Origin of the sequence: Geothrix sp. 21YS21S-4 (assembly GCF_030845995.1) — a bacterium.
GTDB lineage: Bacteria > Acidobacteriota > Holophagae > Holophagales > Holophagaceae > Geothrix.
On sequence record NZ_CP132719.1, the window covers coordinates 2,145,461 to 2,255,727 of the forward strand.

Here is a 110,267-nt window from a genome sequence, read left to right on the forward strand (position 1 = left end):
GCCTTCGCGAGGGTGGCGGCGTGCTTCACCGCCGCCTCCAGCCCGCCCAATTCATCGACCAGCCCCAGCTTGAGGGCCTCCTGGCCGGACCACACGCGCCCCTGGGCGATCTCGTGGACCGCTTCCTTGGACATCTTCCGGCTGTCGGCGACCTTCGCGAGGAACTGGTCGTAGATGTGATCCACCAGGCCCTGGATGCGGGTCAGCTCCACCTCGTTCTTCGGCCGGGTGAGGGTCATGGGATTGGCCAGCTTGGCGGTCTGGACGCTGTCCCAGGTGATGCCGTGCTCGTTGGCGAGCTTCTTGACGTTGGGCAGGAGGCCAAAGACGCCGATGGACCCGGTGATGGTGCTGGGCTCCGCAAAGATGCGGTTCCCGTAGGTGCTGATCCAGTAGCCGCCGGAGGCCGCCAGGTGGCCCATGGAGACCACCACGGGCTTGGTCTTCTTCGTGAGGATCACTTCCCGCTGGATCAGCTCCGAGGCCGAGGCGCTGCCGCCGGGGCTGTTCACGCGCAGGACCACGGCCTTCACGCGCTCGTCCAGCCGCAGGCGACGCAGCTCGCGGCTGAGGCGCTCGCCGCCCACCTGCGCGGCCTTGCCTTCGCCGTCCACGATCTCGCCTTCCGCGACCACCACCGCGATCCGGGTCTTGCCGGACTTGCCGTCGCCAGGGATGCCCGCGTAGGTGGCCAGGGTGATCTGGGGGAAATCCTTGTCCTTGGCTTCCTTGCCGGCCAGCTTCTTGAGCTCGTCCAGCACCTCGTCGTAGGGCGCGACGCGATCCACCAGGCCCAGCTTCTTCGCCTCGTCGGCTTCCACCAGCCCCCGCTCGTCGGCGATGGCCTGGAGATCCGCAGGCGCCTTCTTCCGGTCCTTGGCGACCGTGTCCTTCCACTCGCCCCAAATGTCATCCAGCAGCTTCTGGATCTGCTCGCGGTTGGGCTCGCTCATCCGGTCCAGGACGTAGGGCTCGACGGCGCTCTTGTACTTCCCAACGCGGGTGACCTGCACTTCCACGCCGTATTTCTTGAAGGCCTCCCCGAAGAACATCGGCTCGCTGGCCAGGCCGTTCAGCTCGATCTCGCCGAAGGGGTTCACGAAGAGCGTGGTGGCGCCGCCGGCCAGGTAGTAGTCGCGCTTCGTCCAGCCCATGTTGTAGGCGAGGACGGGCTTCTTGGCCTTGAACCGCTGGATGGCCTCCCGCAGCTCGCGGAGCTGCGCGGGACCCGCCGCCTGGAGGTTTCCCGTGATGAACAGAGCCGTGATGCGGCTGTCGGAGGCGGCCCGGTCCAGGGCGTCGATCGCCGCGGGAAGGGACTGGGCGCGGCCCCCGCCGCCTCCCAGGGCCTCGCTGAGCGCTTCGCTGGGCTCCGGATCGCGCTCCCCGTCGGTGAGGCTGGTGTCCAGGTCGAACACGAGGACGGCCTTCCCCGGCACCGTGGGCTTGCCGGAGGAACTCAGGACCGCCAGGGCGCCGAAGAACAGCACCACGACGGCGCCTCCGGCCACCATCAGGGCCAGGAGGGCGGCGAAGAAGCTCTTGAAGAAGTCCTTCATGGCGGCTCCAGAAAGGTTTTCAGGATCGCATGAACAGACTCAGGCTCCGGGCCGGAGGCGCGCCGCCAGGGACAGGAATCCTTCCACGGCCTTCCCTACCGCCGCCTCGGCGCGGGCCTCCACGGGCTTTCCGGCTTCGTCCAGGTGGCGATCCGCCTGGGGCACCGTGATCGCTTCGGGCAGGGCGACCGCGCCCATGTTGGCCAGGGCGGCGCGCCAAGCCAGCAGGCCCCGAGCGCCGCCGAAGGCCCCCGGGCTCGCCGCGGCCAGCAGCACCGGCAGTCCGGTCCAGGGACTGGGCTTCAGCGTGCTCAGCCAATCCACCGCGTTCTTGAGGTGCCCCGGGATTCCCGCGTTGTATTCCGGCGAGACGATCACCACCCCCTGCGCCGCCAGCAGGGCCTGCTGGAGCGCCACCACCGCGGGGGAGGGCGCGAGCCCCTCCTCGAAGAGCGCGAAGCGGAGCGCGGGACCGGCGAAAGCCGTGATCCTGTGGCCACGGGCTTCCAGTTCGCCGGCGAGGTGGCCGAGCAGGCGCGTGTTCAGGGACGCGGGACGAAGACTCCCGCCCATCAGGACCAGATCCATTGGGGCCTCCTGCGAGCAAGTGTGATCTAGATCAAACCCGACCGGATCGGTAAACTTTAGAGTCCAAGGAGGATTCCGTGTCGAACTATCCCGAATCCATGGTGGCGCCCATGCGCGAAGAACTGATCGACGCCGGCTTTCAGCAGCTCCTGACCCCCGACCAGGTGGATGCCGCCCTCCAACAGCCCGGCACCACCCTCCTCGTGGTCAACAGCGTCTGCGGGTGCGCGGCGGCGGGCGCCCGGCCCGGCGTGACCGAGGCCCTGCGGCGCGGCGAGCTGCGGTTCGATCGCCTCGTCACCGTCTTCGCCGGGATGGAAAAGGAAGCCACCGCCCAGGCCCGGGAGTACTTCGAAGGCGCCCAGCCCACCAGCCCCCAGGCGGCGATCCTGAAGGACGGCCAACTGGTCCACCTCATGCAGCGCCCGGATTTCCTGAACCACGCGCCGGAGGAGATCGCCGCGTCCCTCACGGCCGCCTACCGCCGAACCCTGGGCTGATCGTCCCCGGGCCGCGAGCCCAGCCCTAGATCAAGTAGGCTGGGGGTGGAGATCGCGATGCCCAAGCCCCTTTCCCACCTGAGGATCGTGGACCTGTCCTGCGTGCTCGCGGGGCCCTTCTCCACGCAGCTCCTGGCGGATCTCGGCGCCGAGGTCCAGAAGCTGGAACCGCCGGGCGGCGATCCCTCCCGCGGCTGGGGGCCGCCCTTCGAGGAGGGTCCCTCGGGTGAAAGCGCCTACTTCCGCTCCGCCAACCGGGGGAAGAAGACCCGCACCATCGACCTCCACACGGACGCGGGCCGGGCGGATCTCTTCGAGCTGCTGAAGGACGCGGACGTCCTGGTGGAAAACTTCCGCGCGGACTCCGCCGACCGGCTGGGCCTGGGCTGGAAGCGGCTCCACGCCAAGTTCCCCAAGCTGATCGTGGCGTCCATCCGGGGCTTCGCCTCGGACGTCACCGCCTCGCGCCGGGCCGGCTACGACTTCATCATCCAGGCCGAGAGCGGCTGGATGGCCATCACGGGCGAGCCGGGCGGGCGGCCCATGAAGGTGGGCGTGCCCCTGGTGGACGTGCTGGCGGGGCTCTACTGCGCCAACGGGATCCAGGCCGCCCTGCTCCACCGCGAGCGGACGGGGGAGGCCATCCACATCGAAGTTCCCCTGATGGAAGCCGCCCTGGCGGGCATGGTGAACGTGGCTGCGGGCTCCCTGATGACGGGCACGGCGCCCCACCGGTGGGGCAATGCCCATCCCCAGATCGTCCCCTACCAGTCCTTCCGGTGCGCCGACGGCGAAGTGGCCATCGGCGTGGGCAGCGACCGCCAGTTCGAGGTGCTCGCCATGTGGCTGGGCCTCGACCTGGAGGCCCGCCCCGAGTGGAAGCGGAATCCCGGGCGGGTGCAGGACCGCGAAGAGCTGGTCGCCCTCATCGAGGCCCGCACCAGCGCTGGCACCGCCGACGAGGTCCTGGCCTTCTGCGAGGCCAACGCCATTCCCGCCAGCCGCGTGCGGAGCGTGGACGACGTACTCTTCCGCAAGGGCGGCGAGCTGCACAACCTGCTCCAGCCCCTCTTCGAGGAGGAGAGCAACGCCATGATCCCCACCCTGGCCGCGCCGCTCCTCCTCAACGGCGAGCGGGCCTGCGCCTCCCTTCCGCCCCCGCGCCGCCCGTGAAGCCCGCGCCCCGCCATTCCAGCCGCCGCACCCCGCCCCGGCTCCTGCCTTTGGGCGCCCGGGAGCCCGACCGCCGGGCCGAGGCGCGCCTGCGCCAGGCCTGGGGCTTCGTGGTGGGCCCCGCCCTGGCGGATCGGACGCGGCCCCTGCGGGTGGAGCGCAATGTCCTCGTCATGGGCTGCTGGGAATTGACCTGCATCGCGCCGTTGCGGGAAGCCGCCGCCGCCGTCTGGCCCCAGATCCGCGATCGCATCCGCCGCGCCCTCGGCCTCGCGCTCACGGACCTCCAGATCGTCCCCTGCGATCCTCCGCCCGCGGTCGCGCCCATCCCGCGCGATCCGGATCCCCTCCGCGCCGCCCTCCACCTGCTGGAGGTCCGCCGCCAGGAGCGCATCCGCCTGGGCCTCGAGGCCGACTAGCCGCCGCTGGACGCCACCTCGCGATTCGAGTACAGTCGAACCTTCGTCGGGGCGTGGCTCAGCCTGGTAGAGCGCTCGGTTCGGGACCGAGAGGTCGGAGGTTCGAATCCTCTCGCCCCGACCAGATCATGAAAAGGGCGCGCTTCCGAGCGCGCCCTTTTTCGCGTGGGAGGGAAGCTGCGGAGGAGGCCTTCGTGCGCCCCAGGCCGCGGAAAAAGCCACGCGGCCAGGCAGCGCTCCAATCAACCCTCGCGCTGGTCGCGGTTTCGTGATCCTCGGCTCGCGGGGTCCCGGGATACAATGGCGGGTTCCGCCCGTCGGGCGGGGAGCCCACGCGATGAGCGATGCCTGCATGATCCTGACCACCTGTGGCAGCGAAGAGACCGCCCTCACCATCGCGGCCGCCCTGGTGGACCAGGCGTACGCGGCGTGCGTCAACATCGTTCCCAGCATCAAGAGCTACTACTACTTCAAGGGCGAGACGCACCTCGACGAAGAGGTGATGCTCGTCATCAAGACCACCCAGGAGTTCTTCCCCCAGGTGTCCGAGGTCATCTCCGACCTGCACACCTACGAGGTGCCGGAAATCCTGATGTTTCCCGTGGAGGCGGGCTCGGACCCCTTCCTCGAATGGATCCGCCAAAGCGTGAATCGCCTGGCCTGAACGGGCTCCGTCCCGACCTTACCGCCTTCCCCGGGAGCGCCCCCATGGAACAGACCCTGTCCCTCGAATTCCTGCGCGTGGTCGAACGGGCCGCCGTCGCCTGCGCCGCCTCCATCGGCCACGGCCGCCGCAAGCACAGCGACCAGCTGGCCGTCGAAGCCATGCGGAAGGCCATGGAGACGGTGCGGATGGACGGGACCATCGTCATCGGCGAAGGCGAGCGGGACGAGGCGCCCATGCTCTACATCGGCGAGAAGGTGGGCATGGGCGCCGGCCCCGACGGGATCCACCCCGCCGTGGACATCGCCGTGGACCCCCTGGAAGGGACCAACCTCTGCGCTACCGGCGCCGCCAACGCCATCGCGGTGCTGGCCGCCACGGAAAAGGGCGGGCTGCTGCACGCCCCGGACCTCTACATGGAGAAGCTGGTGGTGGGCCCCTCCGCCAAGGGGAAGGTGAGCCTGGACGCGCCGGTTCAGGAGAACCTCGACATCATCGCCAAGTCCCTGGACCGCCGCGTCTCCGAGATCACGGTCAGCGTCCTGGACCGCGAGCGCCACGCGCAGCTCATCGCCGACATCCGGAAGGCGGGGGCCCGCATCCAGCTCATCGGCGACGGCGACTTGAGCGCCGCCATCAGCGCGGCCGTGAGCGGAACCGGCATCCACGCGGTCATGGGGACCGGCGGCGCCCCGGAAGGCGTGCTGTCCGCCGCCGCGCTGAAGTGCCTCAACGGGGAGATCCAGGGCCGCCTCAAGGTGGACACCAACACCGCCAGCCGCGAGAAGGCGGAGGCCATGGGCGTGGATTTCGGCCGGATCTACCTCACCGACGACCTCTGCCCGGGCAAGGAAGTGGTGTTCGCCGCCTGCGGCGTCACCGACGGCAACCTCCTCCAGGGCGTGCGCCACTTCGGCCACGGCGTGCGGACCTCCAGCCTGATCCTCACCTACGGCGCCCACCAGGTGCGCTTCATCGACACGGTCCACATCAAGGACGGCGAGACGGTGACTGTCCGGTTCTAGCGAACCTTCCGTGGGCGAATCCCTCCGCACCCGCCTGTTCCGCTGGGCCTTCAACTTGTGGCCCTGCTTCCGGGGCACGGGCGCGCGGGTGACGTCCATCGCCGCGGACTGGTCGGAGATCCGCCTGCGGCTTCCCCTCTCCTGGCGGACCCGGAACTACGTGGGGACCATCTTCGGCGGCAGCCTCTACGCCGCCGTGGACCCCTTCTACATGCTGATGCTGATCCACCGGCTGGGGCCCGAATTCGTGGTGTGGGACAAGGCCGCCGCCATCCGGTTCCGCCGGCCGGGCCGCACCACCCTCTTCGCGGCGTTCCGCCTGGAGGAAGCCGAAGTCGACGAGATCCGCCGCCTGCTGCAGGAGCAGCCGAAAGTGGACCGGACCTACACCGTGGAACTGCGAGATGCGGAAGGCGTCGTTCACGCGGAAATACAGAAAGTGATCCACATATCCCACCAAATGACTTCCTGATAGGCTTTTACCCTCAACTTACGAGGTCATCCATGGCTGTTTCTCTCCGCGCCTCCCTGTGCTTGGGGCTGGGCCTGGCCGCCCTGTCGGTGGGAGCCCAGTCCAAGCCCGGGATCGACCCCGTCAACCTGGATACCGCCGTCCGGCCCTGCGACGACTTCTACGCCTTTGCCAACGGGGGCTGGCTGAAGACCCACGCCCTGCCCGCGGACAAGTCCCGCTACGGAACCATGGAGGAGCTGAGCGAGGGGAACCGGGCCATCCTCAAGCGGATCCTGGAGGAGACCAGCGCGAAGCGGGACTGGGCCAAGGGGAGCGTGCAGCAGAAGGTGGGTGATTTCTACGCCGCCGGCATGGACGAGGCCGCCATCGAGAGGCGGGGGCTGGCTCCCCTCAAGCCGATCCTCGCGTCCATCGAGGGCCTGAAGGACGTGCAGCGCTTGCCCGGGCTGCTGGCGGACCTCCACGCGCAGGGCCTGCCCGGAGGCTTCGCCTTCTTCGTCCGCCAGGACGCCAAGGCCTCCACGCGGTACTTGGGCTATCTGAATCAGGGCGGAACGGGGCTCCCCGACCGCGACTACTACCTGAAGGACGATGTCCGCAGCCGGGAGATCCGCGCGAAGTACGAGGCCCACGTGGCGAAGGTCCTGACGCTGGCGGGCGACGCGCCGGACCTGGCGCGGGCCAGGGCGCGCGTGGTGCTCGACCTGGAGACCCGCCTGGCCGAGGCCCAGTGGACCCGCGTGGAGATGCGGAATCCCCAGAAGACCTACAACAAGCGCACCCTCGCCCAAGTGGCTGACGAAGCTCCGGGCTTCGACTGGAAGGCCTACTTCCGGGCCCGGGGCGTGAAGCTGGAGGAGCTGAACCTCACCCAGCCCTCCTTCTTCCGGGCCTTCGGCAAGGTGGTTTCGGAAGTCCCCGCGCCCCAGTGGCGCACCTACCTCCGCTGGCAGGCCCTCAATGCCACGGCGCACCAGCTGCCGAAGGCCTTCGGCGACGAGTCCTTCGCCTTCCACGGCCGGATCCTCAACGGCACGCCCGAGCAGGAACCCCGGGCCAAGCGCGTCGAAGCCGCCACGGACGGCACCCTGGGCGAGGCCCTGGGCCAGCTCTACGTGAAGGTGGCCTTCCCGCCCGAATCCAAGAAGAAGGTGCTGGAGCTGGTGGAGAACCTCCGCGGGGCCCTGCGCGAACGGATCGAAGGGCTGGGCTGGATGAGCGCGGAGACCAAGGTCCAGGCCCTGCGGAAGCTGCAGGCCTTCGGCGTGAAGATCGGCTATCCCGACACCTGGAAGACCTACGCCTTCGACGTGAGGCGGGACGACTACTTCGGCAACGTGAGGCGGGGCGCGGCGTTCCGCATCCGCGAGAACCTGGCCAAATTAGGCAAGCCCATCGACCGCGGGGAGTGGAGCATGACGCCTCCCACCGTGAACGCCTACTACAGCTCCACCATGAACGAGATCGTGTTTCCGGCGGGGATCCTCCAGCCGCCCTTCTTCGATCCCAAGGCCGATGACGCCGTGAACTACGGCGCCCTGGGTTTCGTCATCGGCCACGAGATGACGCACGGGTTCGACGACAGCGGCAGCCAGTTCGACGCCGACGGCAACCTCCAGAACTGGTGGACCGACGCCGACCGCAAGGCCTACGAGGCCCGGACCGACCTGGTGGTGAAGCAGTACGACGCCTACGAGCCGCTGAAGGGCGAGCACGTGAACGGCAAGCTGACCCTCGGCGAGAACATCGCCGACATCGGCGGGCTCAAGATCGCCTTCGCCGCCTACCGGAACCGCCTGAAGGGCAAACCCGAGCCCGCCTCCATCGACGGGTTCACCGGCCCCCAGCGGTTCTTCCTCGGCGCCGCCACGGTCTGGCGCAACCACATCCGCGAGGCGGCGCTGTCCGTCCGCCTCAAGACCGATCCCCACAGTCCCGGCCGCCAGCGGGTGAACGGGCCCCTGTCCAACCTCCCCGAATTCTACGAAGCCTTCGGCTGCGCCGACGGCGAGGCCATGAAGCGCGACGCGAAGGTCCGCCCGGCCATCTGGTGATCTCCGCGCTCCGGAGAAAGGAAACGATCTTGAAGACCCGACCCGCCCTCCTTGCCGTGGCGCTGCTGGCGCCCCTTTCCGCCCAGACGGCCTATCACGGGTTCAACCCCGCGAACATGGACCTCTCGGTCAAGCCCACCCAGGACTTCTTCCAGTACGCCGTGGGCGGCTGGGCCAAGCGCACCCCCATCCCCGCGGAGTACGACCGCTACGGCGTGGACCAGGAGATCGACGCCCGCACCCACCGGATCCTGAAGGAGATCCTGGAAGCCGCCGCCGTCGCCAAGGGCGCACCGGGCTCGGAAACCCAGAAGGCCGGCGATTTCTACTCCAGCGGAATGGACGAGGCCGGCATCGAGGCGCAGGGCATCGCGCCCCTCAAGCCATGCTTCGCGCGCATCGACGGGGTGAAGGACGCCGCGTCCTTGGCTCCCGTCCTGGCGGACCTCCACCGGATCGGCGCCTACGCCGGGTTCTACTTCGGCGTCGAACAGGACGACAAGGAGAGCAGCCGCTACTCCATGGTGCTGGGCCAGGGCGGGCTGGGCCTGCCGGACCGCGACTACTACCTGAAGGACGATCCCAAATCGAAGGAGCTGCTGGCCGCCTACCGCGCCCACGTGGCGAAGATCCTGGGCCTGGCGGGCTGCGATCCCAAGGACGCCGACCGCGTCCTGGCCCTGGAAACCCGCCTCGCCAAGGCCAGCATGAGCCGCGTCGAGCAGCGCGATCCCAACGCCGTCTACCACGCCCTGACGCCGGCGCAGCTGAAGGCCGCGGCTCCGGGCTTCCCCATCGACGCCTACCTCAAGGCCCTGGGCACCGCCGCGCCGGATCGCTTCGTGGTCCGCCAACCGGCCTTCCTGGCCGAACTGGGGAAGGCCATGCAGGAGGTTCCCGCGGACCAGTGGCGCGTCTACCTGCGCTGGACCCTCCTCCGCAGCGCCGCCCCGGCGCTGCCCAAGGCCTTCGAGCAGGAGGCCTTCGCCTTCTACGGCACGCGGCTCCAGGGCACCACCGCCCAGCACCCGCGGTGGAAGCGCGTGATGTTCGCGGCGGACCGCGGGCTGGGCGAGGCTCTGGGTAAGCTCTACGTCCAGCAGGCCTTCCCCGCCGCCAGCAAGGCCAAGGTTCTGGAGATGGTGGAGAACCTCCGCGCCGCCCTGAAGGTCCGCATCGAGGGCCTGGCCTGGATGAGCGCCCCCACCAAGGCCAAGGCCCAGCAGAAGCTCGCGGCCATGCGGGTGAAGATCGGCTATCCCGACGTCTGGCGCGACTACGCCAAGCTCGACCTCAAGCGCCAGCCCTACGTCCTGAACGTGCTGGAGACGCGGCGCTTCGAGTTCCAGCGGCGGCTGGCGAACCTCGGCCGGCCCATCGACCGCAACGAGTGGGAGATGACGCCCCAGACCAACAACGCCTACTACAGCCCCACCATGAACGAGATCGTGTTCCCCGCGGGCATCCTCCAGCCGCCCTACTTCGATCCCGCCTCGGACGACGCCGTGAACTACGGCAACATCGGCGCCACGATCGGGCACGAGATGACGCACGGGTTCGACGACGAGGGCCGCCAGTTCGATGCCGACGGCAACCTCAAGAGCTGGTGGACCGCCGAGGACGAGAAGGCCTACAACGTCCGCGCGGAACTGGTGGTGAAGCAGTTCGACGCCTTCGAGCCCCTGCCCGGCCTCAAGCTCAACGGCCGCCTCACCCTGGGCGAGAACATCGCCGACCTCGGCGGGCTCAAGCTGGCGTGGGACGCGTGGAAGCTCAGCCAGAAGGGCAAGCCTCCCGTCGGCAAGATCGAGGGCTTCACGCCGGAGCAGCGGTTCTTCCTGGGCTACGCCGAGACCTGGCGCACCCTCACCCGCGAGGAGGCCGCCCGCCTGCGCGTCGTCACCGATCCCCACAGCCCCGCCAAGTTCCGCGTCAACGGGCCCCTGGCCAACCTGCCGGAGTTCTACGGCGCCTTCGGCTGCCAGGACGGCGATCCCATGAAGCGGCCCGAGAAGGACCGCCCGGCCATCTGGTAGCCTCCTCCCTGCACTCCGTAGCCACAAGGATTCCCATGCGATTCAGACCCCTCGTCCTCCTCGGGACCCTCCTCGCCGCCGGCGCGGCCCTGGAGGCCTGCACCAACCTGCTCGTGACCAAGGGCGCGAGCAAGGACGGCTCCACCATGATCACCTACGCCGCCGACAGCCATACGCTCTACGGCGAGCTGTACTTCAAGCGCGGCGGGCGCCACCTCGCCGGCGAGCTGCGCGACATCCGCGAGTGGGACAGCGGCTTCACCTTCGACACCGGCAAGCTGCTGGGCCGTATCCCCGAGGCCGCCGTCACCTACACCCGCGTGGGCAACATGAACGAGCACCAGCTCACCATCGCCGAGACCACTTTCGGCGGGCGGAAGGAGCTGGCGGGCCCCAGCGGGATCATCGACTACGGCAGCCTGATCTACATCGCCCTCGAGCGCGCCAAGACCGCCCGTGAAGCCATCGACGTGATGACGCAGCTGACGGAGGAATTCGGCTACGCCAGCACCGGCGAGAGCTTCTCCATCGCCGATCCCAACGAGGTGTGGATCCTCGAAATGGTCGGCCGCGGCAAGGGCCAGAAGGGCTCCCTGTGGGTGGCGTACAAGCTCCCCGACGGGACCATCAGCGCCCACGCCAACCAGGCCCGCATCCGCCAGTTCCCGCTGAACGACGCCAAGACCGCGATCTACAGCAAGGACCTCATCTCCTTCGCCCGCGACAAGGGCTGGCACAAGGGCGGAGACGCGGCCTTCAGCTTCGCCGACGCCTACGCGCCCCTCACCTTTGGCGCCCTCCGCGCCTGCGAGGCCCGGGTGTGGAGCATCTTCAACCGCGCCGCCAAGAGCCAGAAGATCCCCATGGATTTCGTGAAGGCGGAAAAGGGCGCCAAGCCCATGCCGCTGTTCGTCAAGCCCGACCAGAAGCTGGACGTGCGCGACGCCATGGAGCTGATGCGCGACCACTATGAAGGCACAGATTTCGACATGACCAAGGACGTGGGCGCCGGCCCCTACAAGCTGCCCTACCGGTGGCGGCCCATGGGCTTCAAGATCGACGGCCAGGATTACGTCCACGAGCGCGCCATCAGCACCCAGCAGACCGGCTTCTCCTTCGTGAGCCAGGCCCGGAGCTGGATGCCCGATCCCGTCGGCGGCGTCCTGTGGTTCGGCGTGGACGACACCTACACCACGGTCTACGTCCCCATCTCCTGCGGAATCAAGGAAGCGCCCCGGGCCTTCGCCATGGGCACCGGCAACTTCGATTCATTCAGCTGGGACAGCGCCTTCTGGACCTTCAACTTCGTGAGCAACTACACCTACACGCGCTGGAGCGACATGATCGTCGACGTCCAGAAGGTGCAGCGCGAGTTCGAGGGCCGCTACGCCGCCGACCAGGCGGAAGTGGACCGCACCGCCCTGGAGCTGTACAAGCAGAACCCCGCCGCCGCCCGCGACTACCTCACCCAGTACGCCGCCCGGGAGACCGACGAACTGATGGGCCGCTGGAAGAAGCTGGGCGAATTCCTGATCTGGAAATACCTGGATGGCAACGTCCGCAACGAGAAGGGCGAAGTCACCCACCCCAAGGCTCCCGAGGACTGGCTGCGCTGCATCGTCAAGGACCACGGCGACGCCATCAAGGTCAAGAAGGTGGAAGGGCTCGCGCCCGACGAGGAATGACCCGGGCCAAAGCCCCTCGATTCCAGGAAAGGCCCCGCGATGCGGGGCCTTTCCGCATCCACTTGTGACCTCCGGCCGTTCGCTCCCCGTGGGATGATGGCGGGTTTTCCCGAGGTCTCCATGCGCCGTCCCGATCCGCATTCCTACTACGATTCCACGCAGCCGAAGACCCGGCGCCTCCGCCTGAAGCTGGGGGTGGATTTCGCCGAGAAGCGGATCGACGGCGAGGCGATCCTCGAATTCGGCCGACCCGGCTCCGGCTCCCTGGACCTCGACACCAAGGGATTGGAGATCCGGAGCGTCCATGTCCCGGGCCAGGGCCCCATCCCCTGGGAACTGGGGGAGGCCGATCCCATCCTCGGCAACCGCCTCCGCATCCAACTGCCGCCGGATGCCCAGGAAGTGGCCATCGCCTACCGCACGGCCCCGGACGCCATGGCCCTCCAGTGGCTGGAGCCGGAGCAGACCGAAGGGAAGGTCGCGCCCTACCTGTTCAGCCAGTGCCAGCAGATCCACGCGCGGACCATGGTCCCCTGCCAGGACACGCCCACGGTGCGGGTGTCCTACCAGGCCGAGGTGACCGTCCCTGACGGCCTCACCGCCGTGATGTCCGCCGGCCCGACCGGGGACGAGCGCACCCGCGACGGCCGCCGCGTGTTCCGCTTCGCCATGCCCCAGCCCATCCCGTCCTACCTCCTGGCCCTGGCCGTGGGACGGCTGGAATCCCGCGACCTCAGTCCCCGCGCGCGGGTGTGGGCCGAGCCGGAAACGGTGGAGGCCGCCGCCTGGGAATTCGCGGGCGTGGAGGACATGATCCTCAAGGCGGAGGGCCTGTTCGGACCCTATCCCTGGGACCGCTACGACATGCTGGTCCTGCCCCCCTCCTTCCCCTACGGCGGGATGGAAAACCCCCGCATGACCTTCCTCACGCCCACCCTGCTGGCCGGGGACCGCAGCCTGGTGGACGTGGTCGCCCACGAGCTGGCCCACAGCTGGACCGGCAACCTCGTGACCAACGCCGGGATGGAGCACTTCTGGCTGAACGAGGGCTTCACCGTGTGGGCCGAGCGCCGGATCCTGCGCATCCTCCACGGGGAGGACGCCGCCGCCCTGGGCTGGGCCACGGGCCAGAAGGCCCTGGAGGAGAGCCTCGCGCGATTCAAGGACCAGCCGCAGCTCACGGTCCTGCGGATGCACCTGGACGGCGTGGATCCCGACGACGCCTTCTCCAGCATCCCGTATGAAAAGGGCGCCCGCCTGGTGGCGGCCCTGGAGCGGGAGGTCGGCGAGGAGCGCTTCCTCCGCTTCCTCCGCGAATACATGGACGCCTTCCGCTTCACCTCGATCACCACCGAGCAGTTCTGCACCTTCGCGGCGGCCAAGCTGCCCGGCGCGCTGGAGGCCGTGGACGCCCGCGCCTACCTCGACCGCCCCGGCATGCCCGCCACCGCGCCCGAGTTCCGCAGCGTCCAGCTCGACACCCTCACGGTGCTGGCGGAGAGCTGGAAGGACGGCGGCCGGCCCAGCCTCCATCAGATCGCCAGCTGGAAGCCCTCGGAACTGCTGGTCTACCTCCAGAAGCTGCCCCGCGACCTGTCCGTCGCCGACTGCGCGTGGCTGGACGAGCACTTCCACCTGATGGGCCGCGGCAACCACGAGATCCTGGTGGAGTGGCTCACCCTGGCCGCCGCCGCCGACTACGAGCCCGCCTTCTCCAAGATCCGCGAGGTCCTCACCCGCGTGGGCCGGATGAAATACCTGCGCCCCCTCTACGGCGCCCTGGGCCGCCACGCCCGCACCCGCACCCTGGCGCGCGAGATCTTCGCCGCCGCCAGCCCCGGCTACCACGGCCTCTCCCGGCGCGTCGTGCAGTCCGTGCTCGAAGCCTACGCCGCCTAGCGCCCAGGAGCCCCCATGTCCCACGGATCCGATCCCCAGGAAATCAAGGGCCTGCCCGCCAATGCGCGGCGGGAGCTGGCGCCCGGCGAGAGCTACGTCCCCCTGGTGCCCCAGGACGGGATGCCCGAAGTCACGCCCCGCGCCATCACGATGGGCCTCATCTTCTGCGCCATCTTCAGCATGGCGGCGGCCTACCTCGCCCTGAAGCTGGGCCAGGGGATCGAAGCCGCCATCCCCATCGCCATCCTCGCCGTGGGCCTCAGCCGGTTCTTCCCGCGGAAGAACACGATCCTGGAGAACGTGATCGTCCAGAGCATCGGCGCCAACAGCAGCCATGTGGTGAGCGGCGCCGCCTTCACCATCCCCGCCCTCTACATCCTGGCCCAGACGCCCGGCAGCGGCGTGCCCACGCCCACCCTGTGGCAGGTGGTCCTGGTGAGCTTCCTGGGCGGGTGCATCGGGATCCTGTTCCTGGTCCCCCTGCGCCACCACTTCATGGTGGAGAACCACGGGATCTTCCCCTGGCCCGAAGCCACCGCCACCGCGGAGATCCTGGTGACCGGCGAGAAGGCCGGCAACCAGGCCAAGGAACTCGCCATCGCCGCCTTCATCGGCGCCGCCTACGACGGCATCACCTCGATCTTCCGCGGCATGGGCGAGTACCTGCGCCTGGAGCACGTGTGGGTGGGCCGGGCGCTGCGCGAGAAGTTCATGTCCTTCAACTTCCTGAACAGCGCGGCCACGCTGGGCATCGGCTACATCATCGGGCTGAAGTACTCCGCCGTGATCGCCGCCGGCTCCTTCTTCAGCATGTTCGTCCTCGTGCCCCTCTTCCACGCCATCGGCCAGTACGTGCCCATGGTGGTGGCGCCGGGCACGAAGCTCATCGCCGACATGACGCCGGAGCAGGTGTTCTTCGCCTACATCCGGATCGTCGGCGTGGGCGCCATCGCGGGCGCGGGCGTCATGGGCGTGCTGGCCTCCATGCCCAACATGATCCGCAGCATCATCAGCAACCTCAAGGCGCTGAAGAACCGCGACGCGGCGGCCGAATCCGCCACCGCGGCCCGCACCGACCGCAGCCTCGGCGGATCCATGGTCGCCGTGGGGCTCGTCACCTGCACCGTGGGGACCCTCGCCTTCCTCAGCTTCGGGCTGGGGATCAAGCAGGCGTTGATGCCCGCGCTGGTGGCCACCCTGGTGGTGATGATCATCGCCTTCTTCTTCGCGCCCGTCGCGGCGCGGGCCATCGCCACCATCGGCACCAACCCCATCAGCGGCATGACCATGCTGACCCTCGTCATCACCGGCGTCCTGATGCTCAAGCTGCACTTCACCGGCGGCTACGGGATGTTCCTCACCATGATGGTGGGCGGCATCGTGTGCACGGCCCTGGCCGCCTCCGGCGCCTTCAGCACCGACCTCAAGATCGGCCACTGGATCGGCGCCACCCCGGCCCGCCAGATCGCCTGGAAGTTCGTGGGCACCTTCGTGGCGGCCCTGTTCACGGGCATCGCCATGTGGCTGATGGCCAAGCAGGTGAACCTCGACGGCACCATGGCCCTGGGCACCTCCATCCCCGCTCCCCAGGCCAGCGCCATGAAGGCCATCCTCGAAGGCATCTTCGGCACCGCGTCCATGCCCCTCCGCTGGTACGCCTTCGGCCTGGGCGTCATGCTGTCCATCGTCCTGCGGATGGTGGAACTGCCCGCCCTGGGCTTCGCCCTGGGGATGTACCTCCCCATCGAGCTGAACACGCCCCTCTTCCTCGGCGGCCTCCTGGCCCACTGGGTGAACCGGCCCAAGGCGGGCACCTCCGAAGCGGACGCCAAGGCCCGGGAGAACCGCGGCGTCCTGATCGCCAGCGGCCTCATGGCCGGCGGCGCCATCATGGGCGTGGTCGCCAGCTTCATCAAACTGAAGTGGACTGAAGGCTTCCCCCTGCTCAGCGCCCACCAGGCCGAAGGCGCCCTCGGCGAATGGATCGGCGTCCTGGCCCTCGTGGCCCTCTGCCTCTACGTGGTCGTCTACAGCCGGCAGGCGAAGGGCGAGGCGTAGGAAAGCGAAGGACTATCAACCGCAGATAACGCAGATAGGCGCAGATGAAAAGCCGCAATCGGGCTTGATCTGCGTCATCTGCGGTTCCTAGAAATCACTTGACCAGTTCGGCCACCAATTCCGACTGCACGCCCCGCGGGCCCACGGCCAGATTCCCGCTGTCGAACCACCCCTGCCCGCCCTCCCAGTCAGTCAGCGCGCCGCCGGCCTCCCGCACCAACAGGACGCCGGCGGCGAGGTCCCAGGGTTTGAGGCCCAGCTCGAAGTAGCCGTCGTAGATCCCGCAGGCGACGTGGGCCAAATCCAGGGCGGCGCTGCCGGCGCGGCGGATGCCCTTGGCGCGGGGGAACACGCGGTTCAGGGCGGCGTTGAACCTCGGCCAACGGTCCCCCAATTGATAGGCGAAGCCGGTGGCGAGGAAGGCGCCGTCCAGGCCCGCCTGTTGGGAAACGCGCATGGGGCGGCCGTTCCAGGTGGCGCCCCCACCGCGCACCGCCGTGAAGCAATCCTCTCGCAGGGGATCGAGGACGCAGCCGACGACGGCACCTTCGGCATCCCACAGGGCCACGGAGACGCACCAGTGGGGGAAGCCCTGGACGAAGTTCAGCGTCCCGTCCAGGGGATCGACGATCCAGCGGATCTCCTCGTTCCCGGAGCCGCCGCCCTCTTCGCCGAGGAAGCCGTACTGGGGAAAGCGGAAGCCCAGCTCGGCGCGGATGGCCGCTTCGGAGGCCCGGTCCGCCTCGCTCACGACGTCGTTCTTGGTCTTTTCCTCGATAGTGGCGGGATCCAGCTTCCGGAAATAGGAGAGCAGCACCTTCCCGCCGGCCTGGGCCGCGGCCTCGCAGGCCTCGCGTTGAGCATCGAACATGGTCACCGTCCTGGGGCGATTCTCCCATGGGCGGAGCGTCAGGCCGGCAGCAGGTCCGTGAAGACGAAGCCGTCCCGCAGCACCGTCTCGCCCTTCCGGAGCGCCACGGGCCCCCGGAACATGGGGCCGTCCCAGGCGAAGGTGTGGAACTCGCCCCGCTCGCCGCAGGGATCCACCTCCGGCGGCAGGTCGGCCAGCAATTGGGCGTCGAATTCCCGGCCCGCGAACGCCGGATCCAGGGCGCGGGGATCGACGCAGGCGAGGGTGGCTTTCAGTCCACCACCGACCATCTCCCGGGCGAGCGCCGCCGTGTCCCGTCCCCAGAGGGGGAAGATGGGCCGGAGTCCGGTGCCCTCCAGTTTCTGCATCCGATAGGCCCGAACGTCCTCCAGGAAGAGATCCCCAAAGGCCATCACCTCGAAGCCCTCGTTTCCCGCCCGCCGGCAGACTTCAGCCATCAGCGCTTCATAGACTTCGTTGGAGCAGGGCCAGGGGAGCGGCACCTTCCACAGCGGCAATCCAGCCGCCTCCGCCTGGGCTTCCAGAAGGGCCTCGCGCACCCCGTGCATGGCCACCCGCTCGAAGGCGGCGTTGGTGGTGGTGAGCAGGGCCGCCACATCCACCTCGCCCCTTTCGCGAAGCACATGGAGGGCCCAAGCGGCGTCCTTGCCGCTGGACCAGCTCAGGAGGGCCTTGGGTCGGGTCATCTCCTCAGGATAGGGGCCCTGAATCCGAGTCGAAAATCCTGACGAATTTGGTAAACTTTGTAGGGAGCCTGCCATGCCCAAGGTCATCAACATCGAACCCACGCCCAATCCCGACGCCCTGAAGTTCCTGGTGCATCCGGCCATCCTGCGGGCGGGCTCGCGGTCCTTCAAGGACTTCGGCGCTGCCGTGGGCGACCCCCTCGGCTCCAGCCTGTTCGGCCTGGGTAAGGTCACGTCCGTCTTCTACATGGATCGGTTCGTGACGGTGAACAAGGAGCCCTCCGCCGAGTGGAGCGACCTCATCGACCCCATCTGCGAGGCCATCGAGGACCTGAGGTTGCCGGAGAGCGACACCGGCGATCTGGCCGCCAAGACGACCGGCGGGGACGCCGACGCGACCCTGGAGCGGATCAACCACCTACTCGATACCCGGATCCGCCCCGGCCTGGCCGGCGACGGCGGCGGCCTGGAGGTGATCTCCTTCGACGGCCAGACCCTCCAGATCAGCTACCACGGGGCCTGCGGCTCCTGCCCCTCCTCCACCAGCGGGACGCTCCGGTACATCGAGGGCCTCCTCCAGGAGGAGATCAGTCCCAGCCTCCGCGTCGTGAGCTGGTAGCCGAAAGCGTCCCGAACCCTTGCGCCGCGGGAAAAGCTCACCACTCTAGAAGGGACCCTCGGAGTCCAGCGTGAGTTCAGGCAAGGCGGCCAAACGGCCGGGGAGCGAGATTGGTTCTCTCGCGGCCCTGGCGGACCTGTTGGAGGAGAGCCATGCCGATCCCTGCCGGCTGTTCGAGCAGGGGCTGGCCCTCCTCGTGGCCCGCCTCGGCGTGGATCGGGCGCTCCTGACGCGGGTGACGGGCCTGGGCTACGAGGTCTTCTGGTGGGCTGTGGCGCCCGGGATCTCCATGGAGTGCGTGTTCAGCGCGCCGGAAAAGGGACTCTGTCCCACGGTCCTGGCCCACCCCGACCTGCCCCTCGTCGTCTCCGACACCGCCACCGATCCCCAGTGGCGCCATCGGCCGGAGCTGTCGGATCTGGGCATCCGCGCCTACGCGGGCCTCGCCCTGATGAGCGGCACCACGGCGATCGGGACCCTCTGCCTCCAGCACCGGACGCCGCGGACCTTCGATGCGGACGACGTGGCCCTCCTCCGCACGCTGGGCCAGCTCATGGGCCGCACCCTGGATGCGGAGAACCGGAAGCAGGAGCTGCGCGGTGCCCTCGACGCCCTCGACCTCAGCAGCGCCATCGTGGAGGACAGCGCCCTCCAGGGGCCCCGGACGGGCCTTCCCAACCGGCGCTACCTCGACGTGTGGCTGCGCGCGTCGCTGTTCATGGCCCGCCGGCGGGACGAGCCCATCGCGGTGGCGCTGTGGTCGCAGCCCATGGCCGCGGGGACCCGCACCCTACTCACGGGGGCGGCGGCCCATCTGCGGGGAGAGGATCTCCTCATCGAGCTGTCCACGGACCAGTACCTCCTGGTCATGCCCCACACGGACAGGGAGGGCGCGGAAGTCCTGCTGGCGCGGCTCCGCAAGTCCCTGGGCCTCCACCCCACCGGCGCCGCGGTGTGGCTCCCCGAGGGCGATGACATGACCTTCAGATCCGCATTGACGCGCGTCGGCCGGGCCTTCACCGAGGCCGTGCGCCAGGGCGTTTCCGTGGTCTGGGCGCCGGCGGGGAATTGACCTGAAGCCGCACCGCTGGCTCCTCCGGCGGGTCCGTGGGAAGATGGGAGGCTCTGGCACCGCCGGGAAAAACCCGGTCCCATGGAGGTGGATGTTGGATACTCCGGCCCTGGTGAAGGCGGCCTCGAACGCCCCGGACGATCATGCAAGCCCCAGCCACGAGGATCTCTGTCGCTGGTACGAGCTGATGCACCTGGGGCGCCTGCTGGACGACAAGGCGCCGAACTACCTGAAACAGGCCATCGGGTGGTCCTATCACGCCCCCTGCGCGGGCCACGACGGGATCCAGCTGGCCCTGGGCCTCGCGTTCCGCCCCGGGAAGGACTTCCTGTTTCCCTACTACCGCGACCTGATGACGTGCCTGGCCGCGGGGCTGACGGCGGAGGAGATCATCCTCAACGGGATCTCCAAGGCCACGGATGTGGCGGGCGGCGGCCGCCACATGAGCAACCACTTCGCCAAGCCGTCCATCGGGATCCAGAACGTCTCCAGCCTCACGGGCAACCACACCCAGCACGCCGTGGGCCTGGCCCGCGCCGTCCAGCGCTACGAACGCGACGCCGTCGTGTTCTGCAGCCAGGGCGAGTCCTCCTTGTCCGAGGGCTACTGCTCCGAGAGCGTCAACGGCGCCGACCGCGAGAAGCTGCCCGTGGTCTTCGTGGTGCAGGACAACGGCTACGGGATCTCCGTGCCCAAGCGGGACCAGAGCGCCAACGAGCACCTGTGCGACAACTTCAGCGGCTACCCCAACCTGAAGATCATCAAGTGCGACGGGTTGGACGTCCCGGATTCCATGCGCGCCCTGGATGAGGCCGTCGCCTACGCCCGCTCCGGCCGCGGCCCCGCCATGGTCTACGCCCTGTGCGTCCGCATCGGCAGCCATTCCAACTCCGATCGCCACGAGCTGTACCGCGACGAGGCCGAGCTGAAGGCCGCCAAGGCCCAGGATCCGGTTCCCCGCTTCCGCGCCTACTGCCTGGAACACGGGCTGACCGAGGACGAGCTGAAGGCCATCGAGACGGAGAATCAGGCCCGCTACCTGGCCGCGCACGACAAGGCCATGGCCGCGCCCAATCCCGATCCCGCCACGATCCACGACTTCGTCCTCCCCGAAGGCTGGGTGTCCGAGGCCTATCCCGACGGGCTGCATCAGGCGGAAGGATCCCCCATCAGCCTGATCACCGCCCTGAACCAGACCCTCAAGGAGGAGTTCCGCCAGAACCCCGACACCTTCATCTGGGGCCAGGACATGGCCAACCGGGACAAGGGCGGGATCTTCAACGTGTCGAAGGGGATGCAGCAGGAGTTCGGCGAAAAGCGGGTGTTCAACGCCCCCATCGCCGAGGACTTCATCGTCGGCACCGCCAACGGCTTCTCGCGCCTCGACGACAGGATCCGCGTGGTGGTGGAGGGTGCCGAATTCGCCGACTACGTGTGGCCTGCCGCGGAACAGATCGTGGAGTGCAGCCACGACTACTGGCGCACCAACGGCCAGTTCTCGCCCAACATCACCCTGCGCCTGGCCTCCGGCGGCTACATCGGCGGCGGGCTGTACCACTCGCAGAACGTCGAGGGCTGGCTCACCACCCTGCCGGGAATCCGCGTGGTGGTGCCCGCCTTCGCCGATGATGCGGCGGGCCTGCTCCGCACCGCCCTCCGCAGCCGGGGAATGACCCTCTACCTGGAGCCGAAGTTCCTCTACAACGCGAAGATGGCCCACGCCGTGGTGCCGCCGGATTTCGCGGTGCCCTTCGGCAAGGCCCGGGTCCGCCGCGAAGGCACGGATCTTACCATCCTGGCCTACGGCACGCCCGTCCACTTCGCGCTGGAAGCCGCGGCGAAGCTGGAGAAGGACGGCCACTCCGCAGAGGTGATCGACCTCCGCAGCCTCAGCCCCCTGGATACCGACGCCATCGTCGCGTCCGTGAAGAAGACCCACCGCGTGCTGATCGCGCACGAGGACAAGGTCTTCGGCGGCTTCGGCGGAGAGCTGGCGGCCATCTGCGCCTCCGAGTGCTTCCCCTGGCTGGACGCCCCCGTCGAGCGCGTGGGCTCCGAGTTCACCCCCGTGGGCTTCAACCGCATCCTCGAACGCGCCACCCTCCCCAACGCCGACAAGGTCCTGGCCGCGGCGCGGAAGGTCCTGGCGTTTTGAAGAGGACCCGCGAAAGGCGCGAATCGCCCTTCGGGCGCGCGAAAGAAAAGATATCTGCTCTTTTTTTCGCGTCGGTTCGCGCCTTTCACGGGTCCGGTTTTTTTCGATAGGAGGCGCCCATGCAATTCGGCCCGTGGGACGTGCAGATCGTGAGCGGCGGGACATTCCGCCTGGACGGCGGGGCCATGTTCGGGACGGTGCCGAAGGTGGTCTGGAACAAGCTCTATCCGGCGGACGAGGACAATCAGATCCCCATGGCCACCAACTGCCTGCTGATCCGCGGTGAAGTGGACGGGAAGCGGCACGTGATCCTCGTGGACAACGGGAACGGCGACAAGGAGAGCGACGACTTCATGGCCCGCTTCAAGTTCGAAGGGCGCGGCGTGCTGGACGCGAACCTCGCCCGCCACGGCGTGAAGCCCCAGGACGTCACCCTCTGCATCCTCACCCACCTGCACTTCGATCACGCCGGCGGCAGCACGCGGCTGGACTCCGAAGGGAAGGTGGTTCCCAGCTTTCCCAATGCGCGCTACGTCGTGCAGGCAAAGGACCTCGCCGACGCGAAGCATCCCCACCTGCGGGTGAAGGCCAGCTACCTTCCCCAGAACTGGGAGCCTCTGGAAGCCGCGGGCGTCCTGGACACCGTGGACGGCGAGACGGAACTCCTCCCGGGGATTTCCGTGCGGCCCGCGCCGGGACACATCGAGGGCCTCCAGAACGTCGTCGTCGAAGGCGGGGGAAGGCGCCTCGTCTACCTCGCCGACCTGATCCCCACCGCCCGCCACATCCAGCCGGCCTGGGTGATGGGCTACGACCTGGACGTGGTGACCTGCGTGGACGAACGGCAGAAGGTGCTCGACGAGGTGGCCGGCACCGGCACCGTCTGCGTGTTCGAGCACGATCCGGAAATCCCCGCCGGGACAGTGGCCCGCGACGCCAAAGGGAAGTATCGTGTGGAGGCGCTCGGCGCCTTCTGATCACATGGAATAAATCGACACCAAGAAGGATCCCAGGAGCGCTGCAGGAGAGTGCATGCGCGTCCGAAATTCAGCCCCCTTTGCGTTGAGTCTCGCTTTGCTCGTGAGTTGCGGCCACGGAAGCAACGATGCGCCGCCGCCCTCCTCTCCCACCCCGCCGGCCGGCGGCACTTTCGCCCGCGCCACGGTGGCCACGGGGCTCGCCAATCCCACGGCCATGGTCCTGGCTCCCGACGGACGCATCCTGGTCTGCGAGCAGGGCGGCAGCCTACGGGTGGTGAAAGGGGGCCAGCTCCTGGCATCTCCCGTGCTCACCGTTGCCGTGGATGCCAGCGGAGAGCGGGGCCTGATCGGCGTGACGGTCGATCCGGCCTTCGGGACCAACGGCTTCGTGTACGTCTACTACACGAGCCCCACGCCGGCTCCGCACAATCGCATCAGCCGTTTCACCGTGGCGGGAGACGCCGCGGTGGCGGGGAGCGAGGTCGTCCTCCTCGACCTGGACAACCTGAGCGCCGCCACCAACCACAACGGCGGAGCGCTGCACTTCGGGCCCGACGGCAAGCTCTACGCGGGCGTGGGGGAGAACGCCCTGGGTGGCAACGCCCAGAACCTCTCGAACATCCTGGGCAAGCTGCTTCGGCTCAACCCCGACGGCAGCGTGCCCACGGACAATCCCTTGCTGGCCCAGACCTCCGGAAAGAACCGCCTCATCTGGGCGCTGGGGCTGCGGAACCCGTTCACCTTCGCCTTCCAGCCCAGAACCGGGCGGCTGTTCATCAACGATGTGGGCCAGGACACGTGGGAGGAGGTGGACGAGGGACGGGCCGGCGCCAACTACGGCTGGCCGGCCACCGAGGGAGCCACAACCAATCCGGCCTATGCCAGCCCCCTGTACGCCTACCCTCACAGCGGCGGCTCCGTGACCGGCTGCGGCATCGTGGGGGCCGCCTTCTACGATCCGGCGACGGCGGCCTTTCCCGCGGCCTTCCTCCACAAATATCTCTTCATGGACCTGTGCGGCGGCTGGATCCGTACCCTGGATCCCGCCACCGGCGCGGTGGGCGACTGGCTGACGGGCTTCTCCACTCCCGTGGACCTGCGGGTGGCCGCGGACGGCTCGGTGCTCGTCCTCTCCCGAGGCGGTGGAGGAACGCTCCAGCGCGTCACCTACACAGCGCCCTAGAGGCCCCCTTACGTGGAAAGGCGCGCGGGCGTGGGAAGGGCGTCCGCGAGGCCACGGCGCAGGTTCATGATGTCGAAGGGCTTTTCCAGGCAGCCCACCTCGGGATGCTGCCGAAGGATCGGAGCCATCGCCTCCCGCGTGCGCCCCGTGGCCACCAGCACCGGCAGATCCGGCCGCAGGGCCCGCAGCCGCGGCAGGGTCCCCGCCCCGCCCAGTCCCGGCATGTCCATGTCGAGGATGACCAGCGCGGGCTCCAGGCCCGCCGCCAGCATCTCCAGAGCCTCCTCCCCGGTGTAGGCCGACAGCGAGGACCGCCCCAGGTGGTCCAGCATGGCTCCGAGAATCTGGTGGATCAGCGGTTCGTCGTCCACGAGCAGGACGACCGTCCGCGCGGGAACGCTGGAGGCGGGGGAAGTCATGGCATCCGGAATGGGTTTCGGCTTTCTCTCAGACCCGCCATACGCGCTGATGAAGGACAGGACCAGAAAAAATCCAATTTGGAAGTAAAGCCAGTCTACAGCACCGTTGTGAAGTGTCGATTCCATCAAAAGGGAGCGCTTTAATCAAAACGTATCAATTAGTTAAAAAACAGCATGGCGGGGGCGTTCCATAAATCCGGCCCTCTTGCCGTCGTAAGGTGTTCGGCGATATGCATGAGCGGATCGCCTTCCTGCGCGGCCTGGAGCCGCGGCGTGCAGGGATGGCGTCCTATCACGCCATCCTGGAGGCGGCGGCGGGGCTGTTCCAACAGTTTCCGTCGAACGCCATCGCCCTCCGCGACATCCTGTCGCTCTCCGGCGTCAGCAATCAGACGCTGTACAACTACTTTCCCGCCGGCCGGAACGACGTGGCCCTGGTGCTGCACGACCGGTTCCGGCGGTCGGTGGTGGCGGATTTCTCGCGCCATTGCCGCGCCCTGGACTGGTCAGCGCTCTCCGACAGCCAGGACACGACGCACGCCCTCAGCGCCTCGCTCGCCCAGACCGCCTTCAGCTGCCTGTCCCAGGACTTTTGCCTCCAGTCGGCGCTGTTCCACTACCTGCTGGCGCATCGGCTGGTGGCGCCGGCCTCGCATTTCCGGGAATTGGAGGAAGTCCTCGCGCAGCAGATCGTCCTTCGGTACGGCGAGCGGTTCCAGAAGCAGCAGTTGGCCCTGACGACGAGCCTGAGCGTGGCCTGCCTGGTGTGCACCGTGGAGGTCGCGCTGGGAAACCCCGAGTTCCCTCTGGACACCCTGGAATCCAGCGCCCGCAAGCTCGTGCAGACCCTCCTGCTATCGGGAATCCACGAAAACGGCTCCAGCGGCGGAAGCCACCCCGCCCTGCTCTATCCTCCCTCCGTCGCCGTGGTGGGCGCGCCCATCAGCCCCCTCAAAAGACAGGTTCTCCTGGCCCGGATGTTCAAGCGGAAGCGGCTGCCCTGAAGCGATCGAACGCAGCCGCGCCGCAGCCCGCTCCGCCCCGCGCTAGACTGGAACTCTTTCGTTCGAGGTGCCCGTGGCGTTCACTCCAGGCAGCAGGCGCGGCGCGATGGCCGACATCAACATGACGCCGCTCATCGACGTGATGCTGGTGCTGCTGATCATCTTCATGATCGCGGCCCCCATGATGACCACCGGCGTGGACGTGAAGCTGCCCGAGAGCCGCACAGGGCGGAACCTGGAGAGCGAGGCGCTGACCGTCACGGTCACCTTCGACGGGCGGCTCCAGTTCGACAAGGCCTTCGTGGCCCTCCCCGTGCTCGCCAACCAGCTGAAGGCCCGCGCCCAGAGCGGCGGCAAGCGGCCGGTCCTGGTCCGTGCCGACCACAACGTCCCCTACGGCCGCGTCATCCAGGTGGTGGATGCCATCCGGGACGCGGGCTTCACCCAGGTGGGCTTCGTCACCGCGGCGGCCCCCGCCGTTCCCATCGCCGACGCCAAATGAGCCAGGACCTCCAGGCCTACCTCCGCAGCCGCGCCCACCTGGGCGAACTGCGCTGGGGCGCCGGGCTGGGACTGAGCCTTGGGCTGCACCTGGCCGTGGGCCTGGCCTTCTTCTGGCCCCGCGGCGGTGGCGCGGACAAGGTCGAGGAAGCCAAGGTCACCTGGGTGAACCTGCCGGCGGCCATGGCCGGCGCCTCCGGGGGCTCCGAAGCCATGGAAGTGGGCAAGACCGGCGAGCGCCTGCGGCGGGTGGAGGAAGTGGCCCCCGTCCGCGAAACGACCCCTTCCGCGACGGCGCCCGATCCGTTCGCCGCCAAGACCACCAAAGCCGCGGCCAAGGGCGACAGCAAGGACACGGCCAGCCAGGGGACGGGAACCACCGCCGCCAAGGGCAAGACCGCGGCTCCCAACCCCGTGGCGGGGGCCGTGGGATCCGGGAACGGCGCCGCGTTCGGGGCGGGCAGCGGCATTCCCGGACTCAACCCCAGCTCCGGCGTCCAGGGCGGCGTGGGGCTGGTGGGCGGAGTCGACGGCGATTTCCCGTTCGTGTGGTATCTCCAGCAGGTCCAGGCCCGGATCACGTCCAACTGGAACCGCGTCTCCAGCACCCAGGGCCGCGTCCAGATCTACTTCCGCATCGGCCGGGACGGCACCGTGGACCGCGTCCGGATCGAGGTCCCCAGCGGGAACGCCGCCATGGACGAGAGCGCCCGGATGGCCGTCCTCCGCGCCGCCCCGCTCCAGCGCCTGCCGGAGGGCTACGAGGGGGCCTACCTCGGCGTCCGCTTCTGGTTCACGTACCTGGGCAACTGAACGGTACACTTCAGGGATGCTTCCTCTTCTGCCCTTGGTTGCCGCCCTCGTCCAGGTCCAGACGGCGCCTCCGTGCACCGTCACGGCGGAGCCGCGCGAGGTCCGGCCCGGCGACTCGGTGCTCCTGACCTGGAGCTGCCCCCAGGTTTCCCGCGTGCGGCTGGAACCCGGCGGAATGATCCTTCCCGGAGGCTCCCAGGTGACGCTGCGGCCCTCCTACACCACCACCTACCGGGTCTTCGACGCAGCCCCCGGCGGATCCGAGTTGGGCCACGCGGAAGTCCGCATCGTGCCCGGCCTGCCCCTGGGCGAGCCCGCGCGGGTGTGCGCCTTCGACGCCAGCGCGCAGTCGGTCCTGCCCGGCGATCCCGTGGTCCTGAAGTGGGAGTGCGCGGGAAGCGCCAAGGTCCGACTGGAGCCCGGCGGCCTTGAACTGGACGGCAAGAGCGAAGTCACCGTCACGCCGCTGGAGAGCACCCGCTACACCCTGACGGCCACCAACGCAGCCGGCGGCCAGAGCCGCACCGTCGAAGTGGCCGTTCTGGGCAAGTTGGCGAAGGCCGCCACACCGATGGTGTGCACCTTCGACGCGAGTGCGCCCGTGGTGAAGCCCGGCGAACAGGTGGAACTCCGCTGGGTCTGCCAGGGGGACGCCAAGGTGCGGCTGGAACCCGGCGGTCTGGAACTGGACGGCCAGTCCGCCATCGCGGTGGTGCCCGACAGGACCACCGTCTACACCCTCAGCGTCAGCAACCTGATGGGCGGCTCCTCCCGGAGCCTGGAAGTCCGCGTGGAAGCCCCGCGCCGCGTGCTGACGGAAAAGGACCTGAGCGATCCGGAGGAGGCCGTCAAGCCGCTGGAGCGCATGGATCTCCAGGAAGCCCTCAATCGCGGCGCCGCCCAGCGCGCCGCCGCGCCCGAAGGCGCCTGGACTCTGCGGCTGGTGGTCTCCGGCCACGCGCCTGGCCTCAAGCAGGTGGCCCGCGCCGCTGGCTCCAGGACGCCGGACATCCTCGTCCTGCCCTACCTGCGGCCGGATGGCTTCCGCTGGTGGCAGGCCTGCTACGGCACCTTCGCCTCCCGAGCGGAGGCCCAACGGGCATGGAAGCAGGCGCCGGCTCCCCTGCGGAAGGCTTTCCACGACGCCCTTCCCCTGCGCCTTCAGAAGCTGCCGGGCGACCCGCCAAAAGCGATGTAGACCCCGCCTGAAGTGAGCACCACCCCTCTACCCGTGAAGGCTCCACTTCCCCGCTGATCGTCTTGGCGCTGGCTCTTTTCAGCTCCGGATGACTTCCACCTCGAAGACCTCGCCCACCATGTCCGGATCGAGGGTGTCCACGATGAAGTAGATGGTGTGGGGCTCGCCGTCGGGATTTCGGTAGGTGGCCCGCGGTTCTCCGCTGGGGATGCGGTTCTGCAGGAGGCCGGGCTCCTCACGGCCCCAGGCGTTCACGCCCAGGACGCGGAACCAGGCCTTTCGGCCCTCGACCACCTGGACTGCGACCTTCCCTCCGGCAGGAACCTCGATGGCGTAGGCTCGCCATCCGCTGATGTCGGGAATCTTGTCGCGGACCCGCACGCTGCCCGCCGGCAATTGCAGGGCCGGGATGGAGGGCCCCTGCCGGGCGTTCCTCCGCATCTGTCCCTGGAGATCGCCGCCCGCCCCAGCATCCGGAACACGGGGGACCATCGGCCCGCGGGCCGCGCGGGGCAGATCCTTGGCGTCCACCACCCGAAGCGGCGCCGCAGGCGACTGGAACAGAAGTGCGGGAACGGAGAGCAGCCAGGGAATCAAGGGAACCTCCGACGTTTAGATGCCGCGATAAGAAGGAAGGATCACCGGAAGGTCAGGGGAGCACGCGGTACTCGCTCTGGACCAGTCCGCTCGGGAAGGCCCGGGTGGCGACGTGGCGGAGAGCCATATCGTGGGGCAGGGCGCCGAAGAGCGGGATGCCTTCGCCGATCAGCACGGGGACCCGGGTGATGATCAGACGGTCGATCAGCCCCGCCCGCAGAAAGCGCTGGATCGTGATACCGCCGTCCACGTAGAGATTCATGACACCGCGTTCCGCCAGCCGGGCCACGATCTCCGCCGGCAATCCGGCCATCTGTTCGACTGCGCTTCCCGTGGAACTCGGCAACTGGAGGGGACGGCTGCTGAGCACCACCACCCGCTTGGAACCGTAGGGCCAGGGATCGAAGGTCAGCACCTTGTCGAAAGTGTTGCGGCCGATGATCAGCGCATCGACACTCGCCATGAATTCGTCGTAGCCGTGGGGCTCCCCGCCTTCATCCGGCAGCCAATCCAGGTCGTGGTTCCCCCGCGCGAGGAACCCGTCCACGCTGACGCCCACAAACACGGACACAGTCATGCAACCTCCCCGTCTTGGGTACCTCGAGGAATGAAAATAACCGAGCCTATCGCTTCCGGGGCGCTACTCCCCCAACTTCCGGAGGAGGTCGTCGGCGACGCGCCCTGCAGCGCCCGGCTGGCCCAGGTGGCCGCGCACCTCGGCCAGATCGGCGCGGATCTGGGCGGCTTCGGCGGGATCCAGCAGCCGCGCGAGCTCCTGGCCCAGCCGCTCCGCGTTGACGTCCCCCTGCACCAGCTCGGTGGCCACTTCGCGCCGCGCGACGACGTTGGCCAGGCCGAAGTGGGGCAGCTTCACGACGTGCCGCGCCACCTGGTAGGTGAGGGCGTTCAGCTTGTAGACGATGGCGAAGGGCGTTCCCAGGAGGGCGGTCTCCAGGGTGGCGGTGCCGGAGGCCACCAGCGCCGCGTCCGCGTAGGCCCGGGCGGCGTAGGCGCGCCCCTGGACCAGCGTCACCGGCGCCTCGCCGAGATGGGCGCGCACGAAGCCGGATTCCAGCGTGGGTGCGATGGGCAGGACCCACTGGACCTCCGGCCGTGAACTCCGCCAGTTCCGCGCCAACTCCGCCATGGGCGGAAGGAGCCGCTGGATCTCGCCCCGCCGGCTGCCCGGGAGGAGGGCCACCAGGGGCCGCGCGGGGTCCAGGCCCGTCTCCGCGAAGAAGGCCGCGCGATCGCACTCGGGCTTCACCACTTCCACCAGGGGGTGGCCCACGAACCGGGCATCCACCGGATAGCCGCGGAACAGCTCCGGCTCGAAATCGAACAGGCAGTAGAGGGTGTCCAGGGTGCGCCCCAGATCGGGAATGCGCCCCTTCTTCCAGGCCCACACCTGGGGGCAGACGTACTGGTGCAGCGTCACCGCCGGCGCCTGTTTGCGGAGGGCCTTGGCCAGGCGGAGGTTGAAGCCGGGGTAGTCGATGAGCAGGGCGCCGGAGACGGCCTCCTCTCCAGCGGCGGCCAGGATCTCGCCGAACAGCCGGTTCAGCCGCGGGAGGTGGCGGATCACCTCCACGAAGCCCACCACGGCGAGGTCCTTCACGTCCGCCAGCTTGCGATCGAGGAAGGGCGTCATCCGCGGCCCTCCCACCCCGATGACGCGGAGGTCGGGGCGGCGGGCCTTCAGCTCCCGCAGGAGTTCCGCGCCATGCAGGTCCCCGGAATCCTCCCCCGCCACCACCAGCAGCGGACCCGTCACGGGCGGCCCTCGGAGTTCCAGTGCCGTCCGAACACCAGCTCGCCCTCGGGGCCCGCGGGGCGCGCCACAGGGGGCAGATCCGCGGGAAACAGCACGGGCGGATGGGCGACTTCCAGAACGGTCGCTTCGCGGCGGAAGGCCTCCGGATCCCGCGCGGGAAGGGCCATGTCCCAGCGGTAGCCCAGGCGCTGGAGGGGCCGGAGGTCGGAGGAGGGCTCGCACACGCCGCACCACAAGCGATCCACGAGGGCGTCCACGTCGGCCGTCGCCGGATGCCAGCAGAACCCCACGGCCTCGGCGCGGGCCTGCCGCAGGAGATCGGCCACCTCGGCTTCGGCGCCCCCTTCGATCCGCAGGGCCAGCTTGGTTCCGCGGCCCGACGCGGCCTCCAGCAGGGCCTCCAGGCGGCCCAGCAGGCGGAAGCCTTCTTCCCGGGTCGCGGGCCGGGGCGCGCAAAGGACGAGGAAATCGGGGTTCAGTCCCCAGCCGAGAGCCTCCACGCCCTCTTCGAGGGTTCCGTTCTGGGGCAGATGGATGGCGGGGATGGCCATGCCGCGTCGGACGGCCTGTCCCCATCCACCGTGGACGTCCCCATCCCAGGCGAGGGCCACGGCGCCCGCCGCGACCCACTCTCCGGGGTCGGAACGGGAGGAAATCAGGGGCACGAACCGCATGGGTTTATCATGGAGCAACGGAGGCACCATGGGCCGCATTTTCACCCTGGACGAAGCGCGGGCCATGATGCCGCAGGTGAAGGCGGTCACAGAACCTGTCTACACACTCGCTGCGAGCCTCGCCGAAGAACTCAGCCAGGCGGAGGACGCCAAGGACGAACCCCGGGCCGACGCCCTGCGGGAACGGCTCCAGACCCTCGTCCAGAGCTGGCAGCAGAGCATGCAGGACCTGGAGGCCGAAGTGAAGGGTCTCTGGCTGGTGGACTTCGATTCGGGCGACGGCTACTGGTGCTGGGCCTATCCCGAGGACGAGCTGGGCCATTGGCACAGCTATGAAGGCGGGTTCCGTTCCCGCGTTCCCGTGGACCAGCGGCCCGGCGTCCAGGCCTGAATGCCGAAGCCCCAGAAGCGCATCGAGCCCGGCGCCCCGCCCCAGGATTTTCGGGCGGCGGTTCTCGCGGTGGTGGCGCGGATCCCGCGCGGCCAGTTGGCGTCCTACGGCCAGGTGGCGCTCCTGGCGGGCTTCCCCCAGCGCCCGCGCCAGGTGGGGATGGTGCTGTCGGGCCTGCCGGAGGGCACGGATCTGCCCTGGCACCGCGTGGTGAACACCCAGGGCTACGTCCCCAGCCGGGGCCGGTGGTGGGGCGCCTTCGAGCAGATCGGGCGGCTGCGGGAAGAGGGCATCGAGGTGGACGACGAAGGCAATCTGGACCTGGAAGCGCACCGCTGGAGCGGAACGCCGACCAAGCCAAAGGCCCGTCGCCGCCCTTAGGTTCCGTCAGGTACACTGGAGGCGGAGGGGCCCATGAAGGTTCGCGTATCGGTGCAGTTGAAGCCCGGAATCCTGGATCCCCAGGGCAAGGCAGTGGAACAGGGCCTCCACGGCTTCGGCTTCGCGGTTGAGCACGTGCGCATCGGCCGCCTCATCGAGCTGGAGATCCCCGGCGACGATCCCGCCGAGGTGAAGGCCAAGGCCCAGGCCATGTGCGACAAGCTGCTGGTCAATCCGGTGATGGAGAAGGCCTCCATCGAGGTGGTCTGATGCGGGTGGCGGTCCCCGTCTTCCCCGGCTCAAACTGCGATCACGACGCCCTCCACGCCTGCGGGACGGTGATGGGCTGGGAGACGGTTCCCGTCTGGCACCAGGAGACCCGCCTGCCGGAGAACACCGAACTGGTGTTCGTCCCCGGCGGCTTCAGCTACGGCGACTACCTGCGCTGCGGCGCCATCGCGGCGCTGGCGCCCATCATGGCGGACGTGAAGCGCCACGCGGAGAACGGCGGACTGGTGCTCGGCGTGTGCAACGGCTTCCAGATCCTGTGCGAAGCCCAGCTCCTGCCCGGCGCCCTCCTGCGGAACGAATCCCTGCGGTTCATCCACGCCGACGTCCACCTGAGGGTGGAGCGGGCCCACCTGCCCTTCACCCGCGCCATGAAGCCCGGCGAGGTGTTCCAGGTCCCCATCGCCCACGCCGAAGGCAACTACACCCTGGATCCCGCGGACCTGGCGGATCTGGAAGCGCGGGGCGGCGTCGCCTTCCGCTACTGCTCGGCTGCCGGCCAGATCGGCGAGGATCACGTGCCCAACGGCGCGATGAACGGGATCGCCGGCATCGTGAACGTCGGCGGCAACGTCCTGGGGATGATGCCCCACCCCGAGCGGGCCGTGGATCCCAAGCTCGGCTCCACAGGCGGGCTGGGCATGTTCCGGAGCCTGGAAGCGGCCTTCAGCCGGCTCTGAGAGGCCATTTGGCCCCCGTCCCGGGGCTTGTGAAAATTCCATCCCCGCAAATTGGATTTCCTGTCATCCTTCCTGGGACGCCCCGGTGGGCATATCTATTTATTCCCGAGCCGAGCCATGAGCGAATCGGAAGCGAAGAACCTCCAGAACTTCACCAGCGGCCCCCTCCGCCTGGCGATCCTCAAACGGGACCCGGTCCCCTCCAAGCTGCTGCCCGCCCGGGACGCCTGGACGCTGCTGCAGCCCACCCACGCGGTGCGCGTCTGCACCAACGAGGACCGGGAAGAGGGCGTGATCCGCTCCGGCGACCTGGCCCTGCTGCTGCCGGGCTTCGGGCACACGCTGAAGCGCCACCACGCCAACACGCCCTTCGGCTTCACGGCGCTGTTCCTGGAAGGCCCCTTCCCCGAGCCGCTCCTGTCGTCGCTCCAGAATCCGCCGCGGAAGTGGCAGGAATCCAGCTTCGCGGTGCTCCGCAGCCTCAGCCTCAAGCAGCTGTTCAGCATTTTCAGCCAGGAGCTGTCGAATCCCGACGGCGTGCAGCTGATGACGCGCGAGCTGTTCCTCATCCTCCTGGGCGCCGAGCTGTCCCGCCTCACGGAGAAGGAGGACCGGGGCCGCTTTCCGTACCGCCTCAACCGCTCGACGCTACAGCTGGTCCTGGACCACATGGAAGCCCACATCGGCTCCAAGAACAGCGTGCCCGAGCTGGCCACCATGGCCCGCTGCACGCCGGATCACTTCATCCGCCTGTTCCGCGAAGCCACCAGCACCACGCCCCACCAGTACCTCATCGAGCGCCGCCTCCAGCGCGCGGTGACCCTCCTCGCCAACGGCGAGCGGCCGAGCGACGTGGCGCGGATCCTCGGCTTCTACGACGCCAGCGCCTTCACCCGCGCCTTCAAGCGCCGGTTCGGCGTGCCGCCGAGCGAATACGCCCAGGAGGCGTACGAGCGGCAGTTCCCCAAGAGGTAGCGAAAAAAAGGGCGCCCGCGGCGCCCTTTCACTTGATGCGGAAACGCCTACTTGGCGGCCTTCGCGGTGAGGTCCTTGGCCTTGGCCGCGCCCTTGCCCGAGCCCGACTTCCCCTTGGCTTTCGCCTTGTCGCTCCCCGCCTTGGCGGCGCTCTCACCCTCGGCCGTGGCAGCCTTCACCTTGTCGCCGGCCACCGGAACGCCGCCGGCCTTGGCGTCCACCTTGGTCTTGGCGGAGGAGGCCTTCTGATCGGCCTTCGCCTTGGCCTGGTCCGCCTTGTCGTCGGCCTTGGCCTTGCCCTTGTCGACGGCCGCGTCCGCGGCGCCCTTCAGGTCCGCCTTCGAGGGGATCTGGGCGACCAGCGCGAGGGAAGCAGTCATGAGCAGGACGATCGGGAAACGTTTCATCGGATCTCCTTGAAGGGGTGAACCAGCGTGCTCTGGGCGCCCGAACGCTGTCAACGGCCCGGGAGCCGCCTTCCGCCGATGGCCGGGCACCGTTCGCCGATCCCCGATTCCACGGTCCTGGAGGGCCGCCCACGCTGATCCCGGAGGTTCCCGCATGGCCGCATTCCTGCTCTGGCTCATCCTGCTGGCGGTCTGCTGGCCCCTGGCTCTCCTCGCGCTGATCCTCTATCCCCTGATCTGGCTGGTCCTCCTCCCCTTCCGCATCCTCGGATTCGCGGTAGAGGGGACCTTCGGGCTGGTGAAGGGGCTCTTCCTGCTGCCCGGGCGGCTGCTTCGCTGACTGCCGTTTTGACAGAACGGCAAGGTGGCCCTGTTTTGTTGATCTCTCGATCTAGAATGGCCGGGTCCCGTGGGAGGCCCCGTGTTCAACGGTTTCGAGCAGGCCCGGCAGTTCATCCAGGCGAAAGCGATCCGGATGATCGACCTGATCTTCAGCGACCTGTGGGGCCGCTGGCACCACGTCAGCATTCCCGCCTCCCAGTTCAACGAGCAGCTGATGCGCGACGGCGTGGGCTTCGACGGCTCCAGCGTGGGATTGAAATCCGTCAAGTCCGGCGACATGGTGCTCATCCCCGACCTGGCCACCGGGTTCCTGGATCCCTTCTGGGAAACACCCGCCCTCGGCTTCATCTGCTCCGCCTTCGAGGCCGACACCAAGGCTCCCTTCTCCGTGGACCCGCGGAACATTGCCATCCGCGCGGAGGCGTACCTGAAGGAGACGGGGATCGCCGACGGCAGCATCTGGGGACCGGAGTACGAGTTCTACGTCTTCGACAAGGTGAGCTACGAGAACGGCGTGAACACCGCCTCCTACCGCGTGGACAGCCGCGAGGCGGACTGGCACAGCGGCGAGGGCGGCCACGGCCACTTCATCCCCCTCCACGGCGGGTACCACGCCATGCCGCCCAAGGACCAGCTCTACAACCTCCGCGCGGAGATGTGCGCCGAACTGGAGCGCATGGGCATCGACGTGAAGTACCACCACCACGAGGTGGGCGGCCCCGGCCAGTGCGAGATCGAGACGCCCCTCTTCCCCCTGCTGAAGGCCGGCGACGCCACGCAGATCGTCAAGTACGTGGTGAAGATGGTGGCCCACCGCCGGGGCCAGACGGCCACCTTCATGCCCAAGCCGCTCTACGGCGAGGCGGGCAGCGGGATGCACTTCCACCAGATGCTGATGAAGGGCGGCAAGAACCTCTTCTACGACGAGCAGGGCTATGGCCGGATGAGCCAGGAGGCCCTCTGGTACATCGGCGGGATCCTCGCGCACGGCCCCGCGCTCCTGGCCCTCACCAATCCCAGCACCAACAGCTACCGCCGCCTGGTGCCGGGCTTCGAAGCTCCCGTCAGCGCGTTCTTCTCCCTCGGCAACCGCTCCGCCGCCATCCGCGTGCCCAAGTACGCGGACCAGCCCGAGACCGCCCGCTTCGAATTCCGCCCGCCCGACGCCACCTGCAACGTCTACCTCGCCCTCGCCGCCCAGCTCCTGGCGGGCATCGACGGCATCCAGAAGAAGATGGATCCCACCGCCCTCGGCTTCGGGCCCATCGATCAGAACATCTTCAGCTGGGACGAGGAGCAGCGGAAGAAGATCAAAAGCCTGCCCACGAGCCTCACCGAAGCCTGCGACGCGCTGGAAGGCGACATGGACTTCCTGCTGGCCGGCGGCGTCTTCGATAGGCTCCAGTTGGAGGATCTGCTCCGCCACCTGCGGAACCAGGAAGCCGCCGTCCGCAACCGGCCCCACCCCTACGAGATGGCGCTCTATTTCGAGGCCTGAGGCCACCGCCCCCGAGCGGCGCCCGCCGCTAGGATGAGGGATGGCCTCCCCATCCTCGGAATCACGCTCCCGCGGCTTTCGGCGCGCCCTGCTGGCGCTGCCTCTGGCCCTGTGGATGGGCCTAGCGTTGGCCCTGCGCCTGCCCCTTCCCCCGCTCCTGGCGGGGGCCGTGGGCCTGCTGGTGCCCTCGGGAGGGCTCGCGCTTTTGGCGCGGGGCCCCCGCGGCCGGGGCTGGGCCTGTTTCCTGGGCCTCTTCGCGGCGGTGTTGGGGGGTTACCTGGCGCTGCGCCCCTCCAATCACCGAGACTGGATGCCCGACGTAGCCCAGATTCCCTCCGGCACGATCAACGGCGACCGCCTCACCGTGCGCCACGTGCGGAACTGCCTCTACCGTTCGGAATTCGAGTACGAGCCCCGCTTCGAGGACCGCACCTACGACCTCAGGCGGCTCCAAGGGATGGATCTCTTCCTGGTGTCCTGGGGGCCCCGCCACATCGCCCACACCATCCTCTCCTTCGACTTCGGCGCGGGCGAGCACCTGGCTTTCTCCATCGAAACCCGCAAGGAGCGCCACGAAACCTACTCGGCCCTGCGGAGCTTCTTCCGGGAGTACGAGGTGTGCATCGTGGCGGGAGACGAGCGCGACCTCATCCGCCTCCGCACCAACCACCGCCATGAGCAGGTGCGGCTCTACCGCCTGGTCACGCCGCCCCAAGGCCCCCGCCTGCTGCTGGAGGACTACCTCGCGCGCCTCAATGGGCTGGCCGAGCGTCCCGAATGGTACAACGCCCTCACGGCCAACTGCACCACAGCCATCCTCGGCCCCGTCCGCCGGCACACCCGGCGGCTGCCCTGGAGCTGGAAGCTAGTGGCCAGCGGCCATCTGGACGAGTACCTCTACGACCAGGGCTTCCTGGACCGCAGCCTTCCCTTCCCGCAGCTGCGCGAGCGGGCCCTCATCAATGAGCAGGCTGAAAGGGCCGATCAGGATCCGGCCTTCAGCCTCCGGATCCGCGAGGGACGCTAGGGCCGTTTCGGGGTCAGCCCAGGGCCGTTTCCAGAGCTTCGGCGTGGATCGCCTTCAGGTCCGCGGCGGCGGCGTCCAGCAGGGGCTGGCCGTCCACGGCGAGGGTGACGCGGGCGCCGCCGGTGGTGCCGATCTTGGCGAAAGGCACGCGGTGGGCAGCGCAGAGGGTGGCGAGGCTGCCCTCGCCCTCGGGCCCGACGCTCACCACGATGCGCCCGACGCTCTCGCCGAACAGGAGGCTATCCAAGCGGAGAGTCCCCTTGGTCAGCATCAGCTGGCAGCCCATGTCTCCGCCAAACCCGCTTTCGAGCACCGCCGTCAGCAGGCCGCCCTCGCTGGTGTCGTGGGCGCTGCGGATCAGGCCCAGGCGGATGCCCTCGCGCACGCAGGCCTGGAGCCGCAGTTCCTCGTCGAGGCGCAGCTCGGGACAGGCCCCTTCGACCCTGCCGGTCCGCACTTTGAGGTACTCGCTGCCGCCCAGTTCGTCGCGGGTCTCGCCCAGAAGGAAGATCCCGTCGTGGGCCGCCCGGAACGCCGATCCGCAGATGCGGTTGCCGACCTTCGACAGGGCCGTGGCATCCGGCGCGTCCACGGCCACCTGCCCGGCGCAGTCCTCCACCAGGCCAACCGCCGCGATCATCGGTGTCGGGAAGATGCTCTGGCCTTCGGTGTCGTTGTAGAGGCTCACGTTGCCGCTGACGATGGGCACGTCGAGGGCGAGGCAGGCCTGGCGGATGCCCAGACAGCCCTGCTCGAAGGTCCACATGTTCTCGGGCTTCTCGGGATTGCCGTAGTTCAGGCAGTCCGTGAGGCCGATGGGCTCCGCCCCCACGCAGGCGAGGTTGCGGCAGGCCTCGGCCACGGCGTGGGCCGCGCCCCAGAAGGGATCCAGGTAGCAGAAGCGGCTGTTGCAGTCGCTGCTCATCGCCACGGCCTTGCCGGTGTCCTTCCCGGTTTCGTCCTTCACGCGGATGATGCCGGCGTCGCCCCGGCCCATGCCCAGCAGGGTGTTGCTCCGCACGGTGCCGTCGTACTGCTCGAAGATCCACCGATTGCTCGCGACGGTGGGCGCCTGGAGCACCTGACGGAGCGTCCGCTCCACTTCGGCGGGCTTCAGGTCCGCCGGCAGCGGCGCGGCGTTCACCGCATCCAGGTAGCCGGGCCGCTCGCGGGGCCGGTCGTATTTGGGGGCGGCGTCCACCAGGGGCTGGATGGGGAGGTTGATGACGGGCGCGCCGTGCCAGCTGCCGATGAAGCGGCCGCTGTCCGTGACCTCGCCCACCACACAGGCGTCCAGACCCCACTTGTGGAGGACGGCGATGATGTGGGGCTCGCAGCCCGGCCGGGCCACCAGCAGCATGCGCTCCTGGCTCTCGCTGAGCATCAGCTCGAAGGGCGTCATGCCCTCCTCGCGCTGGGGCACCTGGTCCAGGCGGATCTCCAGGCCCGTGCCGGCGCGGCTGGCCATCTCGAAGCTGCTGGAGGTGAGGCCCGCGGCGCCCATGTCCTGGATGCCGATGACCCAGTCCGTCTGGAAGATCTCCAGGCAGGCTTCGAGCAGCAGCTTCTCCGTGAAGGGATCGCCCACCTGCACCGTGGGGCGCTTCTCCTCGCTGCCCTCGCCGAATTCCGCCGACGCCATGCTGGCGCCGTGGATGCCGTCGCGGCCGGTCTTGGAGCCGATGTACATCACCTTGTTGCCGACGCCGGAGGCGAAGCCCTTGAAGATCTTGTCCGAGCGCAGCACGCCCAGCGTGAACGCGTTCACCAGGATGTTGCCGTTGTAGCTGGCGTCGAAGGCGGCGTCGCCGCCCAGCATGGGGATTCCCATGCAGTTGCCGTAGCCCGAGATCCCCGCCGCCACGCCCTTGACGAGGCCCTTCATCCGCGGCGCGTCCAGCTCTCCGAAGCGCAGGGAGTTCAGGTTGGCCAGGGGCCGGGCGCCCATGGTGAACACGTCGCGCAGGATCCCACCCACGCCCGTGGCCGCGCCCTGGTAGGGCTCGATGAAGCTGGGGTGGTTGTGGCTCTCCATCTTGAAGGCCACGGCCCAACCGTCGCCGATGTCCACCACGCCCGCGTTCTCGCCGGGCCCCTGGATGACGCGGGGGCCCTCCGTGGGCAGGTTCTTCAGGTGGATGCGGCTGGACTTGTAGGAGCAGTGCTCGCTCCACATGGCGCTGAACACGCCCAGTTCCGAATACGTCGGCAGGCGGCCGTCCAGGAGGCGCAGGATGACCTGCCATTCGTCCTTCGACAGGCCCAGCTCCAGAGCCAGGGATTCGGTGACGGCCGGTTCGTGCGCAGCGGACATGGAGGCTCCGGAAGCCTTGATTCTAGCGATTCCACGCCCTCCAAAGGAGGCTTGACTTCCCTCAGGGCGCCTCGGATTCCACCGGCGCCATCGGCGATTCGCCCCCCTCGTAGGTGCGGCGGAGCACGCCCTGGACCAGCCGCTGGAAGAAGGTCCCCCGCTCGGGATTGAACACGATGGAGACCGCCGCCTTGTGTTCGCCGCCCAGCTCCAGCAGCGGACCGCCCTCCACCCCCGCGGTGCCCAGCAGAAGGAGGGGCACCCGCCCCTGGGTCAATTCCGCCATGGCCTTCAGGCGCCGCCGCTCGTCCAGGCCCAGCGTGGGGAGGTGGTACAGGATCAGCGCCGGATTCTGGCCCAGAGCCTCCTTGAGGGCGGAGACCGTGGATGCCACCCGGCGGAGGGGCTGGAGGCCGCCGAGGAGGTTCTGCAGGCAGGTTTCCAGCGCGCCGTCGCCCGAGACCAGCACCAGGCCCTTGGGCCGGGGAGGCTCCGCCTTGCCGCCTTCTCCGGGGGCGGCGGTCTCCACGCCGCGGCGGGCGATCCGCTCCAGATCCTCCTCCCGCCGCTCGAAGACCCACCGGGACAGGGGATGGAGCACCCGCTCGTCCAGCTGCGGGCGGTATTCCACGCCGAAGGTCCGGCCGTGGACGTGGCGGACCTTCACGCGGGTGTTGATCCGGATGGCTTCGGTGAGGGGAATGGTCACCGCCATGTCGTCCCCGGGCTGGAGCTCCCCCTGGCCGAAGTCGCGGGTGCTGAAGACCCGCGCGCCGGTGGTGCTGATGTCCACCAGGGTGCCGGTCACCAGGTCGTACTTGGGGGTGCTGAAGGTGACGGGAACGCGGCCCACCCGCTCCACCCGGTAGGCCTTGCGGTGATCCTCCTCCTGCAGGAGCTCCGGGATCGCCAGGCGGAGGCTACGCCGGCCCTCGGCGATCCCGAACCCCTTGAGCTGAGTCGCGCCTTCCAGGAAGCTCACCCCGTGGGGGAAGCGCATCCGCAGGTCGGCGTTGCGCAGCCCGTAGGTGGCGTCCTCCCGGCCCATGGTGGCCGCGGCCTGAAGGTCCCCGCCCTCCAGCCTCAGGAAGGAGGATTCGAAACGGAGGTAGGGCGTCACGAGGATCAGCAGCTCCCGCCGGTCGCAGGCGCGCTTGAAGATCTCCTCGATGGTTTCAGGGTTGCGGATCAGATGGCCGGTCAAACCCCCTCCGTCGCAGCAATGATCGTTTTCATCCCAGCCTTCAGCCCGTACACTGGAAAGCTGCGCCTTTGGATCCCATGACGCCACCCCGAACTCTGCTTGCCTACAGCGCCCCCCGGAGCGGGTTTGGGGACGAGTGGATGACGTTTCTTCCCATTGGTCTCGGCTATTTGCAGGCGATGCTGAAGTCCAGGGACCTTCCCTGCCGCGTGGCGAACCTCAGCGGGAAGGGGCGGAAGGAGGTCGTCGCCTACTTCAAGGCCCAGGATCCGGCGGTGGTGGGGGTGTCGATGTTCACCTTCAACCGCAAGCGTTCCTATGAGTTGCTCGCCTGGGCGCGGGAGGCCTGCCCCGGCGCGATCCTCCTGACGGGAGGCCCCCACCCCACCCATCTGGCGGAGGAAGTCTTCGAAGATTGCCCGGCCCTGGACGCCATCGTGGAGGGCGAGGGCGAGACCATCCTGCTGGGCGTGGCCGAGCGCCTGAAGGCCGCGCCGGGGTCCCACCTGTGGAAGCGGACGCCCGGGCTGATCCTCCGGGACGGCCGCACCCCGGCCCAGCCGCCGCTGGAGGACCTGGACTCCGTGGGGATCCCCGCCGAACACCTGGAGGCGGACTTCCTGAACGACGTGGGGCAGTTGGCCTACCTCAGCACCAGCCGGGGCTGCCCGGCCACCTGCAACTTCTGCAACACGCCCGAGTTCTGGGGCGCCTCCATCCGCTTCCGTAGCGCGCCCTCGGTGCTGCGGGAAATGCGCCTGCTGCGCGAGCGGCACGGCTTAACCTACTTCAGCTTCCGGGACGACACCTTCACCGCCAACCGCGGGCGGGTGCTGGAACTGATGGACGGCATCCGCGCCAGCGGGCTCCACCCGCTCTGGAACTGCCAGAGCCGGGTGAACCTCGTGGACGAGGACCGCCTGGTGGCCATGAAGCGCGCGGGCTGCGAGTTCATGCAGTTCGGCGTGGAGCACGGCAGCGAGCGCGTCCTCGCCCTCCTCGACAAAGGCACCAACCTGCGCCACGCGCGCCGAGCCCTCAGCCTGGTGCGGAAAGTGGGCATGAACCTGGGGATCTACCTCATCACCGGCATTCCGGGCGAGACCTGGGCCGACGTGGAGGAGACCGCCGGCTTCATCCGCGATACCCGGCCCCAGGACTGCCAGATCAGCCCCCTGGCCCTCTATCCCGGCACCCGGATGTTCGACCAGTACCGCGCCGAGGGGCGCATCCGGAAGGACTTCTACCGCGCTTCGGGCGACGCCGAGATCTTCGCCCGCGTGGACGCCCACACGGAGAAGGCCCTCCGCCACCTCGACCGCGAGGCCCAGCAGGCGAAAGCGAAATCCAGGTTCACCCCCGCCGAGTTCGCCGACCAAAAGCGCTGGCTGGGCTTCTGCGCCGTCACCAACCTGCTCTGCGGTGAGGCTGCCGAAGAAGAAGGACGGTTCACGGAAGCCGAAGTCGAGTACGCCGAGATCATCGCCCAGGAACCCGCCAACCCCTGGGGGTTCATGAAGCGGGCCCTCCTGCGGGAGAAGCTGGGCCAGGCCGACCGCGCCCGCGCCGACCTCGCCGAAGTCCTCGCCCTCGCGCCCGGCAACCCCGAAGCCACCGAACTGGCCGCCCTCTGGGGCCTCAAGCGCGGGAAAACCCGCGCCAAAAAGCCCGCCCACGGACCCACCGCCGAGATGAAGGGCGCCGAAACCTACCTCGGCCGATCCAAACCGTAGAACGAATCAGCCGGACTTTCCCGTGGGGGTCCGGGGGTATGCGCGCAGCGCGGAACCCCTGGAGGATGAGGAAATCACTCGTGCTTCAGGTTCGGGCTGCGCTCCAGGATCATCGTGACCAGCCGCTCCAGCTGGTCCACGAGGAGGAACCGGAGGACGGGATCGGGAATCTCGCGACTCGCGCCTTCGCGGCGGGCGGGATCGCCGCCCCCGCGCACCACGAAAAAGAACAGGCCGGAGCGCTCCATGCGGGAGACCTGCTTCCACAGCAGGCGCCCGGAACCCAGGCGCCGCGCCAGGGGCGCGGGAAGGGCGTTGTGCTCCACGGACAGCCCGAGGTCGTCCACCAGCACCTGGGAGCCCTCCACCAGAAGCACGCCCAGGAGGGTGCCCACCAGCAGCAGGCTGCCCACCACCACCGCCCCGATGGCGGCGATGACGGCCACCCAGAAGGACCAGGTGGGTTCCCCCGCGGCGGCGGCCACCTTGAGGGAGGCCCGCAGTAAAGGCAGCCGCTCGGAGATCTGCGCCAGGGCCCGGACCCCCACCATCCAGGAGCCGGCGAACAGCAGGACCGCCATGGCCCGCTGGGCGAAGGAGGGACGGAAGACGAGGGGCGTGCTGACGGACATCAGGGTCGCATCTCCGCAAGAATGGCCTGGACCGCCCCGGCGGGATCCGGGGCGTGGGTGATGGGGCGGCCCACCACGAGCCACGTGGCGCCCTGCTGCAGCGCCTGGGCGGGCGTCATCACCCGCGCCTGGTCCTGCGCCGCCGCTCCCGCGGGGCGGATCCCGGGCGTCAATCGGTGGAACGTGTCGCCGCAGGCTTCGCGAATCCGCGCCGCCTCCCACGCGGAGCACACCACGCCGCCGCAGCCCGCCTCCCGGGCCAGCTTGGCGTAGGCGAGGGCCAGATCCTCGGGCCGGCCCGCATGGCCGAGGGCGGCCAGGGCCTGCTGATCCAGACTGGTGAGCACCGTCACCGCCAGCAGCTCCGTCCGGCCGCCCGCGGCCCGGTGGACGCGCACCGCTTCCGCCGCCGCTTCGAGCATGGCCACGCCCCCCTGGGCGTGGACGTTGACGAGCCGCGGATCCAGCCGCAGCACGGCCTGCAGCGCCCGCTGCACGGTGGTGGGGATGTCGTGGAACTTGAGGTCGAGGAAGACGGGCGCCCGCTTCTGGAGTTCTCCCACGAACGCGGGCCCCTCCGCGCAGAACAGCTCCAGCCCCACCTTCAGCATCCCTACCCGCCCCGCCAGCCGATCCGCCATGGCCAGGGCTTCCCGCGCCGTGGGCAGGTCCAGCGCGACGACGAGTCGCTCCCGCGGCGTGAGGTCGGCTGGGGCTGCGCTCAAGGAGACTCCCGTATGATGCTGAGAATTATTCTGCCATCAAGGGACCCCCGTGCCACCGACCGCGCCTCCCCCCGTTCCGCCCGCCGAGATCCGCCCCGCCCCGATGCCTGCCGCCGCCGAGCAGGAGCTGCGGTTCCTGGAAGCCTACGACTGGGAGCAGCCGCTCCCGGAGGCGCCCAAGGGCCCGCGGCACGCTTCTCTCCAATGGCTGCGCGTGGCCGCCGCCTTCGATCCCGAAGCGGGCCTGCCGCCCGATCCCTTTCCTTCGGGGGCGGCCCATCGGGAAGCGGGGGCCCTCCGGATGCTCCTGGCCGCCGGCAAAGAGGAGTGGGCGGGCCGCCTCGCCACCCAGCCCCTCCGCCAGTCCGGAACGGCCCTGGCCCTGTGGCGATGGGGACAGCGGCAGGTCCGGAACGGCCGCTTCCCAGCCGACATGCGCCGCCTATGGGAAGACCGTCTCCTGGCGGCGGGCCCGGCTCTTACGCGGGGCTATGCCCTGCGCCACGCTCTCTGCTGGGCGCTGGCCGAACGCGACGAGGCCCGGTTCGCCGCGATCAAGGACCGCGCCCCGGCCGGATCGGAGGCCGTCGTCGGCGGCTTCCAGCGGCTGTTCGGCCTGCTGGATGCCCCTTCGCCGGACCTGCGGCTGTGGGATCTGGCGGGCCTGGATTACGCCGACCTCCGCCTGGACCAGCTCGGTGCGGCGCGGGTGTGGATCTGTCCCGCGGACGACGCGCTGCCCGACCTACCCCCCGACGTGGCCTGGATCATCCCCAGCGCCGGGGCCGATCTGGACGAGCGGGGCGCCAGCCTGACCGAGGGCGTGGCTCAGGAAGCTGCAGGCCTCGCCGCGCGGCTGCGGGCCGCGGGCAAGAGCGCCCGGTTCGCCCCCAGCCGCGTCGCCTTTGAAACCCTGGGCCTGAGCTGGTTTCCCATCCTGATCGAGCTGGATTCCCGCGGGAACGTCCGCTCCATCCGGATGGGGGACGCCGCGCCCCGCCGTCCCTAGCGCCGACTTTCTAGCCGATTCCGCAGCCCTGCAGCCAGCTCGCCACCGTGCCCCACACCATCTGGGACCAGTAGTAGAGCCCGCGGCGGATCGGACGGGCGGTGTAGCTGGCGTGGAGGCGGTCCTTCAGCATCGGGTAGTTGCCGTCGGGATCCAGGACGGCCGCCACCACCGGCGAGTCGAACTCGTAGGTGATCCAGCGGTCCTGCCCATCCCACACCAGGCGCTGCTCCTCCCGGTTCTCCAGGCGCACCCAGAGCGTGATGGGCACGCGCAGGCCGCCCTTCCGCTCCAGGGTGATGGAGCCCACCCGCCCCGGGGCCGCGGGCTGGGGAACGGCGAACACCGGATCCTTGTCCGAGAACAGCCATCCGCCCTGCGTCACCTCCGCGGCCTTCACCGTGCGGATGGCGTAATCGAGGACGTCGGTCCCCTCCACGAAATCGCGCCAGAAGCCTGACAGGTCGCGACCCGACATGCGCTCGGCGATCCGCTTGAAGTCCTGGCGGGTGGGGTGCTTGAACGCCATCTCCTGCGCGTAGGCCCGGACGATCTGCTCCATCACGGGCCGTCCCAGCAGCGCCTCCAGCTGATCCAGGACCAGCGTGGCCTTGCCGTAGGCGGTGACGGAGTAGCTCTGGATGTTGAGGGTACGGAAGCCCTCCCGCGTCAGGGGATCCGCCGAAGGCAGGCTCCAGTAGCCCACCCAGTCCAGGATCCCCACGGGCGCCTGGAACCGCCGGCCGCTGAACAGGCTGTGGTAGCTGCGCTCCAGCGCCTTCTGCGTGAACCAGCTGGTGAAGCCCTCATCCAGCCACGGCTCCTCGACCTCATTGCTGGCCACCATCCCGTAGAAGAACTGATGGCCGAATTCGTGGATGGTCACCAGCTCGGGCATGCCCCGCTGCTGGAGCGGATCGAAGCCCACCGAGCCTGCGGTGATCAGCGTCGGATATTCCATCCCATCCGCCCCGGCGGCTTCCTTGGGCGTGTCGATCACCATCAGCGTCGGGTAGGGGTACTTGAAGCACCACTCCTCGCTCCACCGCAGCGCGTTCTCCACGGCGCGGCGCTGGCGCGGGAGGTTCCCGCGGTTGCGGTCGTCCACGAAGTAGAAGACCTGGACGCCGCGGTACTCGAACATCGCGGGCTTCCGCCAGCTCTCGTTGGGCATCACCGCCCACGCGAAATCGTGGACGTCCTCGGCGTGCAGCCGCCAGATCACGTTGAGCGGGCGCTTGGGGTCCTGCTCGATCTCCGTCACGAAGTTCGTCTGCGTCCCCGTGTGAGCGAGCCCCAGCGCGTTGGGCAGGGACAGGGCCACGTCGTAGACGCCAAAGTCGGCGAAGAACTCCGTATTCGCGTGGTAGGCGTGGCAGTTCCAACGGTCCCCCTGGTAGACGCCCACCTTGGGAAACCACTGGCCGGACATCAGGAAATCCCCCGCCCACCCGCTGCGGGCGAAGACCTTCGGATAGCGGTTCTCCCAGGCGATCTCCAGGTGGATCGTCTCGCCCGGCGCCACCGCCCGCGGCAGTTTCAGCCAGTGGACGGTCTCATCCTCCCCCGCGTGGCCCGTCAGCTCGTGCCCTTCCATCCGCGCACTGCGCAGTCGGCAGTAACCCCACGAATCCGCCTCGTTGGGGCGATCCAGCCGATCGTTCCGCAACCGTCCGCCGCTCTCCTTCACGAACAAGCTCTGGGGGCCCTTGAAGGCGTTGAGGTAGAGGTGCAGCGGCAGCTCCTGCGTGGGCGCCGTCCCCGTGTTCCGCCAGGACAGGACCTCCGTCCCCTCCAGCGTCTTGTGCTGGAAATCCAGCACCGCCTCGATCCGGTAGTTGGCGATGCGCGGCGACTTTGGCTTGTCGAACCACTTCTCCGTCGTCCAGGACCGCGGCGAAGCCCCCAGCCCCATGGCCGCGAACAGCACCAGCGCAGCCATCATGCGGCGTCCCATCGGACCCTCCCGAGCGTCCGTCGAGCATACCAACACCCGCGCCACATGCGGCCTTGCCTTCCCCCCCAAGCCTGCTACACTCAAGCTCTACCGCGGGGTGGAGCAGTCCGGTAGCTCGTTGGGCTCATAACCCAAAGGTCGCAGGTTCAAATCCTGCCCCCGCTACCAATCAGTGACGACCGGAGCCGAGCGCTCCGGTTTTTACGTACGTCCAAAACATTTCAGCAGGATTTGGATCTGCGAGTGGGATGTGGAGGACGCGACTTGATGTCGCGTCCGGAGCAGACCGGGGACGGCGGAGCCGGCCCAGTTCAAATCCCGATTGGGTGGGTCGCCTTCCATGTGAAGAAGTAAATATCCCCCGGCAGAGCCGGGGGCTTTATCAAGTGAGCCGCTCAAAGCGGCTAAGAGGGGTCGCTAACGCGGCCCCATTTCATCGGTGCCACCTCATGGTGGCCACCCCTACCAAGGCAACATCTGCTCCAAGCGCTGGTCCTCCCTTTCTTGTCGACGGATGTATTCCCGCACTGTTGCTTCGTCGCGCCCCACGGTCGATACGAAATATCCTCGGGCCCAGAAATGCTGCCCAACAAAGTTCCGCTTCCTCTCTCCGTAGACTCGAGCCAGGTGAATGGCGCTCTTCCCCTTGATGAATCCGATCACCTGCGATACCGAATACTTCGGTGGAATTGAAATCAGCATATGGACATGGTCACCCATCAGGTGCCCCTCAATGATTCGGCTTTCCTTCTGCTCTGCCAGCTTCTTCAGGACTTCTCCAAGGTGCGGCCTCAACTTCTCGTAGATCGTCTTCCTCCGACACTTCGGCACAAAGACCACGTGGTACTTACACTCCCATCTGGAGTGGCTTAGACTTTCTTCTGAGTCCATCTCAGTTCTCCTCATGTGTGCTTGGCGGCTCACATGAAGATTTCTGCGGTGGACTCCTGTATATGTCAAACATCTACTGCCTCCCCGGCACAGCCGGGGGCTTTCCTATGAGTTGGTAAGGAGCGACCGATCCTCGCGATAGCTAACGACCGGAAAGCCCTATCCCGCGGCAGGCCTCTTCCTTCAACATCCGCCGCCACTCCGCCACTTTTGCCTTGAGCGTCTCCTTCAGGACGAATGGGCTCAACTCCTCTTCGATGATTTCGAGGATGACGTAGTCAAACGCGGCTTCTCCGTACGTGCGCCACGCCTCCTGAAGGGCCTTATCCAGATGCCGTCCCTGGTTCAGTTGGATCCACAGTCCATTCCGGGTGGTGTCGAGGTTGAGGGAGGAGCCGGGCCAGGACTCGCCCGTCTCGATCCGCCGGACGGCGTAGATTCCCGGCCGCGGTTTCCGCTCCTTGTAGGCCCGGAGGGCCGCTTTTCGGTCGAACGCTTCACTCATTCCAAACCTCCGGTGATGCGATCCGTCGGCTCCGCCTCGAACGCGGGCTGGGCCAGTTTTCGGGCGTGATCCCGCACGTCCGGGGGCCAGATCGCGATCCTCGCCTCGAAGGCGTCCTGAGTGCCTGCGTAGAGCGCCCGGAGCGCTTCCTCGTAGCCGGGTTCGTCGCCCGCCAGGGCGGACATGAACCGATAGGCGCGTTCCTGGGCCAAGCGCTTGCGCTCGCCTGCGCCTCCGTGGCGGCGGGCCTCCTCCACCAATTTGCGCAGGGTGACCGAAGCCCCGCCAGGCTGGGTGTTCAGCCATTCCCAATGGCGGGGGAGGAGCGTTACTTCCCGCGGTACCACGCCCAATTTCGGGCGCCCTCTTCCCCGGGATTCCGCGGTGGGGGCAGGCGGAGCAACCCCTTCCTGTCCGCTTTCGCGCGGGTCGAGGTCGATCACCCGGCCCGTCCGATCGTCGAATACCAGCACGCTCGCCTGGGGCGCCTTCGCCAGGTGGGATCTCACCGCGGCGCCGACCTCCCGAAGCGCTCCGGAGGCAATCCGCCGAGAGCCATCGAACGCGGTGCAGGGAAGGAGGGAGGGATCGTCCATGAAGCGGCTCCGAAAGGTGACCTTTGAACCGTTTTACCCGGATTAAAATTCGCCCGTCAATAATATCCGGATAAATAATTACGCCCCGCGCGGTGCTCCGCTCGAAAGCGTTCCACGGAACTTCCCTCAGCAGGCTGGGTCCAAGTGGCGACCCGTTCTTCAGCGCCGGATCGGCCCCCCACCTCAAAACCCATCCCTTTTCGATTCCCGCCGATAGGAAGGAGATTGCAAGGATTCTCGTTCTTTCGTAAGCGAGGGGAGAGCATGTTCAAACGGTTTCGCATCGGCCAGCGGTTGAGCCTGACATTCGGCCTCGTGCTGGGGTTGCTCCTTCTGGCGAGCGGGTTCGCGATCTACCAGATGAACCGGATCGGAGACGACCTGACCCAGGTGGTGACGGTCTACGGACAGGAGAACGACCTGGCGGACGGGCTCCAGTTCAAGGTCCAGAGCGTCCAGCGCTACATCCGCACCCTCATCCTCACGGAGGACCCGGCGGAGGTGGCGACGAATCGGCAGCTCATCGCGGATGCGCGGAAGGCCTACGACCAGGCATCCGACGAGTTGCAGCGGCTCCTGCGCTCGCCGGAGGCCAAGGCGATCATGGGGCGGATCGTGGCCGAGGAGGCCAAGGGCCGCGCCTCCAACAACCAGATCCTGGCGCTGGTGAACCAGGGCCGCAAGAAGGAGGCCGTCGCCCTCCTGCTGGGCGCGGCGCGCGAAGAGAACCGCGTGTGGATGGCCGAGCTGAAGAGCATGTCCGAGTTCACCAACGCGCAGTCGCAGAAGGGCTACGAGGACGCCAAGAACGCGCAGCGGTTCGCCCTGAACGCCCTCGTGATCCTCAGCCTAGCGGCGCTGGCGGTGGGAATCGCCGCGGCCATCCTGATCACGCGCGGCATCACGCAGCCCCTCGACACCTTCGGGACGCTCCTCACGGAAGTGAGCCGGGGCAACCTCCGCGTCCAGGCCACCGTGGACTCCGAGGATGAGATCGGCCACCTGGGCCAGGCTTTGAACCGGACCGTGGAGTCCCTGCGGACCACCCTGCGGAAGGTGGCTGATTCGGCGGCTTCGGTGGCCAGCGGCGCCACGCAGTTGTCCGCCTCGTCGGACGAGATGTCCGCTACCACGGACCAGATCGCCAAGAGCGGCGAGACCATCCACGCCTCGGCCGAATCCATGGCCGCGGCCATCGCCCAGTTCTCGGCCAGCGTTCAGGAGGTGGCCACCAACGTGCGCACTTCCGTCGGCCACTCGGACGCGGCGGTGAAGGCCGCGGAGGAAGGCACCCGCGGCGGCCAGCAGATGGCTCAGGGCATGGGCCGCATCAAGGATTCGATGGGCAACATCGGAAAGGCCATCCAGGTCATCCAGGAGATCGCCCGCCAGACGAACCTGCTGTCTCTGAACGCCGCCATCGAGGCCGCCAAGGCGGGGTCGCTGGGAAAGGGCTTCGCCGTGGTGGCGGAGGAGGTGCGGAAGCTGGCCGAGCGCAGCCGTCAGGCGGCCATCGAGATCGAGGGCCTGCTGGTGGAGAGCCGGGATTCGGTGGAAGGCGGCGAGGCCGCGGTGCAGCACACGGCCCAGTTCCTGACGAACATCCAGGACGCCATCACCTCCATGTCGAGCATGGTTCTGGAGATCGGCTCCGCCACGGACGAGCAGGCCAACACCTCCGAGGAGGTCGCCAAGCAGGTGGAGGATGTCAACCGCGAGATCGGCCAGAACGCGGCCGCCACTCAGGAGATGTCGGCCACGGTCCAGGAGATCGCCCGCACCGCGAACGCCCTGGCCCTGATCTCCGAAGAGCTGTCGGCGGTGATGCAGCAGTTCAAGATCTGACGGGGGCTTCAGCGCTCCTTGCGCGCAGCCGGACAAGTGCCTGCGGAATCGCACGTTCCGCAGGCCTTGCCCTGCCCTTCCTTCCCGCCGCCACGGAGGCCGCGGAAGGCGCCCCGCAGGAAGTAGAGGGCGGCGAGGCCGGCGGCGGACGCTGCGATGAGGGACTGGGCGCTCACGGCTGCCTCACCGGAACCCGAGCAGGCGACCGACGACGACGGTGCCCCAGGCCAGGCCCCAGCCCAGGACGAGGCCGTAGGCCACAGTGAAGCCCGCCCATCCCCAGGTGCCCGCTTCCCGGCGGATCATGGCGATGGTGCCCACGCAGGGGGTGTAGATCAGCGTGAACACCATGAAGGCGAGCGCCGACAGCGGCGTCAGGCCCGACTGGTCGCGGAGGGCGACCTGCAGCGGGCTGAGGCGCTCTCCTTCCTTCGGCTCCTCGCTGGCCTGGTGGATGACGGCCATGGTGGAGACGACGATCTCCTTCGCGACGAACCCGGCCGTGAGGGCGATGACGTCCTTCCAGGCCTCGGGGCGCTTGTGGTCGGGATCGAAGATGGGGCGCAAGAGCGGCTCCACCTTCTGCCCCATCCGCGCGGCCAGGCTGGTGTTCACGATCCGGCTCTCATGGGCGAGCTGGAGGTCCTTGAGCCGCTCCTCCGATTCGGCGGCGGAGAGGTTCAGGGTCGCCACGGCCTGGCGCTGCTGCTGGTACTCGGCGGTCCATTCCCGGTTGGCGATTCCTGGATAGCGGGACAGGAACCACACCAGCGTGGCGCCGGCGAAGATCGTCGTCCCCGCGCGGGTGAGGAACACGGAGCCCTTCTCCCACATGTGGATGAGGGTGGCCTTCAGCACGGGCAGGCGGTAGGGCGGCAGTTCCATCACGAAGGGCGAGCTGGGGCCGTGGAAGAGGGCGCTGCGCAGCAGGCGGCCCAGGAGCACCGCGAGGGCCAGCCCCAGGAAGTGCATGGCGATGATCGCGAAGGCGGCCTTCACCGGCGTGAAGAAGGTGCCGGCCAGAACGATGTAGACCTGGAGGCGCGCGGAACAGCTCACCAGCGGCGTCACGAGGATGGTGATCAGCCGGTCCTGGGGGCTCTCGATGGTGCGGGCCGCCTGGATGGCCGGGACATTGCAGCCGCTGCCCATGATCAGGGGGATGAAGCTCTTCCCGTGGAGCCCCATGACATGCATCAGGCGGTCCATGATGAAGGCCGCCCGCGCCATGTAGCCGGTGTCCTCCAGGAAGGCGATGCAGCCCATCAGGATCATGATCACGGGCAGGAACACGATCACCGCGCTCACGCCGGGGATCACACCATCGACCAGGAGGCTCGTCAATTCGCCCGCCGGCAGATGGCTCGCGGCGAAGGTGGAGAGCGCCTTGAAGGCATCGCCGATCCAGTCCTGCGGGTACTTCCCGATGATGAAGGAGAGCGAATACACCAGCGCCAGGATCGCCACGAAAATCGGGAAGCCCAGGACGCGGTGGGTGAGGACGGCGTCGAGGCGCGCCGTCGGGGTCTTGCGGTCATCGGGGGCGGTGGCGGTTTCCTTCACCAGGCCGTGGGCGAACCCGTAGCGGCGCTCGGCCACCAGCGTGGCGCCGTCGGTGCCCAGGTGGGGTTCCAGAAAGGCGAAGCTGTCCGCCAATTGTTTCTGGATCGCCCCGGCGGCGTGGCTCTCCGCCACCGCGCGCTTGGCGTCGGCGTTGTTCTCCAGGAGCTGGAGGGCCAGCCAACGGGGAGGTTTCGCTGCGGCCAGGGGCTCGTCGCGGCGGATCTCCGTTTCCAGCTTCGCGAGTTCCCCTTCGATGTCGTGCCCGTAGTCCACGGGGACGCGCCGGCAGCGGCCGGCTTCGCCCCGGGCCAGCGAAGCGAGCAGGGCCTTGAGGTCGTCGACGCCCTGCGCCCGATTGCCCACGGTGGGAATCACGGGCCCGCCCAAGAGGGCCTCCAGGGCCGGAACGTCGATCCGGATCCCGCGGTTCTCGGCGTCGTCCACCATGTTGAGGACGAAGGCCATGGGCTTGCCCAGTTCGAGGAGCTGGGTGGTCAGGTAGAGGTTCCGCTCCAGGTTGGAGGCGTCGAGGACGTTCAGGATCAGGTCCACGTCCGGCGCCACCAGGAACCGGGCCGCCACGCGCTCATCCTCGCTGCGGGCGGACAGGGAATAGATTCCGGGCAGATCCACCACTTCCAGCGTCTGGCCGTCCTGGTCGAAGGTGCCGCTCCGCCGCTCGACAGTGACACCCGGCCAGTTGCCCACGTGGTGGCGCGCGCCCGTGAGGGCGTTGAACAGCGTGGTCTTCCCGCAGTTGGGGTTCCCCGCCAGGGCGATGGTGAGCGGCATCAGGCGATGGGCTGGACGAGGATGCAGGCGCTCTCGTCGCGGCGAAGGGACAGGTGATAGCCCTTGATCACCAGTTCCATGGGATCGCCCAGGGGCGCCAGGCGCTCCACCCGCAGGTGGGCGCCCCGGATGAAGCCCATCTCCAGGAGGCGCTGGCGGATCTGGCCCTGGGCCTGGACCTGCACCACCTCCCCCTGATCCCCCGGCTGAAGTTGGCTGAGGGGAACGGAAAGATTTTGAGTCATAATCTCAACTCCAACTTCCAGTGTAGCCGGGCCCAACGACCCCGAGCAAAGGAACCCAATCCAAGACAAGCGCTAAAGGTACCGGCCGCAGCGTGTGATCTCCGTCTAAACTGGAGCCCGACATGACCGTCTCCAGCCCCCTGACAGTGCCCAATCTGCTGACCCTGCTGCGGATCCTGGCGATCCCCTTCTTCGCCATCGCGGTGTGGTACGGCCACTACTGGCAGGCGTTCGTCCTGTTCGCCGCGGCGGGCTTCACGGATCTCCTCGACGGCCTCATCGCCCGGGTGTTCGACCAGCGCTCGGATCTGGGCGCCCTGCTGGATCCGGCGGCGGACAAGCTACTGATGACCACCGCCTTCATCCTGATGGCCTGGCGCACCCAGGGAATGGTCGCGCCCATTCCCGTGTGGGTGGCCATCCTCGCGATCATGCGGGATCTGGTGATCTCGTTCTACGCCTTCGCCTCAGTGGATCGCCTCAGCGAGACCACCTTCCATCCGAGCCTGCTCGGAAAGCTGAGCACCGCCATGCAGCTGATCGCGGTCTCGGCGGGCCTGCTGTTCAATGCCCTCGGGCACCGCCCCTGGATGGACCCCTTCGTGCCCGGGATGTACTGGGCGGTGGCGGCGCTGGTCCTGGCCTCGGGCATCCACTACTTCCTCCGCGCCACCGCCACCCCGGCCCGCTGATGGAAGCCCCGGGCCGGATCCCCCTCCGGTTCGCCCTGGTCGCGGCGGCGGGCCTGCTGTCGCTGTGGCTGCTCCGCCGGGCCCTGGCGCCCTTCTTCCTGGCGATGGTCCTGGCGTACCTCCTGGGCCCGCTGGTGGAGCTGCTCGCCCGCCGCCTGGGGCGCCCCTGGAGCGTGGTGGCGGTGCTTACGGGCTTCGTCGCCGCCATCGCGGGCGCCCTCCTGGTCCTTCTGCCGTGGCTGGCAGGTCAGGGAGACCGGCTGGTGGCCTCCCTGCCCCGGTGGCGCCAGGCCCTGGAAGCCAAGCTCCTCCCCTGGCTGCAGGATCATCCCGCCTGGCAACTCCGCCTGGAGAACGGGCTGGAGAGCCTGGATCCGGCGCTCCTGTTCCAGGGCCTCCGGGCCACGGGCGGCGGCGTGCTGGGGTGTTTTCTCAACCTCCTGGCCCTCATCCTCGTCCCCCTGATCCTGTACTACCTCCTGCTGGAGGGCCCCGGCTTCGTCCCCACCCTCCGGAGCCTGGCTCCGCCCCGCTACCGGCCCCGGCTGGACCGGATGGCGAAGGGAATCCACCAGCGCCTGGGCGGCTACATCCGCGGCCAGGCCGCCGTGGCCGCCGCCATGGCGGTTCTCCAGGCCCTGGGCTTCGCCATCCTGGGCGTTCCCTACGCGTGGCTCCTGGGACTCGTCGCGGGGATCTCCAATGTGGTGCCCTATTCCCCGTATTTCACCGCCCTCCCCCCGGCGCTGATCCTGGCCTACCTGGACGGCGGGCGGGGCGGGCACCTCGCCGCGGTGGCCGCCACGTTCATCGCCGTCCAGAAGGCGGAGGCCTTCTACTTCACCCCGGTGTGGGTGGGCCGGGCCAGCCGCCTCCATCCGCTGGAAGTGCTGCTGGCGCTCACGGCCTTCGGATTCTGGTTCGGCGTGCTGGGCCTGATCTTCGCCGTGCCCCTGGCCGTGATCCTCAAGGTGCTGCTGGAGGAGATCCTGGCCGACTACCGCGCCCATCCCTGGTTCGGGGAGGAAGGCTGATAGACTGGTCAATTCGCGTCGGGAGACGCCGAAGGAGCCGCCATGAGAAAGCCCGCCCCGAAGGGGCCGCGACCCGCGCCCGCCCACCCCAAGAAAACCGCCGCCCGACCCGCGAGGCCCGCCAAGCCGGCCGAAAAGCGCGCACCGGGCGCCAAGCCCGGGCCGAGGTCCGCACCCCGCGCGGCGGCCCCCGGCCAGGAGCGCCTCCAGAAGATCCTGGCCGCGGCGGGGATCGCCAGCCGCCGGGCCTGCGAAGAGGTGATCCTCGAAGGCCGCGTCCAGGTGAACGGGAAGACCGTCACGGAACTGGGCACCCGCGCGGATCCGCGCCGGGACGAGATCACCGTGGACCTGATGCCCATCCACCGGGAGGCGCCGGTCTACATCCTGATGAACAAGCCCAAGGGCTACGTCACCACGGTGAAGGACGACCAGGGCCGCCCCACGGTCATGGCCCTTCTCAAGGGCGTCCCGGGCCGCGTCTATCCGGTGGGCCGCCTCGATTTCAATTCCGAGGGGCTGCTGCTGATGACCAACGACGGGGCCCTGGCCCAGGTGCTGATGGGACCCGAGCACGAGATCCCCAAGGTCTACCTGGTGAAGGTCCATCGCACGCCGCGTCCCGAACTGCTGAAGGAGCTGCAGGAGGGCTTTCTCCTCAGCGGGCGGCGGCTGCGGCCCTGCCACATCGAGATCGCCGAGAAGGGCGACAATCCGTGGCTGAAGGTCACCCTCACCGAAGGCAAGAACCAGCAGATCCGCAAGATGTTCGCCGCCGTGGGCCATCCCGTCAGCAAACTCCGCCGCGTCCAGTTCGGGCCCTTGTCCGATCCCTTCCTCAAGCCCGGAGCCTGGCGGTTTCTCAGCCCCCAGGAGCTCGCCGCGGTGAAGAGCCTCTGATCCGCCGTTGACGGCCCGTCCTCCGCGACTTAAAGTTCCTCCTCATAGCCCCCAGGTTTTTTGGACCCTCGGAACGCGGTTCCGGCGGGTCCAAATCCTTATATCCCGAACCGACTTTCGAGGAGCTCCGGTGTCGAAACAGTGGCTGGTCCCTTTCCTGATCCTGGCGGCAGTCGCCCTGGCGGGCATCGTGATCCCGCCCCAGGCCCAGGCGCTCCAGGGAGGCCCCGTGAACGCCGGCGACACGGCCTGGATGCTGACGGCCTCGGGGCTGGTGCTGCTGATGACGCCGGGCCTCTCGTTCTTCTACGGCGGGATGGTGCGGCGGAAGAACATGATCTCCACCATGCTCCAGAGCTTCATCACCATGGGCGCTGTCAGTCTCGTGTGGGTGGTGGTGGGCTTCAGCCTCGCCTTCGGCACGAGCATCGGCGCCAAGGGCCTGGGATTCATCGGGAATCCCGCGACGTTCTTCATGTTCCGGGGCGTGGGCACGGCCACCCATCCGGACCTCGCGCCCACCATCCCCCTGCTGCTGTTCGCCATCTTCCAGATGAAGTTCGCCATCATCACGCCCGCCCTGGTGACGGGCTCCTTCGCCGAGCGGGTGCGGTTCACCGCCTACCTCGTGTTCATGATCCTGTTCACGGTGTTCGTGTACTGTCCCGTCGCCCACTGGACCTGGCATCCCAATGGATTCCTCCGCAACCTCGGCATCCTGGACTTCGCGGGCGGCTCCGTGGTGCACATGACCGCCGGGCTGGCCGCCCTCGTCGGCGCCTACGTGCTCGGCCCCCGCCGGGACTTCGACTCGGGCGCGGCCCATCCGCCCGCCAACATCCCCTACGTGATCCTCGGAACGGGGATGCTGTGGTTCGGCTGGTTCGGCTTCAACGCCGGATCGGCGCTGTCCGCCGGTTCCGCCGCCGCCACGGCCTTCATCACCACCAACACCGCCTCGGCCGCGGCCATGCTCGCCTGGGTATTCCTGGACGGCCTGCTGGGCCGCAAGCCCACCGCCCTCGGCGCCTGCGTGGCGGCGGTGGTGGGGCTGGTGGCCATCACGCCCGCGGCGGGCTTCGTCTCCACGGGATCGAGCATCGCCATCGGCGCCGTGGCGGCGGTTCTCAGCAACTTCGCCGTGTTCTACAAGGGCAAGGCCGGCCTGGACGACACCCTGGACGTGTTCCCCTGCCACGGCGTGGGCGGGATGTTCGGGATGGTCGCCACGGCCCTCTTCGCAAGCAAGCTGATCAATCCCGACGGCGCCGACGGCCTGATCCACGGCCACGCCCTCCTGCTGGGAAAGCACCTTCTGGGGCTCGTCGTGGTGGCCGCCTACTCCGTGGGCATGTCGTGGATCCTGTACAAGGTCACCGCCTGGCTCGTCCCCCTGCGCGTCTCCGCGGAGCAGGAAGCCGAAGGCCTGGATCTCAGCCAGCACGGCGAACGGATGCTGCCCATGGGCCCCCAGGCGGACTGATCCCAATGGGCGATCAGGACCCAAGATTTCCTTTTCACCACCAAGACGCCAAGGCACCAAGAAAAACGCTACCCACTACGGATGCGGTTCTTGGTGCCTTGGTGGTGATCCTTATCTTTTGAATGCAAAGCGGTACGACATGCCCTCGCCCGCCTCAGGCCAGGTGGAGGCTCCGCACCGCCAGCAGGATCTCCCGCAGGAAGAACACCAGGGCGGCGACGAAGGCCGCCATCGCGAGGATGAACAGCGACGCCACGGCCCCGGCGACGCTGGTCTTCGTGATGGCGCCTACGAAGACCGTGGCGATGCTGACGCACACCAGGAGCGCCGCCACGGTGCCCGAGGTGATGGCCATGTTCACCAGTTGCCGCCGCCGGCCGAGGGTGTGCATCTCGCCGTGGATGCCCGCGATCCGGTGCTCCGGCGGATCCTCCAGCAGGTCCTTCAGCACCCGCGCCCGGTCCACGATCCGCGCCAGCCGGAGCGACAGGACGCTCAGGATCGTCCCGATGGACGTCAAGAGGAACACCGGCGCCACCGACAGCTGGATGACGTGGGAGATGTCGTGGATGGCCTGGGTCGAGGCTGGATCGGGCATGGATCTATAGGTACCAGTGCCGATGGCCCGCGGTCAGCAAAAAAACTAGAGGACTTCCTCTTCCAGGTCCAGCATGTGGCCGCTCTTGCGGGCCTTGGTCTGCAGGTAGCGCAGGTTGTGGGGATTGGCGGCGAGCTGGTGGCGCTCCCGCTCCACCTCGATCCCGGCGGATTCCAGGGCCCCGATCTTGCGCGGGTTGTTGGTGAGCAGCTTGACCTTGGTGATCCCGAAGAACTTCAGCATCTCCACCGCGGATTCGTAGGTCCGCAGGTCGTCGGGGAAGCCGAGGGAGTGGTTGGCCTCCACGGTGTCGAGCCCCTGCTCTTGCAGCGCGTAGGCCTTGAGCTTGTTCAGGAGGCCGATCCCGCGGCCCTCCTGGCGGAGGTAGAGCACCATCCCCCCCTGCCGGGCCACGTGGCGGAGGGCCTCCTCCAGCTGCTCGCGGCAGTCGCACTTGAGGCTGCCCAGGACGTCGCCGGTCCAGCACTCGGAGTGGATGCGGACGGGGATCCGGCGGCGGGCGTCGATCTCCCCGCTGACGATGGCCAGGTGCTCCTTGCCGGTGGCGTGCTCCAGAAAGCCGTAGACCATGAACTTCCCGAAGATGGACGGGACGTTGGCCTTGGCGATGAAGGGGACCTTCTCCGCCTGCAGCTTGCAGAAGAGTTCGAGCTTGGGGGCGCTGCTGGGTTCTTTGGAGGACATGGGAATCCGGGAAGTGTGCGGCCTTCGGTTGGATGCCGCCCGGGGGACAAAAGCAGTCTGGAACCTGCGGAAGGACGGAGCAACCCGCCGCTAGCCGAGATCCTGCCGCATCTGCGCCAGGACCGCCGCCTCCACCTGGGAGACGAAGGCCTCCAACGATTCGGAGACCTTGGCGCCGGAGGCAAGGCGATGGCCCCCGCCGCCGAACTGCCGACAGACGGCGTTCACGTCCACCGCCTCCCGGGAGCGGAGGCTGACCTTGGCGCGGCCGTCCGCGGTCTCGGAGAACAGGGCCGCCACTTCCACGCCCTTGAGCTTGCGGGGCTCCTCCACCAGTTCGTCCAGATCCTCGTGGGTGGCGCCGCAATCGGCGAGGTCGGCCCGGCTGACGCTCACGTAGGCGAACCGGCCGCCGTCGCGGAGCTGCAGGCCGCCCATGGCGCGGCCGAACAACTTGAGCTTCGCGGGCGTGGCGGTCTGGTAGAGCGCGTTGTAGGTGCGCGACGGGTGGACGCCCAGGGCGATGAGATCCGCCGCTGCCCGGTGGATCTTGGGGGTGCTGTTGGAATGGCGGAAGTTGCCTGTGTCGCTCACCAGCCCGGCGTAGAGGGCCTGGGCGGCGAGGGGGGACAGGTCGTCGCCCGAGCGGCTCCGGACCAGGTCGTAGACCAGCTCAGCGCTGGCGCTGGCGGCCGGATCGGTGAACTCCGCGTCGAACCCCTTGGGCGCGTCTTTCAGGTGGTGATCCAGGCAGGCGCGCACCGCGGTGGTCGCCTGGAAGGCCCCAAAAAGCGGCCCCATCCGGTGCGGTTCCGATGCGTCGATGAGCAGCCAGGCGTCGGGCCACGCCGCCAAATCCGCATGGGCGCCCTGCGGATCGTAGGCCTCGATCCAGCCTTCGGGATCCAGAAAGCGGAGGTTCTCGGGGAGGGAGGGCGTCACGACGATGCGGACGGTCTTCCCGCGCCCCTTCAGATGCGCGGCCAAACCCACCGCGGCGCCCACGCCATCCCCATCCGGATTCTCGTGGGTGGCGAGAAGCACCTTGGCGTGTCGGTCCAGAAAGTCGGCGAGCCGTTCCAGCATTGAATCCTGACCTCGGAAGTCAGGATAACACCCTACAGTTGCTCGCGCTTGCTCTCCAGGCTGCCCGGCTTGAAGGCCTTCAGCTCGTGGACCACTTCCGCCAGCAAGGCCCGCTTCAGGGCGTAGGGCAGGAAGGCGCTCTTGAAGCCCATGATGATGACTTCCTTGATCTCCTCGAGGTTGAAGCCCAGCTCGTCGTGGATCACCTGGAATTCGCGGCTGACGGTGGTGCCCGTGACCATGCGGTTGTCGGTGTTCACCGTGACGCGCAGGCCCAGGTCGTAGAACAGGCGGATGGGGTGGTCCGCCATCTTCTTCACGGCCTTGGTCTGGACGTTGCTCGACGGGCAGCACTCCAGCGGGATGCGGTGGTCGTTCACGTAGTTCAGCAGGTCGCCGTCCTCGATGAGCCGCACGCCGTGGCCGATGCGGTGGGCGCCGCACAGGTGGATGGCCTGGTGGATGCTCTCGGGCCCGTAGGCTTCGCCCGCGTGAAGCGTGCAGTTGATGTTGTTCTGGAGCACGCGCCCGAAGGCGTCCTTGTGGCGCTTGGCGGGGAAGTTCTCCTCGGCGCCCGCCAGGTCGAAGCCCACCACGCCCTTGTTCTTGAAGGCCACGGTGAGGTCCGCCAGCCGCAGCGAGATGTCCGGCGAGATGTGGCGCATCCCGCAGAGGATGACGCCGGTCTTGATGTTGTACTTCCGCTCGGCCTGGGCCAGGCCCTCCAGCACCGCCTGGACGATGGCGTGGAGTGTGAGCCCCTTCTGCTGGTGGAGGATGGGGCTGTAGCGCACTTCCATGTAGCGGACGTTCTCCTTCGCCGCGTCCTCCGCCAGCTCGAAGGCCGTGCGGACGAGGCTGTCGTAGGTCTGCATCACGGAGAGCGTCACGTCGAAGGCCCGCAGGTACTCGACGAGGGACTTGCACTCCTCGCCCACTTCCACGAAGGGCTTGAGCCCCTCCGCGGTGTCGGCGGGCAGCTTCACCTTCTGCTGTTCGGCGAGGTCGAGGATGGTGGAGATCCGGAGGCTGCCGTCCAGGTGGACGTGCAGATCCGTCTTCGGCAGACGCTGGAGATCCTGAATCGAAAGTTTCGGCATGGCCTAGCCTAGCGCCTTGCCGGACCTCGGGGCTACGTCCTGACGATCCGGAAAGGAGAAGCCCGGCTCAGCCGGGCTTCTGCGCGGGGGCTCCTCGATCTCAGACGTTCAGCTGGCTCAAGCGGTGGGCGAGGGTCGGCGCGTCCGTCTCCAGGGACTGGCAGTCCTTGCACAGCCCGAAGATCTGGTGGCTGTGGTGCATGGGCTTGAAGCCGTACTCGCGGCAGATCGCGTCCTGGAGCGCCTCCAGCTTGGGCCGGTAGAACTCGATGATGGCGTCGCAGTTGAGGCAGATCAGATGGTCGTGGTGCTCGTCGCTGCGGACGGCCTCGTAGTGGGCGTGCTGGTCCCCGAAGCTGCTCTTCCGCACCAGGCCGCACTGCACCAGCAGGTCCAGGGTCCGGTAGACCGTTGCGCGGCTGATGGCCTTGCCCTTCTGCTTCAGGGCCATGTGCAACTGATCCGCGTCGAAATGATGCGGCTGGCCGAACACTTCCTCCACCAGTTCCAGGCGCTCGCCGGTCAGCTTGAGCTGGCGGGAGCGGAGGAAGGTTTCAAAGCGCTGCTGTTCTTCGGGACGATCGCTCTTGGGCTTACGCATGAGGGCCTCGGTGGGGAAGTCTATCCACATCCAACCGGCTAATCGTATTTTACAGATCGCGTTTTACGTCAAACTTTTTGGGCGTAAGATGGACAGATCGTATACATAACGGAGTCTTCATGCCGATCGTCACTATCCAGTCCCCCAAGTTGTCGCCGGACCAGAAAACCCGTATCGGGGAACGGATCATCACCGCGCTGCAACAGGAAGGACTGGCCCCTGGTTCCGTGGTGGTGATGTTCGAGCCCGAGCGGGCGGACCTCTACCTGGACGGCCTGCTGGTGGAGATGGAAACGCCCCTCCAGGCCTCCGTCCCCGCGCCCCTTTCCCCGGCCGCCCCCGCGCCCGTCGCGCCCAAGGCCGTCGCGCCCGTCGCTCCGGAGCCCCCCGCCTACAAGACCAAGGCCCGCCGCTCCAAGCCCGAGCTGGAGGACCTCAAGAAGAACCTCATGCGCGCCCTCCAGGACCGCGGCTCCCTCAGCAGCTTCGAGGCCCAGGTCGCCCTGGATCTCAAGGACTGCGATTGGGCGCCCGCCACCCTCCGCCGCCTGTTCACCGAACTGGAGGAGGAGAAGCTCATCGTCAAGAGCGGCCAGAAGCGCGGCACCCGCTACGGCTGGAAGGGCATCGTGAACGCCCCCCAGATCACGCCGCCGTCCGTCAAGCTCGTGAAGGCCGACGCGGAAGCGGAGACGGAAGAGGAAGGCTGAGCCCTTTCCTTCCGATGGATTGGTTCGCCTGGGATTTCGACCATCCCGCCTATTTCAGGATCTACGCCGACAAGGCCGCGGACGCCGCCCTCGAGGGACCGGCGCTCGCGGCCTTGCTGGCGTTGCCCCCGGACAGCCGCGTCCTGGACCTCCCGTGCGGATGGGGGCGGCTCCATCCCTACCTGAGGGCCCAGGGACTGGAGGTGGTCGGCGGGGACCTGAGCGCCCTCAATCTGGCGCGCCACGCGGCGGAACATCCCGCGCCCCTGGCCCGCCTGGACCTGCGCGCCCTGCCCTTCCGCGACGGCTGCGTCGACGGGGTCTTCTGCGCCTTCACCAGCTGGGGCTACTTCGCCACCGAGGCGGAGAACCTGCGCCAGCTCTCCGAAGCCGCCCGGGTCCTGCGCCCCGGCGGATGCCTGCTGTTGGACCTCGCGGGCCGCGCATTCCTGAGGGCCGCCGTGGCGGAGGTGGAAGGGCTGTGGCTGGATTTCGAGGCGGAGGGCTACCAAGAGCGCGTCACCTGGAGCCCCGACGGATTCCGCATCCGAACGGAGCGCCAGTGCGAAGGCGCGACCTTCCGGCACGACATCTGGATCCCCACGGACGCGGAGGTCCGGGCGGCGCTGGCCTCCGCCGGATTCGGTCCTCCCGCGGCCTACGGCGGCCTCGACGGCAGCCCCTGGGACCCCGGGGCCGACCGGTGGCTCTACCGGGCCGTCAGGCCCTGATTCCGCGCGTCGGCAGGAGGAAGGCCGCGAAAGCGAGCGCGGACAGCGCGAGGGCCACCCGAAGGCCGAGGGCCTGCACCAGCGCGCCTCCCACCAGCGGTCCCGCCATGAGGCCCACCGAATAGGCCAGGTTGAGGATCGAGAACGCCGAGGCGAAGCTCTGGCTCCCCTCGCGCTCCACCTGATCGGCCACCGCGGGACTGCACGGGCTCATCACGAAGCTGGCCGCGCTCCCCAACCCCATCATCACGAGCACCACCATCCACGGCCGCGGCATCACGACCGCCAGCGGCAGGAGAACGCACACCAGGACGAGCCCCATGCGGAGGACCTTCACCCGCCCGATGCGGTCGGACAGGCGCCCCATCAGCGGGGACGTGAGGGTGTGGGTAAGGGCCGAGGCGGCGAAGCACAGGCCGATGCCGGCGGCGCTCAGGCCCAGCCGCGCATCGAGGTCCAGGGGAAGGGTGGATTCCAGGAGCGCCCACAGGCCCGATCCCATGGCCATCGCGCCCGCGAACAGACGCACCACCGGATTCGCCAGCAGCTGTCGAAAGGGCAGGCGCTCGCCCCGCTCGGTCTCGCCCGCGGGCAGGAGGAAGGCCCGCCCCGCCGCGTCCAGCGCCACGAGCGCCGCGCCCACCAGGAAGGGCGCCGACGGACCGGCGTGCTGATCCAGGAAGCCCGACAATGGCGGGCCAATCAGCACGCCCAGGTTGGCGGCGGCGAAGGCGGTGCCCATGGCCTTGCCGCGGGATTCCGAGGGGAAGTGGTCCGCCAGCAGCGCCATCCCCGGCAGCCAGGTGGCCGCCCCCGCCGCTCCCTGGAGGAACCGCGCCACCACCAGCAGCCAGTAATGCGTCGAGACCGCGAACACCAGGGTGGTGACCCCGAGCCCCGCCAAGCCCCACAGCATGGGCGTCCGCCGGCCGTAGCGGTCCGTGAGCACGGCCACCGGAAAGGTCGCCAGGAGCAGCGCCACCGCGTAGCTCCCGAAGAGGATGCCCACCTGCATGGGATTGAGGTCCAGGGCGCGGGCGTAGCGGGGGAGCAGCGGCACCAGCAGGTAGTACAGGAGCATGTCCACGTGGAAGGCGAGCGCCGTGACGAGGAGCGCGGCGGTGGAGGGAGCGAGGCGGCGCATCCCCCCACTATCGCATCCGGTCGCGGGGCTCAGCCGCGCGCCATCTCCACCTTGGGATAGGCGACGCGGAAACCGCACGCCTCGTAGGCGCGCTGGCTGGGGGTGCCCGGGGCGGTGGAGGCGCACGCCACATCGCAGCCCCGCTCCGCGGCGAAGGCCAGCCGCGCGCGGATGAGGGCCTTCTGCAGGCCCCGTCCCCGGTATCGCGGGATCACCCCGTCACCCGAGAGAAGAGCCACGCCGTCCACGATCCCCAGCGTTCCGCCTCCGGCGGGCTCGCCTTCGACGAAGGCCAGGAAACCCCACGCACCGCTCCCGTCCAGCGATACCTCGAAGGGCGGTTCCACCTCCCGCCAGTCGTCGCGCTCCAGGAAGCCCGCGGCCACCACCTGGTTGAAGACCCGGATTTCCGCCGGGCCGACGGGGTGGATCTCCACGCCCGAAGCGGGTGGCAGAGGATCGGCCAAGGATCTTGCCCAAAGCTGCTGGAACGCGTGGACGCGATAGCCGCGGCGGGCGAGGAGCGCCCACAGGGCGGGATCGGCGGCGGGGCTCAGCTCCAGCACGACGGGCGCGCCGAGAAAAGCCTCGACGGCCTTGAGGTCGGCCTCGGAAAGGGGATCGACGAGACCCAGGGCCTGGTTGAGCGGATGGGCCTCTCCGCGGAAGTGGGCGAAGCCGCCCCCTGCGGGAAGGCTGCGGCCTCCGGCAGCGTGGTTGAAGCGCTCATTCTGAAGGGCCTGGGCGCGCTCCAGACGGCGCGCCAGCGAAAACAGATCGAAGAACATCGGAAGCTCCAGAAGGAAAGGTCCAGCCGACCGGCTCCCGCACAGCGGGGACGGCCCTGCGCGATGCTGCGCCCTTGGGTCAGCCCAGGCGCGCGGCTTCCCCGCCAAGTCCCGGCGTGCCGCGGTGGGGATGGAGAGGGGAGCTCAGAGGCCTATCCGAAGAAGGCTCCAGCGTAGCGGATCGGCGGCAGGACGCACGCGAAGCGAAGCCCCCTTGCGGGGGCTCCGGTGGACCGGTAAGCCGGGTTCTGTCGTGGAGCGTCATTCCTCTGGGATGGATGTCGCCATCCACCTCGTGCAACCTACCCGCCGGCTCGGCCGGGTCGACCCTCGCCGCTTGCGCGGTGCGCCGGCCTATTTGGTCTTGCTCCCTGGGGGGTTTACCGTGCCCGTCCTGTTGCCAGTCCGGCGGTGGGCTCTTACCCCACCGTTTCACCCTTACCTGTGATCCGAGGATCCATCGGCGGTCTGTTCTCTGTTGCACTTTCCGTCGGGTCACCCCGCCCTGGTGTTACCAGGCCCAGTACCCTGCGGAGCCCGGACTTTCCTCTGCCCTCGCGGACAGCGACGCCCTGATCCACAAGGGGCAGGCTAGCACGGTCCAGGCTCCTCCCGTGCCGCGGTGAGCGAGATGGCGGCATCCGGCCGGGCCCCCTTCACCGCGTCCAGGACGGAAGCGGCGCGCTGGAAGGGAAGCGACGGATGGACGTCGATCCGCACCCGGCCCGAAGACGCACAGACCCTCTCCGCCAGTTCCGCAGCGGAGATCGGCGCGCCTTCGAATCGCAATCCGCCGTCCGCGCCCAGCGCCAGCCTGAGCAGCGATCCGCCGCCGCTTCCGCCTTCCCGCGGCAAGGTCGCGGCCAAAGCGCGGGGCAGCGCCGGAACGAGGGTGATGAACACGATCAGCAGGACCAGAACGATGTCGATGAGGGGCGTGATGTTGATGTCGCTGCGCAATCCGGCTGTCATGGCGCGCCTCACTTCAGCCGGAAGTTGAGCGTGAGGCGGAAGCTCGCCTGGACGGGCCGATCCCCGACGCGGGCCGGCTCGAAGCGCCACTGCCGCGCCGCCTGCAGGGCGGCCTCCCGAAGGAGGGGATGACCCTCCAGCGCCTGCACCTGAATGGGCGCGCCGGCTTCATCCACGACCATCATCAGGATCACCGTCCCCTGGATCCGCGCGCGGCGGGCGAAATCGGGATACGCCGGTTCCACCCGGCGGAGGGCGACGAGGCCCGTGGAGGAGAAGTCGTGGATCTGCGCGGGACCCGCGGCCGCCGATCCCGACGACGCAACTCCGGGCACGGCGGGAAGCAGGCCACTCCCGACGAACCCGTCGCCGCTGTGATCCTCCGTCGGCAGGGTGCCCGCCGGAACCTGGGGGTCCGCGGTCGAGGCCACCCGAACTCCTTCGGCACTGGGAGCGGCCATCCCGCCGCTGCCCGCGCCCAGAGCCAGACGCACGGTCGATCGAGCAGTCACGGGCTCTCCGAATTCGAAGATCCGCTCGGGCTGCGTGGGGGGCGCTGGACGCGAGACCAGGGGCGGCGCGAGCGACGCGAAGCCGAAGGTCACGCCGGCCAGGGCGAGGTAGATCAGGCCGGAAAAGAGGGCCGACCGCGCGGCGTCGGAGGGGGGAGCCGAGGCCGCGACGGCGCAGGGCTGGAGGGTGGGCGGCAGGTCCGGGAAGACAGGCCCCCGGCCGTGCCGGAGCGCGAAGTTGGACATGGTGCCTCCTGAGGGATCGGCGGCCGTGGCCTCCCGCAGGCTCCCCGCCCCGCACGGCGCGGAGGGGGATCGGAGGCGATCCCGGGCCCTGGATCACGCACCGTCTGGGGAGGGCCAAAGATCGCTTGGAACAGGTATCGGCGCCGCGCGGAAAATGTCAACCGCCCGGCGATGAATTTGCGGCCTCACGCCCAGGATCGATCAAGGACCAAAATTCTTCTGACCACCAAAACGCCAAGAACAGAACGGGGGCTGGACGTGGCTTTTCCTGGTGTCTTCGCGCGCTGGTGGTGATCCTTCCGGGCTCAGGCCGGAGGCAGGGGCAGCGCCCAGCCCTTCCGCTGCATGTCCTCCAACAGCCGCCACGCGGCCACGTAGGGATCCCCCGTATCGCCGCCCAACACCTCGTCCCGCAGCCGCACCTGGAGCGGCACCAACTCGGGATGGAAGCTTCCGGCGAGCCCCGCGTCGGCCTGGAAGAGGCGCAGCAGCAGGGCCTCGGGATGGGCGTGGGCGAGGGCCGTGGCGCATAGGACCGCGCCGCCCTCCCCTTCCACGGCCCCCGCCTCCAGAAGCCGATCCCTCAGCGGATGGAGCACCGCAGGATCCACGTCCAGGCCCACGCAGCGGAACACGGGGCTGCCTTCCAGGCGGTCGGGCACTTCCCCTTCGGCCAGCCAGGGGCACGGCGGGCGGTGGCCATCGTAGGGGAGCCACGGCATGAAGACTTCGTGCCGGTGGTCGTCGCGCACCCAGGCATGGATCAGGCGCATGAGGTCCACGCGGTGTGCCGGATTGGCCTCGGGGCCGATCCACACCAATCGCTGGACGGCGCGGGGCACGGGTTCCACGGGACGGAACCGATCCCGCCAGGGTTCCGTCTCCACGGGCATCCCGAGTCCCAGCCCGCCGAGGAAGGCGGGGAAACCGGGGTAGGGCGTGGGCAGGAGGAGGTTCGCCCCCTCGGGCGAGATCCGCAGGTCCAGCCCCGGGAAGCAGGCCTCCAGGGGGCTCTCCTTCAGCGTCTCCAGGAGCGAGAGGCGGTGGTCCTCGGTCCGCAGGGGCTCGATGAGCTTCAGGTGCCACATCCGCGCGTCCTCGTCGCAGGACCACGCCTCCAGCGCCGAGGGCTCGGGCTGGTCGAGGGCGTCCAGCCCCGCGAGCAGCAGGCGGATCTCCCCCGAGGCATGGCGCCACCCCGCGGGCGGCTGGGCGGGAATGCCCGCCAGGAGCCGAGGGCGACGCTGGGCGCGGGCCCAGGCCAGGCGATCCCAGGAGGCGCTGGACACGTCCTCGGAGACCTTAAGGAGACCGGAGAGATCGCCGGCAGCGATCTGGAGGTAGGCGTCGCTCCGCCGGATCTCCTGGTGGCCGACGAGGATCTCCCACGTCTCGTCCAGGTTCTTCTGGCCGATGCGGGCGAACTCGTCGCCCACTTCCATCAGCCGCTTGCCGATGCGGACCAGGCGCTCCCGCTCCGGCGAGATCTTCGCCTCCACGCCCCACTGGCGACCCAGGGCCGATTCGATGGCCGCGGAGCGCTCGCGGACCTCGTGCAGGGACAACTCCGCCCGGTCGGCGGCCTGCCGCACCTGATCCACCAGGCCGAGGTGCGCTTCCAGCGCCCGCTCCAGATCCTGCCCCTGGTGGTCCAGGTGGCCCGCCACGCGAAGCAACTCGTGAAGGCCCGCGCGAAGGTGATGGGTCACTTCCTGCAGATCCCACAGCCCGTTGGTCTCCCGCTCCAGCTCGCGCTGGTGCTGGTCCAGGGAGCGCTCGAGATCCGACGCGCCTTCGGAAGTCTGGTTCGCCAGGCTCCGCAGGCGCCCGCCGATGGCCTGGATGCCCGCGCTGCCCCCGCCCTTCTGGGCGAGGATGGCGGCGTTCACCGCGAGCAGCCCGGTCTGCTGGGCGGCCTGATCGATGATCCGCAGGGAACCGTGCGCCACGCCCAGAGAGCGGATCCGCTGCTGGGACTCGTCGCGGAAGGCATCGATCCGCCGGGCCAGGGCCTCGGCCTGGTCCCGCACTTCGTCGGCGGAATGGCGGAAGCGCTGGAGCTGTTCCGTGCGGCCCTTGGTCTCCTCCAGCAGGCGCGGGGTATGGGCCACCAGCCCCTTCACTGCCAGCCCCAGGCGGGCGCCCTGCCGGATGCTGGAATCGGCGAGGCGGCCAAGGATGTCCTCCTCCCGCCGCAGGCGGGGGAAGGTGGACTGGAGTTCCTCGAGGAGGTTCTCGAACTGATCCATCCCGGCCTGGGCCTGCTCCAGGGAGGTGCGGAGGGCCTGGCCCTGCAGCCGGTGCTGATCGGCCCGCAGGCGATGGTTCAGCTCGATCTGGTCGAAGCGGAGGGGACCGTCGATGGCGCTCTTGAGATTCCGGCCGAAGGCGGAGAGGCGCTCCTGGGCCGAGGTGCGGGCGGCCATCTCCCGGCCGCGGCGCTTGTGGGCCTGGTCGAGGAGGTGATCCAGCTCCTCCCATTCGCGCCCGACGGCCTTCCGCAGGCGGTCCAGTTCCGTCTGCGTGCGGAGGTCCTCCTCCAGCAGGACGTTGAGGGCGGAGGCCGCCAGGACCAGCTCGCGGCGCAGTCCCGCCGGCGGCTCCTGGGGCGTGCGGTCCCCTTCCACGATGCGGCGCGACCAATCGGCGATGAATCCGTCCGGCGCCAGGCGGCGCTGCCAGAAGAACCACCGCCGCCCCACGAGCACCAACCCCGCGGCGGCCCCCATCAGGAGCGTGCCCTCCAGCGGCCGGAGCGCGGGCGAGGCCCGGAAGAGCAGGTAGGCCGAGGCGCCGAGGACCAGCAGCGTCACCGCGTCCCCCACCCAGCGGCGGATCCCGATGCGTTTCCAGAAGGAGCCGTTCCGACCCATCGCCCGCCCTCAAACCATTGGTATTTCCATCGGCACGGGACCGCCCCGGGCCAAGTTTGGTCAGACCGTCCGCCACAACACGTCGTAGCTGCGGAGGCCGCCGCCCAACTCCTGGAGGAGCCGGGCCCGCAGCAGGCCCGTCACCATCGTCTGGGCCTGATCAGCCGGATCGGGCCGAGGCGCGGCATCGGCGCCTCCGGTCCGCAGTCGGCGGAGGTGCTCCCGCGCGCCGGCTGGCAGCGCTTCCGCCGGATCGACCGGGGTACAGGCCGCGCAGCACCAGCCTTCTTCCCCCAGCAGCACCAGCGCCGCGGTGTCGTTCCCGCACCGCCCACAGGCCCGCGGATGGGGAAGGAGCCCCAGGCAGTGGAGCAGCCAATGCTCGGCGTAGGCCAGGATGCCCAGGGCGTTGTCGGGATCGGCCCTGAGCGCCCGGCCGCAGGCGCTCAGCAGGCGGTACAGCCGGTCGTCCTCCACCCCTTCCCGGGCCACCCGGTCGAAGAGGTCCGCCAAGCACGCCATCACGAGGCTGGACTCCAGATGACCCAGGGTCAGCGGACTGAACGCCAGCTCGCAGCGCGTGACGCGCTTCAACTCCGTGTGCTCCTTCCCGAAGAAACTGACCCGCACCATCCCCAAGGGCTCGAAGGCCGCCACCCACTTGGCGGTGGGCTTCTTCACGCCTTTGGCCAGACCGGTGAGGCGCTCCCCGTGCTCCGAGAGGAAGGACACCACCGCCCCCCCCTCGGCGAAGGGCACGGCCTTGAGGACGATGGCGGCGTGGGTCCGGATCACGTTTCCAGTCTGCCCGGATTCAACCCGCGCCCTGCCGCCGGGTCTCACATGACGAGGCCCCTGCGGGGCCCTTCACCAGGAGGTGGCCATGAATTTCCTGTCCCGATCCGCCGCGATCCTCGCCCTCACCGTCCTGCCGGCTCTGGCCCAGACGGCGCCCGAAGCGCCTGCCCGCCCGGCCCCCGAACCGAGCCGCCTCGCCCGGGTCCTGGGCCTGACGGAAACCCAGCGGGCGAGCATCCGTGCCATCCGCGAAAAGCACCAGCCGGCGATGGCCGCCCTCCGCGCCTCCGCCCGCCAGGCCCAGGGCGCTTTCCGCGCCGCCCTTCGGGATGGCGCCACGGCCGACGCCCAGCTCCGCACCCTCCACGACCAGGCGTCTTCGGCCCGGTTCGAGCTGCTGCTGGCGGGACGGTCCCTCCGGCAGGAGATGCGGGCGGTCCTCACCCCCGAGCAGCGGGCCAAGGCCGCCGAACTGCGGGACCTCGCGCGGGTCCACCACCGCGAACACACGCGGCGTTTCCACGCCCGGATGGGCTTCGCGGCGGAACCTTGAAGGAGAACCCCGCCTAAACTGGGAAAATGCGAGCTTCTTCCCTTTTCGTCATCGTCCTGGGCGGGCTGGTTCTCGCCGCCCAGGAGGCGCCCATTCGCACCTTCCGCCAGTGGATGGGCGGGCAGGAGGTGGGCGGAGCCTCCCGGCAGGTCGTCGCGGCCCCCGGCCAGCGCGAAGTGCGGACTCGCGAATGGATGGCGGTGACGCGCCTGGGCCAGGAGATCCGGCAGGAAGTGGCCGAAACCGCCGTCCGGAAGGCGGATGGCTCCGTGGTGTTCACGTGGCGATTGCAGCTCTCCCGCGAGCCCTTCGAGGGCCGGGCGGAATGGTCGCCTGCGGAACCGGGCGTCCTCCGCCTCCAGCCGGCCAACGGCGCGCCCGTGAAGAAGGACGTTCCCGAAGGCGCGCTCCTGTGGCCCGAGGAGCAGGAAGCCCGGCTGATGGAAGCGGCCCGCCTCCGCAGGCCCGTGAAGACCCTCACCTTCGCCTTCCCCCTCCAGCAGTGGAACACCCTCGATCTCGCGCCCGCGGGCCCGGATCCCCTCCCTGGCTTTCCCGACGCCGTGCGGTTCACGGGGCGGGAGGTCCAGGGCGAGGCGGCCCTGCCCGTGGAGGCCTGGATCTCGCCCACCGCGGGGGAACTGCGCCAGACCACGGATCTCGGCGGCCTCACCGTCCTCACCCAGCGGGCCGACCTGCCCCCGCCCGCGTCGCTCCCGACCACCGGGCAGGGATTCTTCGAGCGGAGCCTCCAGCGGCTTCCGCCCCATCCCTTCCTGCCGTGGCTGAAGGAACTAACGCTCCGAACTGAAGGCCCCGCCCCGGTCCTTCCGTCGGACGCCCAGCAGTCCCGGCTTCCGGACGGCCGCTGGCGGGTGCGCCGCGCCCTTCCCCCCACGCCCGCCGAAGCCGCCCAGCCGCCGGTGAGCGGCAAGCCCGTGTCCGACGAAGCCACCTACCTTCTTCCCAGTCCTCTGGTGCCCTTCCGGGATCCCGCCTTCGACGGCCTCCTCCGCCGGCTGAATCCGCCCGCGGGCCTCTCCCGGTGGGAGCTGACCCAGCGGGTGACGACCTTCGTGTTTGAGTGGATCGCGGACAAGGACTACACCGTGGGATTCGCCTCGGCCCTGGAGGTCTGCCGCTCTCCGCGGGGCGACTGCACGGAGCACGGCGTCCTGGCGGTGGCGCTTCTCCGCCGCCTCGGGGTGCCCGCCCGCGGCGTCACCGGCTGGGTGGGCCTCGGGGAGACCCTGGGCCTGCACTTCTGGGTGGAAGTGAAGCTGCGGGACCGCTGGATTCCCGTGGATCCCACCTTCGACCAGGCACCCGCGTCCGCCTTCCGCATCAAGCTCGGGGACACGGACCTCGCGGATCTCGGCGGGGTGGGCTGGGAAGGCGCGGCTTCGGCCTTCGCCGGCGTCCGGTGGATCCCCGAACGGGACGGCGCAGGTCCCTGGGGCAGCGGCGTCCGCCTGGACGGCGACCGGCTCACGGCGCCGGACGGCACGGTGCTCCGGCTGCCCGGACAGCGCTGGAACCTGGAGGAGGGTTCCCTCGCCGTCGGCGGGTGGAACGTCGAGGCCGTGACCCGGCCCACGGAGGCCCAACTCAAGGGCGCCCGGCGGGTGGCCGGAGCGAAGAGCCTGCGCGAGGGCTGGTGGGACGCCCCTTCGCGGCAGCTGTGGATGGATCTGGGCGGGAACCGATGGCTGCGCCTGGAGGGCGTGTCCGAAGGGCAGGCCTACGCGATCCTCGATCAGTTGATGGCGACCGCCAGTTCCTCGTGAAGCGATTCCTGCCCCTGGCAGTGCTCCCGGAGCCGCTCCAGCTGGCCGGCCAGCGCCAGGCACTCGCCCTCGTCACAGCAGCTGGTCATCCGCATGGCCATGGTCTGGACGGGATCGTCGAGGCGCTCCATCAGCCGCTTTCCCTTGGGGCTGATCACCACGCGGCTCACGCGGCGGTCCTTGGGATCCGCCACGCGCTTGAGGAGCCCCTGGACTTCGAGGCGATCCACCAGCCGGGTGACGTTGGCGAAGCGGTAGATCATCCGCCGTTCGATCTCGTAGATGGGATGGCCCTTGGCCGGCCCGCCGCGGACGATGCGCAGGACGTTGTACTGCTGGATGGTGAGGCCGTGGGCCTCGAACAGCCGCTCCTGCACCCGCACCACCGCCTCTCGGGTGAGCATCAGCTGGAGCACGAGCTGAACCCCGGGCTCCGGGAGTTTCGACATCTGGAGTTCTTCCTGGAGCGTCATGGAGGCCTCGGAATCTTCGGGCCAAGGATTACTCCAACCATGGGAATCTGAAAGGTCCGAGGAGCCTTTCTTGCCATCCATCGCCCTGAGTTTGATCAATGTCACGAAACGCTATGGTGCGACACCCATCCTGGACCGTCTGAATCTCGGTTTGTTCCAGGGCGAGAAAGTGGGCCTCATCGGCCGGAACGGCGCTGGGAAAAGCACGTTGTTCCGGCTCCTGTCGGGCGACGAGACCCCCGACGAGGGCGAGGTGATCGTCACCCAGGGGCTGCGCATCGCCCGCCTCAGCCAGGAGCCGCATTTCGCCACGGGAGCCTCCGTCCGGCAGGCCCTGGAAGCAGCACTGGCGGACCATGCGGCCCTGCTGGAGCGCCATCAGGCGATCCACGAGCGCCTCCACGGAGCGAAAAGTTCCGAAGAAGGCCGTTTGCTTGACGAACTGCAAAGCGTGGAACACCAGCTCGAACGATGGGGCTGGGACCTGACGCCCCGGCTCAAAGCGGCCGCCACAACGTGGGGGTTGGACGACCTGGACGCCGAAGTGGAATCCCTGTCCGGTGGGTGGAGAAAGCGGGTGGCCCTGGCCCAGGCCTGGCTGAAGGAGCCCGACGTGCTCGTCCTGGACGAGCCCACCAACCACCTGGATCCCGACCAGGTGGAGAAGCTCGAAGCTTGGCTTCAGGCCTACGGCGGCGCCCTGCTCCTGATCACCCACGACCGCCATCTCCTGGACGGGGTGGTGACCCGGATGCTGGAACTCGAGGAGGGCGCGCTCCGGAGCTACGAGGGCGGCTACAGCGACTACCTCCTGGAGAGGTCCGATCGGGAGTTCCGCGAGGCCCGCCTCACCGAGCACATGCAGAACCGCCTCCGCCGGGAGATGGCCTGGCTGCGCCGCGGTGCCAAGGCCCGCACCCGCAAGTCCAAGCTGCGCATCCAGGACGTGCTGGACCTGAAAGACGAAGTGGGGGAGCGCACCCGCCTGGAAATCCGCCAGGGCCTGGCCTTCGCCGCAGGCGGCAACCGCAGCGACGCCCTGATCCGCGCCGAGGGCCTCCGGTTCGCCTATCCGGGCGCTCCCGAACTTCTGGAAGGCCTGGACGTGAACCTCCAGCGGGGGATGCGCATCGCCCTCCTGGGGCCCAACGGCTGCGGCAAATCCACCCTGCTCAAGCTGCTGCTGGGCGAGCTGGAGCCGAACTCCGGCGAGGTGGTCCGGCATCCCAAGCTGGCCGCCACGGTCATCTCCCAGGGCCGGGGCGAACTGGACGGGACCCGCAGCATCCTGGACAACCTGGCGGACCGCGCCGCCCTGGTGGACACGGGCAACGGCACGGTGCTCGCGCACGTCTACCTCACCCGCTTCGGGTTCCCCGTGGACCAGCAGGCGCGGAGCGCGGCCACCCTCAGCGGCGGCGAGCGCAACCGGCTGCTGCTCGCCAAAGCCATGCTCAGCCCCGCGGATCTACTGGTCCTCGACGAACCCACCAACGACCTGGACATTCCCACCCTCCAGAACCTGGAAGAGGCCCTGACGGGGTTCGGCGGCACGCTGCTGCTGGTGAGCCACGACCGCTTCTTCCTGGATCAGGTGGCCACCCACACCCTGGCCTGGAACGGAGAGGGGACGCCGCGCTGGGAGTGGTACGAAGGCCCGCCCTCCACGGTGCGGACCCTTCGGGAAGCCCGGGCCGGGGAGCAGGCCGCCGCGCGCATCGAGGCCCGCCCCGCTCCGAAATCCGAAGCCCCCCGGGCCCGCAAGCCCGGCCTCTCCCAGAAGGAACAGCGCCGCCTCGCGGAGGTGGAGGGGGCCATGGAGGACCTTCATGCCCGACTAGCGGATCTGGAGGTCCAGTTGGCCGATCCCAAGGCCTTCCTGAGCGCCGAGGCCCCCGGCCACCGGGCTTTGAAGGACCGGGACGCCGCCAAAGCCGACCTGGAACGCCTCGAACTGGAATGGCTGGAGCTGGAAGAAAAGCGAAGCGAAGGCTGAGGCATCACAAGTTGTCACCCGGCCGGGCGGTCCGGGAGGCTTTTCGCTACCCTGGAGCCTGGACTTTGTCTTTTCCCCGTGGAGCGCCCATGCGTGCGATGTCTTTCGCCCTCCTTCCCGCCGTCGCCCTGGTCGCCCAGGCCCCGGCCAACGCCGACCTCGCCCAGCGGTTCAATTCCGAGCTGCCGGGCCTCAACCAGATGCTGAAGGAGCTGAAGGCCCAGGAGGCTCTCGTCAAGGTGGAGACCCTCATCCCCGCCCAGCGCCCCGCCTTCGACGCCTCCTCCTCCCAGGCCATCGGGAAGAGCCTCGACAACGCCCAGGGCCTGATGTCCCTCTACCGCCTCCACGCCAACATCGCCTCCGAGGCCGGGCAGTGGGAAAAGGCGATCGAGATCCAGGAGCGCCGCGCCCGCGATGCCCGCGCCATCCTGGCGGACCTCGAGAAGGCCCAGTCGCCCCTGGCCGCCCAGTGGAAGAAGGCCACCCAGGATTCCACCGACTACGTCGCCAAGAACGAGGCCCGGAAGCTCGAGCTGGAGCCCAAGGTGAACGCCTTCAAGGCGGAGTACGACGAGATCAAGGCCGGCAAGAAGAAGCTGAGCCGCAAGGAGGCCGACGAGTTCAACGCCCGCGCCGCCGAGATCCAGAACGACGAGCAGGAGCTGGCCCAGATCACCGCCGCCCTGCCCGTGCACAAGCAGAACCTGATCACCGCCCCCAAGGTCACCAAGCTGCTGAACGACAACCGCAAGGAAGTCGAAGGCATGATCCAGGCGGCGGACGAGGCCGTGGCCAAGGCCAAGCAGGCCGTGAGCACTCAGAACGACGAGATCACCAAGTTCAACACCGACCAGGTGCTGAAGAAGGTGAAGATCGTGGGCAAGAAGAACTGGGTGGACGCCGTCCTCCGCAATCCCGAGAACGTGACCAAGCTCAGCGGCGCCCAGGCCCAGGCCGGTTTCCTCAACCGCCTGCTGGTCCTGGATCCGGGAAACGCCGCCGCCCAGAAGGCCCTGGACAACCTGAAGCAGGGGAAGGAGCCCTTCCCCAAGGACGCCAAGGGCGCGAAGAAGGGCGGCGCCAAGAAGAAGTAATGGCGCCAGTCCCCACTTGGAAGGAGCGACCATGAGCCGCCTCGGATGCCTGCTTGCCTTCGCCCTGGTCGCCCATCTGGGCGCCCAGAGCCTCACCGACCGCTTCAAGGAAGTGCGCGGCCCGTGGGAGGTCCAGCTCGAGCGAGGCGATGCGGCCACCGTCCGCCGCGGCGTCGAGGCCCTTCTCGGCCGCGAGGGGCTGACGGTCAATCCCTCGGATTACAACGACATGCACGCCCTGGTGGCCCTCCGCAGCCTGGCCGCCCGGGCCTGCGTGGCCGAAGGGAGCTGGGAGGAGGCCGTCGTCCACCTCCAGAAGGCCCAGGCGGTGGCGGAAGAGAACCTCCGCACCGCCGAGCCGCTCCTGGCCAAGACCCGCATGGAACATGAGCTGAAGCTGCGGGAATTCCGCGAGGCCATGGAGAAGCAGGCGCCCCGGGCGAAGGAACTGGAGGAGGCCCCCGGCCTCTCCCAGGACCAGATGAAGCTCCGGCAGCAGCTGAAGATCTTCATGGACGAGCAGAAGGCCGCCATCGCCCACAGCGAGCGCGCGCTGAAGGACATCGAGGCGATCCTGGACCGCCTGCGCCAGACCAAGGACAGCACCGCCAAGGCCTCGGCGGATTGGCAGGCCTTCCTCGCCCGCGAAAAGGCCGAACTGGCCGAAGCCGGCGGAACGGCCCCCTACGTCGCCGAAAAACTGGAACAGGTGAAGGCGGATGACGCCCGCCCGCGCCCCGAGCGCCTCACCTACGCCCGCCGCCTCCAGAAGCTCGATCCCGGCAACAAGGACGTGGTCCGGCTGGTGAACGGCCTCCTGGGCCAGGATGAAGCCGCCTCCGAAGCTCCCAAGCCGGCGAAGAAGCGCAAGGCCGCCGCCAAAAAGTAAGGGGCGAGTCTCCCATGAAACGAAAAGCGGCCCCGCGAGGCCGCTTTTCGTTTGCTGAAGATTCCTAGAACACGAAGCCGAAGCCCACCTTCAGGAAGTCGGTGCTGGGCGGATCGCCCGCGTCCACGTCGTGGCCCGTGAGCGTCTTGTGGTAGGAAGCCTCCAGGGTGAACCGCATGCCTGCGTCGTAGCCGAAGCTGTGGCCGACGCCGATGGTCCCCCCCATGCGGCTCTTCCGGGTCGTGTCGGTGTAGTCGTAGAGCGGATCGCCGAAGCTCCGGTCGAACTGCTCGAAATCCGCGGACAGCCCCGCCAGCAGGTACAGCCCGCGGTGCCGGAACGCCGTCCCCTGGGGGAAGATCTGGAGGTCGCCGCCCACGTTGAACTGGGAGTGGCGGAGGTTGATGGTGGCCTCCCCGGCGGCGCGGTTGGTGCCGTTCTCTCCGGAGCCGCTGAGGTTCAGGCGGATGGCGAGGTTGCGGTCCATGGGAAAGCTGACCGTGAAACTGCCGCCCAGGCCCACGTCGTAGGTCTCCTTCTGGGGCGCGATGACGTAGCCGGCGGAAGGGCTGAAATAGGCCGGATAGGTCTTGCTGGAAAAATCACCCGTCGGGGAGATCAGGTTCAGGCTGAACCCGAAGTGGGGGCTCTGGGCGCCGAGGGTGGCGCCGGAAGCGAGGAGCAGGGGAAGCAGGAGCAGCGGGGTACGGCGCATGGGACCTCCGAGGGGAAACGTGCGGGCTACGCAGCGAAGGGTATGCCAGGTTACGGCGCACGCTACGAATCGTTGGATGCCGCCACTGCGGGGAAAGTTGAGGGGGCGCGCCGCCGCGGCGTTTTGCCTCGGTCCGCTGAGGTTTGCAACAGCGGGCTTTGGCGCGGGGCGGCGATGGCCTACTCTGGTTCAAACGGGATGGTTCATGGCGTGGAAGCAGGATCTGGCAAAGTTGAAACAGCAGTTGGGCCCGGAAACCGCCCAGCCGCCCAAGGCCCGGCCCAAGCCCGCCCCTCGGCCTGAAAAGACCGGCAGCCTGGACGACGAGGATGCCGTGTTCCTGTCGGCCATGGGCTTGAAGCCCAGTGAGCGCAAATCGGCTCCTGCGGCCGATAGGCCCGCGCCCCTCGCCTCGGCGGATCCTACCCCGCCCCCTCCTCCCACCCCGGAGACCTTCGAAGCCGCGCTGCTGGACCTCAAGGGGCTCCGGCCCCTTTCCAAGGGATTCCAGGGGACTCCCACGCCGGTTCCCGCCAAGGAAGCGCCGGCCCTCCCCGTCGCGGTCGAACCCGCGCCTGTTGTTCTCCCTCCGCCGGAAGCTCCGGTGCCAGAACCCGAAGTGCCGGTCGCAGCCGCGGAATCCGCGGCCGTGCCTACGCGGTTCCAGTTGGCGGCGGGAATGGCCATCGACGTGGACGGAATGCTGGACCTGCGGGGCCACACCGTGCCCGACGCCGTGGAGCGGCTGAAGGACCGGCTGGGCGACGGGCAAGTTCTGGGCTGGCGGAGCATCCAGGTCATGCTGGGCCCCGATCCGAAATTGCACGAGGGACTCCTGGAGCTCCTCGCCTCCGGCCAGGCCCCGATGGTGGCGCGCTACGCCCAGGCGCCGGTCCCCATGGGGGGCACCCAGGCGTGGCTGCTGTACTTCGTCTCCCAGCCCTGATCCGGACGCGTCCCAATCCGATGGAGAATGCCTGATGAGCTTGCTGGTGGTCGGCAGTGTGGCCTTCGACGACCTGGAAACCCCCTTCGGGAGCCGCGAGCGCGCCCTGGGCGGGTCGGCGACCTACTTTTCCCTGAGCGCCAGCCGCTTCCATCCGGTGCGGATCGTGGCGGTGGTGGGCGAGGACTTCGGTCCCGACCAGATGCGCGTCTTCGAGAATCGGCCCATCGACCTGACGGGCCTGTCCAAGGTGAAGGGGCTCAGCTTCCACTGGAAGGGCGCCTACGGCTACGACCTGAACGAGGCCAAGACCCTGGCCACGGATCTGAACGTCTTCGCGGATTTCCGCCCCGACCTGCCGGCGCCCTACCGCGAATCGCCCTACCTGTTCCTGGGGAACATCGATCCCGTCCTCCAGCTCGACGTGGTGCGCCAGATGGCCCAGCGGCCCCGCTGGATCGCCCTGGACACCATGAACTACTGGATCCGGGGCGCCCGCCCCGCTCTGGAAGCCGTCCTGAAGGAAGTGGACATCCTCCTGGTGAACGACGCGGAAGTGCGGGAACTCACCCAGGAGCACAACCTGATCAAGGCCTACCGCCGGATCCAGGAACTGGGCCCCCGCATCCTGGTGGTGAAGCGCGGGGAATACGGCGTGGCTCTCTTCACGCCCGAAGGCATCTTCGCGGCGCCCGCCTATCCCCTGGAGGACGTGTTCGATCCCACCGGCGCGGGCGACACCTTCGCGGGCGGATTCCTGGGCTACCTCGCCTCCATCAACCGGATGGACACCACCGCGCTGAAGCACGCCGCCCTCACCGGATCGGTCATGGCCAGTTTCACGGTGGAACGGTTTTCTACCGAACGCCTGGAGCAGATCGGACAGGACGAAGTCCGCAACCGCTTGGCATTATTTTCAGATATGATCCGCGTCGAAGACCTATAATCAGCACCACCTAATCTCTCCCGGGGGTTCCTGATGCATCAGCCCAATCGCGTGCGTGTCGGTCGGCTGCGCTCCCTCCTTGCGGCTGCCGTGGTCGCGGCCTCGGGACTGGGCGCTCAGGAACCGGCGGCGATCCAGGTGCAGGCCCATGCGTCGAAATGGGATTATCCCAAGGAACTGAAGGTGCCCGAGGGTTCCCGCACCCATCTGGTGGAAAAGGGCGACACCCTGTGGGACCTGGCCGGCAAATACCTCGGCAATTCCTACGCCTGGCCCCAGATCTGGGAGCTGAACCAGTGGGTGAAGGATCCCCATTGGATCTACCCCGGCGATCCCCTCGTCATCGACCTCACCCGGGCGGTCGCCACCCCCGACTCCCTGCCTGAAGGGGTCGCCAACCTCCTTCCCGATCAGCACCGCGCCGACCCCAGCGCCGTCCGCCGGCCGGAACTGGGCTTCAGTTTCCAGGATTTCATCCAGCTGCCTTTCCTGGCGCCCCAGGGCGCCGAGGCCCACTACAAGAGCCAGGGGGCTTTCGTCCTCACCTCCAACCGGCGCGAGGACCGGCGCTTCCTCGCCGAGGGCGAGACGGTCTACCTCAACGGGGGAGCGGACCAGGGCGTGAAGGGCGGGGACCGCTTCCTGGTCCTGAAGACCGTGGCCCGCAAGGTGAGCCATCCCCTTCATCCGCGCCAACACCTCGGCGACGTCATCCAGCAGGTGGGCGTGATCCGGGTGTTGACCGTCCAATCCAAGGGCTCGGTGGCCATCATCGAGCGGTGCATGGACACCGTCGAGGCCGGCGACCATCTCGTGCGGTTCGTCGAACCCGCCAACCTGCCGGCCCAGTTGCGGACGGACACCGCCGATCCCATCAAGATCGCGCCGGACGCCGCCGCCGTGGTCTATGCCCGCGAAGGGCGCCTCAACATCGGCGGCGGGGACATGGTGATCGTGGACAAGGGGAGCGCCAACGGGTTGAAGGTGGGCGACGTCCTGCTGGGCGTCCGCCTCCGGCCCTATCCCGTGGGCCCCGAGGGCGACCGGCACCCGGCCACGGAGACCGCCGTCCACTACCTGGGCCAGGCCCTCGTGGTGCGGGCCGACGCCCAGACCGCCACGTGCCGGATCCTCCGCTCCACCGAAGAGGTGCGGATGGGGGACGTGCTCACCCGCTAGGGCTCACCTCCGGCTGAGCGCGACCACCACCCGCCGCCCCCGGGTCGGCAACGTGTAGGGCGTGGGCGACGCAGTCCAGTCCCCGGGGAGGGATTCCCGTTCCCAATCCGGCCCCTTGAGGGCGAGGAACGGCGCGCCCGGCCGGCCGTGCCGCGCCCACCAGCCCGCCAACTGCTCCAGCGAACCCAGGGCCTTGGCGGTTCCCAGATCCGCGCCCAGCGGCGCCAGGTCTTCCAGGCGGCCGTGCAGCGGACGGAGGTTGGGGAGGGGCAACTCCAGGGCGGCCTGGCGGACGAAGGCGAGCTTCTTGGCGGAGGCGTCCACCGCGAGGATCTCCAAATCCGGCCGGGCGAGGGCCAGGACCACCGCCGGACACCCCATTCCCGTCCCCAGGTCCGCCACCCGGGCCCCGGCCGGAAGCGCTTCCAGGAAGGGCAGCAGGACGGCGGCATCCAGCAGCAATTCCTCGTAGCGCTCGGACTTGGCCAGGGCCGTGAGCGCGTGGGTGCGATTCCAGCGGTCGAGAAGCGCCAAGTAGCGCTCCAACGGAGATTCCAACGTGGAGGGAAGGCGCGGTTCCATCCCTTCAGGATGCCAGCCGGGGAAAAGGGGGCATTGATTTTTTGCAGATGCAACCTATTTCATGGTCGCATTCAGGATCTCGCAGCTTTTTTGGAACCCCTTCCACACTTCGCGGCATTTACACCCAGGGGATCGGCATCGACTGATTTCGTGCAATTATCATATCTCCATTGACCAATGCATTCATTCACCTGATAATGCTTTTTCTCTGATTGATCTTCTACAGGAGCCGGCTATGAATGCGAACCATCCGCCCTTCCAGGTCGACTGGTCCAGCCGGAGCAAAATGCGCGGTCCCGGCGAGCAGTCCCTCGGGAAACTCCTGCAGAGCCTGCGAGATCGCCTTGCCCCTGAAGCCCAGGGGGTATCTTTGACTTATGTCGATGATCGCGGCATGAGAAAACTCAACCGCGAGCATCGCGGGAAAAACATGACGACGGACGTGCTGAGCTTCCCGTCGAGCACGGAGCAGGGCGCCTTCCCGCATCTCGGCGACATCGTCATCAGCCTTCCCACCGCGGAAAAGATGGCGAAAAAATTCGGCGTCAGCCGGCGCCGAGAGGTGGAAACCCTGGTCATCCACGGTTTTCTCCACCTCTGCGGCCTCGATCACGAAAAGGATCGGGGCGAGATGATGGAAATCCAGGCCCAGCTCGAGCGGGAGTTGCTGGAAGACGAGCCGCTGGCCATGAGCCTCAAGCGCGGCCGCAAGCCGGGCAGCAAGGTGAAGAAGCTGAAGGACGGCACCCGCGTGGTGGTCACCGGCCGCGCCGCCGCCGCCCTCGTCCGCCGCGAGCGGGTGAAGAAGGAAAAGAAGGTCAAGCCGCGCAAGCCGGCCAAGGCCAAGGAGGCCGCCCCCAAGCGGGGCCCCGGCCGTCCGCGGAAGGAAGCCGCCGTCGCCGTTCCGGCCAAGCGCGTGGCGCGGCGCCGCAAGGTGGCCCCTTCCCGCAGCGGCGTCATCGCGTAGAGCCCCGAAAGCTCCGCGTGGCAAACGGGCCTGAAGCCCGATAAAATGGCCCTTTGGCCCGGTCCCGGGCCGCGCCGTCGGAGCCTTTGTGATCAACCTTCTCCTCGGCCTGGGCACTGCCCTCGCCGTGATCCTGCTCGCCACCCTGTTGAGCATCAAGCTGTGGATCAGCGTCCCCATCGGCATCCTGGCCGGCGGGGCGCTGTTCATCTGGCAGGGCCGGAAGGTCCAGCAGGAACTGGAAAAGATCTTCACTCGCGCCGGCGACCTGCTGAAGAAGCAGCAGTTCGACAAGGCCATCGAGGCCATGAAGGAGGGCTACCGCTTCGCCCCCCGGCAGTTCCTGGTGAAGGGCAGCATCGACGGGCAAATCGGCGTGGTGCAGTACCTCCGCAAGAAGAACGACGAGGCCGAACCCCTGCTGGCCGCCGCCTCCATGCAGCACTACATCGCCAAGGCCATGCTGGGAGTCCTCCAGTGGAAGCGCGGCGAGAAGAAGAAGGCCAAGGAGACCTTCGAGCTGGCCCTCAAGTCCGGCAAGAAGGAGAGCCTGCTGTACGCCGTCTACGCCTACGTCCTGGTGGAGATGGGCGAGCGGGACAAGGCCATCGACGCGCTGAACCGCGGCCTCGGCATCTGCAAGGGCGACGAGCGCCTCATCACCAACCGCAACCTGCTGCAGAACGGCAAGGCCCTCAAGATGAAGGTCTACGGCGAGCAGTGGTACCAGTTCCTCCTCGAGCGGCCCATGATCCGCCAGGACGCCCCGCCCTTCGCCCGCGTCTCCCGGCGCGCGCTCCGCGGCTGAATTCCCACCCGACCCGTTCCCGTCCCCACCTCTGGAGCAAGCCATGTCCGGCCACAATAAATGGTCCACCATCAAGCACAAGAAGGGCGCCGCGGACGCCAAGCGCGGCAAGATCTTCACCAAGATCCTGAAGGAAATCACCGTCGCCGCGCGCCTGGGCGGCGGTGACGTCGCCAGCAATCCCCGGCTGCGGCTCGCCGTGGATCAGGCCAAGGGCAGCAACATGCCCAAGGACAACTGGGAGCGCGCCATCAAGAAGGGCACCGGCGAACTCGAAGGCGTCACCTACGAGGAAGTGGTCTACGAAGGCTACGGCCCCGGCGGCGTGGCCCTCCTCATCGAGGCCATGACCGACAACAAGAACCGCACCACCCCGGAAGTCCGCAGCTACTTCGCCAAGTTCGGCGGCGACCTCGGCGCCCAGGGCTCCGTGGCCTACCTGTTCTCCAAGCAGGGCCAGATCGTGGTGGAGCCCGAAGTCTCCGAGGACAAGGTGATGGAAATCGCCCTGGAGGCCGGCGCCGACGACGTGGCCAACGAGGGCGAGGCCTGGGTCATCAAGACCAGCCCCGAGGCCTACCAGGCCGTCAAGGACGCTGTCGACGCCGCCAAGCTCCCCGTGATCGAGGCCAAGCTCATCATGGACCCCAGCACCAGCACCGCCCTCGAAGGCTCGAAGCTCACCAGCTTCCTCAAGCTCGTGGACCTGCTGGAGGACAACGACGACGTGCAGAACGTGTGGCACAACGGCGACTACGAGGAACCCGAAGACTGAGGTTCCGTGCCCCACGCCCTCCGGGCGAACGCTGAGCGACCGACGTTGTCGGTCGCATGCGTTTCTGGCTGCCCGCGATCGCACGGCGCACCACGCCGTGCTCCCACTCGCCGTTTCGCGGACTCGCGGAGCGGGGCCCCCGGCACAACGGCGACTACGAGGAACCCGAAGACTGAGGTTCCGCGCCCCACGCCCTCCGGGCGAATGCTGAGCGGCCGGCATTCTCGGCCGGTTATGTTTTTGGCCGCCTCCGGGCTGGAGCGGGGATCCGCCTCAAAAGGAACTACGAGGAACGTAAAGACAGATAAGGATCACCACCAAGACACGAAGACACCAAGAAGAGCTGGGATGAAATCCTGATGCGGTTCTTGGCGTGCTCGATGTCTAGGGTCATTCCTGGGCCAGGGGCGCGGACAGGGAGTGGGGGCCCGTGGGAGCGGATTCTCCTCCTCCCACCGCCAGGATGGGGAACCTCGGGGGTTCGCCCCACATGCCGTCGCCCCGCAGGAGGGCGGGATGGAACAGGCCCCAGAACGCCAGGCTGTCGGTGCTCCGCGGGTCGAGCAGGTAGAAGGCCAGGCGGCCCAGCGGCTGATCCATGGGCACGTAGAGGGCGCGGTCCAGGTCGGCAGGGGTCCAGGCCGCCTGCAATTTCTGGGGCTGGAGATCGGCCTTCCAGGCTCCCCGCAGTTCGAGGGTAAACGTCCCCTGATAGGCCGACGTCGCCAACTTCCGGGCCGTTTCCTGGAAGAAGAGAAGAGGCAGGCCCTTCGGCCGCCGGCGCCCTTCCAGCACCTGCACGCCGTGGGCGCGGAGAAGGGGCAGAACCGCGGGAGCGAAGGCGGGATCCACCAGGTAGCCCCGGGGCACGGGCACGAAGTCCTGCCCCTCGAAGCCCACGAAGCTGGGCAGTTCCAGGCGGGTGCGGCTCTTCTCGCCCACCAGGCGGCCCTTTGCGTCGCGGATGGGATCCACCCATTCGAAGGCGTAGCGCTCCACCTCCTTCAGCTTCGCCGACAGCGGAAGGGAGACCTGGCCATTCGCCCAGCCCTCGCTCCAGCGGCGCTGGGCCTGGCGGAGTTCCGAGCGGATTTCGTTGCGATGGGCGACCATCCAGCGGAAACACGCCAGGACGAAGCGGCGGGTATCGGAGATCCGGTCGGGCCAGGCGCGGTAGACGTAGCTTTCGGACAGGACCGCGAGGCGGTTCCGCAGCGCAGGGTAGTTGGTGAGCAGCCGCGGATGAGCGTCGTAGGTCTCCCAGGCGGTGGGCGGCTTGTCGGGCGTGGGGCGGTAGGGCGCGAAGTTGCCGTAGTCGTAGGTCGGCATCCCCTCGGCCTTCAGCTCCTCGCGCACCTCCACCAGCATCCGGCGGTTGAAGGCCAGGAGCCCCTCGTCCGCGCCCAGGGTGCAGGCGGGGCCGTGGGTCAGGTGGAATCCGTGGGTGCTGCCGTTGGTGGTGTGGAGGTCCAGGACGGCGGCGGGATCGAAGTCCTGGAGCATCGCCAGCAACCAGCGGGTGTTGGGCGCCGCGGCCTTCATCAGGTCCCGGTTCAGGTCGAGGCCCTGGGCGTTCTCGCGCCGTCCCACGCCACTTTCCGATGGGTTCGGCTGCCAGGGGCGGATGGCGGGGTCCAGCGCGTCCGTGCCGTCGGCGTTGTAGGCGGGCATCACCACCAGGTCGAGGTTCCGGCGCAGGTCGGGATGCTTTCCCTGCAGCAGTTCCCGCACCACCTGCTGGATGGCTTCCTTGCCCTCCACTTCCCCCGCGTGGATGTTGGCGTTCACGTAGACCCGCAGGGCGTCGGGGCTCGTCCCCTTCAGCCGCCAGGCCAGAAGCGGCTTGCCCGTCTCGGTGGCGCGGGGAGCGCCCGCGGGGCGGTAGGGCTCCAGCCCCGGCGCGCGCTTCCGGAGGGCCTCCATGAAGCCGCGCACCTCCGCCACGGTGGAGGTGCGCGCGAACTGCGTGCGTTCAGGGATGGTCTCGGGCCACTGGGCGAGCAGCCCCGTCGCCGCCAGCCCCACCAGAAGGGACCGCACGGCGGCTACCGCGCCGAGAGGGTGGCGCCCGCCGCCAGCGGCATCTCCGGAGCCGGCGCGGGCCGGGCGCCGAACAGCCCCTTGTTGAAGGCCACGAAGCTGGCGGCGAGGAACAGCACCAGGGCGAGCAGGGCTGCGCCCCGCTTCCCCACGGCCAGGGCCTTGGGCGCCATCTCCGCCATCCCCACGAGGATGAAGACCAGCAGCAGCTTGATGTGGAAATAGGTCCCGTTCTTGAAAGGGTTCTGGCCGCCCTGCAGCTTCAGGAACAGCAGGCCGATGCCCGCGATGAGGGCCACCCGGAAGCCCCAGGCGGCGACCTTGGACCACACCGCGGCGGCGAGTCCGCGCAGCTCCCCGCGCCCTTCCTCGAAGCCCGACAGCAACAGCGCCACCACGCCGGCGCCACCGCCCACGGCAAGGGCGACGAAGTGCAGCCAACGGACGAGATTCAGGGCCTCGAGCTTGAGGTTCATGCGCGCCTCGCGAAGAAGACCCCCAGGGTAGCAGCCCTGCTAGGCTCGACTGACCGGAGGAAAGCCATGGCCAAGCTGCGCGTCGCCGTCGTCGGCGTAGGACATCTCGGGCAGCACCATGCCCGCATCGCGGCTTCGGCACCCGACGCGATCCTGGCGGCGGTGGTGGATCCCGATCCCGCGCGGGGCCCGGAAATCGCCGGGAAATTCAGCGCGCCGTGGGCCGCCTCCCTCGGCGAGGTTCTCGCCGACGTGGACGCCGTCCAGATCGCCGCGCCCACGGGCTTCCACCACGCCCTGGGAACCGCCGCTCTGGCCGCCGGGAAGCACGTCCTCATGGAGAAGCCCCTCGCCGCGTCGCTCGACGAAGGCACGGCGCTGCTCCAGGCGCTCCACGCGGCGCGGATCGCGAATCCCGGAATCGTGGCCCAGGTGGGCCATCTCGAGCGCTTCAATCCCGCGGTGGTGGCGCTTCGCAGCCGCGGGTTCAAGCCGCGCTTCCTGGAGGCCGTGCGGGTCTCGCCCTTCCCCGCCCGCAGCCTGGAAGTGGACGTGGTGATGGACGTGATGATCCACGACCTGGACCTCCTCCGCGCCCTGGTGGGCCGGCCCGTGCTGGACGTGGAAGCCGTGGGCGTCCCCGTCCTCACGCCCTACGCGGACCTGGTGAACGCGCGCCTAAAGTTCGAGGGCGGCGCCTTCGCCACCGTCACCGCCAGCCGCGTGGCGCGCAAGAAGGAGCGCACCCTGCGGGCCTTCGGCGACAAGGAATACGCCAGCCTCGACTTCGCCGCCCAGAAGCTGGAGCTGCTCCGCCTGGTGATGGGCCCCGACGGCCCCGAAGTCCAGCCCGAAACCGCCGGCATTGAGGAAGGCGAACCGCTGCGCCTGGAGATCGAGGCCTTCCACGCGGCGTGCCTGGGCCGGTCCGCGGAGGGCGTCACCTGGGAGGAGGGCCAGGAGGCCATGCGTGTGGCCGACCAGGTCCAGAAGGCCGTCGCCAAGAGCCTCGCCGACCTCCAGCAGGGATGAACCAGCTCTACGACCTCGCCTCCCTCGCCAAGCCCCTGGTGACGGCGCCGCTAGCGCTCGCTTTCCTGGATCTGGACGCGGATCGGCGCTGGGCGCTGGGGTTCTCCGATCGCGAAGCGCCCCTGACGGTGCGACAGTTGCTGTCGCACAGCTCGGGCCTTCCGCCGTGGCGGCCTTTCACGGGCGAATCCGTGGCGGTCCAACTGCGCCGCGGCGTTCCGGATCATCCCCTGCTGCGGACGCCCCCCGGCCCAGTGGTCTACTCCGACCTCAACTACCGGCTGCTGACGGAACTGCTGGAGGCCGAGACCGGCGTTCCCTTCGCGCGCCTGGGCGCGGCCTCGGGGCTCAGCCCCGCGCCGTGGCCGGCGGAACCCGCGTCCGTCCCCGACGCCCCCGACGCCGAAGCCTGGCGGCTGGCCACGGACCGGCCCCTCCCTCCCCGCGCGCCCCACGAGCCCCAGGACGTCAACGCGCGCGCCGGCATGCGCGGCCACGCGGGCTTCGGAGCCACGCGTCCGCAGTTGGAACAGGCCCTCCAACGGTGGGTGGCCTCCGGGTGGGCGGACCGCATGGCCGTTCCCACGGCCACGGCGGACAGCGGCACGGTGTGGGGCCTGGGGCTCCAAGCGGCGGGCTCGGCTCCCGGTCATTGGGGCGCGCTCCTGGCGGAAGTGCCGCAGGGGCGGGGCGTCGTCGTGGTGGAGGATTCCACCGAGGAGGAGCCCCTTCCCTGCCCCGACGCGGAACCCGCTCCCGGCCCTGCTTCGGGCTGGTGGTTTCACCTCGGCTACACGGGTCCCCTGCTCGCCTACCGCCCTTCGGACAGCACCTGCATCGGCCTGCTCGTCCACCGGCGCGGCCCCGCGGGCGACCTGCTCTCCGCCACCGCCCTCCGCGCCCGGCGCTGGACCATTCTTCGCCGCTGGCTGGACGCGTAACGGGAATTTCCAGCATGCGCCCACGGAGCGCTGGAGTTGCATCCAGCCGCGGAAGGCCATGGTCAAATAGGGCATGGTCCGCCTCCTTCCCCTGCTGATCCTCCCCGCCACGATCATTTCGGCCGCCGCGCCCCCGCTGAGGATCGGGCTCGACACCCAGGCCACCGAATGGATCGTCTCCCTGGAGGGAGGCGGCGACGTCTGCGATCGGAAAGGGACGCCGCTGCTGAAGCTGGCCCCCGACGAGAAGCTGCGCCTGTGGTGGGACAGCCGGGGAGCCGCCGATGCCACCACGGAGTACCGCATCCAGGTGGGCCGCCCCCAGACGGAGTCCGAAGCCGCGGCCTTGATGGCCCGCCTGACGCGGATCGGGGAAATACCGGAACGGGTGAAGGTCCCCGACGCGGACACGTGGCGGATCCTCACGGGCCATTTCCCCACGGCGGCCCAGGCGGAACCCACCCTCCAGAAGCTCCAGGATCTGGGCTTCGACGAGCTGTGGGTCGCCTCCGAGGCTCGCGACGCCGCGCCGCGCAAGGGCCGGGCCCTGTATGCCGTCACCGACCGCTACGAGCGCCGCCCCCTTCCCGTGGACGGCGTGTGGCTGCGCCCCGCGGGCGAACTGACGTTCCTCCAGGGCAAGGGCCGCTACCGGGGCAAGGTGGAGATCTTCCCCAACGCGCAGGGCCGCCTGACGGTGGTGAACACCCTGGAGCTGGAGACCTACCTACGGGGCGTGGTCCCCAAGGAGATGGGCGCCTGGGAATTCCCCAGCCTGGAGGCCCTGAAGGCCCAGGCCGTGGCCGCCCGAACCTACGCGGTGGCGAACCGCGGGAAGCGGACCGCCGAGGGCTTCGACCTGGGGGACACCGTCGCCGACCAGGTCTACGGGGGCCGGGACGGCGAGCAGTCCCTCACGGACCGCGCGGTCCAGGAGACCGAGGGCCTCTTCGCCACCTACGGCGGGAAGCCCATCCAGGCCCTGTTCATGGCGAACTGCGGGGGCCACACCGTGGACGTGGCGCACGTCTTCGGCGGGGACGCCCCCTACCTCAAGGCCGCGACCTGCTATCCCGCCAAGCCCCTGACCCTCGCCTACGCGTCCGGCGTCGCGGTGCCCGCCGGTGCCGAGCAGGGGGGCCTGACCTGGGATCTGGTCCGGCTGGCCGCGGGCGTCGTCCCGCCGGAATGGCTCGACGTGGCCCGGCTGGCCCGCCGGGTGGAAGGCGCCGATCTGACGAAAGCCGTGGCGGCCCTCCAGCGGCGGCTGGACCTCCCGTCGGTTCCCTTCGCGCGGGAGAGCCACCCCTTCCTCGCCCTGGCCCGCGCATTGGGCTTCCAGCGGGTGGTGGAGGGCCAGGAGCGGCCCCAGGACGCCGCCTACTTCCTTCCCGCCGCCTCGCCCGCGGAAGACCGCCTGTTGGCGGCCTTCCTCACCCGCCGGGGCGTGGTGCCCGCCGCCGCGTGGACGTCCAAAGAGGCCCCCACCCTCCGCCAGGCGCTGACGGTGCTGGGGCGCCTGTGGCAGGAGCTGGAGCCCCTCAATCCCGGCGAAGGAACGCTCCTCCTGGACCGGCAGGTCCGCCGCAAGCGGGGAGGCCCCGAGCCTCTGGCCCTCGCGCCGCGGCTGGTGCTGGCTGAGGAAAGCCCCGACGGCTCCCTCCGCCTGCTGGAGCGGGCGGACATCCAAGTCGGCGACCGCCTCAAGTGGCTCCCGGCGGACGATGGCGCCGCGGCGATCCTGGTGCGCCGGCTGGATCCCGACGGCGCGGCCTGGGACCGCTACAACCCCACCGCCCACTGGCGGGTGGAATACACCGAAGCGGATCTTCTCGCCCAGGTGGGCAAGCGGATCAAGGTGCCGGGCATCCGCGAGCTGCGCCCCCAGTACAACGAGGAGGGCCGGGTGCTGGACCTCACCCTGGTGGACACCAAAGGCGCTCCCCACCGCGTGCGGGGGATGCACATCCGGGGCCTCCTGGGGCTGAAGGACAACGTGTTCCGCTTCCTCACCGTAGGCCAAGGCGCCCAGCGCCGCTGGATCTTCTATGGGCGCGGCTGGGGCCACGGCGTAGGCATGTGCCAGACGGGCGCCTACGGCATGGCCCTGGAGGGCGCCACCTTCCAGCAGATCCTGGCCCACTACTACCCCGGCACCGACCTCCGGCGCACGGACTGATTCCCCACCCCCCAATCTTCTTTTTCAAATGCCTTTCAGGGATTGACGGAGACGCGGGGCGGACCCAGGCTTCCCCTCCAGAGGAGGCGGCATGACGCTGGACGCGTGGATCCTCGGTGCGCCGCTGAAAGTCCTGCGGCAGGAGGACCACCCGTACCACGAGACCACCCTCGCCACCCTGGGCCGCCATGAACTGGGCCTCAGCCGGCGGCCGGGGGGATCGGCGGGGTGCGAGATCTTCCTGGATGGGCGCTCCATCTTCCTCCCCGGGGCCGCCGGACCGGAGCCGTCCTGGTTCGACCTCTGCCGCGAGTTGGGCTACGACCCCGCCCGCCACTGGGACTGGGATCCCGCCCTGATCCTGTTCCATCAGGTGGTGCCGGCCCTGGCCGCCGACTGGCACGAGCCTCCGCTGGATCTCGACGCCCAGGGCCTGCCCGTGGGCGTCCTCAGCCTGGCCGGCCTCCGGCAGGCCTTCGCCGAAGCCGTGGCGGACCTCCGCCGGCGGAGCCTGGGGCCGGTCCACGCCAAGGTGGCGGAGACCTTCGAATGGCTCCCACTCCGGGCCGTGGTCTTCCACGACGACGCCCAGCTTCCGCTGGATTTCGAGGGGCGCGGGCCGGAGGGCCGCACGTCCCTGTGGCTGGGCATCCATCGGGACCGCGCGGTCGTTCTGGAGGGCTCGGCCCCTTCGAGCCAGGGGCCGCGGCACTGGATTCCCCAGACCGAGGGGAACGGGTTCCCCATGGAGGGATTCCTCCTCGCCGCGGGGCTGGACCCCGAGCTTCCCAAGGGCTTCGCCGCCGCGTTCGAGGCGGCCCTGGCGCACTTGGGGCACCGCCTGGAGGTTCCCCTCGACACCTACCGGCGGACCTATCCCGTGGGCATCCCCTGGCACTCGGACCACCGCCAGCGGCTGCTGGGGCGCGTCATCGTGGACGTCCGCTCCGGCGATCCGCTGGTGCTCGTCCTGGACGACGGCACCGAACTCGCCATGGATCCCGGCCCCCTCCCCTCCCGGGAACGCGGCGGGATCTGAAGGGCTACGCCAGCGGATCCCAGCGCACGCCGAAGTGGTCCAGGATCGCCTGGCGCTCGGCGCGTTCCTGGTCGGCGATGCTGGCGTAGGGGTGCCGGAACACCACCCGGCGGACGCCGCGCCGGATCAGGGCGCGGGTGCAGACCAGGCAGGGCTCGTGGGTCACGTAGGCCGTCGCGACGGGCCCGTCGCAGAAGCCCAGGGCGTTCTCCTCCGCGTGGCTGGTGTGGAGGCAGCGCTGCCCCGGCCGGCAGGTTTCCGCCGTGCAGTGGGGCATTCCCGGCAGCGCCCCGTTGAACCCCGCCGCCGCGATCCCGCCGTCCGCCCGCAACAGTACGGCCCCCACCTGCAGCCGACAGCACGTCCCCAGGCGGCTGAGCTCCGCCGCCATGTTCATGAAGACTTCATCCTTGAGCTGGGCACGGGACATGGCGACCTCGCGGAGATCCCCGCCCGAAGGCGAAAGGGAGAAACCCTCCAAATGGTGGCCCCGAGACGATTCGAACGTCCGACCTACTCCTTAGGAGGGAGTTGCTCTATCCAGCTGAGCTACGGGACCCTGAATCCTCAGTTTCGCACATTCCCGGCGGAGTCTCAGCCCCACCGCGCGACGCCGTCTCCTCTTCCAGGGTTGAAAAGCCAAGGATCACCCCCAAGGCGCGAAGACACCCCGCATCCCCATCGCCCCCCGGAATCAGCTTCCCCACGCATGCACCCCCTCTTCGACGCCCACAGCCACCCGCCAGTGGAACCTACGCCGGGGGGGCTGCGCGTGATCTGCGGAACGGGAGAATCGGACTGGGAGGCGGTGCTCCGCCGCGATCCCGGCGCGATTCCCATGCTGGGGCTGCATCCGTGGCGAGTGGGGGAGGCTTCGGCCGGCTGGGCGGAGCGGCTGGAGGCCCTCCTGCGCGCGCATCGCGCGGGCGTGGGCGAATGCGGGCTGGATTTCGCGCGGAAGGATGTGGATCGCGCGGCGCAGGAAGCGGCATTCCGGATCCAACTCCGGCTCGCGCGCGACCTCCGCCGGCCGGTGGCGATCCATGCAGTGCGCGCGTGGGGCCGGCTGCTGGAGGTGTTGGACGAGGAGGGCGTGCCGCCGGCGGGCGCCCTGGTCCACGCCTACGGAGGGAGCCCCGAAACGGCCCGGGCGCTCCAGGCGCGGGCCGTATTTCTGTCCTTCTCTCCGGACCTTCTGAAGCCGGAACGCGCCACCGCGCGGGCTGCGTTCGCGTCGGTGGAGGACCGCTTCCTCCTGCTGGAGACGGACGGCGCCGGGGGCTTTCCCCGCCTGATCGAAGCGGCGGCGGCCCTTCGCGGCGCGCGCGCCGAAGACCTGGCGGCCCTCACCTGGGAGAATGGACGCCGGTGTTTCAAGGAGGTCCTGGCATGAGGTGGTTTTCCCGCAGCGAGCTGCTGCTCGGCGAGGCGGCGCTGGAGCGGCTCCGCGCCAGCCGGGTGACGGTCTTCGGGCTGGGCGGCGTGGGCTCCTTCGCGGTGGAGGCCCTGGCCCGGGCCGGCGTGGGCCATCTGCGGCTGGTGGACCACGACGTCGTCGGCCCCAGCAACCTCAACCGCCAGCTGTTCGCCCTCCGCTCGACCGTGGGCCAACCCAAGGCCGAAGTGGCCGCCGCCCGGGTGCGGGACATCAACCCCGAGTGCGACGTGGATCCCCGGATCACCTTCATCCACACGGACACCCTGCCGGAGTTGCTGGAACCGCGGCCGGACGCCGTGATCGACGCCATCGATTCCCTCACTTGCAAGGTGGCGCTCATGCGCTCCGCCCACGAGCGCGGGCTGCCGATCCTGTCGGCCATGGGCGCCGGAGGCCGGCTCAGCAGCGACCAACTGCGCGTGGGCGACCTCAGCGAGACGCGGCTGTGCCCGCTGGCGGCGCGGGTCCGCAAGGAACTGCGGAAGGCCGGAATCACCCGCGGGATCCGCTGCGTCTATTCGCTGGAGGCCGCCGACAACAAGCGGCCCGCCAACCCCCTGGACATCGAGCCCCACCGGGGCCCCGGCCGCGCGCGGCGCCCCGTGGGCACCATCTCCTACATGCCCGCCATCGTCGGCCTGAAGGTCGCGGAGGAAGTGCTAGGGATGCTCCTGGCCCAGGCTTGATCCCTCTTCCACCGCCTTGCGCAGCATCGCCTGGAACTGGGAACTGCGGTACGGCTTGGGCAGGAATCCGGCCAGGCCGCGATCCACGAAATCCCCGATGACGTCCTGCTCGCTGTAGCCGCTGGTGAGGACGACGGGCACACCCGGATCGATGGCGTGCATCTTGGCGAAGGCCTGCCGCCCGTCCATGTGGGGCATGGTGAGATCCATGAGGACCACCGAGATTTCGGCGTGGTGGAGTTCGAACAGGGCCACGCCTTCGCGGCCGTCCGCCGCCTCCACCACCCGGAAGCCCAGCCCCTCGCCGAGCGTGCGGGCCACGGACCGGGCGCCGGCCTCGTCATCCACCACCAGCAGCGTGCCGGTTCCCCGCCAGTGGAGCCCTTCCCGACGGGGCGGATGCTCTTCCTTGGGGGCGCCCACGGCCGGGAGGAACAGCCGGAAGGCCGAGCCCTTTCCCAGCTCGCTGTAGACCTTGAGGCTGCCGTGGTGGCTGCGGAGGATCCCCAGCATGGCCGACAGGCCCAGACCGCGGCCCGTGAACTTGGTGGTGAAGAAGGGATCGAAGATCCGCTCCCGCACCTCGGGCGTCATCCCGCAGCCGGTGTCGCTCACCTCCAGGGTGACGTAGCTCCCCGGCGAGAGCGGCAACGCGGGAAGCAGGCTCTCGGCGTAGGCCTCGTCCACGGTCTGGACGCCGGTCCGCACCGTGATCAGCCCACCGGACTCGTCGCCGATGGCCTCGGAAGCGTTCGTGACGAGGTTCATCACGAGCTGCTGCATCTGCGAAGGGTCCGCGGAAATGGGCGGCAACTCCGGCGCGAGGTCGTAGCGCACCACCGCCTTCTTGGAGAGGGAGACGGTGAGCAGCTGGGTCATCTCCACCACCAGCCGGTTGAGGTCCACGTCGATGACCTGGAGCCGCCCCTTCCCGGCGTAGGCCAGCAGCTGACGGGTGAGGTCCGCGGCGCGGAGCGTGGCCTTCTCGATCTGATCCAGGAAGGGCACCGCCGGACTTTCCGGCGGAAGGCTCATCACGCCCAGGTTGGCGTTGCCGAGGATCGTCGTGAGGAGGTTGTTGAAGTCGTGGGCGATGCCCCCGGACAGGACGCCCAGGCTCTCCAGCTTCTGGGCCTGGCGGAGGGATTCCTCCGCCTCCTTCCGCTGGGTGATGTCGGCGCGGATCGCCACGAATCGCGAGGGTTTCCCGTGCTCGTCGAGGAAGGGGACGATGGTGGTGTCCACCCAGTAGAAACGCCCGTCCTTGGCCTTGTTGCGGAGTTCCCCCTTCCACACCTTTCCCGACAGGATGGTCTTCCACATCTGTTCCATGAACGCGCGCGGGTGGTAGCCGGAATTGAGGATGCGGTGATCCTTCCCCAGCAGCTCCTCGCGGGAGTACTTGGAGATCGCGCAGAACTTGTCGTTGACGTAGGTGATGCGGCCCTGGGCGTCGGTCATCGCCACGATGGCGTGCTCGTCGAGGGCGCGCTTGAAGTCCTCCAGATCGCCCAGCACTTTCGCCAGCCACGAGCGCCGCCCTTCGGCGCCTCTCGTTGTTTTTTTACCAGACCTCAAAAAAGGGGAGCCCCGAAGGCTTTGTCGAAGTGCCACATTCCACTCGCTTTCCCGTCGGCCCGAGGTCATAGATTGGAATTCAGTATAGTTTGACCCCGGGAGCGGGCAAGGGGGGCTTTTGCCCCCGGACGGTCAGTGACCGGTGGGTGCGTTGTACTCCGCATAGGTGCCCTGGAAGTCCTCCACGCCGGTCTCCGTGAGGTGCCAGATGCGCGTGGCCACTTCGTCGATGAGGTCCTCGTCGTGGGTGACCAGCAGGAGGGTCCCCTCGTAGCGCTGGAGCGCGTCGTTGAGCGCGATGACCGCCTCCAAGTCGAGGTGGTTGGTGGGTTCGTCCAGCACCAGGATGTTGGGCTTCTGCAGCATCAGCTTGCAGAACAGCAGGCGGCAGGACTCGCCACCGCTGAGGACGTCCGTCATCTTGTTGCCCTCTTCCCCGCGGAAGAGCATCTGGCCCATGACGCCGCGGATCTGCTCCTTGGTGGCCTCGGGATCGAACTGGTGGAGCCAGGAGACGAGCTCATAGCCCTTGGGGATGCTCTCAGCGAAGTCCTGCGAGAAGTAGCCCACGTTGGCCTCGTGACCCCACTTCACGTCGCCTGCGTCCAGCTTCATCCCCCCCTCCGTCACCTGGGGGGCGTTGGCCAGCAGGGCGTTCAGCAGCGTGGTCTTGCCGATGCCGTTGCGGCCCATGACCGCGACCTTCTCGCCCCGCTGCACCATGGCGCTGAAGCCCTTGATGACGTCCAGCCGGCCCGCGTCGGTGTCGTAGCCCTTCTTCACGCCTTCGAATTCCAGGGCGTAGCGTCCGCCCGGCTTCGCCTGGTTGAACTTGATGAAGGGTCGCTGGATGTTGCTGCGGGCCAGATCGCTGGGCTGCAGGCGCTCCACTTCCTTGCGGCGGCTGTTCACCTGGCTGCTGCGGGTGCCCGCGGCGAAGCGCTGGATGAACTCGTTGAGCTGGGCGATCTTCTTCTCGCGCTGGGCGTTGTCCGATTCGATGCGCGACCGCACCTGGATCTTCGCCATCACCATGTCGTCGTAGCCGCCGGTGTACTGGATGATCGTCTGGTAGTCGATGTCGGCGATGTGCGTGCAGACGTTGTTCAGGAAATGCCGGTCGTGGGAGATCACCACCACGGTGCCCTTGTAGTGGGTGAGGAATTCCTCCAGCCAGTGGATGGAATCCAAGTCCAGATGGTTGGTGGGCTCGTCCAGCAGCAGCGCCTCGGGACTGCCGAAGAGGGCCTGGGAGAGCAGCACGCGGACCTTCTGGCCGCCCTGCAGCTCGCTCATTTTGCGGTCGTGCAGCTCCTCGGGAATGCCCAGGCCGTCCAGCAGCACGGCGGCATCGGCTTCGGCCGTGTAGCCGTCCTCGTCGGCCACCACGCCTTCCAGCTCGGCCACGCGCATGCCGTCCTCGTCGGTCATCTCGGCCTTCTCGTAGATGGCGTCCCGCTCCTGGAGCGCCTTCCACAGGCCCGCATTGCCCATGATCACCGTGTCGATGACGCGGAACGCGTCGAAGGCGAACTGGTCCTGGCGCAGGATGCCCATCTTCCGGGGACGGATCACGTTCCCCATCTGCTGCTCCAGCTCGCCAGCCAGGATCTTCATGAACGTGGACTTCCCCGCCCCGTTCGGCCCCGTCAGGCCGTAGCGGCGGCCCGGGTTGAACGTGGTCGTGACGTCCTCGAAGAGGATCTTCGATCCGTAGCGCATGGTGACGTTCTGCACTGCAAGCATGGGGACTCCCGAACCGATCATTGTACCGCATAGGATCGCGATCGCTCAGGGGCGATTCCCATGCGACCCCGGCATGCCCCGAAAAAAGCAGGGGGTGCCCTTGACACATACACTTTAGTTCGTAGATTTTCGGATGTAGCCCCAGGACACCCATGCGCCACGCACTCAATCGCCCCACCGATGTGGAACTCTCCATCCTCCGCACCCTGTGGGATCTTGGTCCGGCGACCGTGCGCCAGGTTCACGCCGTACTTGGCACAGACCGCGATCTGGCCTACACGGCGGTGCTGAAGATGATGCAGACCATGGTGGACAAAGGGCTGCTGCTGCGGGATGAGTCGGACCGATCGCATGTCTACCGGCCCTCCCAGGCGCGAGAACATACCTTGAAGCACCTGGTGGATGACCTGCTGGAGCGGGCCTTCGGGGGCAGCGCCCTGGACCTGCTTGCCACCACCCTCGCCAATCGGAAACTCGCGGCCAGCGAGCGCGAGGAGATCACCCAATTGCTCGCCAAGGCCAAGGAGAAGCGGCCATGATCTCCCTCCTGGAATCCCTCGCAGCCCAGCGCCTAGCCTGGAGCCTGCTCCACTTCCTCTGGCAGGGCACACTGCTGGGCCTCCTGGCCTGGGGAACCCTCGCCCTGCTCCGGCGACGGCGTCCCCAACTCCGCTACGCCGCGGGATGCGCCTTCCTCTTCGCCTGCCTGGGCACCGCCATGGCCACTTACGCCGTGCTCTCACCGGCCCCGCATCCTCCGATCACCGACGCTGGCTTCATCGGGGCAGCTCCTGCTTTGGATCAGCCGCTCGGCTTGGCCTGGTCGGAGACCCTCACGCCCGTGTCGACGTTCGGGGCCGCATCCTTGCCCTGGCGTGCCCGACTGCAGCCCTACCTCCCGTGGGTCCTGGCCATCTGGGCCGTGGGCGTTCTCTTGCTCAGCTTCCGGGCCGCGGGCGGATGGCTCTGGCTGCGCCGTTTGAAGGCCCTTGGAACGCCCATCCCCCAACCAGAGTGGTTCGAGCGCCTGGTGCGGAAGGCAAACCTGCGCCGCGCGGTGCGCTTCCTCGAATCGGCCCGCGTGGTGACGCCCATGTGCATGGGACTGCTTCGGCCTGTAATCCTCCTGCCCCTGGGGTTCTTCGCCCACCTGGACCCCCTCGCCGCTGAAGCGGTGCTGGCTCACGAACTCGCCCACCTCCGCCGCCTGGACGGCCTGGTCAACGGCCTCCAATGCGTGATCGAAGTGCTCTTCTTCTTCCATCCAGCGGTGTGGTGGATCTCCCGACGGATCCGGACCGAACGGGAACACTGCTGTGATGACGCCGCCGTCCTTGTTTGCGGAGATGCCGTCTACTACGCCGAAATCCTGAGCCGACTCGACGCCTTGCGCGACCGCCCCCCCTCCCTGGCGCTGAGCGCCAAAGGAGGCAATCTCGTGGAACGCCTGCGCCGGCTGCTGCTGGCCGACCCTCCCCAGCTTCGCTTCGCCACCCCGAGCCTCACCCTTCTCGCGGCCCTCCTCCTGGTCGGCAGTCTCCCGGCTCAGGCCGAGAAGCCCGCGGTTCCCAATTACGAGACCAAGAAGGCGATCACCCAGGTTCCGTCCCAGCCCGATGGCAACGACCTTCCGCAAACGGCTCCGGAGGTCACCGCGGCCAGCAGGTTCGGTCCCATCCTCAGGCCCATGGCCCTTACCTTCCCGAGCCGCGGGTCGGTGGAACTCCCCGCGGCCCCAGGGGAGATCGCCACTCCCATGCTCTCTAGGGCCGCAGCAATGCCCCCATCAGCCCCGCAGGCCTCCCCCAAGCCCGATTCCATCGCACCTACGACGCCGACCGCGCAGCCTCCCGCGAAAACCCAGCCGACGCCGGAAGCCAGTTTTGTCACCGCCACGAAAACCCAGGGAGGTCTGCCAGTCCTCAAAGGAAGGCAGTTGCCCATCGCCAAGGGACCGGGCCAGGGGGCAATGTTCCTTCCCCCCTATACGGCCATCATCGAGGACGAGATTCCCGAATACAGGGTGACTTGGTACGCAGTCCTCGTACCTCCTAAAACCACCATCCAGATTCAAGCTCGCAGCGAGACTGGGGGAGCTTATCTCCGGCTGAAACCTTCCGGCTGGGCAGCGAATGTGCGCCAGCCCTTCCGGGGCTACCAGGAATGTTCGTTCACCAATGAACGCTCAAGCGAGAAGACCATCATTTTCCACCTCGCCTTCGATGCGAACTATCCGGGCTCACGAAAGGTGGCCATCCATCAGACGCTCACCCCCATCCCCTCCGGACCAGATGGCAGGGCCCCCGCAGACATCCCACCCAGCCCGCCTCCGCTGGAAAGGACCGCACCTTTTGCCGACAAGGAACCGACGCTGGAAGAGGCCCGGCACATCATCCAGACCTATGCGGATCAGCACCCCTGGGGCGACACCTACAACCAGGCCATCTCCGAGGTTCACATCCTGGGTAGGGAACGCTGGAATGACGCCTACACAGGGCATTGGCCCCCCACGCAGGAGAAAAAACATCTCATCCAGGCCATCAAGCACATCGATGGCTGGGTCGTCACGTTCCAAATCCAGGAACCCTCGAAGTCCCCAAGGACCCTCACGGTCCTCCTCGACAAGGACGGCGTGATCCACTGGCGCAAGGCTTGGCCCATGCTGCCGTACGGCCTCAATAAGGACAGTTTTGGCCCGTGACCCGGAACAGTACTCCTGAGCCCTCCGGCGCCCTTGATAACCTGCCTGAAACAGTGGATCCCCACTGGCCCGCAATCTCCGGACGCCGTCCACATTCAACCCTGTCCCCCACTTTGGACGACCCAGGGGGCACCATGAACGCCTCTGTCCTCCTCCCCGTCTTGCTGCTCCTGGCCTCCCCAGCCTGACTGGTGCCCAAGCTGAAGGCAGACTGCGAGAGCTGAAGCGATGAATGGGGCAGCTCCTCGCCGCCTGTCACGTGAAGCCGATGCAGTCGGCCGGATCGTTACTACCGGATGAGGGCAGCGACGGCCAGTAATCGCCCAAGACCAAGAAGCGGCGCCGAATGGCGCCGCTTCTGCGAGTGCGCGAATCCGGCCTAGAACGGGATGTCGTCGTCCGGGAAGCTGCCGCCGCCGCTGCCCGCCGGGCTGGGGGCGCCGTGATCCTCGAAGTCCTGGGAACCGCCGCGGCTGCCGTAGCCGCTGCTGTCCCGGCTGCCGCCGCCGTCTTCCATGCGGCCCAGCATGACGAAGTTGTCGCAGCGGATGTCGCAGGCGGTCTTCTTGACGCCGGCCTGGTCGGTGTACTCGCGGTACTGGATGCGGCCCTCGATCATCACCTGCTTGCCCTTGCGCAGGTACTTCTCGGCGATCTCGGCCTGCTTGCCCCACACCACGATGTTGTGCCACTCGGTCTTGCTCTGCTTCTCGCCCTGGGGATTCTTCCAGGTCTCCGTGGTGGCGACGGAGAAGCGGGCGACGCTCTGGCCCGAAGGCGTGGCCTTCAGCTCGGGGTCGCGCCCGAGGTTTCCGATGAGCAGGACTTTGTTCAAGGATCCGGACATGGCGTCCTCCTAAATTTGGATCGGCGGAGCTCTCCGCCGCACCGTCGACTCAGACCGTCTGAGGGGGTGGTAGGGTAATCACGATTCTCGCGAGGTCCTTACCGTGTCAAGCATTCTGGTGAGCTGCAAAAGCAAGTCCGGCGCCGAGAAGCATTACCTTCCGGCGGTCCGGGGCGCCGGGTGGACCGGGCCGATCCACCTGGCCGCCCCCGGGGATGCCCTGCCCGACCTGGCGGAGGTGGCCGGGCTGCTGCTCACGGGAGGGGGCGACATCCATCCCCGCCACTGGGACCCCAGCGAGGCCGTCCATGGAGAAGCCGAGGTGGACGAGGCGCGGGACCTATTCGAGATCCCCCTCATCCGCAGAGCCTGGGACGCGGGCCTGCCCATCCTCGGCATCTGCCGGGGGGAACAGACGCTCAACGTGGCCCTCGGCGGCAGCATGGTGCAGCACGTACCCGAGCACTACGGCTGCGAGCCCACGCGCCACCAGCACGGCACGCCCGACGTCCCCGACATGCACCACCGCGTCCAGCTGGCGCCGGGATCCCGCCTGCGGGCCCTCCTGGGCGAGGATGTCTTTTTGGTGAACAGCCGCCACCACCAGGCGGTGAAGCGCGTGGCGCCCGCGCTCGTGGCCGTGGGCTGGCACCTGGACACCGTCCATCCCGAAACGGGCCCGCTGATCGAGGCCGTGGAAGCCGCCGATCCCGCCCGCTGGGCCTTCGGCGTCCAGTGGCATCCGGAGAACCTCGTGGGCCTCAAAGGCCCCGCCGGCGACGCCGCCCGCGACCTGTTCGCCGCGTTCATCAAAGCGATCGGCTGATTTCTCGGAGCTTCCATGTCGTCGCCCCTCCGCTTCGAGATCCGCGATCGCATCGCCACGCTGACCCTCGACCGCCCCGACAAGCTGAACGCCCTCGTTCCGGAGATGAAGGAAGGGTTCGAGGAGGCTCTGGCCCGAGCGGCGGAGCCGGACGTGAAGGCGCTGTTCCTCCGCGGCGCGGGACGGGCCTTCTGCGCGGGCGGCGACATCGGGTGGATGGCGAAGGCGCTGGCGGAGGGCCGGTGGGCGGAGATGGAAGCCCTGCTGGACCTCGGCGCGACCGTGGCCTACCACCTGGCGATCCTCCCCAAGCCGGTGGTGGCGGTGGTCCAGGGTCCCGCGGCGGGCGCGGGCATGAGCCTCGCGCTTTGCGCGGACCTGCGCCTGGCCACGCCGGAGGCCGCTTTCAGCATGGCCTTCGTCAAGATCGGCCTGCACCCGGACTGGGGCGGCAGCGTGATGCTGTCGCGCCTGGTGAACCCCGCCGTGGCGGGCGAGCTGATGTGGACGGGAGAACCCTTTGCCGCCGACCGCGCTCAGGCGCTGGGGCTGGTGAACCGCATCGTCCCCGCGGACCACCTGGAAGCCGCGGTGGAGTCCCTGGCCCGGCGCCTGGCCGCGGGGCCAGCCGAAACCTTCGCCCGGATCAAGGCCACCCTCCTCCGCAACCAGGGACTGGATCCCGAGGGCCTGCGGACGCGGCTGGCGGCGGAGGGCGACCAGATGAAAGCCGCCATGCGCCACTCCGACGCGAAAGAAGGCCTCGCCGCCTTCCTGGAGAAGCGCGTACCCCGCTTCGCCTGATGCCAACAAGCGTTCCAGAACTAGGGCACCAGGAATCGCGTCCATGGTAGGCAGAGCTTTTCTTGGTGTCTTCGCGCCTTGGTGGTGATCTTTAATCTTTTGAATGCAAACGGGAAGACGCGGGCGCTCTGCCTAACGCATCCCGCGGCTCTGGGCCGCTTCGATCAGTTCCTTGATCCGCCGGGCGTCGGCCTTGGTGTGGCCGTGGCTCGCCAGGGGATCGCTGCCGCCGGTGCTCTCCACGGTGAGGTCGGACCACAGGAGGCCGGTCTCGATGCGGACGCTGGCCACCTTCGACAGGTGGATGCTGATCTCGTTCACGCTGAACCACGAGCGCTGGCGGCGGAGGACGGCGCTGTCCGTCACCTCGATCACCGTGGGGAAGAGGTGATTGCCCTTCGTCCAGCGGCTGGCGCGGAAGGTCTCCACGGCCATCAGAGGGCGGCCCGAGCGGCGGCGGCCACGGCCTGGGGCGTGACGCCGTAGGCTTCCAGCAGCTTCTCCGGCTTGCCGCTCTGGCCGAACTGGTCCTGCACGCCCACGCGGCGGAGGGGCATGGGGTGCGCCTCCGACAGGAGCTCCGCCACGATCCCGCCGAGGCCGCCATGGGCCTGGTGCTCCTCGCAGGTCACGACGGCGCGGTGATTCTTGGCCAGCGTCAGGAGCGTCTCGCGGTCGAAGGGCTTCAGGGTGGGGCTGTGAAGCACGGTGGCCTCCACGCCTTCGGCGGCCAGGAGTTCCGCCGCCTCCAGGCAGATGGACGTGCCGAGGCCGCAGCCCACCAGCAGGACGTCCTTGCCGGGCCGCACCACCACCGCCTTGCCGATCTCGAAGCGGTAGTCCTCGGAGTGGAGCCGGGGGAACTTGTCGCGGGTGAGGCGGATGTAGACGGGCCCGCGGTAGGCATAGGCGGCGCGCACGGCCTGCTTCGTCTCCAGGGCGTCGGCGGGCGAGATCACCGTCATGCCGGGAATCATCCGCATGAGAGCCAGGTCCTCGAGGCACTGGTGGGTACCGCCGTCCTCGCCCACGGTGAGGCCCGCGTGGGTGGCCACGATCTTCACGTTCTGGTGGCCCACGCCCACGGCTTGGCGGACGAATTCATAGGCCCGCCCCGTGGCGAACATGGCGAAGGTGCTGACGAAGGGCACCACGCCGGTGGTGCTGGCCCCGGCGGCGGCGGCCACCATGCCCTGCTCCGCGGCACCCATGTTGAAGAACCGCTCGGGGAAGGCCTTGGCGAATTTGCTGGTGCGGGTGGACCCGGCGAGGTCGGCGTCGAAGACCACCAGGTTGGCACCCTCGTTCCCCAGCTCCACCAGCGTCTCGCCATAGGCATCCCGCAGGCTGTCCATCACCGCGCCGGCTTTGCCGCCCACGCCCGCCGTTTCCATGCCCGCCATGCCCGCTCCCGTCGAAGGGTCCATTCTACGCGACCGGGCCGGGAAGCGCCGCCGCCGGGATCCTCCCGGAAGGCCGTAGGCTGGAAGGATGTTCGCGGTCCCTTCCCTTTTCGCCGTCGCTGGAGGCGCCGCCGCCGCGCTGGCCGCGCTCCGGCTGCCGGGGCTGGGCCGGGATTGGCGGGCGGGCAGGATTCCCGCCACTCGGCTGCTGCTTCCCGGCGTGATCCTGGTGGAAGGCGTGGGCGCCGCGCTCGCGCCTGCCTCCCGCTGGGTCCTCCCCCTCAAGCTGGGCACCGCGCTGGGGCTGGAGGTTCTCCTCGTGGGGCTCGCCTTCCGCGCCTGGCGCCGCGCTGCGCCCGGAACGTGGCCCGAGGAGCGCCTGGCCTCCGCCCTGGAAGCCTTCCTCCCGCCCCGAGTGGCGCGGCTCGTGGCCCTGGAGATGACGACCCTCTGGGGCGCCCTGCGGTTCCTCGTGGGCGGATTCCGCGCGCCGGCGCCGGCGGGCTTCAGCCTCCACCGCCAGGCCGCGCTGGGCAGCCTCCTGCCCGTTCTTCCCCTGCTCCTCCCCGGCGATGTCCTCCTGATCCGCGCCCTCCTGTCCGGCGCGCCGACCTGGCTGCGGTGGACGCTGCACCTGTCCACGGCCTACGCGGTCCTGTGGCTGGTGGGGCTCTACGCGGCGATGAAGGAGCGGCCCCACCAGATTAGGGGCGAGGCCGTGGAGCTTCGCGTCGGCGCGGGAAGGTCCCTGCGGGTGCGGCGGGATCAGATCTCAAGCGCGACGCCGTTCCCCGATTTCGAGGACGACTGGACCCGCCGCGCCCACCTGCGGGACCTGCACCGCCTGATCACGCCGGGACCACCCATCGTGGAGCTGCGCTTCCGCGAGCCCGTGGCGGGCCTGGGCCTGCTGGGACCCACGCGGGCCCGGTGGGGCGCCGCCGTCTCCGTGGACGAGCCCGCCGCCTTCCTCGCCGCCCTGGGACACCCATGCGCCTGAACCTCCCCATCGATCCGCTGCTTCCGGAGATCGCCGCTTCCCTCCGGCGGAATCCCAACCTCGTGCTGCAGGCGGATCCGGGCGCGGGCAAGACCACCCGCGTCCCCTCCGCCCTGCTGGAGGAGGGCCTCCTCGGAACCGGCGAGTGCTGGATCCTGGAGCCCCGCCGCCTGGCGGCCCGGCTCGCTGCGACGCGCGTGGCGGAGGAACTGGGCGAAGCCCTGGGTCAGCGGGCGGGCTATGCCGTGCGCTTCGAGCAGAAGGTCTCCAAGGCCACGCGCCTGCGGTTCGTGACCGAGGGCCTCCTCCTGCGGCGGCTCCACGGCGATCCGGCGCTGAAGGGCATCGCCGCCGTCATCCTGGACGAATTCCACGAGCGGCATCTGCACACGGACCTCGCCCTCACCCTCCTCCGCCGCCTCCAGCGGACCACCCGGCCCGACCTCAAGCTCGTGGTGATGTCCGCCACCCTGGACGCCGGCCCCGTCGCCGCCTACCTGGACGCGCCGATCCTCACCAGCCGGGGCCGCGCCTTTCCGGTGGAGACGGCCTTTCTTTCCCGCCCGGATGACCGGCCCCTGGAGCTCCAGGTGGCCGACGCCGTGGACCGCCTGTACGGCGACGGACTGGAGGGACACACGCTGGTCTTCCTCCCCGGCGCGGCGGAGATCCGCGCCTGCCTGAAGAGCTGCGAGGCCGTGGCCGCGCGGCGGGGCCTGAGCCTCCGGCCCCTGCACGGCGACCTGTCGCCGGAAGCCCAGGCCCACGCCCTGGAGGCCAGCGACCGGCCGAAGGTCCTCCTCAGCACCAACGTGGCCGAGAGCTCCGTCACCCTGGACGGCATCGGCGCGGTGGTGGATTCGGGGCTGGGCCGCGAGGCTTCGCACTCGCCCTGGTCCGGGCTGTCGGGCCTGCGGACGGTGCGCATCAGCCAGGCCCGGTGCGTCCAGCGAACGGGCCGCGCCGGACGCACCGGGCCGGGCCGCTGCGTGCGCCTGTTCACCGAAGCCGATTTTCGCGCCCGGCCCGCTTTCGACCTGCCCGAACTCCAGCGGGCGGATCTGGCCGAGCCGCTGTTGGCGCTGCACGGCCAGGGGATCGCCGATCCCGCGGCCCTGGCCTGGTTCGAGGCCCCGCCGGAACCCGCCCTTCGCGCGGCGGAGGAACTGCTGACCCGCCTGGGCGCCCTGGAGAACGGCGGCCTCTCGTCCCTCGGCCGCCGGATGGCCGACCTGCCGCTGCATCCCCGCCTGGCGCGCCTGGCCGTGGCGGGGGAGGACCTCGGCATCCCCCAGCTGGCCCTCCGCGCCGCGGCCCTGCTGGAGACCGGCAGCCTCGCCGCCCGCCAGAACCTGGATCGGGCGCCGGCGAAAGCGGGCCACGGAGCGGATTCGGACCTGCTGCTCCGCCTGGACCAGTTCGAGGAGGCGGAGGCCGGCGGCTTCGGCGCCGGAGCGTGTCGGGCGGCGGGCCTGGATCCGGCGGCGGTGCAGCGGGCGCGGCGGGCCGCGCAGTCGCTGGCACGGCTTCTCCCGTCGCCGGCCGAACCGGCCGACGCGGAGCCGCGCCTGCTGAAGGCCCTGCTGCGGGCCTATCCCGACCGGGTGGGCCAGCTGTCCGCCAACGGCACCTGCGCGTTCGCCGGAGGCGGGGGCGCCCGACTGGATCCCACCAGCCGCGTGCGGCGGCCGGGCCTGATCGTCGCGCTGGAGGCGGAATTCCAGAAGCAGGGCGCCGGCGGCCAGAGCCTGGTCCGCCTGGCCTCCCGGATCGAGGCGGATTGGCTGCTGGACGCCTTTCCTGAGCGGCTGGAGGACGTGGACGAGGTGGTTTTCCAGGCTTCGGCGGGCCGGGTGGAGCGCCGCAACGAGATCCGCTACGACGGGCTCCCCATCGACGCGAGCCGCGGGCCGGCGGATCCCGCGGATCCCCGGGTGGCGCGACTGCTCGCCGAAGCCCTCCGGGACCGCCCGCTGGAGGAGATTCCCGCGCGGCTCCTGGCCCGTTTGGCCTTTCTCCGGAAGCACCGGACCGACCTGGAGCTGCCGGAGGACCTTCTGGGCCCGCTGCTCACCGCCGCCTGCGCCGGCCGGACCACCCTCCGCGAAGTCCAGGACGTGGACTGGCCCGCGGCCCTGCGGCAGGCCTACCCCGCCGACACGCTCCGCCTGTTGGACGCCTGGGCCCCCGACGCGGTCCAGCTTCCCAAGGGCCGGCCCACGAAGGTCCACTACGAGGGCGATTCTCCCTGGATCGCCTCGCGCCTCCAGGATTTCTGGGGCCTGAAGAAGACGCCCGCGGTGGCGGGCGGCGCGGTGCCGCTGGTCCTGCACCTGCTCGCCCCCAATATGCGCGCAGTGCAGGTCACCACCGACCTGGCCGGCTTCTGGCAGCGGGCCTACAAGGAGCTGCGGCCCGCCCTGTCGCGGCGGTACCCCAAGCACCACTGGCCGGAGTGACGGCAGGCTGGGAGGCCGGCGGTTCTTGGGCTACCGTCATCCCATGATTCTCGGCCTTGGCACAGACCTCTGCCCTCCCGACGCTGTGAAGTCGGGCCCCGGCGAGGAGGGAATCATGCAACGGAGGTTATGGCTGTGATCGTCGGACTTGGCACAGACCTCTGCCCTCCCTCCCGCTGGCGGCACCTCGTGGAGCGCTTCGGCGCGGAGAAATGCGCGGGGCGGATCCTGCATCCGGACGAGGCGGCCTACCTCCTGCGGGGCAACCGGGAGCGGCTGCCGGAGCGGCTGGCGGGGCGCTGGGCGCTGCGGGAGGCCTTCGGGAAGGCGCTGGGGGTGGGGCTGGACGGCTGGTCCTGGAAGGAGTTGCGCTACCGGGACGGGCGGCTCTGGACGGAGGGCGCCCTGGCGGATCTGCTGGCGGAGCGGGGGATCGCGCGGCTCCACGGGAGCGTGACCCACGACGGGGATGTGGCCCTGGCCGTGGTCGCCCTGGAAAATTGACCCCCTGGAAATTCAAGACTCGCCGGTTCCAGCCCGATCCCCGGAAGAGGACGACTCGATGGATCCCCTCCAGGCCAAGCAGCAGATGACCCTCGCCGAGTTTCGGAGCCTCCGAGACTTCATCTACGCAAAATCAGGCATCTATTTCAGCGAATCCAAGCAGTATTTCGTGGAGAACCGGCTCAGCAAGCGGATCGGCGAGCTGAAGCTGCGCAGCTACGGCGACTACCTGTCCCTGCTCCAGGGGATCCAGGGGCCGGCGGAGCTGAAGCGCCTGTTCGTGGAGATCACCACCAACGAGACCAGCTTCTGGCGCAATCCCCCCCAGATCGAGGCGTTCCAGAACATCGTCCTGCCCGAGGCGGCCAAGGCCGCCCGCGCCCGGGGCCAGAGCCGCCTGCGGATCTGGTCCGCGGCCTGCTCCAGCGGGGAGGAGCCCTACACCCTGGCGATGATCTGCCAGGACCTGAAGGATTCCGTCCTCCGCGGGCTGGCGGTGGAGATCCTGGGGACGGACATCAGCGAGAAGGTGCTCACCCAGGCCCAGGACGGCGTCTACAACAGCTACACCCTGCGGAACCTGACGCCCGACCAGCTCCAGCGCCACTTCCTGGGCCTGGGGAAGGACCTGTACCAGGTCAAGCCCGACACCCAGCGCTTCACCACGTTCCGCCACTTCAACCTGGTGGACTACGCCGCGTACCGTCAGTTGGGTTCTTTCGACGTGATCTTTTGCCGCAACGTGCTCATCTATTTCGATGAGACCGTGAAGGGCCAAGTGCTGAAGGGCTTCCACGACCAGCTTCATCCCCGCGCCTACCTGCTGGTGGGCCACAGTGAAAGCATCCATGCTTTCAACACCGGGTTCGAGCTGCTGCACTTCAGCAAGGCCATGGGATACCGGAAGCGGACCTGAGCGGCCAGGAGCGGATCATGCCCATCACCCCCCAAGAGCTCATCGCGAACCTCGGCGACCTGCCGCCCCTGCCCCAAGTGGCTTCCCAAGTGCTGCGCGTGTCCGCGGATCCCGACGCGACGGCCGAGGACCTCCGCAAGATCGTCTCCATGGACCAGGCCCTCACCGGCCAGATCCTCAAAATCTCCAATTCCGCGATGTTCGGGATGGTCCGGGAGGTCACCACCCTGACCCAGGCCATCATGACCCTGGGATTCTCCACCATCAAAAGCGTGGTCATCGCCAGTTCCGCCAAGAACCTCTACCACCGCGGCACCGTGGGCCTCCAGGAGCGCCTGATCTGGGAGCACGCCCTGGTCTCCGCCGTGGCCAGCCGCGCCTTCGCCAAGGGGCTGCGCTTCGTCCGCGCGGAGGAGGCCTTCATCGGCGGGCTGCTGCACGACATCGGGAAGTCCGTGATGGGCGTGAAGTTCCCCGAGCGCTACGCGGCCCTCCTCCGCACCGTCTACAACGAGGGCGGCGTCTGCCTCGACCTGGAACTGGAGACCTTCGGCTTCGACCACGCCATGGTGGGCGAGGCCCTGGTGAGCCGCTGGAACCTGGCCCTCAGCCTGCAGGCGGCGGTCCGGTGGCACCACGATCCCATCCACGCCCCCGAGGACTATCAGGAACTGACCGCCATCGTGGCCCTGGCCAACCATTTGGCCCTGGAGGAGAAGGTGGGCATCGGCGATCCCGCCCACCTGGAGGGCGCCACCCTCCAGGCCATGGAGATCCTCAAGCTCGGACCCGAGGCCTTGGACGGCCTGAAGGAAGAGGTCCGCAACAGCATCGAGCAGAACAAATCGATGATCGCGGAGTTCTGAGATGATCACGCGGGAGCAGTTCGTTTCGCGCCTGAAGGCCAAGACCCTGCCGAGCCTCCCCCTCACGGTGGTGGCCCTGGGCGAGGCGGTCCAGGACGAGCGTTGCAGCGTGGACCGGATCCTCGGCGTCCTGTCGAAGGATCCGCCCCTGTCCGCCACGCTCCTGCGGCTGGCGAATTCCCCCCTCTACGCGGGCGAGGGCTCCGTGATGGACCTCCGCACGGCAGTCCTCCGGCTGGGTTTCGACGCCATCGCCAACCTCGGCACGGGGGCCGCGGTCATCCGCACCCTCAAGGGCGGCACCCACCTGGATGCCCTTCGCTTGTGGCAGCACAGCGTCGCCGTGGGCCTCACCGCGAAAGGCGTGTGCGTCCTAGCCCGCCGCCACGGCCAGGCGGAGACGGCCTTTCTCACGGGCCTGCTCCACGACATCGGGAAGGTCGCCCTGGACACCTGCTTCCCCGAGGAATACCAGGGGGTCCTCCAGGCGGTGGCCGAGGGTTCCTACTTCGTGGACGCGGAGCGGGCCGTGCTGGGGCTGGACCACGCCGAAGCCGGCGCCCTGCTCGCCGAGAGCTGGTCCTTCCCCCAGACCATCGTGGAGGTCATCCGCGACCACCACGATCCGCGGCCCGAGGACTTCCTGCCCAACCTCATCCACCTCTGCGACTTGCTGGTGCGCACGCGGATCCCCATGGGCCCCGCCGACGAGCGCCTGATGGTGTCGCTGGATGAACATCCGGCCTTCCGGGCCGTCCTCGCCGGCGCCCTCCACAAGGACCTGGATGTGGAGCGGCTGACTTTCTCCATCGACGACGAGGTGGACCATGCCATGGCCTTCGTCGAAGCGGCATTCCAGGCCTGAGGTACGCACATGAATTCGACGATCCGCATCCTCGTGGTGGACGACAGCCCCTTCATGCGGAAATCCCTGCAGAAGATGCTGGAGGAAGCCCCTGACCTGCGCGTGGTGGCCACGGCCCGCGACGGGATCGACGCGCTGGAGAAGATCCAGGAGCACAAGCCCGACATCGTCACCCTCGACATCGAAATGCCGCGCATGGACGGCCTCACCTGCCTGAAGAAGATCATGGCGGACCACCCCATGCCGGTGCTGATGGTCTCCAGCCTGACCCAGGAAGGGGCCCAGGCCACCCTGGACGCCCTGTCCATCGGGGCCCTGGATTTCATCCCCAAGGAGAGCAGCTTCGCCAGCATGAGCATCCTGCAGATCCAGCAGGACCTGCAGGAGAAGGTGCGCCGGCTGGCCACCAGCCCGCGCTTCCACCGACCCGGAGCCCACCCGCACGTCCCCCATCCCGCACCCTCGGCGCCGGCCCACCCGCCCGCCTTCCCCTCGCTTTCCACCCCCGCCGCGAAGCCCGCGCCCCGCGCCCC

General features: G+C 68.8%; 108 protein-coding genes, 3 tRNA genes and 1 other RNA gene (2 of these 112 running past the window's edge). 67 read left to right on the top strand and 45 right to left on the bottom strand.

All coding sequences use genetic code 11. The annotated features are described in order from the left end of the window. Both sppA and RAH39_RS09785 read right to left on the bottom strand, forming a co-directional pair. Positions 1–1,559, bottom strand: the 5' portion of a protein-coding gene (sppA, locus tag RAH39_RS09780; RefSeq protein ID WP_306589914.1) for a signal peptide peptidase SppA. Its footprint begins 214 nt before the window's first position; only the first 1,559 of its 1,773 coding nucleotides appear in the window; its start codon is at positions 1,557–1,559; the stop codon falls past the left edge of the window. Positions 1,560–1,598: 39 nt separating this feature from the next. Then, positions 1,599–2,147 carry an NADPH-dependent FMN reductase gene (locus RAH39_RS09785; RefSeq protein WP_306589915.1) on the bottom strand — a complete coding sequence of 183 codons (549 nt, stop codon included), beginning with the start codon at positions 2,145–2,147 and terminating at the stop codon, positions 1,599–1,601. Positions 2,148–2,245: 98 nt separating this feature from the next. Here RAH39_RS09785 and RAH39_RS09790 point away from each other — a divergent pair, with 98 nt between their 5' ends. From RAH39_RS09790 to RAH39_RS09845, 12 genes are all read left to right on the top strand, one after another. Beyond that, entirely contained in the window at positions 2,246–2,647 is a 402-nt protein-coding gene (locus tag RAH39_RS09790) for a BrxA/BrxB family bacilliredoxin (protein WP_373467356.1), read from the top strand. Positions 2,648–2,704: 57 nt separating this feature from the next. Further along, a complete protein-coding gene (locus RAH39_RS09795; protein ID WP_306589917.1) occupies positions 2,705–3,820 on the top strand; it encodes a CaiB/BaiF CoA transferase family protein in 1,116 nt (371 codons plus the stop codon). Continuing rightward, positions 3,817–4,239, top strand: a complete 423-nt coding sequence (locus RAH39_RS09800) for a DciA family protein (RefSeq protein WP_306589918.1) — start codon at positions 3,817–3,819, stop codon at positions 4,237–4,239. Before RAH39_RS09795 ends, RAH39_RS09800 begins: the two co-directional genes overlap by 4 nt. Positions 4,240–4,286: 47 nt before the next feature. Beyond that, positions 4,287–4,363 (top strand) — tRNA-Pro (locus RAH39_RS09805). 213 nt (positions 4,364–4,576) lie between these two features. Next, entirely contained in the window at positions 4,577–4,903 is a 327-nt protein-coding gene (cutA, locus tag RAH39_RS09810) for a divalent-cation tolerance protein CutA (protein WP_306589919.1), read from the top strand. 44 nt (positions 4,904–4,947) lie between these two features. Further along, positions 4,948–5,928, top strand: coding sequence for a class II fructose-bisphosphatase (gene glpX / locus RAH39_RS09815; protein WP_306589920.1), 981 nt, complete (start codon positions 4,948–4,950; stop codon positions 5,926–5,928). A 10-nt stretch (positions 5,929–5,938) separates the two neighbouring features. Further along, positions 5,939–6,400 (top strand): DUF4442 domain-containing protein, encoded by a 462-nt coding sequence (locus RAH39_RS09820; protein ID WP_306589921.1) that lies wholly within the window; start codon positions 5,939–5,941, stop codon positions 6,398–6,400. Between the two features lie 32 nt (positions 6,401–6,432). Beyond that, positions 6,433–8,457, top strand: a complete 2,025-nt coding sequence (locus RAH39_RS09825; protein WP_306589922.1) for a M13 family metallopeptidase — start codon at positions 6,433–6,435, stop codon at positions 8,455–8,457. Between the two features lie 29 nt (positions 8,458–8,486). Further along, entirely contained in the window at positions 8,487–10,493 is a 2,007-nt protein-coding gene (locus RAH39_RS09830) for a M13 family metallopeptidase (protein WP_306589923.1), read from the top strand. A 35-nt stretch (positions 10,494–10,528) separates the two neighbouring features. After that, positions 10,529–12,178, top strand: a complete 1,650-nt coding sequence (locus RAH39_RS09835) for a dipeptidase (RefSeq protein ID WP_306589924.1) — start codon at positions 10,529–10,531, stop codon at positions 12,176–12,178. Positions 12,179–12,298: 120 nt separating this feature from the next. Beyond that, positions 12,299–14,077, top strand: a complete 1,779-nt coding sequence (locus RAH39_RS09840) for a M1 family metallopeptidase (protein ID WP_306589925.1) — start codon at positions 12,299–12,301, stop codon at positions 14,075–14,077. Between the two features lie 15 nt (positions 14,078–14,092). Then, a complete protein-coding gene (locus RAH39_RS09845; protein ID WP_306589926.1) occupies positions 14,093–16,135 on the top strand; it encodes an OPT family oligopeptide transporter in 2,043 nt (680 codons plus the stop codon). 94 nt (positions 16,136–16,229) lie between these two features. On the opposite strand, the gene RAH39_RS09850 is transcribed toward RAH39_RS09845, so the two are convergent. Next, complete coding sequence (locus tag RAH39_RS09850; protein WP_306589927.1) at positions 16,230–17,006, bottom strand: inositol monophosphatase family protein; 777 nt, start codon at positions 17,004–17,006, stop codon at positions 16,230–16,232. Positions 17,007–17,044: 38 nt separating this feature from the next. After that, a complete protein-coding gene (locus RAH39_RS09855; protein ID WP_306589928.1) occupies positions 17,045–17,713 on the bottom strand; it encodes a Dph6-related ATP pyrophosphatase in 669 nt (222 codons plus the stop codon). Positions 17,714–17,786: 73 nt separating this feature from the next. On the opposite strand from RAH39_RS09855, the gene RAH39_RS09860 reads away from it, so the two are divergent. From RAH39_RS09860 to RAH39_RS09880, 5 genes are all read left to right on the top strand, one after another. Continuing rightward, the gene (locus RAH39_RS09860; protein WP_306589929.1) at positions 17,787–18,332 is read left to right on the top strand and encodes a NifU family protein; all 546 of its coding nucleotides are present in this window, start codon (positions 17,787–17,789) and stop codon (positions 18,330–18,332) included. Positions 18,333–18,402: 70 nt separating this feature from the next. Further along, positions 18,403–19,404, top strand: a complete 1,002-nt coding sequence (locus tag RAH39_RS09865; protein ID WP_306589930.1) for a sensor domain-containing diguanylate cyclase — start codon at positions 18,403–18,405, stop codon at positions 19,402–19,404. 91 nt (positions 19,405–19,495) lie between these two features. Then, on the top strand, positions 19,496–21,559 hold the full coding sequence (locus tag RAH39_RS09870) for an alpha-ketoacid dehydrogenase subunit alpha/beta (protein WP_306589931.1): 2,064 nt from the start codon (positions 19,496–19,498) through the stop codon (positions 21,557–21,559). Positions 21,560–21,678: 119 nt separating this feature from the next. Beyond that, positions 21,679–22,536, top strand: coding sequence for an MBL fold metallo-hydrolase (locus RAH39_RS09875; RefSeq protein WP_306589932.1), 858 nt, complete (start codon positions 21,679–21,681; stop codon positions 22,534–22,536). A gap of 55 nt (positions 22,537–22,591) precedes the next feature. Continuing rightward, the gene (locus RAH39_RS09880) at positions 22,592–23,722 is read left to right on the top strand and encodes a PQQ-dependent sugar dehydrogenase (RefSeq protein ID WP_306589933.1); all 1,131 of its coding nucleotides are present in this window, start codon (positions 22,592–22,594) and stop codon (positions 23,720–23,722) included. 8 nt (positions 23,723–23,730) lie between these two features. Here the strand turns inward: RAH39_RS09880 and RAH39_RS09885 are convergent, their stop codons facing one another. Then, a complete protein-coding gene (locus tag RAH39_RS09885) occupies positions 23,731–24,141 on the bottom strand; it encodes a response regulator (protein ID WP_306589934.1) in 411 nt (136 codons plus the stop codon). A 281-nt stretch (positions 24,142–24,422) separates the two neighbouring features. Here RAH39_RS09885 and RAH39_RS09890 point away from each other — a divergent pair, with 281 nt between their 5' ends. From RAH39_RS09890 to RAH39_RS09905, 4 genes are all read left to right on the top strand, one after another. Beyond that, positions 24,423–25,145, top strand: a complete 723-nt coding sequence (locus RAH39_RS09890; protein WP_306589935.1) for a TetR/AcrR family transcriptional regulator — start codon at positions 24,423–24,425, stop codon at positions 25,143–25,145. A gap of 73 nt (positions 25,146–25,218) precedes the next feature. Then, complete coding sequence (locus RAH39_RS09895; protein ID WP_306589936.1) at positions 25,219–25,647, top strand: ExbD/TolR family protein; 429 nt, start codon at positions 25,219–25,221, stop codon at positions 25,645–25,647. Continuing rightward, positions 25,644–26,459, top strand: a complete 816-nt coding sequence (locus tag RAH39_RS09900) for an energy transducer TonB (protein ID WP_306589937.1) — start codon at positions 25,644–25,646, stop codon at positions 26,457–26,459. The genes RAH39_RS09895 and RAH39_RS09900 overlap by 4 nt, the downstream gene beginning before the upstream one ends. 16 nt (positions 26,460–26,475) lie before the next feature. Then, the gene (locus RAH39_RS09905) at positions 26,476–27,657 is read left to right on the top strand and encodes a hypothetical protein (RefSeq protein ID WP_306589938.1); all 1,182 of its coding nucleotides are present in this window, start codon (positions 26,476–26,478) and stop codon (positions 27,655–27,657) included. A 78-nt stretch (positions 27,658–27,735) separates the two neighbouring features. Here RAH39_RS09905 and RAH39_RS09910 read toward each other — a convergent pair whose 3' ends face one another. The 4 genes from RAH39_RS09910 to RAH39_RS09925 all read right to left on the bottom strand — a co-directional run bounded on the left by RAH39_RS09910 (position 27,736) and on the right by RAH39_RS09925 (position 30,702). Beyond that, positions 27,736–28,254, bottom strand: coding sequence for a hypothetical protein (locus RAH39_RS09910; protein WP_306589939.1), 519 nt, complete (start codon positions 28,252–28,254; stop codon positions 27,736–27,738). 52 nt (positions 28,255–28,306) lie between these two features. Continuing rightward, positions 28,307–28,831: a dihydrofolate reductase family protein gene (locus RAH39_RS09915; RefSeq protein WP_306589940.1), complete on the bottom strand. Its 525-nt coding sequence runs from the start codon at positions 28,829–28,831 to the stop codon at positions 28,307–28,309. Positions 28,832–28,894: 63 nt separating this feature from the next. Continuing rightward, positions 28,895–30,028, bottom strand: a complete 1,134-nt coding sequence (gene lpxB / locus RAH39_RS09920) for a lipid-A-disaccharide synthase (protein ID WP_306589941.1) — start codon at positions 30,026–30,028, stop codon at positions 28,895–28,897. Continuing rightward, positions 30,025–30,702: a dsRNA-binding motif domain-containing protein gene (locus RAH39_RS09925; RefSeq protein WP_306589942.1), complete on the bottom strand. Its 678-nt coding sequence runs from the start codon at positions 30,700–30,702 to the stop codon at positions 30,025–30,027. Before RAH39_RS09925 ends, lpxB begins: the two co-directional genes overlap by 4 nt. A gap of 28 nt (positions 30,703–30,730) precedes the next feature. On the opposite strand from RAH39_RS09925, the gene RAH39_RS09930 reads away from it, so the two are divergent. The 5 genes from RAH39_RS09930 (at position 30,731) to RAH39_RS09950 (ending at position 33,417) form a co-directional block, all read left to right on the top strand. Continuing rightward, a complete protein-coding gene (locus RAH39_RS09930) occupies positions 30,731–31,093 on the top strand; it encodes a DUF2203 domain-containing protein (protein WP_306589943.1) in 363 nt (120 codons plus the stop codon). Next, the gene (locus tag RAH39_RS09935) at positions 31,094–31,474 is read left to right on the top strand and encodes an MGMT family protein (protein WP_306589944.1); all 381 of its coding nucleotides are present in this window, start codon (positions 31,094–31,096) and stop codon (positions 31,472–31,474) included. Between the two features lie 33 nt (positions 31,475–31,507). Next, positions 31,508–31,744, top strand: coding sequence for a phosphoribosylformylglycinamidine synthase subunit PurS (purS, locus tag RAH39_RS09940; RefSeq protein ID WP_306589945.1), 237 nt, complete (start codon positions 31,508–31,510; stop codon positions 31,742–31,744). After that, complete coding sequence (gene purQ, locus RAH39_RS09945) at positions 31,744–32,442, top strand: phosphoribosylformylglycinamidine synthase subunit PurQ (RefSeq protein WP_306589946.1); 699 nt, start codon at positions 31,744–31,746, stop codon at positions 32,440–32,442. The genes purS and purQ overlap by 1 nt, the downstream gene beginning before the upstream one ends. 117 nt (positions 32,443–32,559) lie before the next feature. Next, on the top strand, positions 32,560–33,417 hold the full coding sequence (locus RAH39_RS09950) for an AraC family transcriptional regulator (protein ID WP_306589947.1): 858 nt from the start codon (positions 32,560–32,562) through the stop codon (positions 33,415–33,417). A 47-nt stretch (positions 33,418–33,464) separates the two neighbouring features. Here the strand turns inward: RAH39_RS09950 and RAH39_RS09955 are convergent, their stop codons facing one another. Next, positions 33,465–33,824 carry a hypothetical protein gene (locus RAH39_RS09955; protein ID WP_306589948.1) on the bottom strand — a complete coding sequence of 120 codons (360 nt, stop codon included), beginning with the start codon at positions 33,822–33,824 and terminating at the stop codon, positions 33,465–33,467. Positions 33,825–33,978: 154 nt separating this feature from the next. On the opposite strand from RAH39_RS09955, the gene RAH39_RS09960 reads away from it, so the two are divergent. The 3 genes from RAH39_RS09960 to RAH39_RS09970 all read left to right on the top strand — a co-directional run bounded on the left by RAH39_RS09960 (position 33,979) and on the right by RAH39_RS09970 (position 36,691). Beyond that, positions 33,979–34,164: a hypothetical protein gene (locus RAH39_RS09960; protein WP_306589949.1), complete on the top strand. Its 186-nt coding sequence runs from the start codon at positions 33,979–33,981 to the stop codon at positions 34,162–34,164. 81 nt (positions 34,165–34,245) lie between these two features. After that, positions 34,246–35,664, top strand: coding sequence for a type I glutamate--ammonia ligase (gene glnA, locus RAH39_RS09965; protein ID WP_306589950.1), 1,419 nt, complete (start codon positions 34,246–34,248; stop codon positions 35,662–35,664). Between the two features lie 40 nt (positions 35,665–35,704). After that, positions 35,705–36,691 (top strand): Lnb N-terminal periplasmic domain-containing protein, encoded by a 987-nt coding sequence (locus tag RAH39_RS09970; protein ID WP_306589951.1) that lies wholly within the window; start codon positions 35,705–35,707, stop codon positions 36,689–36,691. Between the two features lie 13 nt (positions 36,692–36,704). Here RAH39_RS09970 and purL read toward each other — a convergent pair whose 3' ends face one another. Next, positions 36,705–39,005, bottom strand: coding sequence for a phosphoribosylformylglycinamidine synthase subunit PurL (purL, locus tag RAH39_RS09975; RefSeq protein ID WP_306589952.1), 2,301 nt, complete (start codon positions 39,003–39,005; stop codon positions 36,705–36,707). 61 nt (positions 39,006–39,066) lie between these two features. After that, positions 39,067–40,209, bottom strand: a complete 1,143-nt coding sequence (locus tag RAH39_RS09980; RefSeq protein ID WP_306589953.1) for a PilZ domain-containing protein — start codon at positions 40,207–40,209, stop codon at positions 39,067–39,069. A 140-nt stretch (positions 40,210–40,349) separates the two neighbouring features. Here RAH39_RS09980 and RAH39_RS09985 point away from each other — a divergent pair, with 140 nt between their 5' ends. Then, positions 40,350–41,942: a B12-binding domain-containing radical SAM protein gene (locus RAH39_RS09985; protein WP_306589954.1), complete on the top strand. Its 1,593-nt coding sequence runs from the start codon at positions 40,350–40,352 to the stop codon at positions 41,940–41,942. Between the two features lie 74 nt (positions 41,943–42,016). On the opposite strand, the gene RAH39_RS09990 is transcribed toward RAH39_RS09985, so the two are convergent. Both RAH39_RS09990 and pyrF read right to left on the bottom strand, forming a co-directional pair. After that, positions 42,017–42,574 carry a hypothetical protein gene (locus RAH39_RS09990; RefSeq protein WP_306589955.1) on the bottom strand — a complete coding sequence of 186 codons (558 nt, stop codon included), beginning with the start codon at positions 42,572–42,574 and terminating at the stop codon, positions 42,017–42,019. After that, positions 42,574–43,299 carry an orotidine-5'-phosphate decarboxylase gene (gene pyrF / locus RAH39_RS09995; RefSeq protein ID WP_306589956.1) on the bottom strand — a complete coding sequence of 242 codons (726 nt, stop codon included), beginning with the start codon at positions 43,297–43,299 and terminating at the stop codon, positions 42,574–42,576. The genes RAH39_RS09990 and pyrF overlap by 1 nt, the downstream gene beginning before the upstream one ends. Before the next feature lie 103 nt (positions 43,300–43,402). Here pyrF and RAH39_RS10000 point away from each other — a divergent pair, with 103 nt between their 5' ends. Next, positions 43,403–44,308 (top strand): hypothetical protein, encoded by a 906-nt coding sequence (locus RAH39_RS10000; protein WP_306589957.1) that lies wholly within the window; start codon positions 43,403–43,405, stop codon positions 44,306–44,308. Between the two features lie 10 nt (positions 44,309–44,318). Here the strand turns inward: RAH39_RS10000 and RAH39_RS10005 are convergent, their stop codons facing one another. After that, positions 44,319–46,265: a M1 family metallopeptidase gene (locus RAH39_RS10005; protein WP_306589958.1), complete on the bottom strand. Its 1,947-nt coding sequence runs from the start codon at positions 46,263–46,265 to the stop codon at positions 44,319–44,321. Positions 46,266–46,356: 91 nt separating this feature from the next. Between RAH39_RS10005 and RAH39_RS10010 the strand changes: the two genes are divergently transcribed. Further along, positions 46,357–46,433 (top strand) — tRNA-Met (locus RAH39_RS10010). A 294-nt stretch (positions 46,434–46,727) separates the two neighbouring features. Here RAH39_RS10010 and tnpA read toward each other — a convergent pair. The 3 genes from tnpA to RAH39_RS10025 all read right to left on the bottom strand — a co-directional run bounded on the left by tnpA (position 46,728) and on the right by RAH39_RS10025 (position 48,257). Then, complete coding sequence (gene tnpA, locus RAH39_RS10015; RefSeq protein WP_306592105.1) at positions 46,728–47,156, bottom strand: IS200/IS605 family transposase; 429 nt, start codon at positions 47,154–47,156, stop codon at positions 46,728–46,730. Positions 47,157–47,298: 142 nt separating this feature from the next. Continuing rightward, a complete protein-coding gene (locus tag RAH39_RS10020; protein WP_306589959.1) occupies positions 47,299–47,661 on the bottom strand; it encodes a GIY-YIG nuclease family protein in 363 nt (120 codons plus the stop codon). Continuing rightward, positions 47,658–48,257 (bottom strand): DUF2239 family protein, encoded by a 600-nt coding sequence (locus RAH39_RS10025; RefSeq protein WP_306589960.1) that lies wholly within the window; start codon positions 48,255–48,257, stop codon positions 47,658–47,660. The genes RAH39_RS10020 and RAH39_RS10025 overlap by 4 nt, the downstream gene beginning before the upstream one ends. Before the next feature lie 264 nt (positions 48,258–48,521). Here RAH39_RS10025 and RAH39_RS10030 point away from each other — a divergent pair, with 264 nt between their 5' ends. Next, positions 48,522–50,102 (top strand): methyl-accepting chemotaxis protein, encoded by a 1,581-nt coding sequence (locus tag RAH39_RS10030; RefSeq protein ID WP_306589961.1) that lies wholly within the window; start codon positions 48,522–48,524, stop codon positions 50,100–50,102. Positions 50,103–50,110: 8 nt separating this feature from the next. Here the strand turns inward: RAH39_RS10030 and RAH39_RS10035 are convergent, their stop codons facing one another. Genes RAH39_RS10035 through RAH39_RS10045 form a run of 3 tightly spaced genes read right to left on the bottom strand, consistent with a single transcriptional unit; the run spans position 50,111 to position 52,702 of the window. Continuing rightward, positions 50,111–50,278 carry a hypothetical protein gene (locus tag RAH39_RS10035; RefSeq protein WP_306589962.1) on the bottom strand — a complete coding sequence of 56 codons (168 nt, stop codon included), beginning with the start codon at positions 50,276–50,278 and terminating at the stop codon, positions 50,111–50,113. A gap of 7 nt (positions 50,279–50,285) precedes the next feature. Next, a complete protein-coding gene (feoB, locus tag RAH39_RS10040) occupies positions 50,286–52,457 on the bottom strand; it encodes a ferrous iron transport protein B (RefSeq protein ID WP_306589963.1) in 2,172 nt (723 codons plus the stop codon). Beyond that, positions 52,457–52,702: a FeoA family protein gene (locus RAH39_RS10045; RefSeq protein WP_306589964.1), complete on the bottom strand. Its 246-nt coding sequence runs from the start codon at positions 52,700–52,702 to the stop codon at positions 52,457–52,459. The genes feoB and RAH39_RS10045 overlap by 1 nt, the downstream gene beginning before the upstream one ends. A 122-nt stretch (positions 52,703–52,824) precedes the next feature. Here RAH39_RS10045 and pgsA point away from each other — a divergent pair, with 122 nt between their 5' ends. The 4 genes from pgsA (at position 52,825) to RAH39_RS10065 (ending at position 56,811) form a co-directional block, all read left to right on the top strand. Beyond that, a complete protein-coding gene (gene pgsA, locus RAH39_RS10050) occupies positions 52,825–53,394 on the top strand; it encodes a CDP-diacylglycerol--glycerol-3-phosphate 3-phosphatidyltransferase (protein ID WP_306589965.1) in 570 nt (189 codons plus the stop codon). Then, positions 53,394–54,428 (top strand): AI-2E family transporter, encoded by a 1,035-nt coding sequence (locus RAH39_RS10055; protein ID WP_306589966.1) that lies wholly within the window; start codon positions 53,394–53,396, stop codon positions 54,426–54,428. Before pgsA ends, RAH39_RS10055 begins: the two co-directional genes overlap by 1 nt. 42 nt (positions 54,429–54,470) lie before the next feature. Beyond that, positions 54,471–55,328: a pseudouridine synthase gene (locus tag RAH39_RS10060; protein ID WP_306589967.1), complete on the top strand. Its 858-nt coding sequence runs from the start codon at positions 54,471–54,473 to the stop codon at positions 55,326–55,328. A gap of 130 nt (positions 55,329–55,458) precedes the next feature. Next, on the top strand, positions 55,459–56,811 hold the full coding sequence (locus tag RAH39_RS10065) for an ammonium transporter (protein ID WP_306589968.1): 1,353 nt from the start codon (positions 55,459–55,461) through the stop codon (positions 56,809–56,811). 154 nt (positions 56,812–56,965) lie between these two features. On the opposite strand, the gene RAH39_RS10070 is transcribed toward RAH39_RS10065, so the two are convergent. The 5 genes from RAH39_RS10070 to RAH39_RS10090 all read right to left on the bottom strand — a co-directional run bounded on the left by RAH39_RS10070 (position 56,966) and on the right by RAH39_RS10090 (position 60,901). After that, the gene (locus RAH39_RS10070) at positions 56,966–57,409 is read right to left on the bottom strand and encodes a DUF2721 domain-containing protein (protein WP_306589969.1); all 444 of its coding nucleotides are present in this window, start codon (positions 57,407–57,409) and stop codon (positions 56,966–56,968) included. Positions 57,410–57,454: 45 nt separating this feature from the next. Beyond that, complete coding sequence (gene ribA / locus RAH39_RS10075) at positions 57,455–58,114, bottom strand: GTP cyclohydrolase II (RefSeq protein WP_306589970.1); 660 nt, start codon at positions 58,112–58,114, stop codon at positions 57,455–57,457. 90 nt (positions 58,115–58,204) lie between these two features. Beyond that, positions 58,205–59,200, bottom strand: coding sequence for a DHH family phosphoesterase (locus RAH39_RS10080; RefSeq protein WP_306589971.1), 996 nt, complete (start codon positions 59,198–59,200; stop codon positions 58,205–58,207). A gap of 32 nt (positions 59,201–59,232) precedes the next feature. After that, positions 59,233–60,300 (bottom strand): adenosine deaminase, encoded by a 1,068-nt coding sequence (gene add / locus RAH39_RS10085; protein ID WP_306589972.1) that lies wholly within the window; start codon positions 60,298–60,300, stop codon positions 59,233–59,235. Between the two features lie 100 nt (positions 60,301–60,400). Then, positions 60,401–60,901: a Fur family transcriptional regulator gene (locus tag RAH39_RS10090; RefSeq protein ID WP_306589973.1), complete on the bottom strand. Its 501-nt coding sequence runs from the start codon at positions 60,899–60,901 to the stop codon at positions 60,401–60,403. Between the two features lie 119 nt (positions 60,902–61,020). Between RAH39_RS10090 and RAH39_RS10095 the strand changes: the two genes are divergently transcribed. Together RAH39_RS10095 and RAH39_RS10100 are read left to right on the top strand one after the other, a co-directional pair. After that, entirely contained in the window at positions 61,021–61,611 is a 591-nt protein-coding gene (locus tag RAH39_RS10095) for a hypothetical protein (RefSeq protein ID WP_306589974.1), read from the top strand. A gap of 14 nt (positions 61,612–61,625) precedes the next feature. Then, the gene (locus RAH39_RS10100; RefSeq protein ID WP_306589975.1) at positions 61,626–62,342 is read left to right on the top strand and encodes a class I SAM-dependent methyltransferase; all 717 of its coding nucleotides are present in this window, start codon (positions 61,626–61,628) and stop codon (positions 62,340–62,342) included. On the opposite strand, the gene RAH39_RS10105 is transcribed toward RAH39_RS10100, so the two are convergent. The 7 genes from RAH39_RS10105 to recO all read right to left on the bottom strand — a co-directional run bounded on the left by RAH39_RS10105 (position 62,332) and on the right by recO (position 69,672). Beyond that, positions 62,332–63,486 carry an MFS transporter gene (locus RAH39_RS10105; protein WP_306589976.1) on the bottom strand — a complete coding sequence of 385 codons (1,155 nt, stop codon included), beginning with the start codon at positions 63,484–63,486 and terminating at the stop codon, positions 62,332–62,334. The two genes, RAH39_RS10100 and RAH39_RS10105, sit on opposite strands and share 11 nt — an antisense overlap. A gap of 29 nt (positions 63,487–63,515) precedes the next feature. Further along, entirely contained in the window at positions 63,516–64,274 is a 759-nt protein-coding gene (locus RAH39_RS10110; RefSeq protein WP_306589977.1) for a GNAT family N-acetyltransferase, read from the bottom strand. A gap of 221 nt (positions 64,275–64,495) precedes the next feature. Beyond that, an RNA gene (gene rnpB, locus RAH39_RS10115) (RNase P RNA component class A) lies at positions 64,496–64,858 on the bottom strand. A gap of 7 nt (positions 64,859–64,865) precedes the next feature. Further along, entirely contained in the window at positions 64,866–65,246 is a 381-nt protein-coding gene (locus tag RAH39_RS10120) for an ExbD/TolR family protein (RefSeq protein ID WP_306589978.1), read from the bottom strand. Positions 65,247–65,254: 8 nt separating this feature from the next. Next, positions 65,255–66,004, bottom strand: coding sequence for an energy transducer TonB (locus RAH39_RS10125; RefSeq protein ID WP_306589979.1), 750 nt, complete (start codon positions 66,002–66,004; stop codon positions 65,255–65,257). Between the two features lie 305 nt (positions 66,005–66,309). After that, positions 66,310–68,877 (bottom strand): coiled-coil domain-containing protein, encoded by a 2,568-nt coding sequence (locus RAH39_RS10130; RefSeq protein ID WP_306589980.1) that lies wholly within the window; start codon positions 68,875–68,877, stop codon positions 66,310–66,312. Positions 68,878–68,937: 60 nt separating this feature from the next. Continuing rightward, on the bottom strand, positions 68,938–69,672 hold the full coding sequence (gene recO / locus RAH39_RS10135) for a DNA repair protein RecO (RefSeq protein WP_306589981.1): 735 nt from the start codon (positions 69,670–69,672) through the stop codon (positions 68,938–68,940). Positions 69,673–69,760: 88 nt separating this feature from the next. Between recO and RAH39_RS10140 the strand changes: the two genes are divergently transcribed. Together RAH39_RS10140 and RAH39_RS10145 are read left to right on the top strand one after the other, a co-directional pair. Then, the gene (locus tag RAH39_RS10140) at positions 69,761–70,228 is read left to right on the top strand and encodes a Spy/CpxP family protein refolding chaperone (RefSeq protein ID WP_306589982.1); all 468 of its coding nucleotides are present in this window, start codon (positions 69,761–69,763) and stop codon (positions 70,226–70,228) included. A gap of 26 nt (positions 70,229–70,254) precedes the next feature. Continuing rightward, positions 70,255–72,015 carry a transglutaminase family protein gene (locus RAH39_RS10145; RefSeq protein WP_306589983.1) on the top strand — a complete coding sequence of 587 codons (1,761 nt, stop codon included), beginning with the start codon at positions 70,255–70,257 and terminating at the stop codon, positions 72,013–72,015. Here RAH39_RS10145 and RAH39_RS10150 read toward each other — a convergent pair. Continuing rightward, a complete protein-coding gene (locus RAH39_RS10150) occupies positions 71,985–72,488 on the bottom strand; it encodes a MarR family winged helix-turn-helix transcriptional regulator (protein ID WP_306589984.1) in 504 nt (167 codons plus the stop codon). The genes RAH39_RS10145 and RAH39_RS10150 overlap by 31 nt on opposite strands. Here RAH39_RS10150 and RAH39_RS10155 point away from each other — a divergent pair. The 3 genes from RAH39_RS10155 (at position 72,487) to RAH39_RS10165 (ending at position 76,470) form a co-directional block, all read left to right on the top strand. Next, positions 72,487–74,484: an ABC-F family ATP-binding cassette domain-containing protein gene (locus RAH39_RS10155; RefSeq protein ID WP_306589985.1), complete on the top strand. Its 1,998-nt coding sequence runs from the start codon at positions 72,487–72,489 to the stop codon at positions 74,482–74,484. The two genes, RAH39_RS10150 and RAH39_RS10155, sit on opposite strands and share 2 nt — an antisense overlap. Before the next feature lie 89 nt (positions 74,485–74,573). After that, complete coding sequence (locus tag RAH39_RS10160) at positions 74,574–75,581, top strand: hypothetical protein (RefSeq protein WP_306589986.1); 1,008 nt, start codon at positions 74,574–74,576, stop codon at positions 75,579–75,581. A gap of 31 nt (positions 75,582–75,612) precedes the next feature. Next, the gene (locus tag RAH39_RS10165) at positions 75,613–76,470 is read left to right on the top strand and encodes a hypothetical protein (protein ID WP_306589987.1); all 858 of its coding nucleotides are present in this window, start codon (positions 75,613–75,615) and stop codon (positions 76,468–76,470) included. Between the two features lie 64 nt (positions 76,471–76,534). On the opposite strand, the gene RAH39_RS10170 is transcribed toward RAH39_RS10165, so the two are convergent. Continuing rightward, positions 76,535–77,185, bottom strand: a complete 651-nt coding sequence (locus tag RAH39_RS10170) for an outer membrane beta-barrel protein (RefSeq protein WP_306589988.1) — start codon at positions 77,183–77,185, stop codon at positions 76,535–76,537. A 205-nt stretch (positions 77,186–77,390) separates the two neighbouring features. On the opposite strand from RAH39_RS10170, the gene RAH39_RS10175 reads away from it, so the two are divergent. From RAH39_RS10175 to RAH39_RS10185, 3 genes are read left to right on the top strand one after another with little or no spacing between them, the layout of a single operon-like run. Further along, positions 77,391–78,131, top strand: a complete 741-nt coding sequence (locus RAH39_RS10175) for a Smr/MutS family protein (protein WP_306589989.1) — start codon at positions 77,391–77,393, stop codon at positions 78,129–78,131. Positions 78,132–78,165: 34 nt separating this feature from the next. Continuing rightward, positions 78,166–79,077, top strand: coding sequence for a PfkB family carbohydrate kinase (locus RAH39_RS10180; RefSeq protein ID WP_306589990.1), 912 nt, complete (start codon positions 78,166–78,168; stop codon positions 79,075–79,077). Between the two features lie 33 nt (positions 79,078–79,110). Next, entirely contained in the window at positions 79,111–80,256 is a 1,146-nt protein-coding gene (locus tag RAH39_RS10185) for a LysM peptidoglycan-binding domain-containing protein (RefSeq protein WP_306589991.1), read from the top strand. A gap of 3 nt (positions 80,257–80,259) precedes the next feature. On the opposite strand, the gene rsmG is transcribed toward RAH39_RS10185, so the two are convergent. Further along, positions 80,260–80,838, bottom strand: coding sequence for a 16S rRNA (guanine(527)-N(7))-methyltransferase RsmG (rsmG, locus tag RAH39_RS10190; RefSeq protein WP_306589992.1), 579 nt, complete (start codon positions 80,836–80,838; stop codon positions 80,260–80,262). A 286-nt stretch (positions 80,839–81,124) separates the two neighbouring features. Here rsmG and ybeY point away from each other — a divergent pair, with 286 nt between their 5' ends. The 3 genes from ybeY to RAH39_RS10205 all read left to right on the top strand — a co-directional run bounded on the left by ybeY (position 81,125) and on the right by RAH39_RS10205 (position 83,388). Then, positions 81,125–81,805, top strand: a complete 681-nt coding sequence (gene ybeY, locus RAH39_RS10195; RefSeq protein WP_306592116.1) for an rRNA maturation RNase YbeY — start codon at positions 81,125–81,127, stop codon at positions 81,803–81,805. Positions 81,806–81,893: 88 nt separating this feature from the next. Then, positions 81,894–82,613 (top strand): tetratricopeptide repeat protein, encoded by a 720-nt coding sequence (locus RAH39_RS10200; RefSeq protein WP_306589993.1) that lies wholly within the window; start codon positions 81,894–81,896, stop codon positions 82,611–82,613. A 43-nt stretch (positions 82,614–82,656) separates the two neighbouring features. Further along, positions 82,657–83,388 carry a YebC/PmpR family DNA-binding transcriptional regulator gene (locus RAH39_RS10205; RefSeq protein ID WP_306589994.1) on the top strand — a complete coding sequence of 244 codons (732 nt, stop codon included), beginning with the start codon at positions 82,657–82,659 and terminating at the stop codon, positions 83,386–83,388. Between the two features lie 390 nt (positions 83,389–83,778). Here RAH39_RS10205 and RAH39_RS10210 read toward each other — a convergent pair whose 3' ends face one another. After that, the gene (locus tag RAH39_RS10210) at positions 83,779–85,428 is read right to left on the bottom strand and encodes a M14 family zinc carboxypeptidase (RefSeq protein ID WP_306589995.1); all 1,650 of its coding nucleotides are present in this window, start codon (positions 85,426–85,428) and stop codon (positions 83,779–83,781) included. A 5-nt stretch (positions 85,429–85,433) separates the two neighbouring features. Further along, positions 85,434–85,904, bottom strand: a complete 471-nt coding sequence (locus RAH39_RS10215; RefSeq protein WP_306589996.1) for a hypothetical protein — start codon at positions 85,902–85,904, stop codon at positions 85,434–85,436. 66 nt (positions 85,905–85,970) lie between these two features. Here RAH39_RS10215 and RAH39_RS10220 point away from each other — a divergent pair, with 66 nt between their 5' ends. The 4 genes from RAH39_RS10220 to RAH39_RS10235 all read left to right on the top strand — a co-directional run bounded on the left by RAH39_RS10220 (position 85,971) and on the right by RAH39_RS10235 (position 91,095). Then, positions 85,971–86,936, top strand: a complete 966-nt coding sequence (locus tag RAH39_RS10220; protein WP_306589997.1) for a Gfo/Idh/MocA family protein — start codon at positions 85,971–85,973, stop codon at positions 86,934–86,936. Then, positions 86,933–87,877: a serine hydrolase domain-containing protein gene (locus tag RAH39_RS10225; protein WP_306589998.1), complete on the top strand. Its 945-nt coding sequence runs from the start codon at positions 86,933–86,935 to the stop codon at positions 87,875–87,877. The genes RAH39_RS10220 and RAH39_RS10225 overlap by 4 nt, the downstream gene beginning before the upstream one ends. A 73-nt stretch (positions 87,878–87,950) precedes the next feature. Then, positions 87,951–90,056, top strand: a complete 2,106-nt coding sequence (locus tag RAH39_RS10230; protein ID WP_306589999.1) for a SpoIID/LytB domain-containing protein — start codon at positions 87,951–87,953, stop codon at positions 90,054–90,056. Between the two features lie 91 nt (positions 90,057–90,147). Next, the gene (locus tag RAH39_RS10235) at positions 90,148–91,095 is read left to right on the top strand and encodes a hypothetical protein (RefSeq protein WP_306590000.1); all 948 of its coding nucleotides are present in this window, start codon (positions 90,148–90,150) and stop codon (positions 91,093–91,095) included. 4 nt (positions 91,096–91,099) lie between these two features. Here RAH39_RS10235 and RAH39_RS10240 read toward each other — a convergent pair whose 3' ends face one another. Together RAH39_RS10240 and RAH39_RS10245 are read right to left on the bottom strand one after the other, a co-directional pair. Then, the gene (locus tag RAH39_RS10240; protein ID WP_306590001.1) at positions 91,100–91,525 is read right to left on the bottom strand and encodes a deoxycytidylate deaminase; all 426 of its coding nucleotides are present in this window, start codon (positions 91,523–91,525) and stop codon (positions 91,100–91,102) included. A gap of 52 nt (positions 91,526–91,577) precedes the next feature. Continuing rightward, a tRNA-Arg gene (locus RAH39_RS10245) sits at positions 91,578–91,654 on the bottom strand. A gap of 150 nt (positions 91,655–91,804) precedes the next feature. Between RAH39_RS10245 and RAH39_RS10250 the strand changes: the two genes are divergently transcribed. Together RAH39_RS10250 and RAH39_RS10255 are read left to right on the top strand one after the other, a co-directional pair. Then, on the top strand, positions 91,805–92,488 hold the full coding sequence (locus RAH39_RS10250; protein ID WP_306590002.1) for a TatD family hydrolase: 684 nt from the start codon (positions 91,805–91,807) through the stop codon (positions 92,486–92,488). After that, on the top strand, positions 92,485–93,219 hold the full coding sequence (locus tag RAH39_RS10255) for a tRNA threonylcarbamoyladenosine dehydratase (RefSeq protein WP_306590003.1): 735 nt from the start codon (positions 92,485–92,487) through the stop codon (positions 93,217–93,219). Before RAH39_RS10250 ends, RAH39_RS10255 begins: the two co-directional genes overlap by 4 nt. Here the strand turns inward: RAH39_RS10255 and RAH39_RS10260 are convergent. Both RAH39_RS10260 and RAH39_RS10265 read right to left on the bottom strand, forming a co-directional pair. Continuing rightward, positions 93,193–94,737: a hybrid sensor histidine kinase/response regulator gene (locus RAH39_RS10260; protein WP_306590004.1), complete on the bottom strand. Its 1,545-nt coding sequence runs from the start codon at positions 94,735–94,737 to the stop codon at positions 93,193–93,195. The two genes, RAH39_RS10255 and RAH39_RS10260, sit on opposite strands and share 27 nt — an antisense overlap. 192 nt (positions 94,738–94,929) lie before the next feature. Then, positions 94,930–96,543, bottom strand: coding sequence for an ATP-binding cassette domain-containing protein (locus tag RAH39_RS10265; protein WP_306590005.1), 1,614 nt, complete (start codon positions 96,541–96,543; stop codon positions 94,930–94,932). Between the two features lie 152 nt (positions 96,544–96,695). On the opposite strand from RAH39_RS10265, the gene RAH39_RS10270 reads away from it, so the two are divergent. Both RAH39_RS10270 and RAH39_RS10275 read left to right on the top strand, forming a co-directional pair. After that, positions 96,696–97,082, top strand: a complete 387-nt coding sequence (locus tag RAH39_RS10270) for a BlaI/MecI/CopY family transcriptional regulator (RefSeq protein ID WP_306590006.1) — start codon at positions 96,696–96,698, stop codon at positions 97,080–97,082. Beyond that, on the top strand, positions 97,079–99,244 hold the full coding sequence (locus tag RAH39_RS10275) for a M56 family metallopeptidase (protein WP_306590007.1): 2,166 nt from the start codon (positions 97,079–97,081) through the stop codon (positions 99,242–99,244). Before RAH39_RS10270 ends, RAH39_RS10275 begins: the two co-directional genes overlap by 4 nt. A gap of 379 nt (positions 99,245–99,623) precedes the next feature. On the opposite strand, the gene RAH39_RS10280 is transcribed toward RAH39_RS10275, so the two are convergent. Continuing rightward, positions 99,624–100,091, bottom strand: a complete 468-nt coding sequence (locus RAH39_RS10280) for a single-stranded DNA-binding protein (RefSeq protein ID WP_306590008.1) — start codon at positions 100,089–100,091, stop codon at positions 99,624–99,626. 103 nt (positions 100,092–100,194) lie between these two features. Between RAH39_RS10280 and RAH39_RS10285 the strand changes: the two genes are divergently transcribed. Beyond that, the gene (locus tag RAH39_RS10285) at positions 100,195–100,917 is read left to right on the top strand and encodes a gamma-glutamyl-gamma-aminobutyrate hydrolase family protein (protein ID WP_306590009.1); all 723 of its coding nucleotides are present in this window, start codon (positions 100,195–100,197) and stop codon (positions 100,915–100,917) included. A gap of 15 nt (positions 100,918–100,932) precedes the next feature. Further along, a complete protein-coding gene (locus tag RAH39_RS10290) occupies positions 100,933–101,721 on the top strand; it encodes an enoyl-CoA hydratase/isomerase family protein (RefSeq protein ID WP_306590010.1) in 789 nt (262 codons plus the stop codon). Between the two features lie 132 nt (positions 101,722–101,853). Here RAH39_RS10290 and RAH39_RS10295 read toward each other — a convergent pair whose 3' ends face one another. Both RAH39_RS10295 and RAH39_RS10300 read right to left on the bottom strand, forming a co-directional pair. Continuing rightward, positions 101,854–102,156, bottom strand: coding sequence for a hypothetical protein (locus RAH39_RS10295; protein ID WP_306590011.1), 303 nt, complete (start codon positions 102,154–102,156; stop codon positions 101,854–101,856). Continuing rightward, complete coding sequence (locus RAH39_RS10300; protein WP_306590012.1) at positions 102,156–103,124, bottom strand: transketolase family protein; 969 nt, start codon at positions 103,122–103,124, stop codon at positions 102,156–102,158. The genes RAH39_RS10295 and RAH39_RS10300 overlap by 1 nt, the downstream gene beginning before the upstream one ends. 88 nt (positions 103,125–103,212) lie before the next feature. Here RAH39_RS10300 and RAH39_RS10305 point away from each other — a divergent pair, with 88 nt between their 5' ends. From RAH39_RS10305 to RAH39_RS10335, 7 genes are all read left to right on the top strand, one after another. Beyond that, complete coding sequence (locus RAH39_RS10305) at positions 103,213–104,124, top strand: hypothetical protein (protein WP_306590013.1); 912 nt, start codon at positions 103,213–103,215, stop codon at positions 104,122–104,124. Next, on the top strand, positions 104,115–106,583 hold the full coding sequence (hrpB, locus tag RAH39_RS10310) for an ATP-dependent helicase HrpB (protein WP_306590014.1): 2,469 nt from the start codon (positions 104,115–104,117) through the stop codon (positions 106,581–106,583). The genes RAH39_RS10305 and hrpB overlap by 10 nt, the downstream gene beginning before the upstream one ends. Before the next feature lie 129 nt (positions 106,584–106,712). After that, on the top strand, positions 106,713–107,087 hold the full coding sequence (locus RAH39_RS10315; protein WP_306590015.1) for a holo-ACP synthase: 375 nt from the start codon (positions 106,713–106,715) through the stop codon (positions 107,085–107,087). Positions 107,088–107,145: 58 nt separating this feature from the next. Beyond that, a complete protein-coding gene (locus RAH39_RS10320) occupies positions 107,146–108,003 on the top strand; it encodes a CheR family methyltransferase (RefSeq protein WP_306590016.1) in 858 nt (285 codons plus the stop codon). 17 nt (positions 108,004–108,020) lie between these two features. Further along, a complete protein-coding gene (locus RAH39_RS10325; protein ID WP_306590017.1) occupies positions 108,021–108,869 on the top strand; it encodes an HDOD domain-containing protein in 849 nt (282 codons plus the stop codon). A 1-nt stretch (position 108,870) separates the two neighbouring features. Continuing rightward, complete coding sequence (locus tag RAH39_RS10330; RefSeq protein ID WP_306590018.1) at positions 108,871–109,734, top strand: HDOD domain-containing protein; 864 nt, start codon at positions 108,871–108,873, stop codon at positions 109,732–109,734. Between the two features lie 9 nt (positions 109,735–109,743). Next, positions 109,744–110,267, top strand: the 5' end (the start) of a protein-coding gene (locus tag RAH39_RS10335; RefSeq protein WP_306590019.1) for a protein-glutamate methylesterase/protein-glutamine glutaminase. Its footprint extends 607 nt past the window's final position; the window shows 524 of its 1,131 coding nt (coding positions 1–524); its start codon is at positions 109,744–109,746; its stop codon lies off the right edge, out of view.

Excerpts from the sequence above, each read along its gene's own strand:
- RAH39_RS09785 (WP_306589915.1), bottom strand. The coding sequence starts at position 2,147 with ATGGATCTGGTCCTGATGGGCGGGAGTCTTCGTCCCGCGTCCCTGAAC.
- RAH39_RS09790 (WP_373467356.1), top strand. The coding sequence starts at position 2,246 with ATGGTGGCGCCCATGCGCGAAGAACTGATCGACGCCGGCTTTCAGCAG.
- RAH39_RS09795 (WP_306589917.1), top strand. The coding sequence starts at position 2,705 with ATGCCCAAGCCCCTTTCCCACCTGAGGATCGTGGACCTGTCCTGCGTG.
- cutA (WP_306589919.1), top strand. The coding sequence starts at position 4,577 with ATGAGCGATGCCTGCATGATCCTGACCACCTGTGGCAGCGAAGAGACC.
- glpX (WP_306589920.1), top strand. The coding sequence starts at position 4,948 with ATGGAACAGACCCTGTCCCTCGAATTCCTGCGCGTGGTCGAACGGGCC.
- RAH39_RS09825 (WP_306589922.1), top strand. The coding sequence starts at position 6,433 with ATGGCTGTTTCTCTCCGCGCCTCCCTGTGCTTGGGGCTGGGCCTGGCC.
- RAH39_RS09835 (WP_306589924.1), top strand. The coding sequence starts at position 10,529 with ATGCGATTCAGACCCCTCGTCCTCCTCGGGACCCTCCTCGCCGCCGGC.
- RAH39_RS09840 (WP_306589925.1), top strand. The coding sequence starts at position 12,299 with ATGCGCCGTCCCGATCCGCATTCCTACTACGATTCCACGCAGCCGAAG.
- RAH39_RS09845 (WP_306589926.1), top strand. The coding sequence starts at position 14,093 with ATGTCCCACGGATCCGATCCCCAGGAAATCAAGGGCCTGCCCGCCAAT.
- RAH39_RS09850 (WP_306589927.1), bottom strand. The coding sequence starts at position 17,006 with ATGTTCGATGCTCAACGCGAGGCCTGCGAGGCCGCGGCCCAGGCCGGC.
- RAH39_RS09855 (WP_306589928.1), bottom strand. The coding sequence starts at position 17,713 with ATGACCCGACCCAAGGCCCTCCTGAGCTGGTCCAGCGGCAAGGACGCC.
- RAH39_RS09860 (WP_306589929.1), top strand. The coding sequence starts at position 17,787 with ATGCCCAAGGTCATCAACATCGAACCCACGCCCAATCCCGACGCCCTG.
- RAH39_RS09870 (WP_306589931.1), top strand. The coding sequence starts at position 19,496 with ATGTTGGATACTCCGGCCCTGGTGAAGGCGGCCTCGAACGCCCCGGAC.
- RAH39_RS09875 (WP_306589932.1), top strand. The coding sequence starts at position 21,679 with ATGCAATTCGGCCCGTGGGACGTGCAGATCGTGAGCGGCGGGACATTC.
- RAH39_RS09880 (WP_306589933.1), top strand. The coding sequence starts at position 22,592 with ATGCGCGTCCGAAATTCAGCCCCCTTTGCGTTGAGTCTCGCTTTGCTC.
- RAH39_RS09885 (WP_306589934.1), bottom strand. The coding sequence starts at position 24,141 with ATGACTTCCCCCGCCTCCAGCGTTCCCGCGCGGACGGTCGTCCTGCTC.
- RAH39_RS09890 (WP_306589935.1), top strand. The coding sequence starts at position 24,423 with ATGGCGTCCTATCACGCCATCCTGGAGGCGGCGGCGGGGCTGTTCCAA.
- RAH39_RS09900 (WP_306589937.1), top strand. The coding sequence starts at position 25,644 with ATGAGCCAGGACCTCCAGGCCTACCTCCGCAGCCGCGCCCACCTGGGC.
- RAH39_RS09905 (WP_306589938.1), top strand. The coding sequence starts at position 26,476 with ATGCTTCCTCTTCTGCCCTTGGTTGCCGCCCTCGTCCAGGTCCAGACG.
- RAH39_RS09915 (WP_306589940.1), bottom strand. The coding sequence starts at position 28,831 with ATGACTGTGTCCGTGTTTGTGGGCGTCAGCGTGGACGGGTTCCTCGCG.
- RAH39_RS09925 (WP_306589942.1), bottom strand. The coding sequence starts at position 30,702 with ATGCGGTTCGTGCCCCTGATTTCCTCCCGTTCCGACCCCGGAGAGTGG.
- RAH39_RS09930 (WP_306589943.1), top strand. The coding sequence starts at position 30,731 with ATGGGCCGCATTTTCACCCTGGACGAAGCGCGGGCCATGATGCCGCAG.
- RAH39_RS09935 (WP_306589944.1), top strand. The coding sequence starts at position 31,094 with ATGCCGAAGCCCCAGAAGCGCATCGAGCCCGGCGCCCCGCCCCAGGAT.
- purS (WP_306589945.1), top strand. The coding sequence starts at position 31,508 with ATGAAGGTTCGCGTATCGGTGCAGTTGAAGCCCGGAATCCTGGATCCC.
- purQ (WP_306589946.1), top strand. The coding sequence starts at position 31,744 with ATGCGGGTGGCGGTCCCCGTCTTCCCCGGCTCAAACTGCGATCACGAC.
- RAH39_RS09950 (WP_306589947.1), top strand. The coding sequence starts at position 32,560 with ATGAGCGAATCGGAAGCGAAGAACCTCCAGAACTTCACCAGCGGCCCC.
- RAH39_RS09955 (WP_306589948.1), bottom strand. The coding sequence starts at position 33,824 with ATGAAACGTTTCCCGATCGTCCTGCTCATGACTGCTTCCCTCGCGCTG.
- RAH39_RS09960 (WP_306589949.1), top strand. The coding sequence starts at position 33,979 with ATGGCCGCATTCCTGCTCTGGCTCATCCTGCTGGCGGTCTGCTGGCCC.
- RAH39_RS09970 (WP_306589951.1), top strand. The coding sequence starts at position 35,705 with ATGGCCTCCCCATCCTCGGAATCACGCTCCCGCGGCTTTCGGCGCGCC.
- purL (WP_306589952.1), bottom strand. The coding sequence starts at position 39,005 with ATGTCCGCTGCGCACGAACCGGCCGTCACCGAATCCCTGGCTCTGGAG.
- RAH39_RS09985 (WP_306589954.1), top strand. The coding sequence starts at position 40,350 with ATGACGTTTCTTCCCATTGGTCTCGGCTATTTGCAGGCGATGCTGAAG.
- RAH39_RS09990 (WP_306589955.1), bottom strand. The coding sequence starts at position 42,574 with ATGTCCGTCAGCACGCCCCTCGTCTTCCGTCCCTCCTTCGCCCAGCGG.
- RAH39_RS10000 (WP_306589957.1), top strand. The coding sequence starts at position 43,403 with ATGCCTGCCGCCGCCGAGCAGGAGCTGCGGTTCCTGGAAGCCTACGAC.
- RAH39_RS10005 (WP_306589958.1), bottom strand. The coding sequence starts at position 46,265 with ATGGGACGCCGCATGATGGCTGCGCTGGTGCTGTTCGCGGCCATGGGG.
- tnpA (WP_306592105.1), bottom strand. The coding sequence starts at position 47,156 with ATGGACTCAGAAGAAAGTCTAAGCCACTCCAGATGGGAGTGTAAGTAC.
- RAH39_RS10020 (WP_306589959.1), bottom strand. The coding sequence starts at position 47,661 with ATGAGTGAAGCGTTCGACCGAAAAGCGGCCCTCCGGGCCTACAAGGAG.
- RAH39_RS10025 (WP_306589960.1), bottom strand. The coding sequence starts at position 48,257 with ATGGACGATCCCTCCCTCCTTCCCTGCACCGCGTTCGATGGCTCTCGG.
- RAH39_RS10030 (WP_306589961.1), top strand. The coding sequence starts at position 48,522 with ATGTTCAAACGGTTTCGCATCGGCCAGCGGTTGAGCCTGACATTCGGC.
- feoB (WP_306589963.1), bottom strand. The coding sequence starts at position 52,457 with ATGCCGCTCACCATCGCCCTGGCGGGGAACCCCAACTGCGGGAAGACC.
- RAH39_RS10045 (WP_306589964.1), bottom strand. The coding sequence starts at position 52,702 with ATGACTCAAAATCTTTCCGTTCCCCTCAGCCAACTTCAGCCGGGGGAT.
- pgsA (WP_306589965.1), top strand. The coding sequence starts at position 52,825 with ATGACCGTCTCCAGCCCCCTGACAGTGCCCAATCTGCTGACCCTGCTG.
- RAH39_RS10055 (WP_306589966.1), top strand. The coding sequence starts at position 53,394 with ATGGAAGCCCCGGGCCGGATCCCCCTCCGGTTCGCCCTGGTCGCGGCG.
- RAH39_RS10060 (WP_306589967.1), top strand. The coding sequence starts at position 54,471 with ATGAGAAAGCCCGCCCCGAAGGGGCCGCGACCCGCGCCCGCCCACCCC.
- RAH39_RS10070 (WP_306589969.1), bottom strand. The coding sequence starts at position 57,409 with ATGCCCGATCCAGCCTCGACCCAGGCCATCCACGACATCTCCCACGTC.
- ribA (WP_306589970.1), bottom strand. The coding sequence starts at position 58,114 with ATGTCCTCCAAAGAACCCAGCAGCGCCCCCAAGCTCGAACTCTTCTGC.
- RAH39_RS10080 (WP_306589971.1), bottom strand. The coding sequence starts at position 59,200 with ATGCTGGAACGGCTCGCCGACTTTCTGGACCGACACGCCAAGGTGCTT.
- add (WP_306589972.1), bottom strand. The coding sequence starts at position 60,300 with ATGCCGAAACTTTCGATTCAGGATCTCCAGCGTCTGCCGAAGACGGAT.
- RAH39_RS10090 (WP_306589973.1), bottom strand. The coding sequence starts at position 60,901 with ATGCGTAAGCCCAAGAGCGATCGTCCCGAAGAACAGCAGCGCTTTGAA.
- RAH39_RS10095 (WP_306589974.1), top strand. The coding sequence starts at position 61,021 with ATGCCGATCGTCACTATCCAGTCCCCCAAGTTGTCGCCGGACCAGAAA.
- RAH39_RS10100 (WP_306589975.1), top strand. The coding sequence starts at position 61,626 with ATGGATTGGTTCGCCTGGGATTTCGACCATCCCGCCTATTTCAGGATC.
- RAH39_RS10105 (WP_306589976.1), bottom strand. The coding sequence starts at position 63,486 with ATGCGCCGCCTCGCTCCCTCCACCGCCGCGCTCCTCGTCACGGCGCTC.
- RAH39_RS10110 (WP_306589977.1), bottom strand. The coding sequence starts at position 64,274 with ATGTTCTTCGATCTGTTTTCGCTGGCGCGCCGTCTGGAGCGCGCCCAG.
- RAH39_RS10120 (WP_306589978.1), bottom strand. The coding sequence starts at position 65,246 with ATGACAGCCGGATTGCGCAGCGACATCAACATCACGCCCCTCATCGAC.
- RAH39_RS10125 (WP_306589979.1), bottom strand. The coding sequence starts at position 66,004 with ATGTCCAACTTCGCGCTCCGGCACGGCCGGGGGCCTGTCTTCCCGGAC.
- RAH39_RS10130 (WP_306589980.1), bottom strand. The coding sequence starts at position 68,877 with ATGGGTCGGAACGGCTCCTTCTGGAAACGCATCGGGATCCGCCGCTGG.
- RAH39_RS10140 (WP_306589982.1), top strand. The coding sequence starts at position 69,761 with ATGAATTTCCTGTCCCGATCCGCCGCGATCCTCGCCCTCACCGTCCTG.
- RAH39_RS10145 (WP_306589983.1), top strand. The coding sequence starts at position 70,255 with ATGCGAGCTTCTTCCCTTTTCGTCATCGTCCTGGGCGGGCTGGTTCTC.
- RAH39_RS10155 (WP_306589985.1), top strand. The coding sequence starts at position 72,487 with ATGGAGGCCTCGGAATCTTCGGGCCAAGGATTACTCCAACCATGGGAA.
- RAH39_RS10150 (WP_306589984.1), bottom strand. The coding sequence starts at position 72,488 with ATGACGCTCCAGGAAGAACTCCAGATGTCGAAACTCCCGGAGCCCGGG.
- RAH39_RS10160 (WP_306589986.1), top strand. The coding sequence starts at position 74,574 with ATGCGTGCGATGTCTTTCGCCCTCCTTCCCGCCGTCGCCCTGGTCGCC.
- RAH39_RS10165 (WP_306589987.1), top strand. The coding sequence starts at position 75,613 with ATGAGCCGCCTCGGATGCCTGCTTGCCTTCGCCCTGGTCGCCCATCTG.
- RAH39_RS10170 (WP_306589988.1), bottom strand. The coding sequence starts at position 77,185 with ATGCGCCGTACCCCGCTGCTCCTGCTTCCCCTGCTCCTCGCTTCCGGC.
- RAH39_RS10175 (WP_306589989.1), top strand. The coding sequence starts at position 77,391 with ATGGCGTGGAAGCAGGATCTGGCAAAGTTGAAACAGCAGTTGGGCCCG.
- RAH39_RS10180 (WP_306589990.1), top strand. The coding sequence starts at position 78,166 with ATGAGCTTGCTGGTGGTCGGCAGTGTGGCCTTCGACGACCTGGAAACC.
- RAH39_RS10185 (WP_306589991.1), top strand. The coding sequence starts at position 79,111 with ATGCATCAGCCCAATCGCGTGCGTGTCGGTCGGCTGCGCTCCCTCCTT.
- rsmG (WP_306589992.1), bottom strand. The coding sequence starts at position 80,838 with ATGGAACCGCGCCTTCCCTCCACGTTGGAATCTCCGTTGGAGCGCTAC.
- ybeY (WP_306592116.1), top strand. The coding sequence starts at position 81,125 with ATGCGCGGTCCCGGCGAGCAGTCCCTCGGGAAACTCCTGCAGAGCCTG.
- RAH39_RS10205 (WP_306589994.1), top strand. The coding sequence starts at position 82,657 with ATGTCCGGCCACAATAAATGGTCCACCATCAAGCACAAGAAGGGCGCC.
- RAH39_RS10215 (WP_306589996.1), bottom strand. The coding sequence starts at position 85,904 with ATGAACCTCAAGCTCGAGGCCCTGAATCTCGTCCGTTGGCTGCACTTC.
- RAH39_RS10220 (WP_306589997.1), top strand. The coding sequence starts at position 85,971 with ATGGCCAAGCTGCGCGTCGCCGTCGTCGGCGTAGGACATCTCGGGCAG.
- RAH39_RS10225 (WP_306589998.1), top strand. The coding sequence starts at position 86,933 with ATGAACCAGCTCTACGACCTCGCCTCCCTCGCCAAGCCCCTGGTGACG.
- RAH39_RS10230 (WP_306589999.1), top strand. The coding sequence starts at position 87,951 with ATGGTCCGCCTCCTTCCCCTGCTGATCCTCCCCGCCACGATCATTTCG.
- RAH39_RS10235 (WP_306590000.1), top strand. The coding sequence starts at position 90,148 with ATGACGCTGGACGCGTGGATCCTCGGTGCGCCGCTGAAAGTCCTGCGG.
- RAH39_RS10240 (WP_306590001.1), bottom strand. The coding sequence starts at position 91,525 with ATGTCCCGTGCCCAGCTCAAGGATGAAGTCTTCATGAACATGGCGGCG.
- RAH39_RS10250 (WP_306590002.1), top strand. The coding sequence starts at position 91,805 with ATGCACCCCCTCTTCGACGCCCACAGCCACCCGCCAGTGGAACCTACG.
- RAH39_RS10255 (WP_306590003.1), top strand. The coding sequence starts at position 92,485 with ATGAGGTGGTTTTCCCGCAGCGAGCTGCTGCTCGGCGAGGCGGCGCTG.
- RAH39_RS10265 (WP_306590005.1), bottom strand. The coding sequence starts at position 96,543 with ATGCTTGCAGTGCAGAACGTCACCATGCGCTACGGATCGAAGATCCTC.
- RAH39_RS10270 (WP_306590006.1), top strand. The coding sequence starts at position 96,696 with ATGCGCCACGCACTCAATCGCCCCACCGATGTGGAACTCTCCATCCTC.
- RAH39_RS10275 (WP_306590007.1), top strand. The coding sequence starts at position 97,079 with ATGATCTCCCTCCTGGAATCCCTCGCAGCCCAGCGCCTAGCCTGGAGC.
- RAH39_RS10280 (WP_306590008.1), bottom strand. The coding sequence starts at position 100,091 with ATGTCCGGATCCTTGAACAAAGTCCTGCTCATCGGAAACCTCGGGCGC.
- RAH39_RS10290 (WP_306590010.1), top strand. The coding sequence starts at position 100,933 with ATGTCGTCGCCCCTCCGCTTCGAGATCCGCGATCGCATCGCCACGCTG.
- RAH39_RS10295 (WP_306590011.1), bottom strand. The coding sequence starts at position 102,156 with ATGGCCGTGGAGACCTTCCGCGCCAGCCGCTGGACGAAGGGCAATCAC.
- RAH39_RS10300 (WP_306590012.1), bottom strand. The coding sequence starts at position 103,124 with ATGGCGGGCATGGAAACGGCGGGCGTGGGCGGCAAAGCCGGCGCGGTG.
- RAH39_RS10305 (WP_306590013.1), top strand. The coding sequence starts at position 103,213 with ATGTTCGCGGTCCCTTCCCTTTTCGCCGTCGCTGGAGGCGCCGCCGCC.
- hrpB (WP_306590014.1), top strand. The coding sequence starts at position 104,115 with ATGCGCCTGAACCTCCCCATCGATCCGCTGCTTCCGGAGATCGCCGCT.
- RAH39_RS10315 (WP_306590015.1), top strand. The coding sequence starts at position 106,713 with ATGGCTGTGATCGTCGGACTTGGCACAGACCTCTGCCCTCCCTCCCGC.
- RAH39_RS10320 (WP_306590016.1), top strand. The coding sequence starts at position 107,146 with ATGGATCCCCTCCAGGCCAAGCAGCAGATGACCCTCGCCGAGTTTCGG.
- RAH39_RS10325 (WP_306590017.1), top strand. The coding sequence starts at position 108,021 with ATGCCCATCACCCCCCAAGAGCTCATCGCGAACCTCGGCGACCTGCCG.
- RAH39_RS10330 (WP_306590018.1), top strand. The coding sequence starts at position 108,871 with ATGATCACGCGGGAGCAGTTCGTTTCGCGCCTGAAGGCCAAGACCCTG.